Origin of the sequence: Enterobacteriaceae endosymbiont of Plateumaris consimilis (assembly GCF_012563145.1) — a bacterium.
GTDB lineage: Bacteria > Pseudomonadota > Gammaproteobacteria > Enterobacterales > Enterobacteriaceae.
Map to the genome: position 1 here is coordinate 389,582 of NZ_CP046230.1, position 115,343 is coordinate 504,924.

Below are 115,343 nucleotides of genomic sequence, written 5' to 3' on the forward strand. Positions count from 1 at the left end.
CGATACACTCTTATTATAGAGTATGTACTTACAGTAAAGGAGGTGATCCAACCACAGGTTCCCCTACGGTTACCTTGTTACGACTTCACCCCAGTTATGAATCACAAAGTGGTAAGCGCCCTCCATAAAAAAAGGTTAAGCAACTCACTTCTTTTACAACTCACTCCCATGGTGTGACGGGCGGTGTGTACAAGGCCCGGGAACGTATTCACCGTAGCGTTCTGATCTACGATTACTAGCGATTCCGACTTCATGGAGTCGAGTTGCAGACTCCAATCCGAACTACGATATATTTTGTGAGATCCGCTTACTCTCGCGAGGATGCTTCCCTTTGTATATACCATTGTAGCACGTGTGTAGCCCTGGTCGTAAGGGCCATGATGACTTGACGTCGTCCTCACCTTCCTCCGGTTTATCACCGGCAGTTTCCTTTGAGTTCCCGGCCGAACCGATGGCAACAAAGGACAAGGGTTGCGCTCGTTGCGGGACTTAACCCAACATTTCACAACACGAGCTGACGACAGCCATGCAGCACCTGTCTCATGGTTCCCGAAGGCACTAAAGTATCTCTACTAAATTCCATGGATGTCAAGACCAGGTAAGGTTCTTCGCGTTGCATCGAATTAAACCACATGCTCCACCGCTTGTGCGGGCCCCCGTCAATTCATTTGAGTTTTAACCTTGCGGTCGTACTCCCCAGGCGGTCGACTTAACGCGTTAGCTACGAAAGTTATAAGTCAAGCTTACAGCCTCCAAGTCGACATCGTTTACAGCATGGACTACCAGGGTATCTAATCCTGTTTGCTCCCCATGCTTTCGCACCTGAGCGTCAGTATTCGTCCAGGGGGTCGCCTTCGCCACTGGTATTCCTCCAGATATCTACGCATTTCACCGCTACACCTGGAATTCTACCCCCCTCTACGAAACTCAAGTATATCAGTTTCAAATGCAATTCCTAAGTTAAGCTCAGGGATTTCACATCTGACTTAATGTACCGCCTACGTGCTCTTTACGCCCAGTAATTCCGATTAACGCTAGCACCCTCCGTATTACCGCGGCTGCTGGCACGGAGTTAGCCGGTGCTTCTTTTACAAGTAACGTCAGTAATAAAATTTATTAAATTTTATTATTTCTTTCTTGTTGAAAGTACTTTACAACCCTAAGGCCTTCTTCATACACGCGGCATAGCTGCATCAGGCTTTCGCCCATTGTGCAATATTCCCCACTGCTGCCTCCCGTAGGAGTCTGGACCGTATCTCAGTTCCAGTGTGGCTGATCATCCTCTCAGACCAGCTAGAGATCGTAGCCTAGGTAAGCCTTTACCTTACCTACTAGCTAATCTCGTCTGGGTTCATTTAAAGGCATGAGGTTTTATAAAAAATATAAAATCCCCCACTTTAATCTTACGATCTTATGCGGTATTAGCTATCGTTTCCAATAGTTATCCCCCTCCAATAAGTAGATCCCCAGATATTACTCACCCGTCCGCCGCTTGCCGACAATAAATAGTAAACTATTTATCTCGATGCCGCTCGACTTGCATGTGTTAAGCTTGCCGCCAGCGTTCAATCTGAGCCATGATCAAACTCTTCAATTAAAATACAAAAATTAAATAAAAAAAACAGAAATGTTAAATTTAATTTTTTATTTAACATAAATTTTTAAAATAACAAAACTCTTATAAAAGAGTGTCCTTAAAAATTTTTTATATATTGTTAAAGAACTATATTAAGTTAAAGCATTAATTTTTATCTTACATTTAAATTTTAAAGAGTCAAGAATTTTTTATAAAATTTATAACAATTTTAAATAATTTTAATTTATTTTAATTTTTTTGAAAAAACTAAATCCTTGACTAATTAAATATTTTTGTATTTTTTTTATTTTTACTGTGTATTTTGTATATAAAATAAAATTTTTTTGTGTATTAAATAAAAATTTATTTTTTGTTATAATTTTTTTTATTTTAGATATTATATAATTACTAGAATCTAAAAATTTAACATTTTTAGGTAAAATATTTTTTAATTCATTAATAATTAAAGGAAAATGAGTACAACCTAATATTATAGTGTCTGGAAAATTTTTTAAATTATACCAAGGTTGAAAAATATTTTTTATTTCTTTTAAAGATATATTTAATCCTTGTATTTTTTTTTCAACTAAAAAAACTAATTTTTGAGATGATAAAATTTCTATAATATAATTTTGACGAAAATATTTAATTTTATTTTGTATAGAATAATTTTCTAATGTTGTTTTTGTTGCTATAATACCAATTATGCCATTATTTGTTATATTAATAGAATCTTTTATAATTGGACTAACCCCTATTATTGGAAAAGAAAAATAATTTTTTATTATAGGAAGACTAGAAACACTAGCAGTATTACATGCTATTATTGCTAATGAGATATAATAATGATACGAAATTTTTTTTAATATTTTTAAACAACGCTTATAAATATAATTTTTTGATTTTATTCCATAAGGAAAAAATTTATTATCTAATAAATATATGAAATGTATTTCAGGAAATATTTTTTTAATTTTGTTATATATTGATATTCCACCTACTCCTGAATCAAAAATAAAAATTGTCATTTTAGATTGTAATAATTTTTTATTCATAATAAAATTTTCTTTTTTTATAAATTTTAATTTTAGCAAAAATAATAATTAATTATTAAATTGTATTTAAATAATTACATATTTATTTTATTATGAGTAATATATAAAATATAAAAAAAATCAATTAATTATTATTAATTAATACTTAACCTTTATTATAACAAATATAATTATATAAATTAAGATAATGAAAAATCCAATTTATTTAGATTATGCTTCTACTACACCAGTAGATAAAAGAGTTTTAAAAAAAATGATAAAATATTTAACTATAGATGGAATCTTTGGTAATCCTTCTTCTAATTTACATATATTTGGATGGAATGCAGAAAAAGAAGTTGACATTGCTAGAAAAAATATAGCTAAATGTATAGGATGTAATGATAATGAAATTATATTTACATCTACAGCAAGTGAATCTATTAATATAGCAATAAAATCTATAATTAATTGTTTTAAAAAAAATAAAAAACATATCATTACTACAACAATAGAACATAAATCTGTAATAGAAACATGTCTTTACTTAGAAAAACTTGGATTTTATGTGACATATTTAAAACCATCTAAAAATGGTTTAATAAACTTAAATAAACTACAAGAAACAATTAATGCAAAAACAATTTTAGTTTCTATTATGCATGTAAATAATGAAATAGGAGTAATACAAAACATATCAAAAATAGGAAAAATATGTCATAATAAAAATATAATTTATCATGTTGATGCAACACAAAGTATAGGAAAATATCCATTTAATTTAAAAAATATGAATATTGATTTAATGTCATTTTCTGCACATAAATTTTATGGACCCAAAGGAGTAGGAGTTTTATATATTAATAAAAAAAAACCTAATATTTTGTTAGATACCTTTATACATGGTGGTGGACAAGAACAAAACATAAGATCAGGTACTTTAGCAGTTCATCAGATAATTGGTATGTCAGAAGCATTACTTATTTCTATTAATGAAATGGAAAAAGATAGATTAAAAATTCAAAATTTAAAAAATTACTTATGGAATAATATAAAAAATATAAAAGGAATTTTTTATAATGGAGATTATTTACATAGTTCACCTTATATAATCAATATAGGTATAAAAGATATATTTAATAAATTACTTATCATAGAAATGAAAAATATTGCTGTTTCTCTTTCATCTGCATGTACATCTTATTATTCTCAATCTTCATATGTGTTAAAATCAATAGGATTAACAAATAAGTTAATTAAAAATTCCATACGTATTTCTTTAGGCAGATTTACTACTAAAAAAGAAATTGATTATACTATTTATAAACTACATAAAACAATAAATAAAATTTTACATAATAAAAATAATTTTTTTATTAATTAATATTTTATTCTTTAATTAAATAAAAATTATTGATATTTACAGAAATGTAATTATTTAATAATATAGTTATTATATTATATGAACAGAAATAGTATTAGTTGTTCCACTAGGTACTAAAGCTCCAGAAACCATAACAATGACATCTCCTATAACAGCATATTTACTAGATAAAGCAACTTTTTTACCTATATGATAAAAATCATCTGTAGACAATATTTTTTTTACTAATTTAGGTATTATACCTTTACTTAATATTAATTGTTTAGAAGTTTGAATATTAGTAGTTAAAGCTAAAATTATAGCTTTAGGAAAATATTTCCTTACTGATTTTGCAGATTTTCCTAATTCTGTAGCTACAATAATTAAAGGTGATTTTAATTTTTCTGATATTTCTACAGCACTACGACATATTGCATCAGTAATACTCATATCTACAGATTTTTCATAAAAATTTATTCTATTATTCATAGTTATGTCTGTTCTTTCACAAATATTAGACATAATGGCAACAGATTCTAAAGGATATTTTCCTTTAGCACTTTCTCCTGATAACATAACAGCATCAGTACCATCTAAAATAGCATTAGCTACATCTCCAGCTTCTGCTCTTGTTGGACGAGGATTTTTAATCATAGAATCTAACATTTGAGTTGCAGTTATTACCACTTTACCAAAAAAATTACATTTTTTAATCATCATTTTTTGAGCAAAAATTACATCTTCTACAGGTATTTCTACTCCTAAATCTCCTCTAGCAACCATGATACCATCAGAAACATTTAAAATATCATCAAAATTATTTAAACCTTCTTGATTTTCAATTTTAGCTATAATTTGAATATTTTCACATTTATTTTTTTTTAAAAAATTTCTGATTTCTAATATATCTTCTTTTTTTCTGATAAATGAAGCAGCAATATAATCTATTTTATTTTTACATGCAAATATTAAGTCATCTTTATCTTTTTCTGATAAAGATGGTAGTTTAGTAGATATTCCTGGCAAATTAATTCCTTTATTTTCTGATAATTTACCATTATTTAATACTTCACAAATAATATTATTATTATCTATTTCTAATACTTTCATTTCTATAAGACCATCATCAACAAGTATTTTATTTCCTATATTAAGATCAAATATTAAATTAGGATATGTTATAGCAACGCAATGATTATCACCAATAACAGATTGATCCGTAGTTAAAATAAATTTTTGTCCGGATTTTAAATATACATCTATACCTTTTTTAAGTTTTATAGTACGTATTTCAGGACCTTTAGTATCTAATAATATCGCTGCAGTTTGCCCTGTTATATTAATAATTTTTCTTAAATTTATAATACGTTTTTCATGATCTTTATGATTACCATGAGAAAAATTTAATCTCATAACATTCATACCTAAATTTAATAATTTAGATAATATGTTTTTAGATTCAGAACTAGGTCCAATAGTACATATTATTTTTGTTTTTTTCATATATTTTACATATTTCCTATTTTTAAAATAAAAAATTTATTTGAAATTTTAAAAAATTATAAATATTTATAATAATATATTATTAATATAATTAAATAAAAAAATTATTTATTTAATTGTATTATTTTTTTTTTTATAGTATTTATAATAATTTCTATTCCTTGTAATCTAGATAAAGATAGATATTTATCTAAAGATAATTTTTTAAAATATGATTGAATATTAGATTGAATAATTTTATTAGAATTTTTATTTTTATAAAATATAAAAATAATTGCTAATAAACCTTGTACGATAGAAGAATCACTATATCCTTTAAATAATACGTGATTATTCGAATCAATTTTTAAAGTAATCCAAACTTGACTTTGACATCCATGAATTAAATTTTTTAAAGAATGGTATTTTTGAGATAAAATAGGAATTATTTTTCCTAATTCAATTATATATAAATATCGTTCTTCCCAATTATTACAACGTTTAAAATTAGATTCTAATATATGTTTATTAGGTAATATGTTTACTAACATAATCATTTATTTAATAAATTATTTATATAGATTAATTTACTAACAAAAACATCTATTTCTTCAAAATTATTATATATAGAAAAAGATATTCTACACATAGATTTAACATTATAATATTTCATTAAAGGAATAGCACAATGATGTCCAGTACGTATTGCAATACCATATTCATCAAGAAAACATCCTATATCATAAGGATGACAATTTTTTAAATTAAAGGAAATAATACCTACTCGATTGTTTAGAGAACTGTTACCAAAAATTTTAATATTTGGTATATTAGACATTTTTTTTAAAGCATATAACATTAAATTTTGATTATGATTTATAATATCTTTTATATTAAATGATGTAAACCATGATAAAGCTGCACCCAATCCTATAATACCAGCAATATTAGGTGAACCTGCTTCAAATTTCCATGGTATTTTTTCCCAAATAGGAAAATTATTACAATCAATATTACTTATCATACCTCCACCACCTTCCCAAGGTGGTATTAATTCTAGTATGCTTTTTTTACCATAAAGAATACCTATTCCTGTAGGTCCAAAAATTTTATGTCCTGAAAAAACAAAAAAGTCACATCCAATATTTCGAACATTAACTATTTTATTTGTAACTGCTTGTGCTCCATCTATTACTGTTAAAATATTTTTACTTTGAGCTAATTTTACTATTTTTTTTATAGGATTAATTATACCTAATACATTAGATATATAAGTAATAGATATTAATTTAGTTTTGTTATCTATTAAATTATAAATTCTTTTATAATTTAATTCTCCGTATTTAGTTAATGGTATAACATGTATATGAAATCCTATTTTTTTTGATATAATTTGCCATGGAATAATATTAGAATGATGTTCCATTACTGAGATAATAATATTATCTCCTGAAAAAATATTATTTATACCCCAAGTATTTGCAATTAAATTAATTCCTTCTGTAGTGCTTTTAGTGAAAATTATTTCTTCAGTTCTTTGTGCATTAATAAAAACAGCTACTTGATGACGTATCTTTTCCATAATATTAGTTGCTTTTGTACTTAATGTATGTGTACCTCTATGTACTGATGAATAATATTTTGTATAAAATTGATTTAATGAAGAAATAACTGATATTGGTTTATGTACAGTAGCAGCATTATCAAAATAAATAAAGTTATGTTTATTAACTTTATGTGATAAAATAGGAAATTGTTTCCTAATTTTTATTAAATTGAAATTCATTAAAAATATTCTCTGTAAAGAAATAATTTGATATATATTTATATATTTCTTTTTTAAAATTATCATCACAAATATCTTGAATTAAATCAACTAAAAATGCTAAAAGCAGCATATTATGAGATTTTTTTAAATTAATACCACGTGTTCTTAAAAAGAATAATTGATTATTATCTATTTTACCAGAAAAAACACCATGCTTACATTTTACATCATCATTAAAAATATCTAATTCTGGCTTGATATTTATCTCTGAAAATTTATTGAGTAATAATCCACTATAATTCATTTGTCCATCTGTTTTTATAGCTAGCGGATTAATTTTTAATAATCCTTTAAAATTTACAATAGAATTATCAGCAACTATTGCTTTATGAAGTTGATTACTATAACAATATTTTTTATTATGTTCTAAATAACTATTTATATAAGAAATATTATTTCCTTTTGATAAAGATAAACTTTTATAATTTAATGTGGAATTATTTCCATTAAATTGAAAATTATTATTTTGATGTATAATTTTATTAGACATTAAAAAATCATATTTTGTAATATAACTATTATTATTTAAATAATATTCATTATTAGCACAATAATAATTTTTTTTATCACCAGTGATTAGTTTATAATGTATTAAATTTACATTATTACCTAAAATTAAAGTTGTATAAATATTATTAAAATAAGATTGATTAATATTAATATAATGTTCAAATATTGTAATAGATTGTATTTGTTGAATATCTATATAATTTCTATAATTTGACATATAAAAAAAATCTTCACTATTCTTTCCTATATTAATATATATTAAATAAAGAGGTTTTATATCACTAATATTATTTAAATTTATATTAATAAAAATAATTTCTTTAGATAAAGCTTCTGATAAATGGGTAAACATATTATGTTTAATAGAAATATTTTTATAATATAAATTATTTACTTGATTGATAGTTATTTTATAATAAATATTATTTATATCACTTATATTTTTATTTAATTTACCATTTATAAAATATAAAAAAACAGCATCTATTTGAAAAATAACGTTTACTAAATCTTTTTTTAAAAATTCTTTTGTTAAAGGAATTTTTAATAGTTTATCATTTATAATATTTAAATATATATTTTTTTTTACATATGTTGGATCATGTAATAAATTTTTTAATTTTAACCAATGATATTCTGAATTTTTTGAAAAATATTTTTTTTTATGTAATTGATATATATTATTTAATTGTTTTAATATATTATTACTACTCATTAAGCCAACCATAACCTTGATCCTCTAATTGTTTAACTAGCATAAAATCACTAGATTTCACAATTTTATTATTATAAAGTATATGTACATAATCTGGTTTAACATAATCTAAAATACGACGATAATGAGTAATAATAATAAATGATCTATCTTTAGATCTCATAATATTTATTATTTTTGAAACTTTTTTTAATGCATCAATATCTAAACCTGAATCGATTTCATCTAAAATACATAATTTTGGTTTTAAAATCAACATGTGTAATATATCGTTAATTTTTTTTTCACCTCCAGAAAAACCTACATTTACAAAACGTTTAAGAAAACTTTTTTTTATATTTAACATTTTTATTTTTTCATAAATTAAATCTTGAAAATCAAATCTATCTAATAAAGATAATCCATTATATTTTCTTATTTCATTTAATGATGTATATAAAAATAAATTATTGGTAACTCCTGGTATTTCAGTAGGATATTGAAAAGATGCAAAAATACCTTCTCTTGCTCTTATTTCAGGATTCATATCTAATAAATTTTTTTTTTTAAAAAATATTTCTCCTTTAGAAATTATATATTCTTTTTTTCCTACTAAAATATATGATAAAGTACTTTTACCTGACCCATTAGGACCCATTATAGCATGAATTTCTCCAGAATTAATTTTTAAGTTAAATCTATCTAATATTACTTTATTATTTATGTGTACATGTAGATTTTTTATTTTTAGCATAGTTTATGTAAATAATATTTAATTAAAAAATATTAACCAATACTTTTTTCTAAATTAATTGATAATAATTTCTGTGCTTCTATAGCAAATTCTAAAGGAAATTTAATAAAAATATCTTTACAAAATCCATTAATAATCATAGAAATAGCATTATCCATATTAATACCTCTTTGTAAACAAAAAAATATTTGATCCTCTCCAACTTTAGAAGTTGTAGCTTCATGTTCCACTTGTGATGTATTATTAGCAATTTTAATATTAGGATATGTATGAGTACTACATTTTGAACCTATTAAAATAGAATCACATTGAGTAAAATTACGTGAATAATTTGATTTTTGATTAATTTTTACTAAACTTCTATAAGTATTTTTACTATTTTCTGTAGAAATACTTTTAGATATAATTGTTGATTTAGTTTTTTTACCAATATGAATCATTTTTGTTCCAGTATCAGCTTGTTGATAACCATTTGTTAAAGAAATAGAAAAAAATTCACCAATAGAATAATCTCCTTTTAAAATAACACTAGGATATTTCCATGTAATTGCCGATCCTGTCTCTGATTGTGTCCATGACATTTTACTATGATTTCCTTTACATATTGCTCTTTTAGTAACAAAATTTAAAATTCCTCCTGAATATTTATTTCCTGCAAACCAATTTTGTACAGTAGAATATTTTACTTTAGCATTTTTTAATAATATTACTTCTACAACAGCAGCATGTAATTGATAATTTTGTCTTATAGGTGCAGAACATCCTTCTATATAATTTACACTACTATTTTCATCTGCAATTAAAATAGTACGTTCAAACTGTCCAATATTTTTTTCATTAATACGAAAATAAGTTGATAATTCTATAGGACAATCTACATTTTTAGGTATATATATAAATGTTCCATCAGAAGCTACAGCAGCGTTTAATGATGCAAAAAAATTATCGTTAGCAGAAACAACTGAACCTAAATATTCTTTAACTAAATCAGGATAGTTTTGAATAGCATCATTTAAAGAACAAAAAATTATTCCTTTTTTTAATAATTTATCTTTATGAGTTGTAATAACAGACACTGAATCAAAGATTCCATCTACAGCTATATTTTTATTATTAATAGGAATTTTTAATTTATTAAAAGTATCTGATACAGCATTTGTAAAATATTTATTTTTATTATAATTAAAATTAATATTTAATTTATTATCCTTAATAGATAAAGGTGCAGAATAATAAATATAATTTTGATAATTTAATTTATCAAAATTTCCATTCAACCAATGAGGTTCTTTATTATTTATCCAATAATTATATCCTTCTAATCTAAAATCTAACATCCATTTAGGTTCATTACGTATTTTAGATATTTTTTTAATTATATTTTTATTAATTCCTGGTATTAATTGTTTATTTTTTAAATTTGTAGAAAAACCTTCTTTATAAAGAGATTTTTTTTTATTGAAAAATTTAATTTTATCTTTTATATCATTATTTTGCATAATAAATTTCTTTAATGTTTAATATTAAAACTTTCTCCACAACCGCAAGATTTAATAATTTTAGAATTATAATATTTAAAATATTCTTTAAAATTTTCTTGAATAAAATCTATTATTGTTCCATCTATAAAAATAATATCTTTTCTTTTGATATATATATAAATATTATTATTTTGAAAAATTAAATCATCTTTAAAAGATTTTGTTATTAATTCAATTTTATATTTAAAACCAAAACAACCTGTTTTTATTAAAATTAATCTAATACCATTAATTATAGAATCTTTTTTTATTATTTTATTAACTTGTAATAATGAATTATTAGTTAAAAAAATTCCTTTCCAAGATTCTTTACAAGAGAAATGTATTAATTTTTTTTTAAACATAATTACCATCCAAAAAAGTAATGAATTATACCAATTAATATATATTATTAATCATGTAATTTATTTAAAAATATTTAATTATTATCTTTATATAAAATATAAAAAATTAATTATTAAAAAAATTTTAAATTATTATTTGTTTAAAACAATTTGTTATATAATTAATAAATTATTTTATTATAAATTCTTAAAATAATTATAAATATCTTGTAAAAATTTTTGTCATAATAAAAATATAAAATATATTAATAATAATAACTATTATTTAATTACTAATAAATAATTCGTAATAATTAAGTTAAAGTTAAATCATATACTTATATTAATAATAATTATATATTAATTATTTTTTTTTTAAAATATTTTTTAAATATAATTTTTTATAAAATAAATGAATTATTTTTAGATTTGAATAAATATTCTATTTAATTATTATCTAAAAAAAATTATTTAAGATTATTTGTTGTTATATTAAATTATGGTGATTATATTAAATATAATTTTATTAAAAGAAATTTTTTACTATTTATAATAATGATTATATTATTTGTTAATATTTTAAACTTTTAAAAAATTATATTTTTGTTTTATTCAATGAAAATTCTTGTGTACGAAAACCTAATGAAAATAATATCATTATATATAATATAAAAACAAAAAAACAAATAATACATAAAAATATTATACGAAGTTGTAAACTAGATAAAATTAACCATTTCTCAGAAATTACCATAGAAAAAAAAGATAATATCATACTTAAAATAACAGTAACAATTGTTATTCGTATAATAAAATTATACCATCCAGATTCTGGAATATAAATTTTACTTCGTATTAATTTACGTAATAATAAAATAAAATTTAAAAATGCAGCTAAACATATTGATATAGCAAAACCAAGGTGATGTAAAAAATAGATAAATATAGGACTAATTAATTGAGTAATAACTAAAACAAATATTGCTATTGATACAGGTGTTCTAACGTTTTGTCTAGCATAATATCCTAAAGCTAAGACTTTAGATGTTATTATAAATAATAAACCTATAGCATAAATAATAAGATTTTTTTGTGTCATTAAAACATCAAAATAAGTAAATGCTCCATACTGAAATAAAGAAATTAATAATATTTTAGAAAAAAAACCTAAAATTAAAGAACTTGGAACTATTAAAAGAAAACATAAACGTAAACCTAAATCTATTAATTGATTATATTCTTTTTCATTATTTGTAGTAAATGCATCTGTTAATGCTGGTAATAATACTATACTTAATGCAACAGCAAACATACCAATAGGTAATTCCATTAAACGATCAGCGTAATAAATCCACGTAACTGAACCTGTAATTAAAAAAGAGGCAAAAACAGAATTAATTAATAAAGATATTTGAGTTGCAGATACACCAATAATAGCTATTCCCATTTTTTGAAAAACTTTTATTACTCCATGAATATTATTATAAATAACAAATTTACAACGTGGTTGTACTAACATATTTATTTTTTTTAAATAAATTAACTGATACATTAATTGTATACAACCACCAATTATAACAGACCATGCTAATATTAATACTGGAGGATCAAAACATAATGGCAAAAACATTATAAAAAATATCATACATAAATTTAGTATTATAGGAGTAAATGCTGGTACTAAAAAATTTTTCCAGATATTTAAAATAGCACTTGCTATAGAAGATAAAGAAATTAAAAAGATATAAGGAAAAGTTATTTTTAACATTTTAGAGGTTAATCTTAACTTATAACTAGTAGTAACAAAACCAGGAGCTATTATAGAAATAATAAAAGAAGAAAATATTATTCCTAATAAAACAACAATTGATAATAATATTGTTAATATTCCTAATACAGCAGAAATAAACTCTTTAGTTTCAAAAATACTTTTTTTATTTTTATACTCTGCTAAAACTGGAGTAAAAGCTTGAGAAAATGCTCCTTCAGCAAAAATACGGCGTAATAAATTTGGTAATTTAAACGCCATAAAAAAAGAATCACTATAAACACCAGCTCCAAAAATTTTTGCTATAAAACTGTCTCGAATAAATCCTAACAGTCTAGATAATAATGTTATAATACTAACCATTGTTAATGATTTTAACAAATTCATATGTTTCCTTAAACAAAAACAATTTTTTTATATACATAAATTATTTTAATAAAAATTATAATGTAAATAAGAATTTTATATATTTATTCTAATATTCTTATAAAAAATTAATTTAAAACAAATATTAGTTTATATGTTTATAGTATGTAAATTTAATATTTAATTTTTACAAAAGTAATATCTTTATGTTAGGTTATATAATCTGATAAATAATAAATATATTTATATATTAATAAGGAATTATTATATGAATTTAAAAGAAATATCAAGAGCAAAATTACCGACTATATGGGGAGAATTTATCATAATAGGTTTTGAAGAAATATCTACTGGGAAAAATCATATTGCTTTAATTTACGGTATTAATAAGATTGATAAAACGAATATTGTTTTAACAAGAATCCATTCTGAATGTTTAACTGGAGATACTTTATTTAGTTTACGTTGCGATTGTGGTTTTCAATTAAAATCATCTTTAATACAAATTTCTAAAGAAAACTGTGGAATATTAATTTATCATAGACAAGAAGGTAGAAACATAGGTTTATTAAATAAAATTAAAGCTTATAATTATCAGGACAATGGATTAGACACTGTAGAAGCAAATCATAAATTAGGTTTTGCTGCAGATGAAAGAAATTATAACTCATGTGCAAATATATTAAAAATATTAGGTATTTTAAAAATAAAACTATTAACAAATAACCCTAATAAAATTAATATTTTAAAAAAAAATGGTATTAATGTGGTTAGTCGTATTCCATTAATTGTAGGATACAATTCAAAAAATAATCAATATTTAAAAACTAAATCTAGTAAAATGGGTCATATTTTAGAATAATTATATTTTAAATTTATTATTTAATATTAATAATTTGTTTAAAATAATGTAATAAATTATTTAAAATAATAATTTTGCTTTTATAATTTTGATATTTATCTAATAAAATTTTTATTTTGTTAATATAGCGAAAAATATATTTTTTATTAAAAAGATTTTTTTTATATAAATCCCATTTAATTTTTTCTAAATGATTTAAAGTTTCAGGAAAATTTCTAGCTCTATATCTAAATAATAATTGATTAGCTCTAGGATCATCAAAAATAAATTTATTTAATTTATTTATTGGTGTTTGATGAATTTTTTTAAATTTTTGTAAATCTAAATATCCAAAAAAATTTTTATATAATTGTGTATCTACATTTTTAATGTCAAAAAAAATATTTTTATTATAAAATTCAATTAAATAAGAAAAAATAATGTTTTTAATTTTCAAAAAATTTTTTTTAAATATTAAAAAATTTCTTTGATAATAAGTTAAATTAAAATTTAAACGTTCAATATCATTTAATTTTAGTATATTTATTGGTAATAACAAAGGTGAATTATTTATATTTATAAATTTTATATAAACTAAAAAATTAGTACTTGAAATATTATTTTTTAAATCTGAATAAATAAATTCATTAATATTATGAATTAAATCAAAGGCAATTAATATATTTTTATTTTTAAAAGACCAAAATAATGGAGCAATACATCCTATATTATTATTTGAATTTTTATACATATGACTAATATAAATTAAAGGTTTTAATTTAGATAGATTAATTATTTTTAATATTTCTTTTTTTTCTCTATGTTTAAAAAAATAATTATAAAGTAATAATTGTTTTTTTTTAATTAATTTAGCAATTTCTATTGTTCTATAAACATCAGATAAAGCATCATGTGATCTATAATATAATTTAATATTATTAATATTAGCAATTTTTTCAAGATTAAAAACTGGAATATTATTTATTTTAGGCCAATTAATACCTTCTGGTCTTAAAATATAACAAGCTTTTACTAAATTTAATATATCCCATCTACTATTATTATTATTCCAATAACAATTATATGGATCATAAAAATTTCTATAAAATAAATTACGACTAAATTCATCATCAAATATAATATTATTATATCCTACAATACATGTGTAATTTTTAGAAAATATTTTATTAATTTTTGTTGCTAAATCACATTCAAATATTCCTTTAGTATTAACAATTTGTGGATTTATATTATTAATAATAACAGATATAGGATCTGGAATATAATCCATTGGTAATTTACAATATAATACAATAGGATCTTCTATAGGTTCTAAATTTATATTAGTACGTATGCAAGCAAATTGTGCTATTTTATCTATAGATGGATTTAAACCAAAAGTTTCATAATCATAAAATAAAAAATTAAATTGATGTTGTATAATTTTAGTATTTATTAACATAATAAATAATATTATTATAATTCTAATATTAAAACAATAATATATATATAAAATATTTAAATTAATATATTATTTAATATATTGATTGGTGAGATGGCCGAGTGGTTTAAGGCGCACGCCTGGAAAGTGTGTATATGAAAACATATCAGGGGTTCGAATCCCCTTCTCACCTATTATATAAATTATTAAAATATTTATAAATAATTTTATAATTGTTTATTTATAATGATTATTATATAATTTTAAAATGTTTGATATAGATATTACTAAAATTATTAACCAATATGGTTATCTAATAATACTTATAGGATCTCTTATAGAAGGAGAAACATTTATTATTATTGGAGGTATTGCTATACATAAAGGATTATTAATTTATCATTGGGTTATAATAATTTCTACTTTAGGTGCTATTATAGGAGATCAATTTTTATTTTATATTGGAAAAAAATATAGTAATAAATTATTATTTTTTTTAAAAAAAAATGATTTAAAAGTACATAAATATCAAAATTTAATTACAAATTATCCATATATATTCATTATTATGGTTAGGTTTATGTATGGTTTTAGATTAATTGGACCAATAATTATCGGTATAACAAATATAACAACATTTAAATTTTTAATATTTAATATAATTGGTTCCATAATATGGTCTTTAATTTTTGTAAGTTTAGGTTTTGTATTTGGAGATATTATTACTTCTTGGATTGGAGATATTAATAAAATCACAATATATGTATTATATATTTTAGTTTTTATATTTATATTAAAAATAATATATAAAATTATAAAAAAATAATTATTAATTTTTAAAAAAATTAATTAATATATTTATATTACAAACATAGATTTTTTTACAATTTGTATTATAAATTCAGGATATACTCCTAATAATATTGTTATTACTGTTAATAACAATATTAAATATTTACTAATAAATATTTTTTTTGTATGTAAATTATTGAATAAACTTAATGTGTATAATTTATTATATGGACGTAAATACAAATTAATAATAACACGTAAATAATAATATAAACCAGCTATACTACTAAGTATAACTATAAATACAAGATACCATAATTTCATTTTAACAACTAAAGATATTAAATAAAACTTAGAAATAAAACCTAAAGTTATTGGTATTCCAGCTAAAGATAAAAACATAACGGTCATAATAAATGATAAAATAGGATCATACCAAAATAATCCTCTATAAAAATAAAGATGATCAAAATGTTTTTTATATTGCTGTTGTTTGTTTAAATTAGAAATTATACTAATAACAGTAAATATACCTATATTATTTAATATATAACTAATACTATATATCCCCATCGTTTCTAAAGATAATGATACATCATTTGGTAAAATTAAATTATATATTAATATTATTGACATATATCCTAAATGAGCTATAGAAGAATATCCTAATAAACGTTTGATATTTTTTTGCGTAAGAGCTAAAAAATTTCCAAATATAATAGAAGTTATTGATATTAATATTAATATATTAAATAATATTAATTTATTTGAAACTATATTAGTAAAATGACCTAATAATCTTACAAACGATGTAAAAATAGCAATTTTACTAAATGTAGATAAAAACATTGTAACTATAGTAGGAGAACCCTGATAAATATCTGGAGTCCATAAATGAAAAGGTACTAATGATAATTTAAATCCTATACTTACTATAATTAATACTAAACCAATAATACTTATATTATTTATTATTGAATGAAATAAATAATGTTGATTTATATATGTAAAATTTAAACTACCATAATCAATAAAAATTAATGACATACCTAATATAAAAAAAGAAGATGCTATACTAGAAATTATAGTATATTTAATACTAGCTTCTAATGAATTTTTTAATTTTAAATTATATGCAATTAATCCAAATACAGGTATAGATATTAATTCTATTCCTATTAACATAGAAATAAAATTATTTGTAATAGTTAAAACCATACCACCAATAGATGAAATAAGAATTAAAAGATAAAATTCATCTTGATGATAATCAAAATTTATCAACCAAGGATATGCTATTATACAAGTAATAATACTAATTATTAATAATATTATAGTATAAAAATAAGAATAATTATCTACTATAAATAATGTATTATTCATTAAATTGATATTATAATACATATTATGAATTATAGATATTAAAGTACAAAATAAACCACTAATTGCTATTATTAAATGAATAAAATTATTACGTTTAACAGAAATACTTATAAGAATAAGTATTATTGTTAAAATAATAATAATTAAAGGTAATAGTATTATTAAATTGTTCATAAAATATATTTTATTTTTCCTTTTTTAAGATAAAATATTTTAATTTAATATAGTTTTATTATAAATATTATTAATTACATTATACGAAATATTCAATATAGGTTGAGGATAAAATCCTAATATTAATAATATAACTAATAAAGATGTAATAATAAATATTTCTCTATAAACCATTTTTTTGAAAACAAAAGCTTTCTTTATCGGACCATAAAAAATTTTTTGCATCATGTTTAATGAATAAATACTTGCAAATATTAAACCAAAAGTAGCAATACTTGCATATATTGGATAAAATTGGAAATTTCCTATAAGAATTAAAAATTCTCCTATAAAATTTCCAGTACCTGGTATTCCTAAACTTGCTAAAGCAAAAAATAAAAAAAATCCTGGTAACCAATTTATATTACTCCAAAATCCACCCATTAAATTTATATTTCTAGTTTTTAACCGTTCATATATTTGTCCACAAATTATAAATTGTGCTGCAGCTGATATTCCATGTGATATCATTTGTATAATAACTCCTTGGTAAGCAATTTTATTATTGCTATAAATTCCAATAAGAACAAAACCCATATGAGATATTGAAGTGTAAGCTATTATTCTTTTTATATCATTTTGAATAAAAGCTAACCAAGATCCATAAAATATACCTATAATACCTAATATTATTGCAATAGGAGCAAATTTTAAAGAAGCTAAAGGAAATAATGGTAAAGAAAATCTTAATAAACCATATGCTGCTGTTTTTAATAGAATACCTGCTAGATCTACAGAACCTGCTGTTGGAGCTTGACTGTGAGCATCAGGTAACCATCCATGTAAAGGAATAACTGGTATTTTCACAGCAAAAGCAATAAAAAAACATAACATTAACAAAAATTCTAAACTAAATGATTTTGGAGTATATAGTAAGGAACTATATTCAAAAGTCCATACTCCTGTTATTTCTTGATTTAAAAAAACTAATGTTAAGATACCAATTAACATTAATAAACCACCAGCTTGTGTATAAATAAAAAATTTAGTAGCAGCTACTATTCGATTTTTACCTTTTACATTATTATGCCCCCATAATGATATTAAAAAATACATAGGAATTAACATAATTTCCCAGCATAAAAAAAATAAAAACATATCAATAGCAAGAAATACACCTATAACTCCACTTAGGATCCATAATAAATTTAAATGAAAAAAACCATGTAATTTTTTTGTTTCATTCCAAGAACATAAAACTGCCATTATACCTAATAATCCAGTTAAATTAATCATTATTATGGAAAGGCCATCTGTAGCTAAATGAAAATTTATGCCGAATCTTGGAATCCAAGGTAATATAAATTCTGATATCCATATAGGATATGATAAAAATAATTTATTATTTAAAGAATATGAATGAATAAATAATTCAATAATAGAAAGAAAAAAAACCATACTAATAGATAATAAAGAAATCCAACGAGGTAATTTATAATTTAACCGTTCACTTTGCCAACAAATCAATCCACCAATAAAAGGAATTAATATAAACCAAGGTAATAACATAATACTTCCTAAGTATTTAAATAAAATTTAATAAAAAATGTTAATTTAAAAATCTTAATATTATAATAAGTAATATTTATTACTTAATATTATAATTAATAATAATATTATTACACCTAAACACATAGATGATATGTACCAACGTAAATATCCATTTTCACCAATTAATAAACATTGTTCTGTTTTTTGAGCAAATTTAATAAATATATTAATAACCTGAGAAATAGGATCATTTTTTATTAAAAATAATATTTTAAAAAAATTGTTTACAAATAATTTTTTATATATTAAATCTATATAACAGCCATGTAAAAAAAATTTTTTTATAATATAAAAATTAATATTATTTATTTTAGTAAATTTTAATAAATAATTACGATTTTTCCAAAATAATATAAAAAATATAAAACCAGTAATCGATATTACTGCTGATATTATTTCTAATATAAAATATTTATTTGTATGTTTTATTATTACATCATGAAAATATGAATATATACCTACTGGTAATAAATTTATACCTATAAAACTAGATAAAATAATTAATATTATTAATGGAATATTATGATTAAAAGTATTATTTTTAATAGGTATTATATTTGTTTGACCAAAAAAAATGATATAAATCATACGAGTAATATATAATGATGTAATAAAAGTACCAATAAAACCTAATATGACTAAAATAAAATGATGATTAATTAATGCTTCATATAAAATTTGTCCTTTACTAAAACTACTAATACTAATAATAGGAAAAGAACATAAAGATAATCCTCCTAGTAAAAAACAATAATATATAAAAGGAATATATTTTTTCATATTTCCCATCTTAAATATATTTTGTTCATGATTAGTAGAAATAATAATAGAAGCAACAGACAAAAATAATAATGCTTTAAAAAAAGAATGTGCTATTAAATGAAATAAAGAAGCTTCCCACGAACGTATACCTAATGCTAAAAACATATAACCAATTTGACTCATAGTAGAATATGCTAAAATACGTTTTATATCTTTTTGTGCTAAAGCAGATAATCCTGAGATTAATAATGTTATTGTTCCAATAATACTTATAAACAATAAAATATTATTTGTTAATGAAAATAAAATATTATTTCGTATTATCAAATAAACACCTGCTGTTACCATAGTAGCAGCATGAATTAGTGCAGAAACAGGAGTAGGTCCAGCCATTGCATCTATTAACCAAGTATTTAATGGAAATTGTGCAGATTTACTGATTGCTCCTATTGTTAACATTAAAGTAATAATATTTAATAAAAATGATGAATAATAAAAATTAGATGAAGTAATTAAAAAAGATATTTCTTGAAAATTTATTGTTTTAAATAATTTAAATATTAAAAAAATACCTATTGATAAAAAAATATCACCTAAACGAGTAATTAAAAATGCTTTTATAGCAGAAAAACCATTTAAAGTATTTTTATAAAAAAAACCTATTAATAGATAAGAACAAACTCCTACACATTCCCATCCAAAAAACATTAGTATAAAATTATCTGCTAATATTAAAAGAATCATACTAGCCATAAATAAATTAGTATATGCAAAAAATCTTGAATAACCTTCATCATTTCTCATATACCATGAGGCAAATATATGTATAAGCAAACCTACACCAGTAGTAACTGATAACATTATTAATGAAAGCATATCTAAATATAAATTTAGATCAACATGAAAATTATCAATTTTTATAATTTGCCATAAAGATTCTTTATATATTAATAAATTATTTTTTAAAAAAAATAAATTAATTATAAATGTAATTATTGCAATAATACTTATAGAACCAATACCAATAATAGTAGATATTTTTTTATTTAAATTTGAAAATAAAGACAATATCAAAAAACTTATTAAAGGTATTAAAATAGTAAAATAAAGAAATTTCATCCATTCATCTCACTAATTGAATCAATATTAACAGTGTTTTGATAATGATATAATTTTAATAATAATACTAAACCTATACAACTTTCAATAGCTGCAATAGTAATAGATATTATATACATAATTTCTCCTTCTGTTTGTTTCCAAAAGTTTCCTGAAATTATACAAGATAATGCTGCAGCATTTAACATTATTTCTATACATATTAAAATATACAACATATTTTGTCTAATAATTACACCTGTTAATCCAATTATAAATATAATAATAGTTATTAATAATCCATAATATAAAGGAATCATATTTTTTTACTTTTAAATGTTTTAATTAATTTAATATATAAAAAAAATAAATATCTAATTTTTTTTATTGCCTATATGAAAAACTACAATTAGTCCTGCTAATAGCAATATTGATATTAATTCAATAATTATTTTATAATTTTGAAACATATCTTTACCAATATTATTAATGTCAATAATATTATTAAATATGTATTTATTATTACATGGTTCTTTAATAAGAAAAATTAAAAAAAATGATAAAGTTACTATTAATAAAATAGAACAAATTAATATTATTGGTTTTTCTAATAGTAATTTTTTTTCTTGCAAAGCAATTTTTTTATAATTTAATAACATTAATATAAATACAAATAGTACGACTATTGCTCCTGCATAAATGATAATTTCTAAAGCTCCTGCAAAATAATCACCTAGAGTAAAAAATATACCAGATATAGAAATTAATAATATTAAAAAATATAATAATGTATACATAGGATGTATACTTATTACTATACATAATGTGGAAATTATTGCTAATATTCCTAATATATAAAAAATTAATTCCATAGATAAAACCTTTTATTTATTTTATGGTAACAAACTTTTTACATCTACTTCAATATTATTTTTTTTATATTTTGAAGAATTTTTTTTTATTTTTACACCAGAAAAATTATAAAAATCATAATGTGGATATTTTCCTGTATTATTAATTAATAAATTTTCTTTTTCATATACCATGTCTTGTCTTTTAAATTCACATAATTCAAAATCTGGTGTTAATTGTATAGCATTAGTAGGACAAGCTTCTTCACAAAAACCACAAAATATACAGCGAGATAAATTGATACGAAAAAATTTAGGATATGATCTTCCATTTTTTTTTGTTGCTTTTTTTAAAGAAATACATCCTACTGGGCATACTACTGCACATAAATTACATGCTACACAACGCTCATTATTATCATTATCTAATGATAATATTATTCTCCCACGATATCTTGGAGGTAAATATACTTTTTCTTCTGGATACATTATAGTTTCTCTTTTTTTAAACATGTTTGTCCAGACTAAAAATATACTACGTATTTGACTAAATAATTCTATAAATAATTTTTTAAATTTCATTTTTATGTTTTTTATTAAATAAAATAACTTATATTACCATAATTAATGCAGTAAAAATAAGATTTATCAATGTTAATGGTAAACATATTAACCATCCAAAAGACATAATTTGATCATATCTAGGACGTGGTAAAGATGCTCTTATTAAAAAAAATAATAATATAAAAATTATTGTTTTTGAAAAAAACCATATAATAGGTGGTAAAATAGGTCCATACCAACCACCAAAAAATACTGTTGTTATTAAAGAAGAAATAATTATAATATTAATATATTCTCCTACAAAAAATAAACCAAATTTAATTCCTGAATATTCAATATGATATCCATCAGAAAGTTCTTGTTCTGTTTCTGGCTGGTCGAAAGGATGTCTATGACATAATGCTATAGCAGCAATAAAAAATGTGATAAATCCAAAAAATTGAGGTATAATATTCCAACAATAATATTGTTTGTATACAATATCATTTAAATTAAACGATCCTGTTTGACATATAACACCCATTAATGACAAACCTAAAAAAACTTCATAACTTAAAATTTGTGCGACTCCTCTAATTGAACCTAATAAAGCATATTTATTATTACTTGACCATCCTGCAAATAAAATGGAATAAACAGAAATGCTAGACATCATTAGAAAAAATAGAATACCAATAGTTAAATCAGATATTTTTAAAGTTGAAGTAATAGGTATTATTGCAAATATTGATAATAATGAATTAAAAGCAATAATAGGAGCAATATTAAAAAAAAAATTATCTGTAAAAGTTGGTATTATGTCTTCTTTAAAAATAATTTTTATCATGTCTGCTAATAATTGTAAAGATCCAAACCATCCAACTCTATTAGGACCGTAACGATTTTGAAATAATGCTAAAGTACGACGTTCTATAAAACTTAAATAAGCACCACTAATTATTAAAATTATTAATACGAATAAAGATTTTGAAATTATTAATAAATTATTTATATTAAAAAATACTGATAAATTCATTTTAATACCTTTAATTTTTCAATAGTTTTTCCTAAAAATACTAAAGGTATTCCTGGTATACCTAAAGGTAATCCAATTAATCCTTGATGTAAATTTTTTGAAATACGTAATGGTAAATGAATTTTATTATTTAAACAAAATATTTCTATTATACAATTATAAAAATTTTTTTTAATTCCTAAATTTATTGCATCTAATTTATTTATAATTATATATTGATGATAAAAATATTTTTTTATTAATTTTGATTTTTGAATTAAACTATCACTATAATATAAACTATAATAAGGAACAACAGTAAATTTTTCAAAATTTAACGATTTTTTAATGGTATAGGTATATTTAAACATATCTAATGATTTATTATTTTTATTTAAAATTTTTACTCCTGTAGGGCCATATTTAGATGAAATACCTATTTCTTTTTGAAATTTATTTAAAGATTGTAAAGAATTCCATCCTGAATGCCATAAAAATGGCAAATGAGAACATTTAATGTTAGAATCATAATTACCTTCCATAGAAAAGTTAAAAATAGTATCTTTATCTTCTAATTGCTTTTGTTCATGTATATTAATATTAGATAACATTGATGATCTTCCACTATAACGAATAGAAGATCTGGCAAATTTTCTGTCAAAAATTTTAAAATTAGCTTTTGGAGCTGCTTGACTGATTCCTTTAAGTATAGGTATTTTAAATTCACAATTTTTTATTATTTCATCTAAACTAATATTATTTAATATTTTGTTATTAATTTTAGATTTCAACTCAGATATCCATTTCCAACTAGCTTTAATTTGAATTTTTTTATTATAAAATATAGGATTATATGCTTGAAAAAATCTTTGTGCTCTAGATTCATTATTAATAACAGTACCACTACTTTCAAAAAAGCTAGCTGATGGTAATATGATATTTGCTTTTTTCATTGTATCTGTATATTGATGATCTATAACAATAATATTAGGTATATTTGCAAATATATTATCTAATTTATTTTTTTCTTCTTGAAAATACAAATCATTTTCCATAATAATTAATGTATCTATTTTAGATAGATTTGTATCAAATATTTCTTCTAAAGATTTACCATTAATTATGCCAACACCCATACTATTAACTGTATTTAGTACAAAAAACAATCCTGCATCTTTGTTATAAATATTCAAAGATTTAACTATATTATATGCTGCTGAAATTAATTTTAATGAACCAGAATTAGTTCCTGAAATAATTAAGGGTTTTTTTGCTTTTAATAATATTTGTGCTATGTTTTTTATTTGTTGTAATATATTATTATCAGAAATAAAAATATCAGATGATTTATTTGTAATATAATCAGATAAAATAAAACCAAAATTAACTTGATTTTCAATTGAAGAATAATAATTCCAACTAGAGATATCATCTAAAGATGTATTATCTATATTTGTTATAAATAATGGATTTTTAAATGTATTATTTGCATTTAAAATTGCATTACTATTCCAAGATGGAATATCTTTATTAGATATATTAAATAAATTTTTTTTAATAGCCTGTCGTATTGATAATGCTAATCTAGGACTAGTTATACTAATATCTTCACCTAAAATTAAAATTGCATCATAATTTTCTATTTCAGTAAGAGTAGGACAATATATATTTTTACTTTGTAATATTTTTATGATTAAATCAATCTGTAATTTTTCTTGTTTTAAAATTCCAATAGAAAAATTCTCTTCTCCAACTAAATCTTTTAAAACAAAATTACTTTCTATACTTGCTCTAGGTGATCCAATACCAACAATTCTTTTTGATTTTTTTATTAAACTAATAATTTTTTCTATTGTTTTTGAATATTCTAAAATAATATTTTGATTATTAATTTTCTGAGTAACTTGTAATGGTCTATTATTAGAATTTACATAACCAGAACCAAAACGTCCACGATCACAGATAAAATAGTGATTTATTTCTTCATGAAATCTATTTTCTACACTAGATAAATATCCATAACGTTCTCCTACTGTAATATTACAACCTAAAGAACAATTTTGACAAATGCTAGGAGCATATTGCATATCCCATTTTCTAGAAAAATGTTCAGAATAAGTTTTATCTGTAAAGACTCCTGTAGGACATATTTCTACTAAATTACCTGAACATTCATTTTCTAATATTCCATCAGTTATTCTTCCAAAGTACAGATTATTATTAGCACCAAAAACATCAAAATCTTTTCCATCAGCATAATCTTTATAAAATCTTACACAACGATAACACTTAATACAACGATTCATTGTATGTGATATAAAAGGACCTAAATTTTGATTTTTATATTGTTTTTTTACAAAATTATATCTACGATAAACATGACCAGTCATTACTGTCATATCTTGTAAATGACAACTACCACCAGCATCACAAATAGGACAATCATGCGGATGATTAATCATTAATAATTCAATTATATTTTTACGAAAATTTTTTATTTCTATATCATTTATAGAAATATATAAATTTTCAGTAGGTGAAGACATACAAGACATTACAACATGTCCTTTTAATTTTTTACAATTATCATATTTTTTTACTGCACACAAACGACATGATCCTACACTGCCAAGAATAGGATGCCAGCAAAAATATGGTAAATCAAAACCTAAAGATAAACATATTTTTAATAAATTATCTTTTTTATTAACTTTATAAGATTGTCCATCTATATTAATAATTATAGTCATAATAAATATATTCCAGTAAGTTATTAAAATAAATATTTTATTATTTATTTAATATTTTTATATATAAATTTATGATAAAAAATTTATATATAATTTTATATTTACTGCGATATTCCTAATTCAAACTCATTTAAAAAATATTTTAGTGCACTATTTAATGGTTCTATAGCACCAATAGGAAGAGCACAAAAAGATTTTCCTTCTATTAATTGAGTACTAACTTCTTTTAATAATTTTATATCTTTAATATGACCTTTTTTCTTTTCTAATTTATCTAATATTTTTACAATCCATGGTAATCCTTCACGACATGGTGTACAAAATCCACAAGATTCTCTTGCAAAAAATATTTCTAAATTTTTCACTAAAGATATCATATTAATATTATTATCAATAGCCATAGATAATCCAGTACCTAATCTATTACCTATTTTTTGAAAACTAATAAAATCCATAGGTATATCTAAATGATTTTCAGTTAAAAATCCTGTTCCTGCACCACCAATTTGCCAAGCTTTTAATTTTAATCCATTTTTCATACCTCCAGCATATTTTTCTAATACTTCACGAGCACTAGTACCAAATGGTAATTCCCATACTCCAGGATTTTTAACATTTCCAGAAAAACCTAACATTTTTGTACCATTATCATATTTACTTTTAGAAATATTTTTATACCAATCAGAACCATTTATTAATATACTAGATATATTAAATAAAGTTTCAACATTATTAATACATGTAGGCCTACCCCATAATCCAATAGAAGAAGGAAAAGGAGGTTTAAATCTAGGATTAGCTCTTTTACCTTCTAATGAATTAATTAATGCTGTTTCTTCACCACAAATATATCTACCTGCTCCTATATGCATATATAGTTCAAAACTAAATGCTGTATTTAAGATATTTTTTCCTAAAAATCCTAATGTATAAGCTTCTTTGATTGCTACAGCTAAAATTTTAGCACATGTTATATATTCTCCTCTTAAAAAAATATATCCTTGATTAGCTTGTATTGCAAAAGCACTAATGATAATACCTTCTATTAATTGATGAGGAATATGTTCTATTAAAAAACGATCTTTATAAGTTCCAGGTTCCATTTCATCTGCATTACATAATAAATATCGAATTTCAGAATTATCTTTTTTATTAGGCATTAAGCTCCATTTTAATCCAGTAGAAAAACCTGCACCTCCCCTACCTTTTAACTCTGCATTTTTAATTAATTTAATAACTTCTTCTGGAATCATATTCTTTAATGTTTTATTTAAACCAATATAACCATTTTTTTGAATATATTCTTTTGAAAAAACTGGTTTATTATCATGTCTCATACGCCATGTTAACGGATGATTTTCTTCATTAAGATTTAATTTTTTCATTAATATATTTATCCAAAATTTGATTGATATCATTTTTTGATACTGAAGTATAAATTTGATTATTAATCATAATACTAGGACTTTTATCACATAAACCTAAACAACATATAGGTAATAAAGTAAATAAACCATTAACAGTTGTTTCACCAGGAATAATTTTTAATTTATGCTTTATGATTTTTAAAATTTTTTCATATCCTGTTATGTAACATACAACACTATCACAATATTTAATAATATATTTTCCTACTGGATATCTAAAAATTTGACTATAAAATGTTGCAATACTATCAATTTCAGCTGGTGAAATATTTAATAATTTAGCAACAATATAAATTATATCATCAGATATCCAACCATATTGTTTTTGTAAATATATTAATACTTCAATAGAAGCTGCATGACTATGTTCATAATGAGATTTTATTTTATTAATTATTTTTAGATCTTTTCTATTTAATATATATTTTTTTTTATTAATTATTTTATTCATAGTTTATATTAACGATCAACATCAGACATAACAAAATCAATACTGCCTAGATATGTAATTAAATCAGATATTAAACTACCTTTAATAACTGAAGGTATTTGTTGTAAATGAGCAAAACTTGGAGTTCTTATTCTTGTACGATAACTAGTAGCATTACCATCACTAATTAAATAATAGCTATTAATACCTTTGGTTGCTTCTATCATTTGAAATGATTCATTAGGAGGTATCACAGGTCCCCAAGAAACTTGTAAAAAATGAGTAATTAATGTCTCAATGTCTTTTAATGTTTTTTCTTTTCGTGGCGGAGTTGTTAAAGGATGATCTACTTTAAATGGTCCTGAAGGCATATTATTTAAACATTGTTGTAAAATATGTAAACTTTGCCATATTTCTTCCATTTTTAATATAACTCTAGAATAACAATCACTTATATTATTGCCTACTGGAATTTCAAAATCAAAATTTTCATAACCAGAATAAGGTCTCCACTTACGTACATCAAAATTTAAACCAGTAGCTCTTAATCCAGAACCTGTAATCCCCCATTGTATGGCTTCTTTTTGTGAATACGATGCTACATTTTTTGATCGAGATATTAAAATACTATTTTCTAAAGCTGTTTTTTTATAAATTTGTAATCTTTTAGGTAACCATTTTAATATTTTTTTTAATAATATATTCCATCCTTTTGGTAAATCATTTGCTAAACCACCTATTCTAAACCATGCAGGATGCATTCTAGCACCTGTAATAGCTTCAATTATATCATATATTTTTTGCCGATCAGTAAATGCAAGAAATACAGGAGTCATAGCACCAACATCTTGAATAAAAGTAGATAAATATAATAAATGACTATTAATACGAAATAATTCAGATAACATAATTCTGATAACTTTAATTCTATCTGAAACAATAATGTTTGCTAATTTTTCTACCGCAAGAATATAAGGCATTTCATTTATACAACCACCTAAATATTCAATGCGATCTGTATATGGAATATAAGTATGCCAAGTTTGTCTTTCAGCTATTTTTTCTGCACCTCTATGATGATATCCTATATCAGGTATACAATCTATAATTTCTTCTCCATTTAATTGTAAAATTATTCTAAAAGCTCCATGTACAGAAGGATGATTTGGACCTAAATTTAAAAACATATAATCATAATTTTTATTATTAACTTTTATTCCCCATTCTTCTGGATTAAATTTTGTATTTTCAATATCTATTTTATATTTATTTTTAGATAAAGTATAAAATTCATTTTCAGTTGCTCTCGCAGGAAAATCTTTACGTAAAGGATAACCACTATCCCAATTATACGGTAAAAGAATATGAGATAAATGAGGATGATTAATAAAATTAATCCCAAACATTTCCCATATTTCTCTTTCATACCAATTAGCATTAACAAAATATTCTGTTATACTATCAACAAATAAATCATTTTTTATTAATGGAACTTTAATTATTAAATCAATGTTTCTATTAATTGAAATGAAATGATAAAACAAAGAAAAATCCATTTTTAATATTAAATTAAATTTATTATGATGTAGTCTTTCATCTACACCGTGAATATCATATAACATATTATATGGATTATAAATTTTATACAAAAATTTTATAAAACATATTAAGTTTTTTTTTTTAATCCAAATGACTAATGGCATATTTATATTTTTATTATTTTGTATTAAAAAACTTTTTGGTCCGAAATAATTGTCTAATTGTTTAATTATTGAATCATTTAAACTATTAGCTAAAGATTTAGAACAAATTTTATTTATTGACATTTTTTTTTCTAAATTATTATTTGAATTATTCATAAATATTCCATCTATTATTTCAATAATAACAAAATTACTAATTTAACAAATAATAAATAAATTAATTAAATTTTTTCAGGAGAACGTAATTTTACATTTTTTTTAAGTTTTGTTTGTGATGTCATTTTAGGTTTATATATTCCTTGATCACCCATTATCCAAGATAATGGACGTCTTTCTTCATTAATAGATTTTTGTAATAATAATAAAGCTTGAATATATGCTTCCGGTCTAGGAGGACATCCTGGAATATAAACATCAACTGGTAAAAATTTATCTACTCCTTGAACTACAGAATATATATCATACATTCCACCAGAATTAGCACATGCTCCCATAGAAATTACCCATTTAGGCTCTAACATTTGATCATATAATCTTTGTATAATAGGCGCCATTTTAAGAAAACATGTTCCTGCTATAACCATAAAATCAGCTTGTCTAGGAGATGATCTTAAAACCTCTGATCCAAATCGAGATATATCATTAATAGATGTAAATGATGTAGTCATTTCAACATAGCAACAAGAAAGACCAAAATTATATGGCCATAAAGAATTTTTTCTGCCCCAATTAATAATTTTATGAGTAATTTTTTTTAAATTACCTAAAAATATATTTTGATTAATTTGATTTTCAATCGGATCATTATTAATATTTTTTTTTTCTTCTAATGGATATATTTTTTTATTATTAATATTTGTTTTAGTAAGAATATATTTCATAATATAATGTTTATTATACTTTTAATAAAAAATTAAAAATTATTTTTTAGATTTCCAATTCAAAGCATTTACTTTAAATAAATAAAATAAACTAATTAAAATTGTTATTATAAATAATAATCCTTCTATAAATCCTTCTAATTTAGTTTCTTTAATAGAAATAGACCATATATATAAATATAATGCTTCAACATCAAAAATCACAAAAAACATAGCTATTAAATAAAATTTAATAAAAATTTTTATTTGAGAATTACCAAAAGAACAAGTTCCAGATTCAAAAGGTATATTTTTATCTATGCCATAAGAACGACCTCCTAAAAAATGTGATACTAACATAACAGTGCAACTAATTATAATAGCAAATATTTGAAATGTAAAAAAAGATAAGTTATTAATATAATGATCTGTAAAAATCATAATTTATAATTTATAATTAAAGTTAATTTATTGATAATATATTAAGTAAACATAATATGTAAATAAATTAATATTTTTATAATAAATAATTATTAATATAAACAAATTTAAATTATATATTTAAATATAATAAATAATAAATTTATTAAATATAATTTTTTATTAAAAAAGTTTTAAAATAAGTAAAATTATTTGGAAAATTATAAGACAAATTTTCTTTTTTTATATAATTAGTCAACACAATTGGTAATTTTATTCTTATTTTTAAGATTTTATCTATATAATCTTGAAATTTTGCTGGATGTGCAGTACCCAAAAAAATTCCAAAATCTTCTTGACATTTTATTTTTGAAGACAAAGCATGATATGCAATTGCAGAATGTGGTTCTGTAATATATTTATATTTATTATATAATTTTATTATAGATTTCTCAGTAAGATTATCTGATATAGATTGAGATGATAATCTATTTAAATTCCAATTATTTATTTTAAATAATTCTAATATACGTGGCCAATTATTTGGATTATTTACATCCATAGCATTAGATAATGTTGTAATAGTTTTTTTAGGTTTCCAAATACCATTTTTAAGATATCTTAAAACTGTATCATTAGAATTAGTAGCAGCTATAAATTTTTTTATAGGTAAACCCATTGATTTGGCTATTAATCCAGCAGTTAAATTACCAAAATTACCACAAGGTATAGAAACAATAACATTGTTTCTATTATTTTTTTTAATTTTAGCAAAAGCTTCAAAATAATAACATATTTGAGCTATTAATCTGCTGATATTAATTGAATTTGCAGAATTAAGAATAACTTTATTTCTTAAATAAGTATCTTCAAAAGATTGTTTAACTAATTTTTGACAATCATCAAAATTTCCTTCAATAGCAATTGTTTTTATATTTTTACCTAAAGTACAAAACAATTTTTCTTGTAAAACAGAAATTTTATTTTTAGGATATAAAATTATAACTTCAATATTATTTATATTATAAAAAGCATGAGCAACTGCTGCTCCAGTATCACCAGATGTAGCTGTTAAAATAATAATTTTTTTTTGTTCAGTAAAATAATTTAATATTTGTGACATAAAACGAACACCAAAATCTTTAAAAGATAAAGTTGGTCCGTGAAATAATTCTAAACAAAAAATATTATTTTTAATATTAATTAATTTTAATGGAAAATTAAATGCTTTATGTATAATTTTTGTTAAATTTTTTAAAGAAATTTCATCTTTGATAAATAAAGATATTAAATAACTACTGCGATTAATAAAATCCATATCTAGTATTTGATTAATATTTTTTAAATTAATTTTAGGTATAAAACTTGGAAAAAATAACCCTTGATTTTTACCTAATCCTATTTTGAGTGCTTGTTTAAAATTTATTATTTCTTTATAATTATTTATATTATAAAAATTCATTTTGTCTCCATTATTTGTGTACCTTTTTTATTAACTATACAAATATATACAAAGCCTTTTTGATTTTGTAAATAATTTTTTTTTAACCACTTAACCATATTTTTTGCAATATTCAAATTATTAAATATACTAAATATAGTTGGTCCAGATCCAGCAATACCATAACTTAAAGCTCCTAATTTTTTAGAAATTTTACGAATTTTTTCAAAATGAGGTAATAGAGATTTTCTATATGGTTCAGCGATAAAATCTTTCATTAATTTTGCTGCAAGTAATTCTTGTTTAGTATGACTTGCATGTATAAATCCTGCTAAATATTGACTTTGTTTAATACAAATATTTTTTTTATAATAATTAGGAAGAATTTTTCTAGAATCATAAGTTGAAAGTTTTATTCCAGGATATATGATAACCCAAAACCAATTATCAAATACTGGTATATCTTGAATAATTAAATTATCTGTTATTAGTATTAATTTAATTCCACCCAAATAGCAAGGAGCAACATTATCATAATGTACATTACCAGATAATGATTGTTCTAATTCTCCCATTAAGATTAATAATTCATTATCATTTAAGGGATTATTGAGAAATAAGTTCATAGCTTTTAAAAAAGCTACTATAGAACAAGAGCTTGAACCTAAACCTGAAGCTACAGGTACATTTTTTTCTAAAATAATTTTTAATGGCACTATTTTACCTATTTTATTACAAAATTTTGACCAACAATGAAAAATAATATTTTTATAAAAATCTTTTGGTAAATCATTTAAAAAATATCCTTTATTTATTAATATAAATTTTTTAGATGATGTAATTGACACATAATCACCTAAAATTCCTCCATCTAATCTAGATAATGCTATACCTAATGAGTCAAATCCAACATTTATATTTCCAATAGAAGCAGGAGCATAGATTTTTATCATTACTTCAAATTCCTATTTTTATTAAATAATAATACGTAATAAATCAGCAAATACTCCTGAAGCAGTAACTTTATTTCCAGCTCCATAACCTCTTAATACTAAAGGTATTGGTTGATAATATTTACTATAAAAAGCTAAAGCATTTTCACCATTTTTAATTTCAAATAAAGGATTTTTTTTATCTATTTGTAAAATTTGTACTTTACAAGTACCATATTTATTTATACTACCTATAAAACGAAGCACTTTATTTTCTTTTTTAGCATTTTGTATTTTTTTTTCAAAATTTGCATCTAATTCTGGCAATAAAGACATAAACTCTTTGACTGAATTTAAATTATTAAATTTATTAGGAATAATAGATTCTATCTGAATATCATTTAATTCTAAATCATAACCAATTTCTCTAGCTAAAATAAGAAGTTTTCTAGCAACATCTATACCTGATAAATCAATTCGTGGATCAGGTTCTGTAAAACCCATTTCTTTTGCCATATATGTAGCTTTAGATAAAGATATACCTTCTTCTAATTTTCCAAAAATAAATGAAAGAGATCCAGATAATATTCCTGTAAAATTAATTAATTTATCACCTGTATTTATTAAATTTTGTAAATTAAAAATTACAGGTAAACCAGCACCTACATTAGTTTCATAAAAAAATTTACAGTTATTTTTTTTAGCTATTATACGTAAATCTTTATAATATTTTAAAGAAGATGTATTAGCTTTTTTATTAGTAGCTATTACATGAAAACCATTATTAAAAAAATTAATATATTGATGAGCTATTTTTTGTGAAGAAGTACAATCTATAATAACAGGATTAATAAATTTATATTCTTTAATATTAGAAATAAAATTTTCTATTGTATAATTATTATAATTATTTTTAATTTGTAAAAACCAATTTTTTAAATTAATACCATTAATATTTATTAAAGAAGATTTAGAATTGAAAATACCACAAATTTTAATATTAATAAATTTACTTTTTAATAATTTTTGTTGATTATTTATTTGTTCTAGTAATGTACTACCTATTCCTCCAATACCTATAACAAATACTTCTATCACTTTCTCTTTATAAAATAATAATTGATGTGCTAATTTCATAATAGCATCTACATAATTATTTTTTATTACTATAGAGATAGAATTTTGTAAAAAATTTTGTGAAATAGTTAAAATATTAGTTTTAGTAATTTTAAAAACATATAAAAATTTCATTATTATATTAATATAATTATTTATTTTATCACCTACTAAAGAAATAATAGATAGTTTTTCTATAAAATATAAAGGATTAATTAATTTGTTTTTAAATTCTAAAACAAAATTATTTTCTATTAATATTTTAAAATAATTTGCTTGTTTTTTAAAAATATAAAAATATATGCCATGTTTAGAAGATGAATGTATCATTAATAAAATTAATATTTTTGATTTAAAGATAATATCTAATATTTTTGGCATTATATGTTGTATTGTTTTAGTTTTTTTACTAGAAACATAAAACATCACTACATTTTTTTGTTCAGTAATACTTTTTATTAATGGAAAATGATTATTTTCACTTATAAGTGTTCCTGAAGATTGTGGATTCATTGTATTTTTTATTATACATTGTATCTTGTATTTAGATATAGGAGAAATCGTATTATAATGAATTACTTTAGCTCCTAAGTAAGATAATGTTGTTGCTTCTTTATAAGATATAAATGGTAATAATTTAGCACTTGTTATAAAATTAGGATCAGCCGTATAGATTCCATCTACATCAGTCCAAATTTCACAATATTTCACATTTAAACAAGATGCTAAAGCAGATGCTGAATAATCTGAACCATTACGACCTAATAAAACCAATTCATTATTTTTATTGGAAGCAGTAAAACCAGCCATTAAGATAATATCAATATCTAATAAATTAATATTTTTTATTCTTTGAGAAGAAATATTTATATTAATTTTAGATTCTAAATAATCGCCTTTAGCTAATAAATATTTTTTTGGATCTATGATATAAACATTATAATTTTTAGAAATTAATAATTCTTTCATAAAAATAACAGAAAATTTTTCTCCTTGTGCTAATATTTTAGCATAAATTATATCAGGACAAAAATTTAATAAACTAACACCATTCAATAAATTTTCTAATAATAAAAAAATAATATTTATTTTTTTTTTAATATTATTAATATTCAAATATTTTTCTTCATAAGAAAGTTCTTGAATTAAATTTGAAAAAAATTTTTTTATTTTTATAAAATCTATTTGAAAAGCTTCATTTTTTATAGCTTTTTTTATTATTAATATTAAATAATTTGTAATTTTTGAAGATGCAGATAATACTATAGCTAATTTTTCTTTTTTTGAATAATTAGAAATAATGTTTACTACCATTAAAAATTTTTTTGCATTTGATAATGATGTTCCACCAAATTTCAATACTCGCATTTTATTCTAACCTACCTTTAATAATTACTATTATTTATAATAATGCTAAATATTTTAAATATTGAAAAATATTTTTAAAATAATATTTATTATTAATAATTATTTATCCTTAAATAATAATAAATGCAATAAATATGAATAAATAATTTTAATTATTATATTATTTAATAATTATTTGGATTTTATATTGAATATTTAATTAAAATTATATTAGTTAAATTTAAAATTAATAATATAAAGTTTTATATAAAAGAATTTTTCAAGATGAAAAAATTTTTTTATTAAAGAACATAAAAAATATTTTTTATAAATAAAAACATATTTTATTATGAATTTTAATTAGTTATTGTTAATATTTAACAATATTTTTTTAATTAATATAATATTTTATATTTAAAATTAAAATAAATAAAAAATCATTTAACTAATATTATTATTTTTAATAAAATTTAATTTTCTTTTTTTTTATCTAAAAAGATATTTTTTATTTTTTCTTTTGTATCTAAAAAAAAACCTTTATGATTTTTATTCATATAAAATTTTTTTAATTCTTTAAATTTTAATTTAAGTTGTTGATTATTTAATTCAACAAAAATAACTGATTTACTATTAATAACGAATATCCATTCTAACTTATCTTTATTTTGAACAAAATTTTTATTATCAATTAATATTAATTTATTACCTTTACCTTTAGATAATTTTGGTAGAATATTAATTGGAAATAATAAAAATCTTCCTATAGAAGATACAACTAATATCATATCTTTTTTATCATTAATAATTAAAGGAGGTAAAACTTCTGCTTTTTCAGAAAGTATCATTAAAGATTTACCATTTCTATTACATGCAATTAAGTCACTAAAATTACATAAAAAACCATAACCAGAACTAGAAGATAATAAAATTTCTTTATTATTTTCTTCCATTAATATACTTTTTATTATAGAACCATGAGGTATTTTTAATTTACTTGATAATGGTTCACCTTGACTACGTAATGGTGGTAAAGAAATGGTATCTATACTATAACTACGTCCTTTTGAATCAATTAATACAATTGTCTGATTTTTTTTACCTTTAACAGAAATAAAAAATGAATCTCCAGATTTGTAATTTAAATTCATGGGATCAATAGCATGTCCTTTAGCAGATCTAATCCAACCCATTTTAGATAAAATTACAGTAATAGGTTCATTAGATATTGATAATTCATTTTCAGTTAATAATTTAGCTTCACTATACTTTTTTAATAATGAACGACGATTATTTGAATATTTACTTATAGTTAATAATATTTCTTTTTTTAACAAAGCATTCATTTTATTTTTTGATGACAATATATCACTAATATGTTTATGTTCTTTTTCTAATTGATATTGTTCATCAATTATTTTTTTTTTTTCTATTAATGTAATAGCACGTAATTTTAAATTTAATAAAGTTTCTATTTGTAATTTAGACATGTTAAATTTCTTTTGAATTATAGAATTAGGATTTAAATTTAAACGAATAATTTGTATTAATTCTTCTAAATTATTATGAGCTATTAATAAACCCTTTAAAATATGTATTTTTTTTATTAATTTATTTAAATAAAAATTTAAACGTTTTTTGACTATGTTTCTTCTAAATAAAATCCATTCTGATAAAATTTCTAATAAATTTTTTATAGAAGGTTTATTATTTAAACCTATCATATTTAAATTAATACGATAACTTTTTTCTAAATCAGTTATAAAAAATAAATGATGTACAATTTTTTCTAATTTTAAATAATTATAATTATTTTTAATAAATATAACAATTCTTATTGGATTTTCATAATCAGATTCATCTCTTATATCTTCAATCATTGGTAATTTTTTATTTCTTATTTGTGTAGTTATTTGCTCTATTATCCGTATAACTGAAACTTGATATGGTAATGATGTTATTATTATAGAATTGTTTTTTATACACCATAAAGATCTTAATCTAATAGATCCTTTGCCATTTTCATATATTTTACGCAGTTCTTTTTTAGAAGTAATAATTTCACTTTCAGTTGGAAAATCTGGACCCTGAATAATTTTTAGTATATCATCTAATGTACTTTCAGGATAATCAATTAATTTAATAATAGCTGTTGCTACTTCTTTAATATTGTGTGGTGGAATATCTGTAACCATTCCTACAGCAATTCCTATTGCACCATTTAAAATAATATTAGGTAAACAAGCAGGAAGTATTTTAGGTTCTAATAATGAACCATCAAAATTAGAAACATAATCAACAGTTCCTTTTTCAATTTCATTTAATAATAAATCAGAGTATTTTGATAAACGAGACTCTGTATATCTCATAGCAGCAAAAGATTTAGGATCATCAGGAGAACCCCAATTTCCTTGTCCTTCTATTAAAGGATATCTATAAGAAAAAGATTGCGCCATTAATACCATAGCTTCATAACATGCTACATCTCCATGTGGATGGTATTTCCCAATTACATCACCAATAGTTCTAGCAGATTTTTTAAATTTAGAAGAAGATTTTAATCCTAATTCAGACATAGCATATATAACTCTTCTTTGAACAGGTTTTAAACCATCACCAATATGTGGTAATGCTCTATCTGAAATAACATAAATTGAATAATTTAAATAAGCGTTTTCAGCGAATTTATATAATTCTATAGATCTTTCTTTTTTTTTTTGAATTTTTTTTACCATAAATTTTATTTATTCCTTTATATAAATATATTTATTTAAATAATGTTATTATTAAAACATATTTAAATTATTTTAATAGTTAAAATATTTTTTAAATAAGTATTTATGTATTTTAATATATATATGTTACGTTTGTAATAAATAACATTACTATAATATTTGAGGTTTATTTAATTATGCAAAATAATATTAGTAATAATTTTACTAAAGAAGAAAATTTAATTACTCCTAAAGAATTAAAAAAAAAATTACCTATTACAGAAAACATAAAAAAACAAATATTATTTTCACGTCAAGTTATATGTAATATAATTAATAAAAAAGATTCTAGAATATTAATTATTTGTGGTCCTTGTTCTATTCATAATATTAAAGAAACTTTAGAATATGCTAAATTATTAAAAAAAATTTCTTTAGAATTAAATAAAACTATATATATAGTTATGCGTGTTTATTTTGAAAAACCACGTACAATTATTGGATGGAAGGGACTAATTAATGATCCTTATATGAATAATTCTTATAATATTAATAAAGGATTATATATTGCACGTAAATTATTACTAAAATTAAACGAAATGGGAATTCCTTTAGCTACAGAAATATTAGATCCTAATACTCCACAATATTTAAGTGAACTATTTAGTTGGTCTGCTATTGGAGCACGTACTACTGAATCTCAAATTCATAGAGAATTAGCATCTTCATTAGAAATGCCATTAGGATTTAAAAACAATACAAACGGAAATATTACAACTGCTATTAATGCTATTAAAGCAGCATCTATATCACATAATTTTATTAGTTCTAATCAAGAAGGATTAGTTTGTATAATCAAAACATCAGGAAATCAAAATTGTCATATAATTTTACGTGGAGGTAAAAAAACTAATTATCATGAAAAAGATATAAAAGAATGTAATAATAACCTTATAAAAGCAGGATTACAATCTAATATCATGATAGATTGTAGTCATAATAATTCAAATAAAAATTTTAAACGTCAAACTATTGTTGTTGATTCTATCATCTCTCAAATTCAAAAAGGTGATAATTCTATTATAGGAATAATGTTAGAAAGTTATATTAATGAAGGTAATCAATTAATGAATATAAATAATTATAATAAATTAAAATATGGGATATCAATTACAGATGGTTGTATTAGTTGGGAAACAACAGAAAATATTTTACATAAAATTTATAATAAACTAAATAAAATACTTCCATTACGTTTTTTATAATAAGATGTAACAATTAATATGACTAAAAAAAATACGGTAACTAAATTAATTACATTACGTAATAAAATTGATAAATTAGATACAAATTTAATAAATCTTTTATCAGAACGTTTAAAGTTAGTCAAAAAAATAGGAATATTAAAAAGTTTTTATGGTTTTCCTATTTATATTCCAGAACGTGAAAAATTAATAATAGATTTACGAAGTAAAGAAGCACAAAAACTAGGAGTATCTCCAAATTTAATTAAAGATATATTATATCGTATAATGTACGAATCTTATATAAATGAAAATGAAAATGGTTTTAGAACATTAAATCCAGATTTAAAAAAAATATTAATTATTGGTGGTAGAGGTGGTATGGGACAATTATTTAAAAAAATGTTAATATTATCTGGATATAAAGTTAATATTTTAGAAAAAGAAGATTGGAATAAAAATATAGATAGTTTTTTTTTAAATGTAAAAATGGTAATAATTAGTGTTCCTATATCATCGTTAGATGATGTAATTAAAAAATTACCTGTATTATCTAAAGAATGTATATTAGTAGATGTTACTTCAATAAAAAATGAACCAATACAAAAAATGTTAAAAAAACATAATGGTCCTGTACTTGGATTGCATCCAATGTTTAGTCCTGAAAATAATATTTTAGCAAAAAAAATAATAATATATTGTAATGGTCGTTATCCTGAATCTTATAATTGGTTTTTAAAACAAATAAAAATTTGGGGAGTAAAATTAAAATGTATGGATAAAATAGAACATGATAAATATATGTCTTTTATTCAATCGTTAAGATATTTTTCTATATTGGTTCATAGTTTTAATTTATCTACAGAAAGTATTAAAGTAAAAGAACTATTAAAATTTTCTTCTCCAGCATATAATGTAGATTTAATTATGACAGGAAGATTTTTTTCACAAAATCCTGATTTATATGCTGACATATTAATGTCATCTCATAATAATATAAAATTAATAAAAAATTATTTAAAAAAATCAAATTATATTTTATCATTAATTGAACAAAAAAATAAAACAGAACTAATAAAATTATTTTATAAAATAAAACATTGGTTTAAATTTTATATAAAATCTTTATATTTAAAAAGTAATAATATTTTACGACATATTAATAATTAAAACTAATATATATTAATTTTAATTTTTAGAAACTTAATATTAGTTATAATATTAAGTTTCTAAATATTTAAAACATATTTTGATTAAATTACATTAAGAATTTTATATGTTTTTTCCATTATTATTAATGCTAAAATACTTTCTGAAGTATAAGGATAATTTTTAATTAACATTTCACATCTTTTTACCACTGATATATACATTTCTTTATTAAAATAAAATTGAATTACATTTAATTCATATAATGCTAAACGTTTTTTTAAAAATTTTAATCTTTTTTTAATAAAAGGTATATAAATACTGTTAGGATAATTTTTAACTAACAACTGTAAGTCATATATAGCTTGATTAGCATAAAAAGGATTACAATCATTTCTATTTATTCTAAATAAATATTGCATTTTATTATTATCTAGTGATATTTCTGATAAACTTTTTATATAAAGTAAATAATCTGTATATTTTGATATAGGATATATTCTAATAAACTCATCAAATAAATCTATAGCAGAAATAAATCTTTTATTTAAATAATATAAATAAATTAAATTAACTTTAATTTGTTCAGTATATTTACTATAAGGATATAATTTATCAAGTTGTTCAAATTGTAACATTGCCTCTGTATAGTTTTTTTTAAACAAATTGTTATTTGCTTCTAAATATTTAGTTTTAATAAAAAAATTTGTTGTTACAATTTTTTTTTTATTATTAATATGTTTATATTGAGAACAATTAGTTATTATTACTAATAATGAAACTATTAATATTTTACAAAAAATATTTTTTATTATAATTTTTTTCATATTTTAGTCTTTAAAAATAAAATTTTTTATTTAACAATAATATTTTTTACTATATTATGTTATTTATTACTAATAAAATTAAATTTTATGAATACAATAAAATTAAGTAAAACTGTTTATAAATCTGATAATAGAATGAGATTAGATATATTTCTTACTAAAAAACTCTTTCAATTTTCAAGATCTCAAATAAAAAATTGGATTATTAATAATAATATAAAGATTAATGATATTATTATAAATCAACCTAAAAAAAAATTCTTACAGGAGATAAAATACAAGTCGATATTAAAATATCACAAGAACGAATTCTGTGGAAAGCACAAAATATTCCATTAAATATCATCTATAATGATAATTATTTATTAATAATAAATAAATCTTCAAATTTAGTAGTACATCCAGGAAATGGTAATTTAGATAAAACATTATTTAATGCTTTATTATATTATTATCCTTTTCTTAGAGATTTACCAAGAGCTGGTATTATTCATAGACTAGATAAAAATACAACCGGATTAATAATTATAGCAAAAACAATGTTGTCATATATGAATTTAAAAATAGCTTTAAAACAACATAAAATTATAAGAGAATATGAAGCTATAGTAAATGGTATTATTCAATACAATGATATTATTAACCATCCAATAAAAAAATTTTATAAAAAAAAAAATATACGTATGAATGTAACTGATAAAGGTAAAAAAGCAATAACACAATATTTTTTAAAACATGTATTTAAAATGCATAGTCACCTAAGAATTAGATTACATACTGGACGTACACATCAAATTAGAGTACATTTAGAATATATTAATCATAGTATTGTAGGTGATCCTATATATAATAATAAATCTCAAATGAATATTATAACAATTAATAATAAAAAATATTTAATTAATAAAATATTAAAAAGACAAGCATTACATGCGTGTTATTTAGAATTTATGCATCCTATAAATAATTATTTATTAAAGTTTAATTCATCTTTACCTAAAGATATAAAACATTTAATTTCTATTTTAAAAAAATTCAAATAAATATTTTTTATATAAAATTATTATGTTTAATAAAAAATTATATTTGAATTAAATTAAATATAAAACATCAAATTAATAAAAAAATAATTTTATTAATTTAATATTTTAGTTTATTATATTTATAATTAAAAATTTTATTTGAAAAAAATATGAATATTAAAAAATACATACTGTTTTGCGGTAGTTTATTTTTATTAATTTTTTCTAACGTTTGTTTATCAGCTACAAAATATATACAAGATGTACATTATGAATTAATAAAAAAATCTCCAAAAATAATTCATTATCCTAAAACTCCAATTACAGAATTTTTTTCTTTTTTATGTCCTCATTGTTATGATTTTTATAATATGACTCAAACAAAAAATTTACTAGTTAAAAATTTTTTAAAAAATTTACAAATTAAAAAATATCATATAGATAGTATGGGAGATACAAAATTAGCTAAATTAGCTACTTATAATTGGAGTATAGCTATAGCGTTAAATGTTGAAAATAAAGTTATTATAGCAATATTTGAAGGTATACAAAAATCTCATAAAATTTATAATTATTCAACTATGAAAAAAATATTTATTAAAGCAGCTAATATAGACAAAAATATTTATGATGCAGCATGGAATAGTTTTATAGTTAAAGCATTAAATGCAAAACAAATAGAATTAGCTAACGCTTGGAATGTTACATCAATACCATTTATTGTAGTTAATAACAAATACCATATAATATTAGATTCATTAAATTTTACATCTACAAATATTTTTCTTAATGATTATATAAATCTTATAAAAGTTCTTTTAAAAAAAGAAAATTAAATAATGTAAATTTTGATAAAATATTTTTTATAAAAATATATAATATATGAAAAAAAAACTAATATTAATAGACGGATCGTTTTATTTATATAGAGCTTATTATGCTTTACCTAATTTAATGAATAGTGGAGGCTTTCCTACAGGAGCAATATATGGTTTTCTAAATATGTTTAATAAAATTATTAATAATAATTTACATAATTATATTATTATTATTTTTGATTCTGTTGGTAAATCATTTAGAAAAAAAATATTTAATAATTATAAATTAAAACGTATTAGAATGCCAAAAAATTTAATTGTTCAAATAAAACCTTTATATAATATTATAAAATCTATGGGATATCATATAATATCTATGAAAAATATTGAAGCAGATGATATCATTGGTACTGTTGCTATAAAAGCAGTTCAAAATAATTATTTTGTTTCTATTTTTAGTATAGATAAAGATATGGCTCAATTAGTATCTAATGATATTAATTTAATTAATCCTGTTAATAATTTTATTTCAGGTCCTAATGAAATATATAATAAATATGGTGTAATGCCAAATATGATAAGTGATTTATTGGCATTACAAGGAGATCCTATAGACAATATACCTGGTGTAAAAGGTATTGGAAAAAAAATAAGTGCTTATCTTATAAATAATATAGGAAATTTAAAATGTATTTATAAAAATATAAATTTTATAAATAATTTAAATATTAAAAAAGTACAATATATAAAAAAATGTTTATTAAATAATAAAAAATTAGCTTTTCTTTCACATAAATTAACAAAAATTAAAACAAATATTAATATTAATATAGACTTAAATAATTTATATATATATTATAAACCAAATGAAAAACATTTATTACATTTATATAAAAAATATGAATTTCAAAAATTAATTAATAATATTAAAAATAAAAATATTAATTTTATTTAATATTTAAAAATATTTAATTATTAATTAAAAAATTAATTGATTTTTTTATATTCCGTAAATTTTCTTTTTTTAATGCTGAACAAGTTACAATTTTTATTTTCATATCAAATTTATTTAGTAAATCTAGATTTACTAAAATTTTTTTTATTTCATATATTTTTTTTTTAATTAAAATATTAGATAATTTATCAGACTTATTTAAAATAATTAAAATTGATTTTTTTTTATTAATAAATATTTGTAATAGAATTAAATCTATTTTTCTAAATAAAAAACGTATATCAATTATAAGAATTATACCTTTTAAAGAATTTCTAATTAAAATATATTTTTGAAAAAAATCATAAGTATTAAAAATTGATTGTTTTAAAAATTTACTATATCCATAACCTGGAAAATCTAAAAAACGAATTTCTTGATCATTTTTAAAAATATTAATTCTACATGTACATCCGGGAGTTTTACTAGTTCTAGCAATTTTTTGATTAAATAATAAATTAATTATTGTTGATTTTCCAACATTAGTATATCCAATAAAAGCAATTTCATTACCATAATCATATGTTAATTCATTTATACTTAAAATACTATTAATAAAATTAATAGATTGAAAATTAATTATCATAATTAATGTTTTAAATAAAATTTTTAATTAATATACACTATATATTTAATATTATGTTAATTAATTATTAATAAATAAGGATGATTTATGAAAAAAATACGAAATATAGCAATTGTAGCGCATGTTGATCATGGTAAAACAACTTTAATAGATAAATTATTAGAACAATCAGATAATTATCAAAATAAAAAAAATTCTTTTTATAAAGAAATAAAAGAACGTTTTATGGATACTAATGATCTAGAAAAAGAAAAAGGTATTACTATTTTTTCAAAAAATACATCTATATTTTGGAATAAATACCAAATTAATATAATTGATACACCTGGTCATGCTGATTTTAGTGCTGAAGTCGAACGTATATTATCTATGGTTGATTCTGTTTTATTAGTAGTAGATGCTACTGAAGGACCTATGCCACAAACCAGATTTGTTACTCAAAAAGCATTTAATCATAATTTAAATCCTATTATTGTAATCAATAAAATAGATAGAAAAAATATACGTCCTGATTGGGTTATTAATCAAATATTTGATTTATTTGTTAATTTAAATGCATCTGATAAACAACTAGATTTCCCTATTGTATATACTTCTGGAATTAAAGGAACATCAGGTTATGAAATTAACCAAATAAATAATAATATGAATGCATTATATGAATCAATTATTCGATATGTTCCTAAACCAAAAATTGATATTAATAAACCTTTTCAAATGCAAATTTCCCAAATAGAACATAATAATTATATAGGTAATATAGCAATTGGATTAATTAAAAGAGGTAAAATTAAAATTAATCAATTAGTTTTAGTAACTAATCAAAAAGGAAAAATGATAAAATCTAAAATATTACATTTAATTTATAATATAGGATTACATCAGATAAATTCCAATAATGCTGAAGCTGGAGATATAGTTGGTGTTGCTGGTAATGGATTTGAAAATATTAAAATTTTTGATACAATATGTGATATTAATAATAATAATCCATTACCACCATTAATAATAGATAAACCTACAATAAATATATTTATTCATGTTAATAATTCTCCATTTTCCGGTACAGAAGGAAAATATATAACATCTAGTAAAATTTTACATAGATTAGAACAAGAATGTTTATATGATATTGCACTTTGTGTAAAAGAAACTAATAATTATAATGTTTTTTGTATTTCAGGAAGAGGTGAACTACATTTAGTAATTTTAATAGAAAATATGAGAAGAGAAGGATTTGAATTAGCTGTTTCTAAACCGAAAGTTATTAACCATATTATGAATGGTATGTTAAAAGAACCATTTGAAAAATTAATTTTAAATTTCGAGAATAATAAAAAAGGAAATATAATTCAATTAATTAGCGATAGAAAAGCTATTATAAAAAATATAACATATGATATAAATAATAGAGTTACAATAGAATCTATTATATCAAGTAGAGGATTAATAGGTTTTAGAAATGAATTTTTAAATGTAACATCAGGAACCGGAATTATACATTCTTTTTTTAGTCATTATGATAAAGTTTTATCTGAATCAGTAGGACAAAGAAGAAATGGTGTTCTTATTTCTAATAGTCAAGGTAATGCTGTAGGATTTTCTCTATTTCATTTACAATCTAGAGGTAAATTATTTATTAAACATGGTGAAAAAGTTTATGAAGGACAGATTATAGGTATTCATAATAAAAATAATGATTTAACTGTAAATTGTTTGACAGGTAAAAAATTAACAAATATGAGAGCTTCTGGTAATGATGAAGCTATTAATTTAATCCCTGTTAAAAAAATGCTTTTAGAAGAAGCAATAACATTTATAAATGACGATGAATTAGTTGAGATTACTCCTATGTCTATTAGAATTAGAAAAAAATATTTAAAACAAAATCAAAGAAAAACCTCCAAAAAAAATTAACAAATAATTTAAATTAATAATATTATTAATTATGGAGCTGGGGGGATTTGAACCCCCGTCCAAAACTATTATGCTGTAGATATTTACATGTTTAGTATCATCTCTTTTTATTCAACGAAATAAACTGATGAACAAAGTTCTATATCGTATAGTCTGTTTTTTAATATATAATTTTAGACAAATTATATACGATCTCTTTTATATATAACCCATAAACTTTTATCAAAGAGAAAAATAATAAGCAACAGGGCCTTTACAGTATTTTAAGCTGCTAAAGCGTAATTTTTGTTTTTTGCAACTAAATTTATACGTTTTTTTACAAGGCCAACCGTACAACCTTGACATGATCTCTAAAGTTTCATAATTCTGTCGAATCCAAAATCAGCCCCTTATTTTTAAATTTTAATATTTTTTTTAATTATACGCATTCTATCTATATTCCATTCTTTACTTTTTAATAAATGTCGTTTATCATACTGTTTTTTACCCTTTGCAACAGCTATTTTTAACTTACACCAAGATTTTTTCCAATATAAACTTACAACTACAATAGTAAAACCTTTACTATTTAAAAAATTTTTTAATAGAAAAATTTCTTTTTTATTTAAAAGTAATTCTCTTTTTCTTACAGGATTATATTTTATATGATTACAAATAGTATTTAAAGGATTAATATGAGAATTTAATAAAAATACTTTATTACTATTATGTAGTATACTGACATAACTATTATTAATAGTGATATTATTAAATCTTAGTGATTTAACTTCCCATCCTTGTAATATAATTCCTGCTTCTATTTCTTTTTTAATAAAAAAATCATGATATATTTTTTTATTTAAAATAATATATTTTTTTTTTTCATTAGATATATATCATATTTTATATAATTTATATATGTATTAACTATAATTTATCATAAAATATAATAAATTATATCATATATAATTAATTTTTAATTAAATTTATTTTTATATCAATTAATTTATTTTTATTATTAAATATTAAAATAATAGTATTTTGTTGTAATTTATTATTTAATTTTTTAATAAAAATATAATACCAAATAGTATTGTTTTTTTTATAAAAAATAATATATGGATAATCTAATATATCAATAATTTGTTTTTTAGACATATTTTTTTTAATTTTATTAATTAGATTAATGTCTAAAAAATTTCCTTGATAAGTATTTTCTTGATATATTACTCTTTTAAAGATTGTACAACTAGATAACATTAAAATAAAAGGTAATATAAAAATTATTTTATATTTCATAAAATTATCTCTGTAAGTATTTATTATTAAAATTTCAATAATATTTTATTGTATATGTTTTATATGTATAATAATTAATTTTTGATTAATTTTTTGAAAAATTATAAATTATATTCAATATATTTTTAAAAAATTAATTATTATTAATATAACATTAATCAAATTATATATTTATAAATAATATAAATGGAGTAAAAAATGATTAAAAAAAAACCATTAGATAATTCTAAAATAAATAATATAAAAAAAGAAGATAATAAAATTGAAAATGAACAAAATGAAAAAATTAAAAATACAAAAAAAAACATTGTAGAAAATGAAAGTACTATAGAAAATATTCAAGAAAAAAATAGTTTATATCAACTACGTATTTTTGAATTAGAAAATAAACTAAAAAATTATGAATATAATTTAAGAGATATTAGACTTCGTTCACAGGCTGAAGTAGATAATATTAGACGTAGATCTCAATTAGATATAGAAAAAATTTACAAATTTTCATTAGAAAAGTTTATTAATGAATTATTACCTGTAATTGATAGTTTAGAAAAAGCTTCTGAAATTAGTTCAAAAAATAATACTATTGAAAAATCTATAATTGAAGGTATCCAATTAACTTTAAAATCATTATTAAATACAATAAAAAAATTCGGAATAGATATTATAAATGAAATAAATATTCCTTTTAATCCATCTAAACATCAAGCTATGTCTATTATAGAATCTAATGAAATAAAAGATAATTATATAATAAAAGTTATACAAAAAGGTTATACTTTAAATAAAAGATTACTAAGACCAGCTATGGTAATTATTGCTAAAGAAAAAAAATAATATAATATAATTTTATAATATTTTTTATATGCCCATAATTAAATATTAATTTTTAAATTATTTTGGGCATATTAAAATACAATTAATTATTTCAAAATATTATTTCTGTATTTAAATTTTTTTAAAAGGATTATATATGTCTAAAATATGTCAAATAACAGGTAAAAAAGTTATGAAAGGAAATAATCGTTCACATGCAATGAATGCAACTAAAAGAAAATTTTTACCAAATATACATTATCATAAATTTTGGATAAGCAGCAAAAAAAAATTTATTACTTTACGTGTATCTATAAAAGGTATGCGTATTATAGATAAACAAGGAATTGAAAAAATAATATTAAAAAATTCATATTAAAATATAATTAGGATTATATTTATGGCTAAAAAATCAAGAAATATAATTAAATTAATTTCATCAGCTGGTACAGGACATTTTTATACAACTACAAAAAATAAAAAATCAAATTCTAAAAAATTAGAACTTAAAAAGTTTGATCCTTTTATAAGAAAACATGTAATATATAAAGAAAATAAAATAAAATAAATTTTTATTATTAATCAATAATGTTTATTATTAAATTCTAACATTATTGATTAATTAATATTTATATACAATATATATTAACCTAATATTTTAGAATGTTTAAATTTTTTCTTGAATTTTTCTACTCTTCCTTTAGTGTCTATTATTCTTTGTTTACCAGTATAAAAAGGATGACATTTATTACATACATCCAAATTTATTTTTTTTTTGTTTATTAATGTTGATTTAGTGTGTATTATATTACCACAAGAACATTTTGCTGTAATATTATTATATTCTGGATGAATATTTTTTTTCATTTATAATTACCACTTAATATTAAAAATATAATTTTATTATTTACGATTAAATTTTATTGTATATAAATATTATTTTTGATACAACAATAACATTTTTATTTTTTATAAAAATTTTTTATATATTATGAAAATAATTCAAATAGTACTTAATAATGAAGTATTTGATAAAATATTTGATTATTTATTACCAAATTCTATAAATGTGAATGTAGAATTAGGAAGTAGAGTAATAATTCATATTAAAAATAAAGAATATATTGGTATAGTAATTAATATTAAAAATAATACAAATATACCTAAATGTAAATTAAAATATTTAAAAGAAATTTTAGATAATCAATCACTTTTTAATCCTGAAATATGGAATTTTGCTAATAAAATAGCTACATATTATCAATATTCTATTGGTGCAATACTTTTTCAAATACTTCCTATTTATTTAAGAGAAAAAATATATTCTAAATATATTTTTTATAATTTATATTGGGTTTTAAATAAAAAATTATTAAAAACAAATTTTAAAAAAATAAAATCATTAAAACAAAAAATAGCATTAAATATATTAAAAATAATCAAAATAAATTATGAAAAAATTTCTTTTTATGGTTTAACTAATAGTACAATGATATCTTTACAAAAAAAAAATTTATGTTTTATAGAAAAAAAATATAACTCATTATCTTTTTTAACAAAACAAAATTATTTAAATAATTCACCAATTTTTATAAAAACTAATAATATTTTAAATAAATTTTTTAACAAAATAAATATTTTTATAACTTGGATCATATCAGGAAGTTTAGTTTTTCTTGAAAATATTAATTTATATTTAAATATAATTAATATTATATTATATAAAAAAAAACAAATATTAATTTTAGTACCTAAAATATATTATTCTACATATATTTATAAATTTTTAACAAAAAATTTAAATGTTTCTATATATTTATTGAATTCTCAAACTTCTAATAAAGAAAATTTCTTTATTTGGAAAAATACTAAAAATGGTGTAATACCAATTATTATTGGTACAAATTACTCTATATTAACATCATTTTTAAATTTAGGTTTAATTATTGTAAGTGAAGAACATGACATTACATATAAACAATCAAATCAGTGTAGATATAATACAAGAGATATTGCAATATTAAGAGCTAAAATAGAAAATATTCCAATAATATTAGATTCTGCTACTCCAAGTTTAGAAACATTAAATAATATTAATATTGGAAAATATAGATTTTTGTCTGATAAGTATCTAAATATATTATATAACAAATATTATAATTTTAATTTAGTTAAAATAAATAACAAAAAGATTACAAATAGTATTTCTGATATATTGTTAAATATTATTAAAAAACATTTAGATAATAAAAATAATATAATATTATGTATTAATAATATAGGACACACAAATACTATTTTATGTAATGTATGTTATTACACTCCTAAATGTTCGATTTGTAATAATAATTATATTTTTTATAAAAAAAAAAAAAGATTATGTTGTTCTTTTTGTCAAAACATAATTTTAATAATTAAATATTGTTTAAAGTGTAAATCTACAAATATTTCTATTCTAAAAATAGAAATAGCTCAAATAATACAATTTTTAAACAAAAAATTTCCTACTATCAGTATAGTATATATTAATGAAAAAAATTTTTTAACAAATAAAAACAAATTAATTGATAAACCAGCTATAATTATAAATTCATCTTTTTTTATACAAAAAAGATATAATTTATTAAAAATTACTCTTATAGTATTTATAAATGTAGATTATATTTTTTTTACAAATAATTTTCGTTATACAGAATATTTTTCTCAATATTTTTTTAGAATATTAAAAAATAATTTAGAAATACAAAAAAAAAAAGAAATAATAATAGAAACAAATTTTACTCAACATAATTTTTTTGATAAATTAATTAATTATGCAAAATATTATTATTTAGCAAACTTTCTTTTGAAAGAAAGAAAATTAATGTTATTACCTCCTTTTAGTAATCATGTAATATTAATAGCTGAAGCATATAATATTAATAATATTTTAACATTTCTTAATAGAATAAAAGAGATATTTATACAAAATCATATTAATGATAAAGATTTTTTTATTATAGGACCTACTGATTTATTAGAAAATAAACCAACAATATTTTTTCGTAAACAAATAATTTTACAGCATCTATCAAGAAGTAAATTACATTCTATTATAAAAAATATGACTCACATAGCAAAAAAAGTTATTTATTTTAATAAAATTAAATTTATAATTGATATTGATCCTATCAGATATTAATTTTCAAAATTTTATAAAATTTATTTTTATAAAAAAATTAAATAATTTTAAGGTATTTATTTATGATAATGTATTCAAATAATTTTGATGTAATAATTGTAGGTGGAGGCCACTCTGGAACAGAAGCTGCAATAGCTAGTTCTAAAATGGGTAAACATACTCTTTTAATAACAAATAATATTGATACAATAGGTCAAATGTCTTGTAATCCTTCTATTGGAGGATTAGGAAAAAGTCATTTGGTTAAAGAAATTGATGCTTTAAATGGAGTAATGGGAACTACTATTGATAGTTCTGGTATACATTTTAAAGTTTTAAATAAAAGCAAAGGATCTGCTGTAAGAGCAACTAGAGTTCAAGCAGATAGAATCTTATATCAAAGAAATATTAAAAAAAAATTAGAAAACCAAAAAAATTTACTAATATTTCAACAAGAAGTAAAAAAAATAATAATTAAAAATTATAAAATTATAGGATTAATAACTAAGAATAATAATACTTTTTATTCAAAATGTATTATTTTAACAACCGGAACTTTTTTAAATGGTAAAATTTTTATAGGAATTAATGATCAATTTATAGGTGGTAGATTAAATGATTTTTCTTCTGTAGAATTATCTAATTTTTTAAAAGAATTACCTTTAAAAGAAGGAAGATTAAAAACTGGTACACCTCCACGTATTGATAAAAGAAGCATTAATTTTAAAAATTTAGAAATTCAAAATAGTGATTATCCTATACCTTTTTTTTCTTTTGTTAAAAATAAAAAATTAAATTTAAAACAATTACCTTGTTATATTACTCATACTAATAAAAATACTCATAAAATTATATTAGATAACATTATGTATAGTCCAATTTATAAAGGAATAATTAAAAGTAATGGTCCAAGATATTGTCCATCTATTGAAGATAAAGTAATAAAATTTCCTAAAAAAGATTCACATCAAATTTTTTTAGAACCTGAAGGTTTATATAGTAATGAAATTTATCCTAATGGTATTTCTACAAGTTTACCGTTCAATGTTCAATTATCCATTATTAGATCTATTAAAGGATTAGAAAAAGCACATATTACACGTCCTGGATATGCTGTTGAATATAGTTTTTATGACCCTAGAGGTTTAAAACCTACAATGGAAAGTAAATTTATTAAAGGATTATTTTTAGCTGGACAAATTAATGGAACTACAGGTTATGAAGAAGCTGCTGCACAAGGATTATTAGCTGGAATAAATGCATCTCTTTTAATCGATGAAAAAGAAGGTTGGTATCCATTAAGAAATGAGGCATATTTAGGTGTTTTAGTAGATGATTTATGTACTTTAGGTACAAAAGAACCATATCGTATGTTTACTTCTAGAGCAGAATATAGGTTAATTTTAAGAGAAAATAATGCTGATATAAGATTAACTGAAATAGGATACAAATTAGGATTAGTAGATAACAATCGTTGGAAAATTTTTAATCAAAAATTAGAAAATATAGAAAAAGAATATAATAGATTAAAAAATATTTATATTAAACCAAATAGTTTAATGAGTTTAAAATTGAGTGAACTAACAAATAATGTTTTAACAAAAGAGATAAATGGAATTAATTTACTTAAAAGACCAGAAATCAATTATACTAGTTTAATTCAATTAGATATATTTAATCCTGGTATTAAAGATATGGAGATAATAAATTATATTGAATCTGAATTAAAATATGAAGGATATATATTACAACAACAAAAAAACATTAATAAACAAAAAAGAAATGAAAATATTATAATACCTTCATATATTGAATTTAAAAATATTAAAGGTTTGTCTAATGAAGCAATCGACAAGTTTCAATATTATAAACCTTATAGTTTAGGACAAGCATCTAGAATACCAGGTATTACTCATGCTAATATTTCTATTCTTTTAATATATTTATTAAAACATAAATATATTAAACATTAATAAATTTTATTTAAAAATGAAATATTTTTATAATATAAAAAATATTAATTTTATTACATATTTAATTGTACAGTATAGTTAAAAAAATTATAATTAATTTTTCTTTATTAATAATAATTAATAAAATATTATATATTATAATTAGGTAATTAAATTCATGATAAAAAAAACATTAGAATCAAAAAATTATATTTTACATCATTTACAACATTTACAATTTGATCTAAAAAAATTTGAGATTATAAGTCCAGAAATAATTAATAACTCTTTTTGGGTTATAAACTTAGATTCTATTTTTTTTTCATTAATATTAGGATTATTATTTTTAATTTTTTTTTATATTTGTAAAATAAAAATGGTTAAAATTAATAATAGTATTATACCTGGAAAATTTCAATTATTTTGTGAATTAATTATTGATTTTGTATATAAAAATGTTAAGGATATATATCCTACAAAAAGTATTTTAATAGCTCCTCTTTCATTAACAATTTTTATATGGATTTTTTTAATGAATTGTATGGATTTAATTCCCATAGATTTCATTCCATACATTAGTAATAAAATATTTAATATTTCAACAATTAGAAGTGTTCCTTCTGCTGATTTAAATATAACTATTTCTATGTCTATAATTATTTTTATTTTGATTATTTTTTATTATATAAAAAATAAAAGTTTTGTAAATTTTATTAAAGAATTTACTTTACATCCTTTTAATCATTTTATATTTATACCTTTTAATTTAATTATTGAAGTTACAACATTAATATCAAAACCTATTTCTTTAAGTTTACGTCTTTTTGGTAATATTTATTCTGGAGGAATAATATTTATTTTAATTAATACATTAATACCATATTATTATCAATGGATATTAAATGTACCATGGGCAATTTTACATATTCTTATATCTTTATTACAAGCTTTTATTTTTATGATGTTAAGTATTGTTTATATATCAATGACATCAGAAAATAATAATTTAAAAAATTAATATTATTAATTAAAAGGAAATTATTAATTATGCATAATACAAATATAGAATTAATATATTTATCTGCTGCAATAATGATTGGTTTAGCAGCCATTGGAGCATCTATAGGAATTAGTTGGTTAGGAGGAAAATTTTTAGAAAGTACAGCAAGACAACCAGATATTGTATCAATATTAAGAACTCAATTCTTTATTGTTGTAGGTTTAATAGATGCAATACCGATGATTACGGTAGGAATAGGATTATATATAATATTTGTCGTATTAAGTTAAAATTTTACTAAAATAAATTATATAAATAAAATTATGAATATAAATGCAACTATTATCGGTCAAACTATTACTTTTATTTTGATTATTATGTTTTGTATGTATTATATCTGGCCTCCAATTATTTTATCTATTGAAAATAGAAAAAAAATAATTCAAGATCAATTATTATTTATAAATAAAAAAAAAAAAGATATAATTATAGCTGAAAATAAAATTTATTTAAAAATTAAAAAAGCACATAAAGAATATCAAATTATTATTAAACAAGCACAAAAATTAAGTGATCATATTATTAATGAAGCACAAGTAGAAAGTAAAAAAATATATAAAGAAACAATTAACAAAGCTCAAAAAAAAATAGAATATGAATATATAATAGCTAATGAATCTTTAAAAAAAGAAACTGTAAAAATAGCAATGTCTATTGCAGAAAAAATAATTAAAGATTCTTTTAAAAAAAATAAAAATTATGAAGATGATTTATTAAATAATTTTATTAATAAATTATAATATAGGTATATTATGTGTTATATAAAAAATTATATTGCATTACAATACGCTAAAGCAGCATTTTTTTTTGCTTTAAAAAATAATAATATAAAATATTGGAAAAAAATGTTCATATTTTATTGCAATGTAATAAATAATCATTATATAAAAAAGTTTTTATTTTTTAATAATCATAAATATATATCTGATGTTCTTATTAAATTATCTAATAATAAATTGAATTTTCATTTTATGAATATGATTAAAATCATGTCAGCAAATAAACGTTTATTTATTTTAGATAAAGTTTTAATAGAATTTAATAACTTAAATAATATTTATTATAATAAAGTAAATGTAAATTTATTATCTAATAAAAAATTAAATAGTAACCAATTATTAAAAATAAAAAATTTAATAAATAAAAAATTATCTAAAAAAATTTCTATTAATTATATTCATAATAAAAAATTATTAATTGGAGGTATTATTATTTATATAGAAGATCAAATACTAGATAATAGTATAAGAAGTAAAATCGATTTAATGAGTCAAATTTTACAAAAATAAGGTATAAATAATATAATGAAATTAAAAGCAACGGAAATTAGTGAATTAATAAAAAAGAAAATTAATGATTATAATGTATTAAATCAATACTATAATGAAGGAATTATTATTTCTATTGCTGATGGTATCATAAAAATATATGGACTTTCAAATATTAAAGAAGGAGAAATTATTTCTCTTCCTGAGAATACTTATGCTATAGCTTTAAATTTGGAAATAGATTTTGTTAGTGCTGTTGTATTAGGTTCTTATATACATTTAATAGAAGGAATGAAAGTTAAAAATACTGGTAATCAACTCAATATTCCAGTAGGAAGAAAATTAATGGGAAGAATTATAGATACATTAGGGAATCCTATTGATGGTAAAGGTAATATTGATTATGAATATTTATCTCCTATTGAAGTATCTGCACCTACTGTAATTGATCGTTGTCCAGTAAATCAACCATTACAAACAGGATATAAATTTATTGATGCTATAATACCTATTGGTAAAGGTCAAAGACAATTAATTATTGGAGATAGACAAACAGGAAAAACTACATTAGCTATTGATACCATAATAAACCAAAAAAATACTAATGTAAAATGTATATATGTAGGTATTGGACAAAAACAAACAACTATTTCTTATATAAAAAATATATTAGAAAAAAATAATGTATTAAAAAATACAATTATTATTGTTGCATCTGCATCAGATACAGCTATATTACAATATTTAGTTCCATATGCTGGATGTACTATAGGTGAGTATTTTAGAGATAGAGGAGAAGATGCTTTAATTGTATATGATGATTTATCAAAACAATCTATTGCATATAGACAAATATCTTTATTATTAAGACGTCCTCCTGGAAGAGAAGCATTTCCAGGAGATATATTTTATATTCATTCTCGATTGTTAGAAAGATCTGCCAGAGTCAATAGTTTTTATGTTGAAAAATTTACTAAAAATGATATAAAAGGTAAAACCGGCTCTTTAACAGCTTTCCCTATAGTAGAAACTCAAGCTGGAGATATTTCTTCTTTTATTCCAACAAATATAATTTCTATAACTGATGGACAAATTTTTTTAGATAAAAATTTATTTAATAAAGGAATAAGACCAGCTATAGATCCTGGTATTTCAGTTTCTAGAGTAGGTAGTACAGCTCAAAATAATATTATAAAAAAATTATCTTCTAATATACGTTTAATTTTAGCTCAATATAGGGAATTAGCTGTATTTTCTCAATTTTCATCAGAATTAGATAAAAAAACTACAGAATATCTATTAAATGGAAAAAAAATAATAGAAATTTTAAAACAAAAACCATATAAACCATTATCTGTAATAAATCAAATTCTTATTTTATTTGCAATATATAAAAAATATATAGATTTAATAGATTTGAAAAAAATTCAAAAATTTCAATATAATTTAATTAATTATACTAATTTAAATTTTAAAGAAATTTTATATAAAATTAATAAGAATTGTATATATAATAAAGATGTTGAAAATCAACTAAATTTTATTTTTAACGATTTTTTTTCTCATTTTAAATAAAATAAATTTTTTCTAGGTAAGATAAATGAATTTTATAAAAGAAATACGAAATAAAATAGAAGGAATAAAAAATACAAAGAAAATTACTAAAGCTATGGAAATGGTTACAGTATTTAAAATACGTAAATCACAAAAAAAAATGTTTTCTAGTAAATTATATTTATCTTTATTAAATAAATTAATAAAAAATATTTATCTATTTCAAAACAATATAAAAAAAAAACATCAATATATATATAATAATAAAATTATAAAAAATATAGGATATATTCTTATAACAACAGATAAAGGATTATGTGGAAATTTTAACAATAATTTATTTAAATTATTATCCAATGATATAAAAAAATGGAAAGAAAAATCTATTAATATTAAATCAGCTGTTATAGGTTGTAAAGGATTATTTTTTTTAAAAAAAAATAATATTCAAATAGTATCACAGATAACAAACATTAAAACTAATGATATTAATATATCAAAAATAATTAGCATTATAAAATATATGCTAAATTTATATAAAAAATCTTATATTGATAAATTATTTATAGTTTATAATAAATATGTAAATAATGTAATACAAACACCAAAAATATTTCAGATATTACCATTATCTTTAAATGAAATAAATAAAAAAAATATAGAAAAAAATAATTATCTTTATGAACCAAATTTTTATACAATTACAAATTATATTTTAAATAAATATATTCAATTACAAATATACAATTTTTTTTTAGAAAATTTAGTTGGAGAATATGCATCTAGAATTATAACTATGAAAACAGCTACTGATAATGCTGATCATTTTATTAAAGATTTACAATTATTATATAATAAAGTTAGACAATCAAATATCACACAAGAGTTAAATGAAATTATTACTGGTGCATCAGCTATGAAATAATAATTATTTAATATTTACTAAATAAAGGAATAAAAATGATATTTGGAAAAATTATTCAAATTATTGGACCTGTAATTGATGTTAGTTTTCCTAATAATAAAATACCTAAAATATATAATGCTTTAAAAATTCAAGATACTGCTATTATATTAGAAGTACAGCAACAATTAGGAGATGGTATAGTTCGTACATTAGCAATGAGTTCATCTGAAGGATTAAAAAGAGGATTAAAAGTTATTGATTTAAATCATGGTATTAAAGTTCCTGTTGGAAAATGTGTTTTAGGAAGGATGTTAAATGTTTTAGGTGAACCGATAGATATGAAAGGTGAAATACCTTTATCTGTAGAAAGAAGAGAAATACATCAAAATCCACCTTTATATACTAATCTATCTCATTCATTAGAATTTTTAGAAACTGGTATAAAAATTATTGATTTAATTTGTCCTTTTTCTAAAGGAAGTAAAATAGGTTTATTTGGTGGTGCTGGTGTAGGTAAAACAGTAAATATAATGGAATTAATTCGTAATATTGCAGTTGAACATTCAGGATATTCTGTCTTTGTAGGAGTTGGGGAAAGAACCAGAGAAGGAAATGATTTTTATTTAGAAATGTTAGAATCTAAAATCATAGATAGAGTTTCTTTAATATATGGTCAAATGAACGAACCACCGGGAAATAGATTAAGAGTTGCTTTAACAGGATTAACTATATCAGAAAAATTAAGAGATGATGGAAATAATGTATTACTATTTATTGATAATATTTATAGATATACTTTAGCTGGTAGTGAAGTATCTGCTTTATTAGGTAGAATTCCATCAGCAGTAGGTTATCAACCTACTCTTTCAGAAGAAATAGGTACTTTACAAGAGAGAATTGCATCTACCAATAATGGTTCTATAACTTCTATACAAGCTATTTATGTTCCAGCAGATGATTTAACTGATCCATCTCCAGCTACAATATTTTCTCATTTAGATGCTACTATAGTTCTTAGTAGACAAATTGCTTCTTTAGGAATTTATCCAGCAATAGATCCATTAAATTCTACTAGTCGTCAATTAGATCCATTAATTGTTGGAAAAAATCATTATAATATAGCACAAAATGTAAAATCTATATTACAACGTTATCAAGAATTAAAAGATGTAATTGCTATTTTAGGAATAGATGAATTATCTGATGAAGATAAACTTATTATTTCTCGTGCAAGAAAGATTCAAAAATTTTTATCTCAACCATTTTTTGTAGCTGAAATATTTACAGGAATTAAAGGACAATATGTTAGTATAAAAGATACTATAAAAGGATTTAAAGGTATAATTAATGGTGATTTCGATCATTTACCAGAACAAAATTTTTATATGGTAGGTTCAATAAAAGAAGTAATAAATAAATCAAAAAATAATTAATATATAATATTATATATAATTGGAATAATATTTATGCATAAAGAATATATTTTAAATATAATTAGTATAGAAAAAAAAATATTTTCTGATTTAGTAAAAAAGGTAAAAATACCAGGCATAGAAGGTTATTTAAGTATATATCCTAATCATATACCTTTATTAACTTTAATAAAACCAGGAGTTATATATATAGCTCAAAAAAAAAATAATAAATATTTTTATATATCTGGAGGAATATTAGAAATTAAAAAAAAACAAGTTAATGTTTTAGCAGATATAGTTATAAAAGGTACTGATTTAAAAGAAAAAATAATTTTAATAAATAAATCTAAAATAGAAAAAAAAATTAAAAATAATGTTTTTAATAAAGATTATTTACTAGCTATAAAAGAATTGTATAAAATTATAGCACAATTAAAAACAGTTCAATTAACAAAAAAAAATAATGAATAATTCAAATTATTGTATAATTAATTTTATTAAAAATATTATTTTTAATGAGTTAATAAAATTAGTATAATTATACTTTAGTTTATATACAAATATATAATAAAATTAAATTTCAACATTAATATAATAATATTATTATAAATAATTATTAACTTTTAAGAAAATAATATTTTCAATAGGTAATAATATATGAATCATACTTTATTTGTAATAAAAAGAAATGGGGATACTCAGTCTATAAATTTCAATAAAATTTATAAGATGCTTAATAGAGCTGCTAAAGGATTAAAAAATATATCTATATCAAAAGTAGAATCCATATCTTATTCACAATTTTATAATAATATTACTACTTCTAATATTCATGATATAATTATAAAAACTACAGCAGATCTCATTTCAGAAAAAAATCCTAATTATCAATTTATGGCTGCAAGATTAGTAATTTTTCATTTAAGAAAAAAAGCATATGGTCAATTTAAACCACCTAAATTATATTATCATGTTCAATTTATGATTAACCAAAAAAAATATGATAAATTTCTTTTAAAAGTTTATACAAAAAAAGAATTTAACATTATGGAAAATTTTATTGATCATAATCGAGACATGAAATTTTCTTATGCAGCTGTTAAACAATTAGAAGGAAAATATTTAATTAAAAATAGAGTTACAGGAAAAATTTATGAAAGTGCTCAATTTTTATATATTTTAATATCTGCATGTTTATTTGCTAAATATCATAATTCAAAAAGAATGGCTTATATAAAAAAATTTTATAATGCTATTTCTACATTTAAAATTTCTTTACCTACTCCTATCATGGCTGGTGTTCGTACACCTAATAAACAATTTAGTTCATGTATTTTAATTGAATGTGATGATAATATTAATTCTATTAATGCTACAACTAGTGCTATTATTAAATATATTTCTCATAGAGCTGGAATTGGTATTAATGCAGGACGTATTCGTGCTGAAGGAAGTCCTATTAGAAATGGTGAAGCATTTCATACAGGATGTATTCCATTTTATAAACATTTTCAAACTGCAATAAAATCTTGTTCTCAAGGAGGAGTTAGAGGTGGAGCAGGAACTTTGTTTTTTCCATTATGGCATCTAGAAATTACTAACTTATTAGTATTAAAAAATAATAGAGGTACAGAAGATAATAGGGTTCGTCATGTAGATTATGCAGTACAATTAAATAAGTTATTATATAAACGTTTAATTAAAGGTAAAATTATTACATTATTTAGTCCTTCAGATGTACCAGATTTATATGAATCTTTTTTTTCAGATCAAAAAAAATTTAAATGTCTTTATAAGAAATATGAACAAAATATTAATATACGTAAAAAAAAACTTTCTGCAATCGAATTGTTTTCATTAATGATGCAAGAACGTACTTCTACTGGAAGAATATATATTCAAAATGTTGATCATTGTAACACACATTCTGCTTTTATACCTAGTATAGCACCAATTAGACAATCTAATTTATGTTTAGAAATTACTCTTCCTACAAAACCATTAAATGATATTAATGATGCTAATGGAGAAATTGGATTATGTACTTTATCAGCTTTTAATTTAGGAATAATTAATAATTTAAATGAATTAAAAACATTATCTGATTTAATAGTTAGAGCACTAAATTGTCTATTAGATTATCAAGAATATTTGATTCCAGCAGCAAAAAATGCTGCTTTAGGAAGAAGATCTTTAGGTATAGGAGTAATTAATTTTGCTTATTATTTAGCAAAAAATAATGTTCGTTATTCTGATAATAGTGCAAATAATTTAACTCATAAAACTTTTGAAGCTATTCAATATTATCTTTTACAAGCTTCTAATAACTTAGCTAAAGAGGAAGGTGCTTGTCCTTTATTTAAAGATACTACTTATTCACAAGGAATTTTACCTATTGATACATATAAAAAATCAATTGATAATATTACAAATGAACCTTTGCATTTTAATTGGGAAAATTTAAGAAATAAAATAAAAAAATATGGTTTACGTAATTCAACACTATCTGCTTTAATGCCATCAGAAACTTCATCACAAATATCTAATGCAACTAATGGTATTGAACCTCCTAGAGGATATATAAGTATAAAAACATCTAAAAATGGAGTTTTAAAACAAGTAATACCAGAATATGAAAAATTAAAAGAAAAATATGAATTATTATGGAATATTCCTAATAATAATGGATATTTAAATTTAATTAGTTTGATGCAAAAATTTATTGATCAATCAATTTCATCAAATATTAATTATGATCCTAAAAAATTTATTAATGGTAAAATACCAATGCAACAATTATTACAAGATCTATTAAAAGCTTATCAATTAGGAATAAAAACTTTATACTACCAAAACACTAGAGATGGAGCTGAAGATAGACAAAGTGATTTAAATTTTATAGAATCTGATATCTGTCATTATGGATCTTGTATGATTTAATAGAATTTATTAATTAGTATTTTGGATAATCATAAAATGAGTTATACTACTTTTTCTTATAAAAAAAATAATCAATTAAAAGAACCTATGTTTTTTGGACAATCTGTAAATATAGCTCGTTATGATCAACAAAAACATAATATTTTTGAAAAATTGATTGAAAAACAATTAAGTTTTTTTTGGAGACCTGAAGAAATAGATATATCATGTGACCGTATTCATTATCAAAATTTACCTAAACATGAAAAACATATATTTATTAGTAATTTAAAATATCAAACTTTATTGGATTCTATTCAAGGTAGAAGTCCAAACATAGCATTATTACCATTAATTTCTATCCCTGAATTAGAAACTTGGGTTGAAACATGGTCTTTTTTTGAAACAATACATTCTCGTTCTTATACTTATATTATTAGAAATATTATTAATGATCCTTCGTTAGTTTTTGATGATATTGTTACAAATAAAAATATTATTTTAAGATCTAAAGATATTGTTAATCATTATGATGAACTGATTAAAATGACAAATTATTGGCATTTATTTGGAGAAGGAGTTCATTTAATTAATGGATCAAAAATTATTGTTAATTTATATGAATTAAAAAAAAAATTATATTTATGTTTAATGAATATTAATATATTAGAATCAATAAGATTTTATGTTAGTTTTGCATGTTCTTTTGCTTTTGCTGAAAGAGAATTAATGGAAGGTAATGCAAAAATTATCCGATTTATAGCACGTGATGAATATTTACATTTAATAGGAACACAATATATATTAAATGTAATGCGTAATGGTGATGAAGATATGGATATGGCAAAAATTGCTATTGAATGTCGTCCTGAATGTTATCAATTATTCTTAAATGCTGCTACTCAAGAACAAAAATGGGCAGAATATTTATTTTCTAATGGTACTATAATAGGACTAAATAAAAAAATATTGTGTCAATATATTAAATATATTACTAATGTAAGAATGAAAAATATTGGATTACTTTTACCTTTTAAAATAAAAAAAAATCCAATACCATGGATTAATTCCTGGTTAATTTCAGATAATGTACAAATGGCACCTCAAGAAGTAGAAGTAAGTTCTTATTTAGTTGGACAAGTAGATTCTACAGTAAATATTAAAGATTTTAATAATTTTAAATTATAATTTAATTATGACTGTTATATATTATAACAGTCATATAATTATGTTATTTTTAATCATATTAATTATATTTAATAAATGACAAACTTTTATTTTATTAAATAAAATAAAGAAAAAATTGATCCTAATAATAAACAAGAAAAAATAAATTTTTCTTTATTATTAAATAATAAAAATTTTGGATTATATTTTTTAAAAATTATTAAAAATATTAATCCTGGAGCATATAAAATTAATGATAATAATAAATGTAAAGGTCCTGAAGCATATAATAACCATATACCATATATACAAGATCCCATACCTATAAATATGTGTAATATATTTTTATTATATAAAGATATTTTTAATAAATAAGCTCCAACTAAAAAATAAGGAATTAATATCATTTCAGATGATAAAACTAATAAATTATTATAATTTGATTTTGTTAAAAAGATTAAAATTAAACATAATTGCATACTACTGCTTGTAAACCAAAGTGAAAATGAAGGTGCTTTATTAATATTTTGTTTAGAAAAACATTTAGGAAATATTCCATGTTTTGAAGCTATACATGGAACTTCAGCGGCCATAATTGCCCAACTTAAATAAGCACCACAAACTGATATAATTAATCCTAAAACTATAACAATATTACCCCAATTACCAATTAATACTGTCATTAGACCTGCCATAGAAGGATTTCTCATATTAGCTAAATCTATTCTATTAATAATTCCTAATGATAATAATGTAACTAATAAATAGATACATAAAGCAATAAAAACTGCTAATAATGTAGCTTTACTTATATCTTTTTTATTTTTAGCTTTAGAAGATAAAATTACAGCTCCTTCTACTCCAATAAATACCCATAAAGTAATTAACATTGTATGTTTTACTTGTTCCCATATTGGTACACCAAATTTTATTCCAGTAAAATCAATATTAAATTTTTTTAAATTAAAAGCTAATATAGATAAAAATATAAATATACTTAATGGAAGTAATTTTCCTAAAGTAGCAATTATATTAATAATTGCAGCAGTTTGTGTACCATTTAATAATAAAAAATGTATAGCCCAAAGTAAAATAGATGCCGCTAATAAAGATATCCATGTATTACCACTTCCAAATATGATAAAATCAGAATGATCAGTAAAAAAACTAATTGCAGAAAAAACAATTACTAAATATGAAACATTTGCTATAACTGCACATAGCCAATAACCCCAAGCAGAACAAAATCCAATGAGTTCCCCAAATCCATCTTTAGCATATGCAAAAATACCACCATCAAGATTAGGTTTTAATTTGTGAAGTAATAACATTGAAACAGCTAAAAAGGTGATGCCTATACCAGTAATAATCCATCCTATAATTAACGCAGCAGGACTCGCAATAGCCGCCATATTTTGTGGTAAACTAAAAACACCTGCACCTAACATAGAACTAATAACTAAAGCTGTTAATGATTTAAGATCTAATTTTTTATCCAAAATAATTCCTTTAAATACATAAATTTTTATTCAAATCATGTAAATTTAAATAAAAAATATTTTTAATATTAAAATGTTTAATTATTAAAAATAATATTTTATAAAAAATTTTTTATTATATAATTACACAGGATTATTTATGTCAATAAAATTAATTTTTAAATCATAATTATTTTTTAACCACTGACTTAACATAATTATACCACCTTTTTCAGTAGCATGATGTCCTGCTGATATGAAATTTACACCATATTCTGTAGCAATATGTATAGTTTGTTCTGATACTTCACCTGTAAGAAAAACTTCAATATTAAAATCTACTATTTCTTCAAAAAATTTTTGACCTGCTCCACTACACCAAGCAATATTGTTTATAATTTTAGGAGCATTTTTTCCAAAATGTAAAGGAGTACGATTTAATTTACATTTAATAATATTTATTAAATCTTTTATATGTAAAGGAGGATTAAAACTACCATAAAAAACAAAAGGATTTATTTTACCTATAAAGTTAATATTTAATAAATTTGCTAAAAAAATATTATTACTTAAATTATTATTAATATCTAATGGAATATGCCAACTATATAAATTGATATCATTAGATAATAATGTTTTTAGACGATAACGTTTTAATCCTTTAATAATTAAAGATTCATTTTTCCAAAAATATCCATGGTGTACTATGATTGCATCAGCTTTTTTTAAAACAGCTATATTTAATAAACTTTGGCATGCACTTACACCTGTAATAATATTTGTAATATTATTTTTACCTTCTATTTGTAATCCATTAGGAACATAATCATTAATATTAATAGAATTTAATTTATTGTTAATAATTTTTTCTAATTCAATATTATTTATCATTTTATTTTAAAATAAATATATATATAATACTAATAGAATTGATATTATTTTATAAGTTGAATACTAGTTTATATTTTCATTATATTTATTTATCTTTTTTTTGTTATATAAGTATATAATAATTATATAATATTCAAAATTTAAAATAAACAATATTTTATTAATAAAAGGAACACAATATAAATGTTTGAAAATTTACGTAATAAATTATCAAAAACATTATCTAAAATTAGTAATTATGGTAGATTAACAGAAAAAAATATAAAAGATACACTAGATAAAATATCTAATACTTTATTAGAAGCAGATGTATCATTTAAAGTAGTTAATAATATTATTCATAATCTTAAAAAAAATGCTATTGGAAAAAAAATTAATAATAGTTTTACTCCGGGACAAGAATTAATTAAATTAATTAAAAATAATTTAATAAAAATTATGGGTGAATCTGATATTAATATCAATTTGGCTGTTCAACCACCAGCAGTGATTTTATTAGCAGGTTTACAAGGTGTGGGTAAAACAACTAGTGTTGTTAAATTAGCGTATTTTTTAAAAAAAAAATATAAGAAAAAAATAATAGTTGCTTCCACTGATATTTATAGACCTGCAGCTATGGAACAATTAAAAATTTTATCTCAACAAATTAAAATAGATTGTTTTAATTCTAATAAAAATATTTCTTCAGAAAAAATTTCTCAAAATGCACTAAATTATGCAAAAATTAATTTTTATGATATATTAATTATAGATACATCTGGAAGACTACATATAGATAATAATATGATGGATGAGTTAAAAAATATTCATAATCATGTTAATCCTATAGAAACTATATTTGTTGTAGATTCGATGACAGGACAAGATGCAGTTAATAGTGCTTATGTTTTTAATAAAATATTACCATTAACAGGAATTTTTTTAACAAAAACAGATGGTGATTCAAGAGGTGGTGCTGCTTTATCAATTAGATATATAACTAACAAACCAATAAAATTTATTGGTACTGGAGAAAAAATAGATAAAATAGAGATTTTTTCTCCTAAAAAAATTGCTATTAGAATTTTAGGCATGAAAGAAGAACTATCTTCTATTAAAGATATTGAAAATAAAATTAATAATATAAAAAATCACAAATTGATAAAAAAATTTAAAGATGGAAAACAATTTAGTATTGTTGATTTTTTAAATCAAATAAAACAAATAAGCAAAATAGGTAATAATAATATTACAAAATTAATAAATACAATGAGTTTACGAAATATAAACCATACAATTAATCCAATATCTAGTTTTATTAATACAAATAATAATATTATTATAGAAACACAAAATATTATTAATTCTATGACTGTTATGGAAAAATTAGATATTAATATTATTAACTATTCAAGAAAAAAAAGAATATCTATGGGTTCTGGTGTTTCTATACAAAAAATTAATGTTATATTTAAACAATATAGTCAATTTAAATTAATATCTAAAAAAATGAAAAATAATTATGGAATAAAAAAAATGTTTCGTAATATAAAAAATGTTTTTCCAAAAAAGTTTTTTTAAAATATTTAATGTAAGGTAAAGGTATTATAATATGGTAAAAATTCGCTTATCTCGTCACGGAATAAAAAAAAAACCTTTTTATCAAATAGTTGTTATTAATAATAAAAGTCCTAGAGATGGACGTTTTATTGAAAGAATTGGTTATTTTAACCCATTTTATTCAAAAAAAACTAATCATATTAAAATTAATAAAGATAAAATTAATTTTTGGTTATCTAAAGGAGCAGTTATTTCTAAAAGGGTTAATTTTTTAATAAAACACAGTAATTAAAAATTATTAAATATATGAATATAGTTCTAGGTCAATTTGGTTCAGTATATGGTATAAAAGGGTATATAAAATTATTTTCTTATACTTTTATTAAAAGTAATATTTTTGTTTATAAAAATTTATTTATCATTAATAATGAAACTAAAATATTTCCAATAATATTTAAGAAATGGATATTTAATAATAATTATTATATTGTTAAAATTATTAATTTTAACGAACGTAATGATTTAATTAAATTAGTAAATTACAAAATATATATTTTATATAATTATTTAATAAAATATAAAAATATAGATGAATATTATTGGAATGATATCATTGGATGTAAAATTATTAATGTAAATAATTATAAAAATTTAGGAATAGTAAAAGACATTATATCAACAGGATCTAATGATGTACTTATTATAGAATCTGTTGCTATTTCAAAAAATAAAAAAAATATTAAAAAACAATTAATTCCTTTTATTGAAAATCAAGTAATAAAAAATATTAATTTAATAAAAAATGTTATTGAAGTTGATTGGAATTTTAATATTTATTAATATAAGAGACATTATGTGGTTTGGTATTATTAGTTTATTTCCTGAAATGTTTAAGTCAATTATTGATTATGGAATTACTAGTAAAGGAATTAAAAAAAAACTTTTAACATTAAATTTTTGGAATCCTCGAGATTATACAAAAAATAAATATCATAATGTAGATTGTAATATTTATGGTGGTGGAAGTGGAGTTATATTAAAAGCTGAACCGTTAATAAAAGCTATTCATGCCGCAACACAAAAAGTAAAAAAATCTGTTAAAACCATTTATTTATCTCCTCAAGGCAAACAAATTAATAAATTATATGTAAATAATTTATTAACTTATAAAAACATTATATTAATTTGTGGTAGATATAAAGGTATAGATGAACGTATTATACATTCTTATATAGATGAAGAAGTTTCTATAGGAGATTATATTCTTAGTGGTGGAGAATTACCGGCTATGATTTTAATCGATATTTTATCTAGATTAATTCCCGGTGTTTTAAATAAAAAATCTTCAAATGATACAGATTCTTTTTTTAATAACGGTTTATTAGATTGTCCAAATTATACTAGACCAAGAATTTTAAAAAATAAAGAAAAAGTTCCAGAAATTTTACTATCAGGACATCATAAAAAAATAAAAAAATGGAGATTACAACAATCCCTGGGTTATACATGGTTAAAGAGACCAGATTTGTTTAAAAAAAAAAAATTAACAAAAGAAGAAAAAATATTATTTAATGAATTTAAAAATGATTTTTTTAAAAAAAATTTATAAAATAATATATTATTAGGAAATATTAATGAATATTATTGATTCTCTAGAAAAAGAACAAATAAAAAAAAATATAATATCTCTTTTATTTAGACCTGGAGATACATTAGAAATAAAAGTTTGGGTTGTTGAAGGTTCTAAAAAAAGATTACAATTATTTGAAGGAATTGTAATTGCTATACGAAAAAGAGGTTTAAATACTTCTTTTACGGTAAGAAAAATATCCAATAATATTGGTATTGAACGTGTATTTCAATTATATTCAAAAGTAATTAATTCTATAACTATAAAAAAACATGGATATGTTAAAAAAGCAAAATTATATTATTTACGTAAATTAACAGGAAAAGCAGCACGTATAAAAGAACGTTTAATTTAATATAAAATTATTTAATAAATCAGTTTTAAAATTTTTTATATAGATAATTTTTTAAATAGATAATCAAATATATTATTAACAAATAATAAAATTATTTATAAAGTTTTGTTAAAATACGATTTTCTAAATTAGAAAATCGTATTATTTTAGATTTTATTGATTTAAATAATATTGAATTTGTACTATAAATTGATATTGTTATTTTTGATCTTGTAATAGCAGTATAGATTAATTCTCTAGTTAATAACGATGAATATTTATTAGGTAATACTAAAGATATATTATCAAATTCTGAACCTTGTGATTTATGAACAGTAATTGCATAAGCAATATCATATTTAGGTAAATTATCAATAATAATATTATGATATTTACCATTAGATAAACTAAATTTAACTTTTAATTCATTATCTGACGTATCTAAAAAAGTAATACCTATATCACCATTATATAAATTTAAAAAACTATTATTTTGAGTAATAATAATAGGTCTACCTATATACCAATTATTTTTTCTATAAGTATTATCTAAGATATTGTTTTTAAAAAATTCATTTTCTAGTTTATTATTAATTTCTCTTGTACCAAATATTCCATATTTTACTGCACATAAAATTTGGTATGTATTAAAAATATTAAATATATAATGGATATCATTTTTTGTATTTATATAATCAAAATATTTTTTATATTCTATAATGAATTGATTTATCATTAATTTATATTTTGTTTCATTATTAATGTTGATAAATTTAATATCACTAAATGTTTGATTTAAAAATAAATTTTTAATTTTTTTAACATTTCCTTTTCTAATTAAAGTAGCTAATTGGTTTATTCCTGAATTATATTCATAACGATAATTATGTTTTAATAAACTAATAAAATTACGTAAAAACAAATATTTATTTTTGTTTTTATTTTCTTTTTTTACATTATAATCAATCACATTATATAACCATTCTGAATATTCTTTTGTAAAAGTAAATTTTTTAAAATTACAAATATCTTTAAAAATATAACCAATTTCTATTGGAGGTAATTGATTATCATCACCTAATAAAATTAGTTTACTATCAACAGATAAAGCATTTAATATTATTGACATTAAATTTAAATCAACCATAGAAGCTTCATCTATAATTAATAAATCAGTAATTAATTTATTATTATTATTATATATAGTTTCTTTATTATACATATTAATTTTTAATAAACGATGAATAGTTGTTGCTTTATAGGGAATATTTTTTTTTTCTTCTTTAGTGATTAAATAATTATTTTTTATAAAATAATTATTAATTGATTCTGTTAATCTATTAGCTGCTTTACCTGTGCTAGCAACTATTTTAATAGTTAATGGAATAGAATATATTTTTATAAAAAATAAAATTAATTTTGCTATAATATTTGTTTTGCCTGTACCAGGAGAACCTGTAATTATACTTATTTTATGAGTAAATGCCATAGCTACAGATATTTTTTGATGGATATCACTTGATTTAAATAAAATATTTAATATTTTTTTTATATTATTTTTTTTTGGTAAGATAAAATAATTATTAATTACATTTTGAATAATAATATTTTCTTCTTGCCATACTCTATATAAATAGAGACAATTATCTTCTATTACTAATGGTGTAACTTTCTTACCATTACCAATAATACTATAACCTAATAAATTTTTTTCTTGTTTCGTAAAATTGTTTATTAATTGTATTTCTTTTTTGGATAAAAATATTTTATTTTTTTTCAATATGCTTTTTATATTAAATTTTAATAATGGTAAACAAACATTCCCTTTACTAATAAAATAACTAAGATAAGCAACAACAAACATTAAATATGGTTCATTTTTAGATGCCATTATATATGCAAATTGTAAATCAATTAGACGAATAAAATTATTTTTACACAATTTTTTTAAAAAATAATACATATTATTATTAATTTAATTATATGAATAAAGAATTTAAGTAATTAATTGATCTAATTTTTTAATTAATTCATAAGATGGTCTTACTTCCCAAATACCATTTGAATTATTTTCTATATTGTTAATACCTCTAATATATAAATATATAACACTTCCAAAATGTTTTTCATAATTATAATTTTTAATACGAGAGCAAAGATATTTATGTAAAGCTAATGTATATATTTGATATTGTAAATCATATCTATTTAAACATATATTTTTTTCCATATATTTTTTAGTATATTTATTATAATTTTTTCCTAACCAATTAGATTTATAATCTATTAAATAATATTTTTTATTCCATAAAAATACTAGATCAATAAATCCTTTTAATATTCCTTGAAAATCATTATTTAATTTCGGTAACTTTCTGGATATTTTATCATATTTACATATTATATTATATAATTTCATAATACATAATTTATTATTTATATGTAAATAAAATTCTAATTCTGTTATTTTATTTTTATTTTGTATTTTATTTAAAATAATTTTATCTATTCCTAATGGATGATGTAATATATTTGTTAACCATTTTATTAATATTGTATACCAAGAACAATCAATTTCTTTATTAAATAATTTTTTTTTAATAAAAGAATATAAAATTTTTTTAGTAAAATCCAATTTTTCGAAAATTTCATGTAAAATAATTCCAATTTTTTTACCCGTAGGAAATGTATGCGATGTTTTCTTGATTTTTTTTTTAGAGTTAAATAATTTATATTTATAAATATTGTTATTTAAATTTAAATCATTTTTAATAATTGAATAACTTGTAATTAATATTGTTTGATATTTAAAAATTTTTAATTTTTTATTACAGTGATAATTATTTTTTTTTTCTATAAGATAAATAGGATTATATTGTATTTGTTTTTTTTTAGTTATAATTTTAATTTCAATATCTTTATTTTGTAAATTAAATAATAAATTTTGAAAATTTTTATGATCTATATAACCTTTATTATTTATTAAAAATTCTACAGCATTTCTATGTGGAAAATATTTTTGATATTTTATTTTAGTATTTTTAATATTGCCTATACCAATACTACAATGAAAAATTGATCTAGTTAAAGATACATATAATAATCGTAAATTTTCTGATAATAATTCTTCTAATGCATATTTTATGCTATCGTTATTTTTATTAAAATCTATAATAGTTTTTAACGTTTTTCTATCATGATAAATTATTCCTTCATTATTTATTAAATCTAAAAAATTAGAAGAAATAAAAGGTATCCATACTAATGGAAATTGTAATCCTTTAGCTTTATGAATAGTAATTATTTTTATTTGATTAGAATCATTTTGTATTCTTATTTGTTGTTCAAATGATCTATTATTTGGAAAAGAAATTTGTTTTATTAACCATAAAATAATTTGTTTTTTGTTTTTAATTTTTAAAAACTCTATTTCTATTAATTCTGCTATATGTAATATATTCTGTATTTTTTTTTTATGAAAATTATTAATTATATTTTTTTTAAATAAAAAATTTTTTTTTAAAAAAATATTTTCTAACATTAATAAAATTCCATTTTTATTCCATAAATTCCTGTATTTAATAAATTGATTAATACTTTTTTCTAAAAAATATTGTTCTTTTTTATAATCTAAATTAGATAAATCTATATTAAATAAATTACTTGCTAAAATATTTTTTAATTGTTTTATTTTATGTGGTTCTAAAATAGATTTTAATAATAATACTAATTCTTTTGCTTCTATTGTTTCAAAAACACTATTAGTGTTAGACAAATATATAGAAGGAATATTAAATTTAATGAATTCTTTTTGTATAATATTAGCTTCATATTTATTACGTACCAATACTGTTATATCTGAAATAGTAATAATATTACTACTATTTTTATTTTTTTGTAAAAAAATTTTTTGTTCTTGACCTAAAATAAGCCATTTACAAATTTCATAAGCACACTTATATGATATTATTTGTCTATATGAATTTAAGTTCGTTTCTTTAGGTAAAAACCAGATAGTAATACCTGGTTGAATAATATCATTTACAATAAAATTATAATTTAATTTTTGTTTAACATATGATGTTGGATAAAAAATTATGTTTTTAAAAAAAAAAGGATATTTACAGTTAGAAAATATTTTATTAACACCATTAATCATAGTTTTAGATGATCGCCAATTATTTTTTAATGTGTAACGATTTTTAATTTCAAGAGAAGCTTTAATATAAGTAAAAACATCAGCACCTCTAAAAGAATAAATAGCTTGTTTGGGGTCTCCTATTAATATTAATGTACAATTAGATTTATTTATATATATTTTTTTAAAAATATTATATTGTTGAATATCTGTATCTTGGAATTCATCTATTAATGCAACAGGATACAATTTTCTTATATCTTTTGCTAAATTTTTATTTCCATCAAATTTATTTAATGATTTATTTAATATTAATAATAAATCATTGAAACTAATTTGTTCATTTTTTTCTTTATTTTTTTTTATTAAATATTTAATATATTTTATAGCTTTAATTATTATTAAAGTTTTTAAACTAATTATTTTATTTAAATATATATCTATATTTTTAAATAATATATGTTTAGGAAACTTTTTTTCATTTATAGTTTTTGTAATTAAAACATTTTGAGAAAATCTTTTTAATTGTTCTGGAACAAAATTATCTTCAGTATTTTTCACTGACCATTGATTTATATTTTCTATCCAAAATTTTATAGATTTATTATTATAAATATGTTTATTAATATGAGATTCTGTTATTATATTTATAATAATATCTTTATATTTCATCCATTGTTTTTTTAAAAATTTAATGTTTTCAATATTTTTATTAAATTGTTCTACTAAATTAATATTTTTTAAATAAAATTTAGGTAATTCAACTTTGGATAAAAATGGTAATAATTGATTTATTAAATCATTAGGAGTTGCCCAATATTTTAATATAATTTTTGCAATATTTTTTGGTAGAGGATACAAATATTTTCTCCAAAAACTTATAGATGCATTATATTGTAAATAAATTTCATTATTAATTAATTTTTTATTATATATAAAACCATTGATTTCATAATTTTTGATATTTAATATTTTATGACAAAATGAATGAATAGTTAAAATTGTTGCATTATGAAAATTTAATTCTGCTTTTAATAAAATTAAACTTGCTTTATATAAATTTTTTATTTCTTTTAGAAAATTATTAATAATAGGATATGGACTATTACCTTTTATACATGCTATACGTAATATTTTTATACTATTTTTTATTCTTTTACATAAATCTTGTGTAGAAACATCAGTAAATGTAACTACTAATATTTCTTCAACTGATAATGGAATATTAAATCCATTATTTTTATATAAACCTAATAAAAAACGTAAATAAATAATAATTATTGTAAAAGTTTTTCCAGTACCAGCTGAAGCTTCTATTAAACATTTTTGGTTTAAATTATCCATAAAAGGATTAAATTCTTTAATTTTTGTTATATTTTGCATCATATAAATATAAATAAAATATTTTATTTCATATAAAAAATGATAGGTAAAAGCCATTTTTCTATTAATTTTATAGTTTTTAACCAATTTTTTTCATTAAAAAAATAATTTAATCTGTTAAAATAAACATTATTATATTTTCCAATAAAATTAGAATTTATATTCCAAAAATAAAAAAAAATATTTTTTGCTTTTTTTTGTGTAAAATTATCATAATTAATACATTTATTTTTTTTGTCGTAACAATAACATAACCATTTCCAAGAACTTTGCATAGGTAACATAATCGGAATATTTAACCCATGTATATATCCATCAATATATTTTTTTAATAAAATGATTGCTATATCAGGTTTAATATAATTAAAAATATATTGTGTATTTTTAAATCCTATAATTTTTGAAATAAATTTTTCTTCTTTTTTAATATTTATTATACATAAAATTAAATGTTCAATCCAAAATGATATAATAGATTTTATATCTATAATTTTAGGTTCATATTTTATGAAACCTTCAATATAACTTATAAGATTTATTGTTCCATATAATGTTATTCCAGAAATATTTAAATTAATATATTTAATTATATTATCATATTTATATGATTTTAAATTATTTAATAATTTATATATATTTTTTTTATTATTATCCCATAATATTTTTCCATAGTTACCATAAGGTAAAATTCCTTTGTTGAGATAATTATAATAAATCAAATTAATGTTTGTATTAAGAATTAAAGAATGTAATATTTTTATATTAATTTGATATTTTGTTAAATAATCAAGTGAAAAAGGTTCTATTTCTGAAAATTGAATTTGATTTAAATCTTGTAAATATACTCCTAATCTTTGATTAAAAAATCCTTTTAAAGGATCTTTCCAAAAATATAAAATATTTTTTAATATAACTTTTTTTATTTTTAAAATTGATAATTTTTTATAAAAAATGTTTTTTTTATTTAAAAAACCATAGTTATTTATATTAAAATTTATAAAAATATTTTTTTTTTGATTAATATGACATATATGATCAATAATATAATTATAAATTTTATTTTTTTTAATCTCATAGTTATCAGAAATATATTCTAATAATTCAGTAATTAGAATAGAAGGATATTTTTTATCATAATTTATATTTTTATTATCAATGTAACTTAAATATAATTTTTTTTTAGAAGATATTAATAACTCAAGAAAAAAATATTTTGCTTGATCTAAATTATTTTTATCATTTTGTTTAGGATACTTTTTTATTAAATTAAAAATTACTGGATATGAATATTTAGGATAATATTTACTATTCATACCTATTACAAAACTAGCTTTAAAGGATATACAATTTAATTGTCCAAAATTACAAAAATTAATTTTATTGTAAGAATAATTAAATTGTTTTTTTTTCTTTTTTAATAATATTTGAAATTCTTTTATAATAATATCAATGGATATTTTTTTTTTATAATTTATATTTATTCCATTATCAATAAATAAAATAATATTTTTAAATATATGTTTCATATACTTATTTGTATAAATATTTGAACAAAAAAATTCTGAATATAATTGTATTAGTTTTTTTTTCCAATTTTTGATTAATTGTTTTTTTTTTAATCGTTTTTTCCATTTATATAATGTAAATAAAAAATAAGTAAATTTTCCTAATAGTTCTCCTAATACTCCAAATGTACCGTTATAAGGAATTATACTCTTCCAACTTCCTGAATTATTATCTATAGCATATCCATATAACATACGATATAATCCAAATTTCCAAGTATATTGATCTTTAGGCAAAGAAAGATTTTTAAAATTACTAAAATCTAACCCATATTTTATACCAATATCATTTATCCAATAACGAAGATATATTAAATCATCTTCATTATTCATGAAAAACTTTTTTGAAATTTCATTATTATCTAATAAATAAAATATTTCTTCAGGATAAAATTTTTTTGTTGATAAATTTAATAAAAAAAAAATGTATCTGGGATATCAAACATATTTTTTTTATTAATATCTAGATAAATATTAAAAGGTAAATTTTTTTTATTAAAAATAGAATAAATAAAAGGTAGATAAATTTCTAAATTAGGCGAAATGACAATAATATCATGTAAATAATAATTATTATTATTAATTAATTTAATAATATTAATTGATAAAAATTCTATTTCTTGTTTAGCATCTGTAAAAATGTTTACTTGTATAGAATCATCTGTAATATTAATTTTTTTTTTATTCTTTAATAAAGAATTATTTTGTAATAATAAAATATCTTTTTGTATATTATTTAATAAATTTGTAGATTTTATTTTTACAAATGATTCTATCATTCTTGACTGTAAATTTATTAGTTTATTTATATTATTTAATCCATAATTTCCCCAAGAAAATAACAATGAATTATTAAATTTATCATTTTTATTTATTTGAATATTATCCCAATAATGTATACAAGGATTTTTAATCAAAATATGAATTTCTATATAATCTGTTAATTTTTCTAATAATTGTAAATATATTAAAGGTATATTTTGTGTTTCTAAAATAAATATTCTTTCTGGTAAAACAGAATATTTTATTTTTTTTATATTTTTAATATTGATAATATAATTATATAATTTACTTAAATACCATAACTGTTTACCTAATATTATTTCATTATATCTAATTAATTTTTTCCATAATTTAGCTTGCCAAATATGATCTTTATCATTTGTAAGAAATATTTCTGTATTTTTTTCCCATAAAAACAACCATTTTGGACGATATTTTTGGTATTCATCATATAAATTAGCAATATGAATTGATATTTGAAATAAATAATTAGTATTTTTTATATTACTTAAATATTTTTTAAAATTTTTAAATTCAGGTAAAACAATTATTTCTGGAATGATATTCATCAGTTGCCAAATAATCATTTTTTTATTAAAGATATTTTCTTTTGTAATTTTTGGAATAATTTTTATAAATAAATCCCAAATAAATTTTTCTGGATTAATGTAATTAATATTAGCATGTATTCCTATTATTTTAGATAAATTAATCTTTAAATATGGAATTAACGTTAAATCAGATAAAATTATAATTTCTGTTTGTAATGGATTATTTAATGGATTTTTTAAAATATTATATTTTATTAAATTTAATAAAATATCCAAATCATTAGAATGATATGTTGTAAACATGTTATTAATGTTATTAATTTTTATTAATTATATTAGTAATTTGATTATATAAAAAATATTTTTAGTTTATTTTATGATGAATTAATCAAATTTTTTTGTGTAGTATGATATAATATCATTAGAAATCCTATAAAAACCATTGGTAAAGATAATATTTGACCCATAGTTATATAATTAAAAAATAAACCTAGTTGTACATCAGGTTCCCTAAAAAATTCTACGAAAATACGAAATATACCATAAAACAATAAAAACATACTGGTATTATATCCTAATATTTTTCTTTTAACAAATTTTATATTTAAAATAATAAATAATATTAATCCTTCTAAAAAAAACTCATAAATTTGTGATGGATGTCTAGGTAGATTACCATATTTTATAAATAAATATATATAATTTTGATTATTTTGGATATAGATCAAATCTGATTGAGTTGAATTAGGAAATATTATTGCCCATGGAATATTAATAGCGACTCTTCCCCATAATTCACCATTAATAAAATTTCCTATTCTTCCCATTCCTAGACCCAATGGTACTAATGGAACAATAAAGTCAGTTAATTGTAAAAAATTTTTTTTATAATAAATAGAATATATAAAAATTACTAAAATTGCTCCAATTAATCCTCCATGAAAAGACATACCACCTTCTCTTACTTGAAATAAAGATATAGGATGAATTAAAAAATATTGTAAATTGTAAAATAATGTATATCCTAACCTACCGCCTAATAATAATCCTATAAAAGATAAATATAATAAAATTTCATTTTCTTTATAATTCCAATATAAATTATTATGTGATTTTAATTTTAATATATTTACTATAAATAAAAAACTAATTAAATACATTAAACTATACCAATAAATATTAATACCATATATTGTAATAGCAATTGGATTAATTTGTGGAAAAGATAAATATTGTATATTCATTTTATTATTATTTAAAATAATTATTTTAAAATATTTTTTTAATAGGTACAACTTATATGTATATAAAAAAAATTTTTTCTAATAATATTATTAATGAAAAAATATTGTTTTTTAGAGCTACACTAATGACAGGTCATTGTTTAAATGATATTGCAGAATGGTTAAATTTTAAAATTCCAACAAATTTAAATAAAGATAAAGGATGGATAGGTAAATTAATTGAATTATATTTATTAGGAAAACAACAAAAAAACAGATTTAATCAAGACATACCCCAAATAGGTATAGAAATTAAAACTATTCCTATTGATGTAAAAGGAAATACTATTAATAATACATTCATATGTTATTTACCTTTAACAAATAAAAATTTTCTTATTTGGAAAGAAAGTACATTATATAGTAAATTATTAAAAATTTTATGGATTCCTATTATAACTAAAAATAAAAATATTCCTTTTGAAATGAGAGTAATAGGAAAGCCTATTATATGGAAACCTTCAAAAAAAAATTATAAAAACTTATATAATGATTGGATTGAATTAATGAAATTACTTATTTCTGGTAAAATAGAATGTATCAATCATTATAATGGTACTATTTTATTAGTAAAAACAAAATCTAATAAAAATAAATTAATAAAAACTATAAATCAAAATAATGAAATTATATTAACATCACCTAGAGCTTTTTATTTAAAAAAAAAATTTACAAAAACATTATTTATAAATTCATAAATAATGTTTTAAAAAAATTTATATATTCATTATTTTTTTAAAATATGATTTATTAAAAAAAAATTTATATATAAAATAACAATTTTTGTTAAAAAATATTTTTATAAATTTATTTAATTATATTAATATATAAATATATTTAATAATAAAAAATAATTTATTTTTATAATTTAATAAAGTTCTAAATTAATTAATTCTTGTATTTTTTGATGACGACGAATCTCTCTTGGAATACCATTTTCAATTAATATTTCTGGTATTAAAGGTCTACTATTATAATAAGATGACATAGATGCTCCATAAGCTCCTGTATCATGGAAAATTAAATAGTCTCCAACATTAACATTTGGTAATGAACAAAATGTTATTTCTCCATTATCTAACTGTGTAAATACATCTCCTGCTTCACATAAAGGACCAGCAACTATAGATTTTATTTTTGGTAAATATGACATATCTATTCCTTTTGAAGAAATAGCAGATATATAATGATAACTACCATACATTGCAGGTCTCATAAAATCATTGAAACCTACATCTACTAAAATAAATTTTTTTTCTTTTATTTCTTTTATAGCCCATATTTGGCATACTAATATTCCTGATTCTGCTACTAAAAATCTTCCTGGTTCAATTTCTAATTTTATTTTTTTTTGTAAATGATTATTAATAATGTTACGTGTTTGATTCCATAATTGATAATAATGATTTGTATCAATAATTTGATCACATAGTTTATATGGAACAGATAAACCACCACCTGCAGATATTACATTGATTTTAGGAATATAAGGTTGTAATACATAACTAACCATAGCATTACATACTTTTTTTAAGTGAGAATAATTAACACCTGAACCTATATGAATATGCATTCCTATTAATTTTAAATTATATTTATTTATAATTGTAATGGCTTTTTTTAAATCTGTATACCAAATACCATGTTTACTATTTTCACCACCAGTGTTAGTTTTTTTGCTATGTCCATGTCCAAAACCTGGATTAATACGTAACCAAATATTATGATTTTGAGATAATGTACCTAATTGATGTAACATATCTATAGAACCAACATTCACAGTAATATTTAAATCTATGATACGCTGTAATGTACTAAAATCGAAAATATCTGCTGTAAAAATAATATCATCTTTATTTTTATGATTATATCCAGCTGCTATTGCTCTTTCTATTTCTCCTAAAGATACTGCATCTACTTTTACACCTTCTTTTCTCATTAATTTTAAAATATTAATGTTAGAACATGCTTTTTGAGCAAATCTAACAGTATCAAATTTTTTCAATTGTAAAATACGTTTTTTTATAGTTTCTGCACAATATAACCAAATTGGAGAATTATATTTTTTTATAATAGAAAATATAGTTTTTGTTAAAAAACCATTTTTATTATGATAAAAATCAAATATTTGTGTCATAATTACTATAACCTATAATATTTTAGTAATTTTTAATAAAATTAATAGTTTATTAAATTAATAATTTTTTGATATATATAAAATATATCTTGTATATATTTATATAATATTTAATTTATTGTATAAATATTTTTATATATATATTAAATATAATTTTTGATTATAACAAAATAAATTATATAAAATTTAATTTTTAATTATTATTCATAATACAATTTATATGTATAAAAAAATACTTCAACGTATAAAAATACGTAATAAATATAAAAAATTAAGAAAAGATTTTTCTTTTATAAAAAAAAATATATTAGATAATATTATTACTAATAAAGTTATAAACTTTATTTCATTTAAAAAAAATCAAAATATAGGTTTATATATTTCTTTTTTAGGAGAAATAAATACAAATTTATTAATTAAAAATTTATGGTTACAAAATAAAACTGTTTATATTCCTATTATAGATCCAAATATTAAAGGTAAATTATTTTTTTCTAAATATACTCCAAATACAATATTGACATTTAATAAATTTAATATATTAGAACCTAATATTCAAAAAGAATCCTTATTTTTGATAGATATATTAGATATAATAATAGTACCAATTGTATCATTTAATGAAAATCGTTATAGATTAGGAATGGGTGGTGGATATTATGATAGATTATTAAAAAAAATTAATAATACTTTACCTATAGGTATAGCTTATGATTATCAATTAAATCATAATTTTCCTATTTGTAAGTGGGATATTCCATTACCAGTAATCATTACACCATCTAAAATATGGTTATAATATATAATAAAATTTTTTATTAAATATTGTTTAAAATTAAATTTATTATAATTTATAAAAAAATTATATTAGTTACTAATTACTTATAGTAATTAGTAGCCAAGATCATTGATCTGTGCTATTTATTAAATTTTATAATAATTATATTTCTAAATAATAATTTTATAATTATTATATACATTTAAATATATAAATTATTTAAAATAATAAATTAATTAAAAATTAGGAAAAAATAATGTTTCAAAAAGAAATTATTATTAATAATACTCATGGTTTGCATATTCGTCCAGCAGCCCTCTTTGTAAAAGAAGCTAAAACTTTTATATCTGATATAACAATTACATCTAATGGAAAAACAGTTAATGCTAAAAGTTTATTTAAAATACAAACTTTAGGTATGACTAAAGGAACTTCAATTATTTTGACAGCTTGTGGACAAGATGAAAAAAAAGCAATAGAACATTTAGTAAAAATTATTGAAAAATTATAATATATGTATAAATGTAAATAATTTAAGATAAAATTATCCTAGAGTATTAATAGAATAATTATAATAAAATAATTTTACTAATATTTATTAGATAATAAAATTTATATTTTAATAATATATTATTGAAATTAATAATATTTGATATAAAATCATTAGATAATAATAGAGGTAAATATGATTTCAGGAATTTTAGCTTCTCCTGGTATTGCTTTTGGTAGAGCATTTTTATTAAAAGTAGATGATATTATTATTAATCATAATAAGATTATGAATAATCAAATAGCATTTGAAATTAAAAAGTTTTTTGATGGACAAAAAAAATCAATTAAACAACTTGAATTAATTAAAAATAAATCAATTAAAAATTTTAATGATGATAAAAAATTTATATTTGAAGGACATATTATACTTTTACAAGATGAAGAAATGATTAAAGAAGTTATTTCACTAATTAAAAATAATTTTTTATCAGCTGATGCAGCTGTAAATTATGTAATAAAATGTCAAATAAAATCATTAGAAAATATTAAGGATGAATATTTAAAATCTAGAATAATTGATATTAAAGATATTGGGAATCGTTTAATAAGAAATATTTTAGGTAAAAATATTTTTAATTTAAGTGAAATAAAAAATAAAGTAATTTTAATTGCTAAAGATCTTACACCATCAGAAACAACTCAATTAAATTTAAAAAAAATTTTAGGATTTATTACAGATTTTGGTAGTCAAACTTCTCATACAGCAATAATAGCTCGTTCTTTAGAAATACCTGCTATTGTAGGTACAGGAAATATTACTAGTAAAGTAAAAACAAATGATTATTTAATACTAGATGGTATTAATAATAATATATATATTAATCCTAAAAATACAATAGTTGATAAAATCAAATTAATACATAATAAATTTATTTCTGAAAAAAACAAATTAATAAAATTAAGTAAATTACCAGCTATAACTAAAGATCACTTTAAAATTGAAATATGTGCTAATATTAGTTCATTAAAAGATCTAAATAATGCTAAAAAAAATGGTGCTGAAGGAATTGGATTATATCGTACAGAATTTTTATTTATGAATCGTAATTCTTTGCCTTCAGAAGAAGAACAATTTCATGCTTATAAAACAGTAGCAAAAAACATGTGTGGGAAAATTGTAATTATTCGTACTATGGATATAGGAGGAGATAAGAATATACCTTATATGAATTTACCTAAAGAAAATAATCCTTTTTTAGGATGGAGAGCTATTAGAATAACTATGGATCGTAAAGAAATATTACATACACAATTAAGAGCTATTTTAAGAGCATCAATATTCGGAAAATTATGTATTATGTTTCCAATGATTATTTCTATTGAAGAAGTTTATTTTTTAAAAGAAGAATTAAATTTTTTAAAAAAACAACTTCAAAATGAAAAACATAGTTTTAATAAAAATATTCCAGTAGGAATTATGGTAGAAACTCCTGCCTCTGCTATTATAGCTAATCATTTAGCAAAAGAAATTGATTTTTTTAGTATAGGTACAAATGACTTAACTCAATATACATTGGCTGTAGATCGTGGTAATGATTTAATTTCTCATTTATATAAACCTATATCTCCATCTATTTTCTATTTAATAAAAAAAGTTATTGATGCATCACATGCAGAAGGTAAATGGACGGGTATGTGTGGTGAATTAGCTAGTGATGAACATGTTGTTCCAATTTTATTAGGAATGGGATTAAATGAATTTAGTATGAGTTCAGCATCTATTCCTAAAATAAAAAGTATTATTAGAAATTTAGAAATGAATAAAGCAAAAATTTTAGCAGATAATATTTTATTACAATCTACTAATAAAGAAATTAATAATCTTATATCTGAATTTAATAAACAATATTAATATAATTTATACAAATTATACTTTAGGAGATATAAAATGAATTTTTTTACTAATATTTTTCAAAAAATTAAAAAAAAAATAACAAAAAAAACTACTACTATCAAAGTTTTAGCGCCTATTTCTGGAGAAATAGTTGATATAAAAACTGTTCCAGATTCTGTTTTTTCAGATAAAATTATAGGAGATGGAATAGCAATTAATCCTACAGGAAACTTTCTTGTAGCTCCAATAGATGGTACTATTGGAAAAATTTTTGATACTAATCATGCTTTTTCTATTATATCAAATAATAAAATAGAATTATTTGTACATTTTGGTATTGATACAATTAATTTAAAAGGAAAAGGATTTAAACGTATATTTAATTTTAAAGAAAAAAATATAGTTACAAAAGGAGAAGTAATAATTGAATTAGATTTAGATTATTTAATAAAAACAGCAAAATCTATATTAACTCCTATAGTAATTTCTAATGTTGAAGATATGAAATCAATAAAAAAATATTCTGGTAAAGTTATTGCAGGTATTGACCCAATATTAAAAATTACTAAGTAAAATAATATATTTTAATTTAATACATATTAATTTTAATATTATGTAAATATTTTAATTTAGGATTAGAAATATAAATAATAAATTTCAATTTTATAAAAAATTAAAAAATATTTCTTAAATAAGAAATTTTTATTAAAGAAATTTAATTAAAATCTAATAAAATAAAATTAGATAATGTTTTTATTATTAATTAATATAAAAGATATATATAATTTTATTACATATTTTATTTGTCTTGAATAAATATAAATAACATTTAATAGGTTATAAATCTCATTTATTATATTAATAATATAAATAATTATTTATTAAATATATTAATATTTAAATATTAGCATCATGATAAATTTCTTGTATATCATTATTTAATTTTAATAAATTTAAGAAAGACAAAAATTTATTTTTTGTTAAAGAATCTAGATTCTTTTTAATTAAAGGAATCATAGTTAATTTAAATTTTACTGGTTTAATTAAAAATTTTTTTATTTCTAATAAAAGAATTTTATATTTTTTTTTATGAAAAATTATATCAATAATTTTATCATTAAAAATAATGTCTTCAGCTTGTAACTTTTCAGCCATATCTATAATATTATCTAAATTATTTTTATAAATAAATGATATTTTAATTTTTTTTTTAAACATATAATAAACTGAACCACTATTTCCCAAATGACATCCTATTTTATTAAAATAGTTTCTTATTACAGATACTGTTCTATTTTTATTATTAGTTATACAATTGATAATTAATGCAATATTTCCTGGACCAAAACCTTCATAGAAAATATTTTTTATATTATCTGATAATATTTGTTTTTTTTTATTTAATTTTTTAAATAATATTTTTTCTATTGTAGATTTATTCATATTATTTGATAAACCTTTTTCTATAGCTAAACGTAACTTGGTATTATATTGTGGATTAATTACTCCTCCTAATTTACTAGCAGTATTTAACTCTCTAATAATTTTAGTAAAAATTCTATCTTTTTTTATATCTTGTGATGCTTTACGATAACGCATATTAGACCATTTACTATGTCCGGCCATAAAATTTCCTTTATGTTAATAATTTTTTATATATAAAATAATCCTAATTCTTTTAAAATATCTTGACTAATTAAGTTTGGGGATTGAGTCATTAAACATGTACCTGAATTAGTTTTAGGAAAAGCTATTACATCACGAATATTATTTGTTTTTGTAAGTAGCATAACTAATCTATCTAAACCTAAAGCTATTCCTCTATGAGGAGGTGTACCAAATTTTAAAGCTTCTAAAAAAAATCCAAAATCTTTTTTTTGTATTTGTTCGTCTATTTTTAATAAATCAAATATTATCTTTTGTATTTTATTATTATGTATTCTTCCTGATCCACTACCAATTTCATATCCATTAATCACTATATCATATGAATCAGCAAGAATATTTTCTGGATTATTTTGTAAATTATTTATATTGTATTCTACTGGTGCTGTAAATGGATGATGCATAGGAATAAGATTTCCTATTTTATCTTTTTTAAATAAAGGAAAATTAATTACCCACAAAGGAAACCATATATCTTTTTTTATTATATTGAAATCTGTAGACAATTTTTCTCTTAAAACACCCATAGAACTTAATGTTCCATTTATCTTTTCTGTACCTAGAAAAATTAAATCATCATTTTTAGCTTTATTACGCAAAATAATATTTTTTAATATTTGATCATTCATCAAAAAATTTAATGTATTATTTTTGTTAAATAGATTAATTAAATTATTATTTTGTATTTTAAAAATATTAAGGTCATTAGTACCATATTTATTCATATATAATGGATAAATATCCAACACTTTATTATTTATATTTTTAATATATTTATTTTCAATACAAATGGATATTATTCTTTGAATAATATTATTATTATTTTTTTTTTCTTTATTATTAGTAACTAATATATCTGTTAAATCTACTAATTTTAACGGATTTCTCAAATTAGGTTTATCTGTACCATAATTATTCATTGCATCATTAAATGTCATTATAGTAAATTTTTTTAAAGTAATATTTAAAAAATTTTTCCATAAACAAAATATCATTTTTTCTATTAAACTTCTAAAATTACTAAAATTAATAAAAGATGCTTCTATATCGATTTGAGTAAATTCTGGTTGACGATCTGATCTTAAATCTTCATCACGAAAACATTTAGCAATTTGATAATAACGGTCTAGTCCTGCAATCATTAGTAGTTGTTTAAAAATTTGAGGAGATTGTGGTAATGCGTAAAAATTTTTTTTTTGTATTCTGCTAGGAACTAAATAATCTCTAGACCCTTCTGGAGTAGATTTAGTTAGAATTGGTGTTTCAATATTTAAAAATTTATTTTTTTCTAAAAAAAATCTAATATAACTTGTAATATATGAACGTTTTTTTATTATTTTTGACATTTTTAATTGTCTAAGATCTATATATCTATATTTTAATCTAATTTCTTCTTTATTTGGAATGTTATTATTTATGGGTAATGATTTCGATTTATTTATTATAAATAAATTTGATGCTACTATTTCTATTTCTCCTGTTGGTAAATTTAAATTTTTTTTTTTTCTTTTTACTACTTTACCAATAACTTTAATACAAAAATCATTACGTAATGTTGTAGCTAATTTAAAAATTATTTTATTTAAAGAAGTAAAAACAATTTGTATAATTCCTTCACGATCTCTTAAATTAACAAAAATTAATTTACCTAAATTTATATAATTATCTATCCAACCATAAAGAACTATTTCTTGATTAAGATATTGTATATTAATTTCTCCACAATAAATTTTATTATTCATAACATATACCTATTATTTAAAATTTTAAAAAATTTGTTTTGACACTACTTAATTTTCTTTAAATAAAAAAATAAAAATTATTTTATCTTTCTAAGATTAGTAAAATACTAATATTATATTATAAATATTATTATAAAATAGGATAATTTTAAAAAATATAAATGTATTTATTTAAAATAAAATTTTTTTGTTAATTAAAAACTAACTGTACTGTTTATTTTTATTATATTAAGATTAAATCAATTTTTTTATGTATCCATATTAAATATATTTGTTATAATTAATATATTAATATAATTAATTAATTCATTTATATGATAATAAAAAATTTTGATTTTAATAAGTTTATTGATAGAAATAATAGTGATAGTTTAAAATGGAATAAATATAATAAAGATATTATACCTTTATGGATAGCTGATAGTGATTTTTCTTGCCCTCCATGTGTATTAGATGCATTAAAAAAAAGAATTAATCATGGTGTTTTAGGATATGGAATAATTCCAAAAAACTTATCAAAGATTATTATTGAAAGATTATGGAAAAATTTTAAATGGGAAATTAATCCGGAATGGATTATATATATTAATGGAGTGGTTTGTGGATTAAATTTAACCGTAAGAACTTTTACTACTAAGAAAAATTCTATAATTATACCAATACCTATATATCCTCCATTTATATATGCAACTAACTTAGTTAACAGACATAAAAAATATATAAAGTTAATTAAAAAAAATAATAGATTAATAATAGATTTTAATTTTTTAAATAAAAATATTGATGGTAATGAAAAATTAATAATGTTATGTAATCCACATAATCCTGTAGGAACAGTATATAAATATTATGAATTAGAAAAAATATTAGAATTTGTTAAAAAATATAATTTAATTGTTTGTTCTGATGAAATACATTGCGATTTAATTTTTGAAAAAAATACACATCATATACCTTTTGCATCTATTAATGATGATGCTGCAAAATGCACTATAACTTTTATGTCTCCTTCTAAATCATTTAATATCTCAGGATTAAATTTTGCAATTGCTATTATTCCAAATAAAAAGTTACGTGATAAATTTAATTTATTTAAAAAAGGTCTAAATCCTAACATAGATATATTATCATATATTGCAGCAGAGTCTGCATGGACTTATGGAAATAATTGGTTAAATCAACAAATTAAATATTTAAAAATAAATCGTGATTTTTTATTTTCTAAAATTAATAAATTACCTTATTTAAGTATGTTAAAACCAGAAGCTACATATCTTGGTTGGATTGATTGTTCTAAAATGAAAATTTCTAATCCAGTATTATATTTTGAAAAATATGGTATAGGATTATCTTCAGGTAAAGAATTTGGTAATGATAATTTTATTAGGTTTAATTTTGCCTGCACTCATGATATATTAAAAAAAGCATTAAAAAGAATAGAATATGCAATTCATCAATTATAAAAAATTAATTTTATTAAAAATTTATTAAATCAGGTAAAATTAATGAATATTAAAAAAATTCTTTCAAAAAATATTCAAATTGCAATGATTAAATCAGGTATCCCATTAGAATATAATGTGATGTTACGTAAATGTAAAAAAATAAAATTTGGTCATTATCAAGTTAATGGAATTATATCTGCTGCTATAAAATTAAATAAAAATCCTCAAAAATTAGCTATTAAAGTAATACAAAATATAAATTTAAAAAATATAATAAAAAATATAGAAACATCACCATTAGGATTTATTAATATTTTTATTAAAAAAAGATGGATATCTGAACAAATAAATTTATTATTAAATACTTCAAAATTAGGTATTCTAAAACAAGTCAAAGTTGAAAATATTGTTATAGATTATTCTGGTCCTAATATTGCAAAAGAAATGCATATTGGACATTTAAGATCTACAATAATAGGAGATTCAATAGTACGTATATTAACTTTTTTAGGACATAATGTAATTAAAGTAAATCATATAGGAGATTGGGGTACACAATTTGGTATGTTAATCGCATTTTTAAAATTTAAACAAAAAAATAAAAAAAAAATAATTTTATCTGATTTGGATCAATTTTATAAAAAAGCACAAATTAAATATAATAATGATATAATATTCGCTGAAAAATCTAGAAAATATGTTGTAAAATTACAAAACAATGATCCATTCTGTTTGAAAATTTGGAAAAAAATAGTTCAAATCACTATGAATCATAATTATTTTTTATATAAAAAACTTAATGTTTTATTAACTTCTAAAGATACTTTTGGTGAAAGTTCATATAATAGTATGTTACCAAAAATTATTTTAGATCTAAAAAAAAAAGGATTAGCTACTAATAGTAATGGTGCTATTGTTATACCTATTACAAAAATACAAAATAAAAATAATGATACAATGGCAATTGTTATACAAAAAAAAGATGGTGCATATCTTTATGCAACTACAGATATTGCTTGTATAAAATATCGTTGTAAAATATTAAAAGCTAATCGTATTATTTATTACGTAGATGCAAGACAAAGTCAATATTTAAAACAAATATTTTTAATAGCAAAAAAAGCTAATTATGTTCCTTTATATGTGAAATTAGAACATCATATGTTTGGTATGATATTAGATAATAATAACAAACCATTTAAAACTCGTACAGGAAAAAATATTAAATTAAGTCTTTTAGTAGAAGAATCAGTAATTAGATCAAAAAAAATAATTTTAAAAAAAAATCCTATGATTAAAAAAAATGAATTGGAAAATTTATCTTCTATAATAGGTATCTCAGCAATTAAATATTCTGAATTATCTAAAAATAGAATAACTAATTATGTTTTTAATTGGGATGATATGCTTTCTTTAAATGGTAATACAGCACCTTATATACAATACGCTTACGTAAGAGCAAAATCAATATTAATTAAATCAAAAATTGATTTTAATGAGTTTTCTAAATTTGAAATAAATTTTTCTAATGATTATGAAATTAATTTAGCTATTACTTTTTTAGAGTTTGAAGAAATAATTTTTAAAATTGTAAAAAATGGTACTCCACATATATTGTGTAATTGGTTATATAAAATTACCACATTATTTTCTCACTTTTATGAAAATTGTAATATACTAAATATACAAAATGATTTAATTAAAATTAGTAGGTTAAAGATAGTATTTACTACTACTAAATTTTTAAAAATAGGATTGAATCTTTTAGGTATTCAAACAATTAATAAAATGTAAAAAATAAATTAAATAATTTATATATTTCATTTAAATAAAAATATTGAAAAATAAAATAATGTTTAAAAAAAAAGTAATAATTGCTATTTCTGGTGGTGTTGATTCTTCCGTTTCTGCTTGGTTATTAAAAAAACAAAATTATCAAGTAGAAGGATTATTTATGAAAAACTGGGAAGAAGATGATAACAAAAATTGTAATATTAAAAAAGATTTATATGACGCAGAAACTATTTGTAATCAATTAGATATTTACCTGCATAAAATTAATTTTTCTTTTGAATATTGGGAATATGTTTTTAAAAATTTTCTTTATGAATATAAAATAGGTAATACTCCAAATCCTGATATTTTATGTAATAAAATAATAAAATTTAAATATTTTATGAATTTTGCTTTAAAAAATTTACAAGCAGATTTTATTAGTACAGGACATTATGTCAGATGTAAAAAAATTAAACATAAATTTCATTTGTTAAAAGGAATAGATAAAAATAAAGATCAAAGTTATTTTTTATATACAATAAAAGAAAAACAATTAAAAAAAATTTTATTTCCTATTGGAGGATTAAATAAAATTGAAGTACGTAAAATTGCTCAAAAGTTAAATTTTATTAATGCAAAAAAAAAAGATTCTACAGGAATATGTTTTATAGGTAAAAAAAATTTTTTTAATTTTTTAAATAAATATTTATCTACAAAATCAGGAGATATAATTGATTTAAATGGTAAAATTATTGGAAAACATAAAGGATTAATACATTATACTTTAGGACAACGTAAAAGAATAGGAATAGGTGGGATATTAAATAACAATAATCATAAACCATGGTATGTTATTAAAAAAGATATGAAAAACAATGTTTTAATTGTAGCACAGGGTAAAAATAATCCTAATTTATTTTCTATTGGATTAATAGCAAAAAATATTAATTGGATTAATTATCCATTTAATATACCAAATATTTGTTCTATTAAAACTAGATATAGACAAAAAGAAATATATTGTAAAATTAAATTATTAAATAATAATAAAATACGAGTTAATTTTAATAGTCCAATATCCAGTATTACGCCTGGACAATCAGCAGTTTTTTACTCTGGATCTATTTGTTTAGGTGGTGGTATAATTGAAAAAAAAATTAATATATAATTAGTTAAAAATTAAAGATTTATATAAATTAAATTATTTACTCTTACTATTTTATTTACTGTAAATGGTAAATATTAAATAATTTAATTTTTTTAAAAGATATTTTTAATTAATATAGTTTAATTAAATTAAAATTTTTAATTTATATTTTTATATAAATATATAAATTTTTTATAAAAGGAAAATTTGTAGACTCATTTATTAAAAATAACTTTTAAAGTCTACTTATTTTTTTATATATAAAATGTATTAATAATTTAATATATTCAATATTATTGAATATATTAAAAAAATTTTTATTTATATAGATTAAATAATGTTTATAATAAAAAATTATAATAAGTATTATATATACAACAATAATTTGATTTTTTTATCTATTGTTAGTAAAGAAAAAATTAATTTTTAAGATTAATTTTTTAAATAAAATAAACAATGTAATAAGTGATTATTATATATATAAAATATATATATTTTAATATTAATTAAATATAAATTTAATATAAATTGTATTGGATTACTAAAAATTAATAATTTTTTTTTAAATAAAAATTTAAAAAATTGGTAAATAATTTATGAAAAAAATATAAATCTTATTAAAAATATAATATAAAATATATATATAAAAAAATAGAAAATACATATTTAAAAAATATTTTATCAAAAAACATAGAATTTTATTGATGAATTAAATTGATTTAATGAAAATATTTTTTTTAAAAAAGTATTACTTCTTATAATTATATAAATTAACCTACAAAATTAGTAAAAATTTTAAAATTTATTACTTAATATTTTATTTATATTTCATTTTTTAATTTTATTAATATACTTAATAAAATAATTTATCTATTGTATTATATTAGTCAGAGCTTATTCATGAAAAAAAATATTCAAAAAATATTAGTTAATCTTAATAATATTAGTAAATCTTTTTGTGGAAAAAAAATTATTTCTAATTTTTATTTAACTATAAATAATGGTGAATTTATTACGTTATTAGGACCATCAGGTTGTGGAAAAACAACAATTTTAAGATTAATAGCAGGATTAGAAAAAGTTGATAGTGGTTCTATTACATTAGATCAAAAAAAAATTACTCATCTTTCAGCAGAACATAGACAAACTAATACTGTTTTTCAAAGTTATGCTTTATTCCCTCATATGTCTGTATTTGATAATATTGCTTTTGGTTTAAAAATGCAAAAAAAATCATATAAAGAAATAATATTTAGAGTAGAAAAAGTGTTAAATATGGTTCAATTACAAAAATTTGCTAATAGAAAACCTCATGAATTATCTGGTGGACAACAACAAAGAGTAGCTATTGCTAGAGCTGTAGTTAATAAACCTAGAATTTTATTATTAGATGAATCATTATCAGCTTTGGATTATAGATTAAGAAAACAAATGCAAAATGAACTAAAAATGTTACAAAGAAAATTAGGGATCACTTTTGTATTTGTTACTCATAATCAAGAAGAAGCATTAACGATGTCAGATCGTATTGTTGTATTACGTAATGGAAAAATAGAACAAGATGGTACTCCTAGAGAAATATATGAAGAACCAAAAAATTTATTTGTTGCTAAATTTATCGGAAATATAAATGTATTTAATGCTACTGTTATAAAAAAATTAAATAATACACAAGTAATAGTTAATTTAGAAGGTCATTTATGTAATATAAAAGTTCCTTTTCCTGTTTTTTTAGGAAAAAAAATACATGTTTTATTAAGACCAGAAGATTTAAGAATTAAAGAAATAGATAATACTAATAATAGTAATATAAATGGTTTAATTGGATATGTTATAGATCAAAGTTATAAAGGTATGACATTAGAATCTACTTTAAAACTAGAAAATGGCAAAATAATTACTGTAAGTGAATTTTTTAATGAAAATGATCCTGATTTTGATCATTCTATCAATCAAAAAATGGTAATTAATTGGGTTGAAACATGGGAGACAGTATTACCTTATGAAAACAATAACTAAATATTCTAGAAAAATAATAATTTTTATAGTAATAAGTTGGTTATTATTGTTTATTCTCTTTCCAAATTTAATAATAGTAATTATTAGTTTAGTAACAAAAGATGATATTAATTTTATTAAGTTTAATATAACTTTGCATAATTATAAATTAATTTTAGATAAATTATATATAAATATATTTATATACTCTTTATATATATCATTAATAACAACATTAATTTGTTTTATAATTGGATATTTATTTTCATGGTGTTTAATTAAAGTATCTTATTATTATAGATCTATAATGTTATTTTTTTTATTTTTACCTTTTTGGGTTAACTCATTAATTAGAATTTTTTCTTTAAAAAACTTTTTTAGTGTTCATGGTTATTTTAATAATATTCTTATTTATTTAAAATTAATTAATCATCCAATACATATTATATATACATCTTTTGCTGTTATTTTAGGATTAGTATATATTTTATTACCTTTTATGATTATACCAATATATTCTAGCTTAGAAAAACTAGATATGTTTTGTATAGAAGCAGCTAAAGATTTAGGTGCAAAATCATGGAAAATTTTTATTTATATAATATTACCATTAACATTACCAGGAATTATTTCAGGATGTTTATTAGTATTTTTACCTGCTATAGGAATGTTTTATATTTCAGATTTAATGGGTGGAGCTAAAAATCTATTAATAGGAAATATTATAAAAAATCAATTTCTTAATATAAGAGATTGGCCATTAGGTGCTACTTTAAGTAATATAGTAATATTAATTACAGGAATATTTTTAATATTATATTATAAATTAATAAAAATTTTTCATAAAAAGGAATTTTAACATAATGTTTAAATATTTTTTACGTAATATTTTTATAATTTTAATATATAGTTGGTTTTATATTCCTATAATTATTATTATAATAAATTCATTTAATTTATCTAATTTTGGAACTCAATGGCAAGGATTTAGCTTTAAATGGTATTATTATATAATAAATAATAATTTTTTATTAGAAGCAACATATCATTCATTAATAATTGCTATAATGTCCGCAACATTTGCCACAATAATGGGATTTTTCACTGCTATTACTATATATTATAGTAACATATATATTAAATCATTCATCAGTATTTTACTATTTATAGTAATTGTATCACCTGATATTATTATGGCTATATCCTTATTATTATTATTTATATTATTAAATTTTACACTAGGTTTTTGGACATTATTATTTTCTCATATTACTTTTTGTATTCCATATGTTGTGATTACAATACATTCTAGATTAAAAAATTTTGATAATCGTATTTTAGAAGCTGCTAAAGATTTAGGAGCTAGTGATTATATCATCATAACAAAAATTATATTACCATTAATGTTACCTGCGATAATATCTAGTTGGCTATTGAGTTTTGCTTTATCTATGGATGATATAACAATTTCAACATTTGTAACTGGTCCAACTTATGAAATATTACCTTTAAAAATTTTTTCTATGGTGAAAATAGGTGTTTCTCCAGAAATAAACGCTTTAGCTACAATATTAATAATAATTTCTTTATTATTATTTTTAATAAGTAGGATTATTCTAAAAAAATTTTATAAAAATTATTATCCAATTAATTATTTTAAAAGTTTTAAATAAAACAAAAAAATTATTATTTATTGATTTATAAAGCTAAAAAAGATTTAATTAACTGAATATTTTATATAAGATTATATTTGACATACAGAACAAAAAAAAGTACTTCTATTTCTATGAATCATTTTTAAAATTTTTGTTTTACATATTTTACATAATTTATTATTTCTTTTATATACAAATAAAAATTTACTATAATTTCCTTTTCTACCATAAGGATCAATATAATTATATATTGAAGTTCCACCATTTTTTATAGATTTGTACAAAATATATTTAATATTTTTAACTAAAATACTAATTTCTATAAAAGTTAAAGTATTAGCCTTCCTATAAGGTAATATTTTTGATATGAATAGTGATTCACTAGAATATATATTTCCAATACCTACAACTATTTCATTCATCATTAATAAAACTTTTATAGGTATTTTTTTTTTCTGAGTAATTCTATATAAATACAAACTATTAAATGTATTTGTAAGAGGTTCAGGACCTAATTTTTTTATAAAAATACTATTTTTATAATGTTTACTATTATACCATATCCAAAAACCAAATTTTCTAATATCTGAATAACGTAATATGATATGATTATTAATAACTAAATCTATATGATCATATGTCTTTATTTTTTTATTATTTTGAATAATTAATAAATTACCTGTCATACCTAAATGAATAATAATTGAATTATTTTTTAAAATAAATATTATGTATCTACCTCGACGTTTTATATTTATAATTTTTTCATTACTAATAGAGATAATTTCTTGTGGTATTAAATATTTTAATTTTCTATTTCTTATAATAGAATAATTAATATTATTACCTTTTAAATAAGGATAAATAATATTTTTAATAACTTCTATTTCTGGTAGTTCAGGCATTTTAAATAAATAAATTTATTTACCAATACAAAATTTAGAAAAAATACTTTCTAATAATTTTTTAGATGTAAATTTTCCTGTTATATTATCAAGTTCTATTTGAGCTAATTTTAAATTTTCTGATAATAGTTCAATTGGAGAATCAATCGATGAAAATATTAATTGTCCTGTTTTAATATATTTGAATACTGTTTTTAATATATCAATATGTCTCGTTCTTGAAGTAAACATATCTTCAGTATTATGAATATTCGTAATATTATTTTTAATATAATTTATTAATAGAGATATACCTTTTTTAGTTTTAACTGATAATTTGATAGTAACAAATTCATTATTTGTCACAATTTCAGAATGATTATGTGTTAAATCTATTTTATTTTTAATAATAATTATTGGTATTTTTTTTTTAAAGTTACTTAAATAATTATTTATAATTTTTGATAAATTATTGTTGGATATATTATCATTTACTATTAAAAATATATAATTTGTTCTATTAATTTCATTAATAGTTTTTTTTATTCCAATATTTTCAATCTTATTCTTAGTATTTCTAATTCCAGCTGTATCAATAATTTGTATTGGAATAGAATTAATATAAATTTTTTCATATAAAATATCTCTAGTAGTACCTGGAATATCAGTAATAATAGATACATCTCTTTCAGAAAGTAAATTCATTAAACTAGATTTACCAGAGTTAGGAGGTCCTATAAAAATAATTTTTATTCCTTCTCGAATATTTATTCCATTATCAACATGCTTTATTATTTTTGACAAATCATTTAATATTTTTTTTAATTTAATTAAAATATCTACTTTATATAATTTTATATCATTTTCTTCAAATTCAATAAAAAATTCAATATCAGTCCTAAGATTAATAATAGTTTTTGTAAATTTATTTAATAAAAATGAAAATTTTCCATTTAATAAATTCATAGCAGAAAAAACAGCTGTTTTAGAATCAGCTAAAATTAAATCACTAATTGCTTCTGCTTGAGTTAAATCTATTTTTTTATTTAAAAAAGCTCTTTCTGTAAATTCTCCAGGTTTTGCTATTCTGATACCAGGAAAGGTCATAATATATCTAATTAGTAAATCTAATATTACAGTACCACCATGACATTGTAATTCAAATACATCTTCTCCTGTAAAAGAATTAGGTTTTGGAAACCATAATGCTATTCCTTTATCTATTACTTTATTTTTATAATAAAAAGGTAAGTAATATGCATATCTAGGTTTCATATAAGATATATGTAATATTTCTTTTATTACATTAATAGAACAATTTCCTGATATTCTTATAACTCCTATACTACCTTTACCTAAAGGAGTTGCTCTAGCAACTATTGTATCTGTATTTTTTTGCATTATTTAATAAAATTAAATATAATTATTTATATTTAGAATAAATAATTTTTTGTTGTATTATTGTTAATATATTACTTATAATATAATATAAAACTAAACCAGAAGGAAACCATAAAAAAAATAAACTAAAAAAAATTGGCATTATATTCATAATATTTTTTTGCATAGGATCATCATATGTATTTTTTGATGTTTTTTGAATAAAATACATAGTAATACTCATTATTATAGGTAATACATAATAAGGATCTTGAGATGATAAATCTTTAATCCAAAAAATAAATGGAGCATGACGTAATTCTACAGAATTTATTAACATATAATATAATGCTAAAAATATTGGCATTTGTATTATAAATGGTAAACATCCACCTAAAGGATTTAGTTTTTCTTTTTTATATAATTTTATTATTTCTTGACTTAATTGATGTTTATTATTTGAATATTTTTCTTTAATTATCTTAATTTTTGGTTGTAAAATACGCATTTTAGCAATAGTAATATATTGTGTTCTAGATAAAGGATACATTATAATTCTTACTATTAAAGTAATAGCAATTATAGCTATACCCCAGTTACCTAATAATTTATTTAATAAATTAAGTAATTTAAATAATGGTTTAGATAAAAACCATAACATTCCATAATCAACAGTAAAATCTAAAAATGGTGCAATTTCTGCCATTTGTTCTTGAATTTCAGGACCAATCCAAAGAGTAGATAATAAAATTTTTTTATGTTTAGGAAAAATTATATTTGTAGATGATTTAAATTTTATACCTACAGTATTATTATCAATTTTTTTTGTATATATTATATTATTTTTATTTTTAGGTAAAATCCAAGCAGTAACAAAATATTGTTGTAACATAGCAATCCATCCTTGATTAGAGCTAATTCTAATATTTTTATTTTCTAAAACATCATTAAAAGTATGTTTTTTATATTTATATTTTTCAGTTGAATAAGCTATTCCTCTAAATGCTTTAGACATATTATTTTTTTTATTTAAATATTTTTGTGGTATATTTACAGTTTGTTTAATTTCACCAAATATTCCTATTTCTATAGGTTTATTACTTTTATTAAAAAATTGTTGTTCTATATTTATAGAATAATTTTTTCTTTTAAAAATAAAAGTTTTGACATATAAAATATTATTTTTTAAAAAAAATAAAGGAACTTTTAGTATATTTTTATATTTTTTTAATTGAAAAAATTTTTTATCCGTAAAAAAAATAGGATGAATAAAATTATTTTCAAAATTATTTTTATTATTTTGAAAAATACCACTATTTACTTGATAAGTAAAATCTAAATTTTTACTTAATAAAGTAAATAATTTTTTAGAATGTAAATTTTCTGAATAATTTATTAATTGTACTTTATCAATATTTCCACCATTAGGATCAATAAATAATAAAAATCTATTAGTTTTAACTATAATTTTTTTATTTTTATATAAATTAATCTGTTTAAAATTATCTTTTGTAGTATTTTGATATTTTATATGTTTACTATTATTTACATAATTATTTATTTTTTGCCAATTAAACCAAATAAAAATACTAATCAAAACAAAAGTAATAATAATAATATTTCTTTGTGAATCCATTATTTAATTTTCTCTATTATTTTTAAATATATTAATTATGAAATTTCTACATAAATTTATATTAATAATAATTTATTTTTTATTAAAAATTTTACATATTTATAATATAAATTCATTATTTAATGATAAATTATTATTAATCAATATTATATATTCCATATTTTTTTTAAATATTTTTTAAAATTAATATAATTAATATTCATTAATTTTTTATTTGTTAATATAACAATAAAATCTCTAATAGGTAATTTATATTGATTTAAACGAAAATATTCACGAATAATTCTTTTTATCTTATTTCTAATATGTGATTTATTAATAATTTTTTTAGGTATTATTATACCTAATCTTGAATATTGTAATATGTTTTTTTTACTTAAAATAGTGTAATACTTATTACTTTTTTTATATGGTTTGTCAAAAATAAAATTAAAATGACATGATAATAAACGTTTTTTTTTAGAAAAATTTAAATTATCCATTTAAATTTTATAACTTACCTTTTATCAGATACACTTAAATAAATTCTACCTTTAGCACGACGCCTATTTAAAATTTGTCGTCCATTTTTTGTAGACATTCTAACTCTAAATCCATGAACTCTTTTTTTTTTTATTATAGATGGTTGAAAAGTACGTTTCATTATACATACCCAATTAAAATTATATTATTTATCATTATTACATAAATAAAAATATATTTATATAATTTTAATAAAATTAATTATTTTAATTTATAATTAATATTATTGATTAATATAATTAAATTAATGTATAATGATTCTATGTTATTTAACAATAAAGAATAGATCATTTTAATATTTTTAAACTATATAATAATATTTAAAATTTTAAATAGAAGTTATTTGTGTAAATATGAAATATATTATTATTAATAGAGAACAATTAATAATTCCATTAAAAAAAATCGTGAGTATTATTAATAATAGACCAATAATACCTATTATTAGTAATATTTTAGTAAAAGTAAAAAATAATAATATTTGTTTCAAAAGTACTAATCTAGAAATAGAAATAACTACTTTTTTACAAAATTTACAAAATAAATATAATTTTTCTATTACTATCTCAGGTAAAAAATTTTATGATATATGTAAAAGTTTTCCTAAAAATTCTAATATAAATATATTAATTAATGATCATAATCAAGTAATAATTTCATCTAATAAATGTAAATTTATTATGTCTACTTTACCTTCTACAAATTTTCCAATAATTGAATACTGGGAAAGTCAATTAGAATTTTTTTTAACAAATAAAATATTAAAAATGTTAATAGATGCAACATATTTTTCAATAGCAAATCAAGATGTAAGACAATATTTAAATGGAGCATTATTCCAAATTAAAAATAATACATTATATATGGTTTCTACTGATGGACATAGATTATCAATTTGTAATATTTTAATAAATGAAACAATAATAAATTATTCAGTTATAATTCCTAAAAGAAGTATAGTAGAATTACTACGTTTGCTAGATAATAATAACGATATAGTAAAAATTAAAATAAATAATAATAACATTAGTTTTAATTTAAAGAATTTAAAATTTACATCTAAACTTATTGAAAATTCTTTTCCAGAATATACAAAAATTGTACCTCAAAATTTTTATAAAATTATTAAAATAAATAGAATACTTTTAAAAAATTCTTTAATTCGTATTTCTATTTTAGTTAATAAAAAAATAAAAGGTGTAACATTATTATTTAATAAAAAATATTTAAAAATATTGGGAAGTAATATTGATAATGAACAAGCAGAAGATATTTTAAATATAGAAGAAAAATTTAATGATATTAAACATGATATTGAAATATCTTTAAATATTGAATATTTAATAGATGTATTAAATACACTAAAAAATAAATATATAAAAATTTCATTAATAGATTCTATCTCTAGTATAAAAATAGAAGATTTTATTGAAAATAATAAAATTTATTTAATCATGCCGATGAGAATTTAAAAATTTACTTAATAGTTTGTATTATTAATTAATATAATTAATATTATAAAATTATTTAAAACATAAATGAGAGTTAGATTTGATAAATAATAATTATTATGATTCATCTAGTATAAAAATATTAAAAGGACTTGATGCAGTAAAAAAAAGACCTGGAATGTATATTGGAGATATAGATGATGGTACTGGATTACATCATATGGTATTTGAAGTAGTGGATAATGCTATTGACGAATCTTTATCTGGTTATTGTAAACATATTAATGTTACAATACATAATGATAATTCTATTTCTATTAAAGATGATGGTAGAGGTATTCCTACTGGTATTCATAAAGAAACAAATACATCAGCAGCAGAAGTAATTATGACAGTATTACATTCTGGAGGAAAATTTGATAATATATCATATAAAATATCCGGTGGATTACATGGAGTTGGAATTTCTGTAGTAAATGCATTATCTGAAAAATTAGAATTAATCATTAAAAGAAATGGTAAATTATATAAACAATTATATTATAATGGAATACCTCAATCCAACATAAATATTGTAGGAAAAAGTACAGAAACTGGAACTCATATTCGTTTTTGGCCTAGTAATAAAATTTTTACTAAAATTAAACATTTTGATTATAGAATCTTATCTAATAGATTAAGAGAATTATCATTTTTAAATTCAGGAATTTCTATTACTATTAAAGATGAAAATAATAATAAACAAGATAATTTTTGTTATAAAGGTGGAATTAAAGCTTTTATAAAATATTTAAATAATAAAAAAGCTATTCATAAAAAAATTTTTTATTTTAATGTCAAAAAAAATAATATTAATATTGAAGTTGCTATGTTATGGAATAATTCTTTTAAAGAACGTATATATTGTTTTACAAATAATATTCCTCAATTTGATGGAGGATCTCATTTAGTAGGATTAAAAACATCTGTAACAAGAACTTTGAAATCATATATAGATAAAGAAAGATATATTAAAAAAAATAAAATTAATACAATAGGTGAAGATACAAGAGAGGGATTAATAGCTATTATATCTATTAAAATTTCAGAACCTAAATTTTCTTCTCAAACAAAAGACAAATTAGTTTCTTCTGAAGTAAAATCTGCTGTAGAATTTTGTATAAATGAACAATTAATGTTTTTTTTATTAGAAAATCCAACAGATGCAAAAAATATAGTAGAAAAAATTCTTTATGCAGCAAAAGTTAGAGATGCTGCTAGAAAAACAAGAGAAATAACTCGTAAACAAAATTTTATAGAAATATCTAGACTTCCAGGAAAATTATCAGATTGTCAAGAAAATAATCCAAAACTATCTGAAATTTATTTAGTAGAAGGAGATTCTGCAGGAGGTTCAGCAAAACAAGGAAGAAATAGAAAAAATCAAGCTATTTTACCTTTAAAAGGAAAAATTTTAAATGTAGAAAAAGCTAAATTTAGTAAAATTATATCTTCTCAAGAAATTATTACTTTAATTACAGCTTTAGGATGTAATATTAATTCTGAAAATTATAATTTAGAAAAATTACGTTATCATAATATAATTATTATGACAGATGCTGATGTTGATGGTGCACATATTAGAACTTTACTTTTAACTTTTTTTTATCGTCAAATGCCAGAAATTATTAAAAAAGGTTATATTTATATAGCACAACCACCTTTGTATAAAATTAAAATAGGTAATAAAGAATCTTATATTAAAAATAATGAAGATATGGAAAATTTTCAATTAAATATAGCTTTAAAAAAAGCAGCATTTTATTTTAAAATGATACAAGAAAAATTGTCTGGAAGCAAATTATTTAGTTTAGTAAAAGAATATAATAATTTTAAAAAATTAACAAAATACTTAAAACATCGTTTCACATTTAAAATATTACATTCACTACTATATAATCCTCCTTTAAATAAGTTAGATTCTTATGAAAATGTTGATTTATGGTTAAATAATTTTATTTTTTATTTGAATAGTAAATTTACTAATATTGAATATTCAGGTTATATAGTAAAAAATTCAGAATTAAATATTTTTGAACCAATAATTTATGAAAATAAATATGGAAATAAAAGTGATTATTTTTTAAGTAAAAATTTTATTAATAGCAAAGAATATCAAAAAATTTGTTTTTTAGGTAAAAAATTATATTTATTAAAAATAAATAAAATTTACTTAATAAAGAATAATGAAAAACATAAATATATATCTTCTTTTGAAGATGGATTGAAATGGTTATTTCAAGAATCTAAAAAAAGTTTTACTATTCAAAGATATAAAGGTCTAGGAGAAATGAATCCAAATCAATTATGGGAAACAACAATGAATCCTTTAACTAGAAATATGCTAAAAGTTACTATACAGGATGCAATGAATGCAGATAAATTGTTTTCTACATTAATGGGTGATGAAGTAGAACCAAGAAGACTATTTATTAAAAATAATGCTTTAAAAGCAATAAATATTGATATATAAAATATATGAATAAATATAAAATATTATAATCATATAATTTAAGGTGATTTATATATTGTAATTAAATTATTATTATATGAAAATCATATAATTATAATTAAAATTATTATTTAGATAATATTTTTTATGTTAATAAAAATATATTTGTATTAATAATAATTAATAGATTTAATTTTAACAGAATATAATTTTTGATCTTCAATATGTTCATAATCATTTAAGATTTTTTTATTTATTAATCCTTGTTCAATTTCTCTTAATGCTAGAACTGTTGTTTTATCATTTTTTTTAGATAATAAAGGACTTTTACCTCTTATTTGTATTTGTCTTGCTCTTTTTGCAGCTATAAGAACTAAATCAAAACGATTACCAATTTTTTTTATTGCATCTTCTACAGTTAATCTAGCCATTTTAAACCTATATATAAAATATATAATAGAAAAAAATAAATTTAAATTATTCATTTAATAATTTATTAATGAAAATATTATATATATTGAATTGTTTTTTTATTTTTAAATGTTCTGCATAAATAATATTTTTCAAATCAAATATTGCATCATTAATATTATTATTAATAATTAAATAATCATATTCATAAAAATGATATATTTCTTTTTTTGATTGTAACATACGTTTATTAATTATATCTATATGATCTTTACCTCTGAGATTTAATCTTCTATATAATTCTTTGATTGATGGAGGTAGTATAAATATACTACAAACTTGAGAAATTTTTTTTCTAACTTGTTTAGCACCTTGCCAATCAATATTTAAAAAAATATCTGTATTATCTTTTAATATATTCTTAATATTTTTTTTAGGAGTACCATAATAATTTCCAAAAACTTTCGCATATTCTAAAAATTCGTTATTTATTATCATTTTTTGAAATTTTTTTTTTGATATAAAAAAATAATCTTTATTATTTATTTCACCTATACGTTTAATTCTAGTTGTATATGAAATTGATAATTTTATATTAAATTTTAATTTATTATTTTTTAATAATAATTTTAAAAGAAAAGATTTTCCAGTTCCACTAGGTGCAGAAATGATAAATAAATTACCTGTAGTCATAATTTTATTCAATAAATATTTATATATAATAATTATAATTATCCATAAAATATTATATTATAAATAATATTAATTATATAATATTTAAATTATAGAAATCAGACCAGTATTAAATAGCATTTTTCTTTTCAATATCATTACTAATATCTAAAATAGATAACCACATTTTTTTAAAATTTGAAAATATTATTATTTCATTAACTAGCAATTTAATTTTTCATTTACAACTCAAAATCCACATACACCACGAGAATAATTTACTGTAATATTATTAACTCATAAGATATTAATTCTGTTACAATTAAACCATTATTTATTTATTTGATTAAAATATTATAATTTATATTGTTTTTATTATTAATATACCAATTATATATTCCTTCAGAATATCCATTATTCTTCATATTTAATTGTTTTGATGTATAATTATTTAATAATCAAATTTTTAAAATTTCTTTTTTTACTATTATTAGTTTTTTACCCCTTTATTATCAAATGGTTTAAATCCTAAACCTTATAAAATATGAGGATTTTCTATAATATTTAACCATACTAGAAAAACTATTTTGTTTAATGAATTCAATAAAAATACTAATTTTTGATAAACATAATACTCATTAATTAATTTAACTAAATATTTAAATAAAGAAAATGAGATTTTATTTGAAAAAATTATTAGAATTTATTGAGTTTTTATTTTATGTGATCCTAATTTATTTAATGATTTGTATGTACTATATTTACCTAATATTTTAGCATAATATAAATTAGAAGAATATCTTGATATAGAAGAAAATAATGATATTTCATGTTATTATTTTCTTAAGCTATAACAGATAGATATAATGAATAATATGTAGAAATATACTTTCATAATACTCTTAAACTATTTCAAAATATACAAATTATTGCAAAAATATTGAAGTTTTCTCCACTACTATTAAGATATTTATCTATATTTAATGAAATTTTTTATTTTCTTTCAGAAAAAAAATATATTTCATATTATCTATATTACAAATATGAAAAAGACCTAAATTTATATTTTTAAAAGCTAATAATTGCTATTTAGGTAATCCTAAATATTTATCATAAGCTGTATAATTACTTAAATTAATTGCATTATATATAGTATTTTTTTATATTATTCATAAATAAATTGTTTGTTTTAGCAAATCTTTTTTGACAATTTTTATAAACATTAATAGAAAATAATTCATTATTATAAAATTCTAATATCTCTATTATTTTATAACGAACATTAATATTAAATCTAATTGTTTTTTTAATTATTATTTCAAAATTTTTATTTTCTTTTTTAGTTAACATTACAGAATTTAACATTTTAGATTCTAATTTAGAACGTTGTTTTATAAGTTGTGAAAATATTTTCATTTTTTTATTTTTTGTTTTATTTTACATTAATTATATATTACTCTTTGACATAATGAATATATATTTGTTATTATTTTATGTATTTATTATTTCAGATTAAAATAATATATTATGAATTTAAATAAAGTATCATCTGGAAATCAAGTACCAAATGATATTAATGTAATCATTGAAATATCTTCTAATTCAGAACCAATAAAATATGAAGTAAATAAACAGTTAGGAGTATTATTTGTTGATCGTTTTATTTCTACAACAATGTTTTATCCTTGTAATTATGGTTATATAAATAATACATTATCTTTAGATGGAGATCCTCTTGATGTATTAGTATATACTCAATATTCTATTTTACCAGGATCTGTTATTAGATGTCGTCCTATTGGATTATTAAACATGACAGATGAATCTGGAAAAGACATTAAAATAATAGCTGTACCACATAAGAAGATTTCTCAAGATTATAATAATATTAATAGTATTGATGATTTATCTATTTTATTAAAAAATAAAATAGTTCATTTTTTTAAACATTATAAAGATTTAGAAGATGGTAAATGGGTTAAAATTAATAAATGGGAAAATGTAGATGTTGCTAAAAAAGAAATTTTATTATCTATTAGTAGAATGAATAAAAAATAATAATTTTATTAAGGATATTTTTTATATATAATTAAAATTATTATTAATTTTTTTAAATAATTAAAATTACATTATTTATATATTTAAAATGTAAATTTAAAATTTACATTTTTTTTAAAAAAATAGATTTTATAAAAAATATTAATTATTTTTGATACTTATATATTTAAACGTAATAAATGTTTTTTATTTATATTTTGTAAAAAAATTAATTATAAACTATATTTTTATTATTAAATATATAATTTCTTCTTTAAATAAAGGAATAATTACTGTTTGATTTACATACATTCTTAAAAATAAAGATTTACAAATAACTTTTTATATTTTAAATATATATTTGAATAAAAATTCAGAAATAAGTTTTACTTAACGTAAAGAAATATTTTTTATAAATAATGATGATGAAGAAAAAATTTACATCTTAGAAATTATGAAAGATTTATAAACATAAAAATATTTCATTATAATAATTTTACTACTGATTTTATATATTCTTAAATATGAAAAAAAACAAAAAATATTTTAGATTACACATTAAAGTTATTTTTTATCATATTACTAATAATATAAAAAAATATATAATTAATTTAGAAAACAAAAGAAATAATTTAATATTAGTAGAAATAGGTGTTACGGTTAAAGAGATGGAATTTTTTTCCATTGTTTAATGTTATTCGTCAAATTTTAATATAAGCAAAAAAAAATAAAATAATTTATATTTATTTAACTTTATATATCATATATAAAAATTATTAAACAAACAAAAATAAAACTTACATAATATTTTATAAAAAAATTATTATAAATAAATATTTAATCAAAATATTTTAACTTATTTATTTAATTATATATGTCTAAGTTTGAACAAATTTAAATTGTTTATTTTAAAATTTATTAAAAAATTATGATTTCTATAAAAGATATTAATTCTATATATAAATAGATTTTCATAAAAAATTAATATTGGATAATTACATATGTAATAAATTTGAATTTAATATATTAAATACTAAACTGACTAAATATAAAAAATTTTAATAAAGAACTTAATTTTAAATATTATTTTTTTATTATTATATCAAAAAGTATATTAAATTATCAGATGTACATAAATTAGTGATAGGAAATTTTTTAAAATATGAAAAATAAAAAATTAAATTTACATTTGTACTAATTTTAAATTATTAAATAATTAAAGAACAGATTGTAATAAATAAATTTGATAAAATTTTAATTCATGATAGTTTTATTATAAAAGTATTAAAAAAAATTTAAAAAAATAAAATATGTAGGAAAAAATAATATTCATTATGTTGAAATATATTTAGAAATTCATGCAGCTTTAATTTAATTTTCACTAAATGTAGTTAGAATAATTGACAAAAATTTAGTTAGACTTAATTCAAATTATAAAAATCATATTATAAATATTAATTGATAAAAAAAATAATCAAAATGATATAAATATCAATTTTATTATGAAAAACTTACTAAGTAAAATGAGATTAAGTAATTAATAATGTAAATTTAATTTATTCAGTTTCTCATATCAATTTTATAATAACAAATTGTGTTATTGTAAGATATCATCATATATATGAAATAAATAATTTATTAATTAATAAACTTATTAAGTATAATTTATTAATAATAGAAAAATCAAAAAAATAATTATTTATTGAAATTATAAAATTTTTAATTTTACATGATTTATTAGTTATAAATTACATCCATAATTTATTTCTAATTCTCATATATCTATTATTTATATAGTTTTTTACTAAAGCTTTTATGAAAAAAAATTAACTTTGAATTGAATTTTAAATAGGATAAAATATGTCTAAAATAAAAAATATTATTGGTAGAGAGATAATAGACTCTAGAGGTAATCCAACTGTTGAAGCAGAAGTACAATTAAATAATGGATCTATTGGTATAGCTTCAGTACCATCTGGTGCTTCAATTGGTTCTAAAGAAGCTATAGAATTACGTGATAATGATCAAAATCGTTTTTTAGGTAAAGGAGTACTAAAAGCTATTAATTCAATTCATAAACATATAAAACAAATTTTAATAAATCAAGATTCATTGGATCAATCTAATATTGATAATCTTATGATCAATTTAGATGGTACCGAAAAAAAATATGTTCTTGGAGCAAATGCTATTTTAGCTGTATCATTAGCAAATGCTAGAGCTGCTGCTATATTTAAAAAAATTCCATTATATCAACATATTTCTGATATAAATGGTACATCTAATGAATTTACAATGCCATTACCAATGATAAATATTATTAATGGAGGAAAACATGCAGACAATAATCTCGATATTCAAGAATTTATGATACAACCTATTTGTGCAAAAAACATAAAAGAAGCAATTAAAATAGGATCAGAAATTTTTCATCATTTATATCAAGTATTAAAATCTTATAAATTAATTACTTCTGTAGGAGATGAAGGTGGTTTTGCACCTAATCTAAATAAAAATAGTGATGCATTTGATATTATTGCAGAAGCTATAAAAAACTCTGGATTTATTTTAGGTAAAGATATTACTTTTGCTATTGATTGTGCAGCTTCTGAACTATTTGATAAAAATAAATATCATTTAAAAGGTGAAGAATTAAGTTTAAATTATAAAGAATTAACTGATTTTTTTTGTAATTTAATAAAAAAATATCCTATAGTTTCTATAGAAGATGGATTAGATGAATCTGATTGGAAGGGATTTGCTTACCAAACAAAAATTTTAGGTAATCAAATTCAATTGGTTGGTGATGATTTATTTGTTACTAATAAAAAACTTTTAAAAAAAGGTATAAATCTTGAAATAGCTAATGCTATTTTAATTAAACTTAATCAAATTGGTACTTTAACTGAAACATTATCTACTATTAAAACAGCAAAAAAAAATGGATATAAAGTAATAATATCCCATCGTTCTGGAGAAACTGAAGATACATTTATTGCAGATTTGTCTGTAGGTGTAAGTGCTGGACAAATTAAAACAGGTTCAATGAGCCGTTCAGAAAGAACATCTAAATATAATCAATTAATAAGAATAGAAGAACAATTAAATGGTTTTGCTCCTTTAAATATACACAATGTTATTAAATAAAAAATTTAAAATTTTAATTTTACAAATTATAAGTATCTTACTGATATATAGTATATAAAATATAATAATAAATAATTGTTATTATGAAAAAATATCAAGAAAAAAAAATAACAAAATGGTTAAATAAACAGAGTTCTTTTGCTAGTAAATTATTAAAATTATCTTTTTTATTAAATATTTTAAATATAAGTATAATAATTTTTCAAAATTGGATTTTAGCAATTCAGGTACAATATTTATTTTTTGAAATTAAAATAAATGAATTATTTTATTATTATATAATGTTAGTTTTGTGTTTTATATTTAAATCATTATTAAATATTATTATAAATAAAGTTAATTATAATTATAGTCAATTGATAAAAAACACTATTAGAAATAAAATTCTAGATAAATTTGAGCAAATTTATTTAGTTAATATAAAAAACAAAACTTTAGGTAGTATATTATCATTAATAATAGATCAAATAGAAAATATACAAGATTTTTATAATAAATACATACCTCAATTATTAGTATCTATTATATCACCTATAATAATATTAATTACAATATCATTTATTAGTTGGTTTGCAAGTGTATTATTAATAATAATTAGCATGTTTACTATATTTTTTATAATTTTAATTGGTAGTCAAACTGCTCAAAAAAATAAAAAAAATTTTAAAATATTATCTATATTAAATGGTTTATTTTTAGATAGATTATTAGGTATGGAAACAATACGTTTATTTAATATGAGTACAATAGAAATTAATAAAATAGCAATTTTTATTGAAAAATTTAGAAAAAAAAGTATGGAAATATTAAAAATAGCTTTTTTAACGTCTGCAGTTTTAGAATTTTTTTCCTCTATTGCATTAGCTTCCATTGCTATTTATTTTAGTTTTTCATATCTAAATGTAATTAAATTAGGTTTTTATGGAAAAAACATAACTATATTTAATGGTTTTTTTATATTGATTTTAACTTCTGAATATTTTCAATATTTTATTAATTTAGGTTTGCTTTATCATATTAAATCTAAATCTATAGGTGCAGCAGATTTAATTTTACAATTTTTAGAAAATAATCCTACAAAATTTTTTATAAAAACAAACAATATACCTTTTAATGAAAAAAATATTTTTATTCAAGCTAAAAAATTAATAGTAAAAAATATAAAAGGAAATATACTAATAGGTCCTATTTCATTTAAAATTTTTCCAGGAGAACATATAGGAATAATCGGTCCTAGTGGTTGTGGAAAAACTACATTATTTAATGTTTTTTTAGGATTTTTACCATACAACGGATCATTAAAAATTAATAATATTGAATTAAAAAATATAAATTTATATGATTGGTATAAAAAAATATCTTGGGTAGGACAAAATGCTAGTCTACCTGGTAAGACAATAAGAAAAAATTTATTTTTTGATAAAAATATTGATACAAATAAAATACAAAATATAATTAAAATTATAAAAATAAAAAGTTTTTTAAAAAATTTTCCTGATGGACTAGATACAATTATTGGGGAACAAAATATAAGATTATCAGTAGGACAAATACAAAGGATAATTGTAGCAAGAGCTTTAATAAAAAATCATAATTTATTACTATTAGATGAACCTACTGCAAACATTGATATGAATAGTGAAAGAGATATTATAAATTCTTTATATAATTATCTACATAAGAAAACAATGTTAATAATAACACATAAATTATATCAAGTGAAATTTTGTAATCAAATTTGGGAAATGTATGATGGAAAAATTATAAAAAAAATAGTAAATGATAGAATCATTAAATAAATTAATAAACACAGTAAAAAGTTTTAATATAAAAATTAGGAGTCAAAACAAATGTTTTATTTATTATATTTTTTTAAAAATCATAAAAAATATGTAAAAATTCTTTGTTTTGGTATATTATTAACAATTATTACTAATTTAATGAGTATTTCTTTATCAGTTATATCTGGTTGGTTATTAACTTCTACTTTTTTATTTAAATTTATAGTTAATAGTATTAATTATAATTATATTGTTCCTTCTGCTATAATTAGAATTATTTCAATAATAAAAACTGTAGCAAAATATTTTGAAAAAATTATTAAACATGATAGTACTTTAAAAGTATTGAAAAATTTAAGAAAAATGATATTTTGTAAAATTTTTCCTTTATATCCTTCTAATTTACAACATTTAAATAATAGTGATATATTAAATACATTAATTTCAGATATTGAAACTTTAGATCATTTATATATACAAATTTTATCACCTATTATTAGTTTATTTATAACTATTATAATTATATTAATTAATTTAAGTTTTTTTAGTTTTAAACTATCTATTATAATTTGTTTAATTTTATTTTTTTCATTATTAATACATTCAATATATTTTTATAATTTAGGTAAATCTATTGGTAAAAATAATATTTATTACAGAAATAAATATTATTTCTATATCAGTAATTATCTATATTATCAAACAGAATATAGAATATTTGAAGGTATTAATATGATTAGAAAAAAAATTCATTTTTTAGAAATACAATGGCAAAAAATACAATGTAAAAAAAATAATTATAACGCACAATCACAATCAATAATGATTATTATTAATGGAATTAATATAATAACTTTATTAATATATAGTAATTTTTATTTATCTAATAATTTAAATTCTAAATTTTATATTATATCTTTTTTACTTTGTTTAATTACATTATCTAATATGTTATTATCTATAAGTAATATTTTTCATAATATTAGTGAAGTATTATTATCAGCTAAAAAAATTTTTATGATTATAAATCAAAAACCCATTATAAAATTTACTAAACAAAAAAATTTTTTTACAAAAAAAAATAGTAATATTATTATTAATATTGATAATATTTCTTTTAGTTATCCTCAACAACCTTTATTAATTTTAAAAAATTTATCTTTATTAATAAAATATAATGAAAAAATAGCTATCACTGGCCATAATGGTTGTGGTAAATCAACATTATTAATGTTATTGACTAGAGCTTGGGATCCTATTAAAGGAATTATATATTTAAATAATATTAATTTAAAATTATTAGATTCATCTATTTTAAGACAAAATATAAGTGTAATAAATCAACGTATATATCTTTTTAGTGATACATTAAAAAATAATTTATTATTAAATAACCAAAATAATTGTAATATTAATTATGAATTTTTAATAAAGATTATACGTCTTGTAGGATTAAATAAACTAATTGATAATAATAATAAAGGTTTAGAATTATGGATGGGTGAAGGTGGTAGAAGTTTATCTGGTGGAGAATTAAAAAGATTAGCTATTGCAAGAGCAATATTACATAATGGAAACTTAATATTATTAGATGAACCTACGGAAGGTTTAGATAATATTACATCTTATAATATTTTAAAATTAATATTTTCTATATTTAAAAAAAAAACAATAGTAATTATTACACATAACATTAATATTATAAAAAAAA

General features: G+C 19.6%; 99 protein-coding genes, 1 tRNA gene, 1 rRNA gene and 1 other RNA gene (1 of these 102 cut by a window edge). 49 read left to right on the top strand and 53 right to left on the bottom strand.

The features are described from left to right. Positions 1 to 35: 35 nt before the first annotated feature. Together GJT81_RS01890 and murI are read right to left on the bottom strand one after the other, a co-directional pair. Positions 36 to 1,597 (bottom strand): 16S ribosomal RNA (locus GJT81_RS01890). 218 nt (positions 1,598 to 1,815) lie between these two features. Then, on the bottom strand, positions 1,816 to 2,631 hold the full coding sequence (gene murI / locus GJT81_RS01895; protein WP_169785636.1) for a glutamate racemase: 816 nt from the start codon (positions 2,629 to 2,631) through the stop codon (positions 1,816 to 1,818). Positions 2,632 to 2,818: 187 nt separating this feature from the next. Between murI and GJT81_RS01900 the strand changes: the two genes are divergently transcribed. Beyond that, positions 2,819 to 3,994, top strand: a complete 1,176-nt coding sequence (locus tag GJT81_RS01900) for an aminotransferase class V-fold PLP-dependent enzyme (RefSeq protein WP_169785637.1) — start codon at positions 2,819 to 2,821, stop codon at positions 3,992 to 3,994. A 69-nt stretch (positions 3,995 to 4,063) separates the two neighbouring features. On the opposite strand, the gene pykF is transcribed toward GJT81_RS01900, so the two are convergent. The 8 genes from pykF to murJ all read right to left on the bottom strand — a co-directional run bounded on the left by pykF (position 4,064) and on the right by murJ (position 13,260). Further along, a complete protein-coding gene (gene pykF / locus GJT81_RS01905) occupies positions 4,064 to 5,476 on the bottom strand; it encodes a pyruvate kinase PykF (protein WP_169785638.1) in 1,413 nt (470 codons plus the stop codon). 104 nt (positions 5,477 to 5,580) lie between these two features. After that, on the bottom strand, positions 5,581 to 6,006 hold the full coding sequence (gene sufE, locus GJT81_RS01910; protein WP_169785639.1) for a cysteine desulfuration protein SufE: 426 nt from the start codon (positions 6,004 to 6,006) through the stop codon (positions 5,581 to 5,583). A gap of 2 nt (positions 6,007 to 6,008) precedes the next feature. Then, on the bottom strand, positions 6,009 to 7,241 hold the full coding sequence (locus tag GJT81_RS01915) for a SufS family cysteine desulfurase (protein ID WP_169785640.1): 1,233 nt from the start codon (positions 7,239 to 7,241) through the stop codon (positions 6,009 to 6,011). Further along, positions 7,216 to 8,520: a SufD family Fe-S cluster assembly protein gene (locus GJT81_RS01920; RefSeq protein WP_169785641.1), complete on the bottom strand. Its 1,305-nt coding sequence runs from the start codon at positions 8,518 to 8,520 to the stop codon at positions 7,216 to 7,218. Before GJT81_RS01920 ends, GJT81_RS01915 begins: the two co-directional genes overlap by 26 nt. Further along, positions 8,501 to 9,241: a Fe-S cluster assembly ATPase SufC gene (sufC, locus tag GJT81_RS01925; protein WP_169785642.1), complete on the bottom strand. Its 741-nt coding sequence runs from the start codon at positions 9,239 to 9,241 to the stop codon at positions 8,501 to 8,503. The genes GJT81_RS01920 and sufC overlap by 20 nt, the downstream gene beginning before the upstream one ends. 32 nt (positions 9,242 to 9,273) lie before the next feature. Next, positions 9,274 to 10,740, bottom strand: coding sequence for a Fe-S cluster assembly protein SufB (sufB, locus tag GJT81_RS01930; RefSeq protein ID WP_169785643.1), 1,467 nt, complete (start codon positions 10,738 to 10,740; stop codon positions 9,274 to 9,276). Positions 10,741 to 10,751: 11 nt separating this feature from the next. Beyond that, positions 10,752 to 11,126, bottom strand: a complete 375-nt coding sequence (locus tag GJT81_RS01935) for an iron-sulfur cluster assembly accessory protein (protein ID WP_169785644.1) — start codon at positions 11,124 to 11,126, stop codon at positions 10,752 to 10,754. A gap of 574 nt (positions 11,127 to 11,700) precedes the next feature. Then, positions 11,701 to 13,260, bottom strand: a complete 1,560-nt coding sequence (gene murJ, locus GJT81_RS01940) for a murein biosynthesis integral membrane protein MurJ (RefSeq protein ID WP_169785645.1) — start codon at positions 13,258 to 13,260, stop codon at positions 11,701 to 11,703. Between the two features lie 247 nt (positions 13,261 to 13,507). Here murJ and ribA point away from each other — a divergent pair, with 247 nt between their 5' ends. Further along, positions 13,508 to 14,101 (top strand): GTP cyclohydrolase II, encoded by a 594-nt coding sequence (gene ribA / locus GJT81_RS01945; RefSeq protein ID WP_169785646.1) that lies wholly within the window; start codon positions 13,508 to 13,510, stop codon positions 14,099 to 14,101. A gap of 16 nt (positions 14,102 to 14,117) precedes the next feature. Here the strand turns inward: ribA and sbcB are convergent, their stop codons facing one another. Continuing rightward, complete coding sequence (gene sbcB, locus GJT81_RS01950; RefSeq protein ID WP_169785647.1) at positions 14,118 to 15,542, bottom strand: exodeoxyribonuclease I; 1,425 nt, start codon at positions 15,540 to 15,542, stop codon at positions 14,118 to 14,120. Positions 15,543 to 15,629: 87 nt separating this feature from the next. On the opposite strand from sbcB, the gene GJT81_RS01955 reads away from it, so the two are divergent. Together GJT81_RS01955 and GJT81_RS01960 are read left to right on the top strand one after the other, a co-directional pair. Then, positions 15,630 to 15,714, top strand: a tRNA-Ser gene (locus GJT81_RS01955). A gap of 75 nt (positions 15,715 to 15,789) precedes the next feature. Further along, the gene (locus tag GJT81_RS01960) at positions 15,790 to 16,347 is read left to right on the top strand and encodes a DedA family protein (protein ID WP_169785648.1); all 558 of its coding nucleotides are present in this window, start codon (positions 15,790 to 15,792) and stop codon (positions 16,345 to 16,347) included. A gap of 32 nt (positions 16,348 to 16,379) precedes the next feature. On the opposite strand, the gene GJT81_RS01965 is transcribed toward GJT81_RS01960, so the two are convergent. From GJT81_RS01965 to parC, 17 genes are all read right to left on the bottom strand, one after another. Further along, positions 16,380 to 17,870, bottom strand: a complete 1,491-nt coding sequence (locus GJT81_RS01965; RefSeq protein WP_169785649.1) for an NADH-quinone oxidoreductase subunit N — start codon at positions 17,868 to 17,870, stop codon at positions 16,380 to 16,382. Between the two features lie 39 nt (positions 17,871 to 17,909). After that, complete coding sequence (nuoM, locus tag GJT81_RS01970) at positions 17,910 to 19,418, bottom strand: NADH-quinone oxidoreductase subunit M (protein WP_169785650.1); 1,509 nt, start codon at positions 19,416 to 19,418, stop codon at positions 17,910 to 17,912. Positions 19,419 to 19,478: 60 nt separating this feature from the next. Further along, complete coding sequence (gene nuoL, locus GJT81_RS01975; protein WP_169785651.1) at positions 19,479 to 21,341, bottom strand: NADH-quinone oxidoreductase subunit L; 1,863 nt, start codon at positions 21,339 to 21,341, stop codon at positions 19,479 to 19,481. Beyond that, a complete protein-coding gene (gene nuoK / locus GJT81_RS01980) occupies positions 21,338 to 21,640 on the bottom strand; it encodes an NADH-quinone oxidoreductase subunit NuoK (protein ID WP_169785652.1) in 303 nt (100 codons plus the stop codon). The genes nuoL and nuoK overlap by 4 nt, the downstream gene beginning before the upstream one ends. A gap of 54 nt (positions 21,641 to 21,694) precedes the next feature. Further along, entirely contained in the window at positions 21,695 to 22,192 is a 498-nt protein-coding gene (locus tag GJT81_RS01985; RefSeq protein ID WP_169785653.1) for an NADH-quinone oxidoreductase subunit J, read from the bottom strand. A gap of 21 nt (positions 22,193 to 22,213) precedes the next feature. After that, positions 22,214 to 22,753 (bottom strand): NADH-quinone oxidoreductase subunit NuoI, encoded by a 540-nt coding sequence (nuoI, locus tag GJT81_RS01990; RefSeq protein ID WP_169785654.1) that lies wholly within the window; start codon positions 22,751 to 22,753, stop codon positions 22,214 to 22,216. A gap of 28 nt (positions 22,754 to 22,781) precedes the next feature. After that, complete coding sequence (gene nuoH / locus GJT81_RS01995; protein WP_169785655.1) at positions 22,782 to 23,750, bottom strand: NADH-quinone oxidoreductase subunit NuoH; 969 nt, start codon at positions 23,748 to 23,750, stop codon at positions 22,782 to 22,784. Continuing rightward, on the bottom strand, positions 23,747 to 26,479 hold the full coding sequence (nuoG, locus tag GJT81_RS02000) for an NADH-quinone oxidoreductase subunit NuoG (protein ID WP_169785656.1): 2,733 nt from the start codon (positions 26,477 to 26,479) through the stop codon (positions 23,747 to 23,749). The genes nuoH and nuoG overlap by 4 nt, the downstream gene beginning before the upstream one ends. 101 nt (positions 26,480 to 26,580) lie before the next feature. Beyond that, complete coding sequence (nuoF, locus tag GJT81_RS02005; RefSeq protein ID WP_169785657.1) at positions 26,581 to 27,864, bottom strand: NADH-quinone oxidoreductase subunit NuoF; 1,284 nt, start codon at positions 27,862 to 27,864, stop codon at positions 26,581 to 26,583. Continuing rightward, complete coding sequence (gene nuoE, locus GJT81_RS02010) at positions 27,845 to 28,357, bottom strand: NADH-quinone oxidoreductase subunit NuoE (RefSeq protein ID WP_169785658.1); 513 nt, start codon at positions 28,355 to 28,357, stop codon at positions 27,845 to 27,847. The genes nuoF and nuoE overlap by 20 nt, the downstream gene beginning before the upstream one ends. A gap of 8 nt (positions 28,358 to 28,365) precedes the next feature. After that, positions 28,366 to 30,162: an NADH-quinone oxidoreductase subunit C/D gene (nuoC, locus tag GJT81_RS02015; RefSeq protein ID WP_169785755.1), complete on the bottom strand. Its 1,797-nt coding sequence runs from the start codon at positions 30,160 to 30,162 to the stop codon at positions 28,366 to 28,368. 98 nt (positions 30,163 to 30,260) lie between these two features. Then, on the bottom strand, positions 30,261 to 30,920 hold the full coding sequence (locus GJT81_RS02020) for a NuoB/complex I 20 kDa subunit family protein (protein WP_169785659.1): 660 nt from the start codon (positions 30,918 to 30,920) through the stop codon (positions 30,261 to 30,263). 39 nt (positions 30,921 to 30,959) lie between these two features. Next, positions 30,960 to 31,343: an NADH-quinone oxidoreductase subunit A gene (gene ndhC / locus GJT81_RS02025; protein WP_425591450.1), complete on the bottom strand. Its 384-nt coding sequence runs from the start codon at positions 31,341 to 31,343 to the stop codon at positions 30,960 to 30,962. 142 nt (positions 31,344 to 31,485) lie between these two features. Next, positions 31,486 to 32,781, bottom strand: a complete 1,296-nt coding sequence (thrC, locus tag GJT81_RS02030; RefSeq protein ID WP_169785661.1) for a threonine synthase — start codon at positions 32,779 to 32,781, stop codon at positions 31,486 to 31,488. Continuing rightward, on the bottom strand, positions 32,778 to 33,713 hold the full coding sequence (gene thrB, locus GJT81_RS02035) for a homoserine kinase (RefSeq protein WP_169785662.1): 936 nt from the start codon (positions 33,711 to 33,713) through the stop codon (positions 32,778 to 32,780). The genes thrC and thrB overlap by 4 nt, the downstream gene beginning before the upstream one ends. Before the next feature lie 21 nt (positions 33,714 to 33,734). Beyond that, positions 33,735 to 36,176, bottom strand: a complete 2,442-nt coding sequence (thrA, locus tag GJT81_RS02040) for a bifunctional aspartate kinase/homoserine dehydrogenase I (RefSeq protein ID WP_169785663.1) — start codon at positions 36,174 to 36,176, stop codon at positions 33,735 to 33,737. A 449-nt stretch (positions 36,177 to 36,625) separates the two neighbouring features. Next, positions 36,626 to 38,887, bottom strand: coding sequence for a DNA topoisomerase IV subunit A (parC, locus tag GJT81_RS02045; RefSeq protein WP_169785664.1), 2,262 nt, complete (start codon positions 38,885 to 38,887; stop codon positions 36,626 to 36,628). 176 nt (positions 38,888 to 39,063) lie between these two features. Here parC and GJT81_RS02050 point away from each other — a divergent pair, with 176 nt between their 5' ends. Next, positions 39,064 to 40,131 (top strand): 3-deoxy-7-phosphoheptulonate synthase, encoded by a 1,068-nt coding sequence (locus GJT81_RS02050; RefSeq protein ID WP_169785665.1) that lies wholly within the window; start codon positions 39,064 to 39,066, stop codon positions 40,129 to 40,131. 18 nt (positions 40,132 to 40,149) lie between these two features. After that, positions 40,150 to 41,280: a bifunctional chorismate mutase/prephenate dehydrogenase gene (gene tyrA / locus GJT81_RS02055; protein ID WP_169785666.1), complete on the top strand. Its 1,131-nt coding sequence runs from the start codon at positions 40,150 to 40,152 to the stop codon at positions 41,278 to 41,280. Positions 41,281 to 41,363: 83 nt separating this feature from the next. On the opposite strand, the gene bamD is transcribed toward tyrA, so the two are convergent. Further along, positions 41,364 to 42,086 carry an outer membrane protein assembly factor BamD gene (bamD, locus tag GJT81_RS02060; RefSeq protein ID WP_169785667.1) on the bottom strand — a complete coding sequence of 241 codons (723 nt, stop codon included), beginning with the start codon at positions 42,084 to 42,086 and terminating at the stop codon, positions 41,364 to 41,366. A 135-nt stretch (positions 42,087 to 42,221) separates the two neighbouring features. Between bamD and GJT81_RS02480 the strand changes: the two genes are divergently transcribed. The 4 genes from GJT81_RS02480 to GJT81_RS02075 all read left to right on the top strand — a co-directional run bounded on the left by GJT81_RS02480 (position 42,222) and on the right by GJT81_RS02075 (position 44,881). After that, the gene (locus tag GJT81_RS02480) at positions 42,222 to 42,425 is read left to right on the top strand and encodes a S4 domain-containing protein (RefSeq protein WP_247645449.1); all 204 of its coding nucleotides are present in this window, start codon (positions 42,222 to 42,224) and stop codon (positions 42,423 to 42,425) included. After that, complete coding sequence (locus GJT81_RS02065) at positions 42,344 to 43,129, top strand: RluA family pseudouridine synthase (RefSeq protein ID WP_425591451.1); 786 nt, start codon at positions 42,344 to 42,346, stop codon at positions 43,127 to 43,129. Before GJT81_RS02480 ends, GJT81_RS02065 begins: the two co-directional genes overlap by 82 nt. A gap of 149 nt (positions 43,130 to 43,278) precedes the next feature. Beyond that, positions 43,279 to 43,944: a DsbA family protein gene (locus GJT81_RS02070; protein WP_169785668.1), complete on the top strand. Its 666-nt coding sequence runs from the start codon at positions 43,279 to 43,281 to the stop codon at positions 43,942 to 43,944. A gap of 46 nt (positions 43,945 to 43,990) precedes the next feature. Further along, complete coding sequence (locus GJT81_RS02075; protein WP_169785669.1) at positions 43,991 to 44,881, top strand: 5'-3' exonuclease; 891 nt, start codon at positions 43,991 to 43,993, stop codon at positions 44,879 to 44,881. 13 nt (positions 44,882 to 44,894) lie between these two features. On the opposite strand, the gene yihA is transcribed toward GJT81_RS02075, so the two are convergent. Next, entirely contained in the window at positions 44,895 to 45,506 is a 612-nt protein-coding gene (yihA, locus tag GJT81_RS02080; RefSeq protein WP_169785670.1) for a ribosome biogenesis GTP-binding protein YihA/YsxC, read from the bottom strand. A gap of 87 nt (positions 45,507 to 45,593) precedes the next feature. On the opposite strand from yihA, the gene typA reads away from it, so the two are divergent. Continuing rightward, entirely contained in the window at positions 45,594 to 47,423 is a 1,830-nt protein-coding gene (typA, locus tag GJT81_RS02085; protein ID WP_169785671.1) for a translational GTPase TypA, read from the top strand. 29 nt (positions 47,424 to 47,452) lie between these two features. On the opposite strand, the gene ssrA is transcribed toward typA, so the two are convergent. The 3 genes from ssrA to GJT81_RS02100 all read right to left on the bottom strand — a co-directional run bounded on the left by ssrA (position 47,453) and on the right by GJT81_RS02100 (position 48,701). Further along, positions 47,453 to 47,812: a transfer-messenger RNA gene (ssrA, locus tag GJT81_RS02090) on the bottom strand. 6 nt (positions 47,813 to 47,818) lie between these two features. Further along, a complete protein-coding gene (gene smpB, locus GJT81_RS02525; protein WP_169785756.1) occupies positions 47,819 to 48,295 on the bottom strand; it encodes an SsrA-binding protein SmpB in 477 nt (158 codons plus the stop codon). Positions 48,296 to 48,371: 76 nt separating this feature from the next. Continuing rightward, positions 48,372 to 48,701: an outer membrane protein assembly factor BamE gene (locus GJT81_RS02100; RefSeq protein WP_169785672.1), complete on the bottom strand. Its 330-nt coding sequence runs from the start codon at positions 48,699 to 48,701 to the stop codon at positions 48,372 to 48,374. A gap of 198 nt (positions 48,702 to 48,899) precedes the next feature. Between GJT81_RS02100 and grpE the strand changes: the two genes are divergently transcribed. From grpE to rpmG, 3 genes are all read left to right on the top strand, one after another. Continuing rightward, positions 48,900 to 49,535: a nucleotide exchange factor GrpE gene (grpE, locus tag GJT81_RS02105; protein ID WP_169785673.1), complete on the top strand. Its 636-nt coding sequence runs from the start codon at positions 48,900 to 48,902 to the stop codon at positions 49,533 to 49,535. 136 nt (positions 49,536 to 49,671) lie between these two features. Further along, positions 49,672 to 49,893 carry a 50S ribosomal protein L28 gene (gene rpmB, locus GJT81_RS02110; protein ID WP_169785674.1) on the top strand — a complete coding sequence of 74 codons (222 nt, stop codon included), beginning with the start codon at positions 49,672 to 49,674 and terminating at the stop codon, positions 49,891 to 49,893. Between the two features lie 21 nt (positions 49,894 to 49,914). Next, positions 49,915 to 50,082 (top strand): 50S ribosomal protein L33, encoded by a 168-nt coding sequence (rpmG, locus tag GJT81_RS02115; protein ID WP_169785675.1) that lies wholly within the window; start codon positions 49,915 to 49,917, stop codon positions 50,080 to 50,082. Positions 50,083 to 50,159: 77 nt separating this feature from the next. Here the strand turns inward: rpmG and rpmE are convergent, their stop codons facing one another. Then, complete coding sequence (gene rpmE / locus GJT81_RS02120) at positions 50,160 to 50,381, bottom strand: 50S ribosomal protein L31 (RefSeq protein WP_169785676.1); 222 nt, start codon at positions 50,379 to 50,381, stop codon at positions 50,160 to 50,162. 124 nt (positions 50,382 to 50,505) lie between these two features. Between rpmE and priA the strand changes: the two genes are divergently transcribed. The 12 genes from priA to nrdB all read left to right on the top strand — a co-directional run bounded on the left by priA (position 50,506) and on the right by nrdB (position 64,937). After that, positions 50,506 to 52,695, top strand: coding sequence for a replication restart helicase PriA (priA, locus tag GJT81_RS02125; RefSeq protein ID WP_169785677.1), 2,190 nt, complete (start codon positions 50,506 to 50,508; stop codon positions 52,693 to 52,695). Between the two features lie 65 nt (positions 52,696 to 52,760). After that, positions 52,761 to 54,647 (top strand): tRNA uridine-5-carboxymethylaminomethyl(34) synthesis enzyme MnmG, encoded by a 1,887-nt coding sequence (gene mnmG, locus GJT81_RS02130; protein WP_169785757.1) that lies wholly within the window; start codon positions 52,761 to 52,763, stop codon positions 54,645 to 54,647. Positions 54,648 to 54,804: 157 nt separating this feature from the next. Further along, entirely contained in the window at positions 54,805 to 55,644 is an 840-nt protein-coding gene (gene atpB / locus GJT81_RS02135; protein ID WP_169785678.1) for a F0F1 ATP synthase subunit A, read from the top strand. A 29-nt stretch (positions 55,645 to 55,673) separates the two neighbouring features. Then, the gene (gene atpE, locus GJT81_RS02140) at positions 55,674 to 55,916 is read left to right on the top strand and encodes a F0F1 ATP synthase subunit C (RefSeq protein ID WP_168867735.1); all 243 of its coding nucleotides are present in this window, start codon (positions 55,674 to 55,676) and stop codon (positions 55,914 to 55,916) included. 33 nt (positions 55,917 to 55,949) lie between these two features. Beyond that, positions 55,950 to 56,426 (top strand): F0F1 ATP synthase subunit B, encoded by a 477-nt coding sequence (atpF, locus tag GJT81_RS02145; protein WP_169785679.1) that lies wholly within the window; start codon positions 55,950 to 55,952, stop codon positions 56,424 to 56,426. Between the two features lie 12 nt (positions 56,427 to 56,438). Next, positions 56,439 to 56,975, top strand: coding sequence for an ATP synthase F1 subunit delta (gene atpH, locus GJT81_RS02150; RefSeq protein ID WP_169785680.1), 537 nt, complete (start codon positions 56,439 to 56,441; stop codon positions 56,973 to 56,975). Positions 56,976 to 56,990: 15 nt separating this feature from the next. Continuing rightward, positions 56,991 to 58,529, top strand: coding sequence for a F0F1 ATP synthase subunit alpha (atpA, locus tag GJT81_RS02155; RefSeq protein WP_169785681.1), 1,539 nt, complete (start codon positions 56,991 to 56,993; stop codon positions 58,527 to 58,529). 25 nt (positions 58,530 to 58,554) lie between these two features. Beyond that, entirely contained in the window at positions 58,555 to 59,433 is an 879-nt protein-coding gene (gene atpG / locus GJT81_RS02160; RefSeq protein WP_169785682.1) for an ATP synthase F1 subunit gamma, read from the top strand. A 35-nt stretch (positions 59,434 to 59,468) separates the two neighbouring features. Further along, a complete protein-coding gene (atpD, locus tag GJT81_RS02165; protein ID WP_169785683.1) occupies positions 59,469 to 60,848 on the top strand; it encodes a F0F1 ATP synthase subunit beta in 1,380 nt (459 codons plus the stop codon). A gap of 33 nt (positions 60,849 to 60,881) precedes the next feature. Beyond that, complete coding sequence (atpC, locus tag GJT81_RS02170) at positions 60,882 to 61,301, top strand: ATP synthase F1 subunit epsilon (RefSeq protein ID WP_169785684.1); 420 nt, start codon at positions 60,882 to 60,884, stop codon at positions 61,299 to 61,301. A 186-nt stretch (positions 61,302 to 61,487) separates the two neighbouring features. Further along, a complete protein-coding gene (nrdA, locus tag GJT81_RS02175; protein WP_169785685.1) occupies positions 61,488 to 63,770 on the top strand; it encodes a class 1a ribonucleoside-diphosphate reductase subunit alpha in 2,283 nt (760 codons plus the stop codon). A 36-nt stretch (positions 63,771 to 63,806) separates the two neighbouring features. Continuing rightward, positions 63,807 to 64,937 carry a class Ia ribonucleoside-diphosphate reductase subunit beta gene (nrdB, locus tag GJT81_RS02180; protein WP_169785686.1) on the top strand — a complete coding sequence of 377 codons (1,131 nt, stop codon included), beginning with the start codon at positions 63,807 to 63,809 and terminating at the stop codon, positions 64,935 to 64,937. 86 nt (positions 64,938 to 65,023) lie between these two features. On the opposite strand, the gene GJT81_RS02185 is transcribed toward nrdB, so the two are convergent. Together GJT81_RS02185 and GJT81_RS02190 are read right to left on the bottom strand one after the other, a co-directional pair. After that, entirely contained in the window at positions 65,024 to 66,415 is a 1,392-nt protein-coding gene (locus GJT81_RS02185) for a basic amino acid/polyamine antiporter (RefSeq protein WP_169785687.1), read from the bottom strand. A 123-nt stretch (positions 66,416 to 66,538) separates the two neighbouring features. Then, entirely contained in the window at positions 66,539 to 67,282 is a 744-nt protein-coding gene (locus tag GJT81_RS02190) for a Nif3-like dinuclear metal center hexameric protein (RefSeq protein WP_169785758.1), read from the bottom strand. A gap of 186 nt (positions 67,283 to 67,468) precedes the next feature. Here GJT81_RS02190 and GJT81_RS02195 point away from each other — a divergent pair, with 186 nt between their 5' ends. Genes GJT81_RS02195 through rplS form a run of 5 tightly spaced genes read left to right on the top strand, consistent with a single transcriptional unit; the run spans position 67,469 to position 70,809 of the window. Then, positions 67,469 to 68,845 (top strand): signal recognition particle protein, encoded by a 1,377-nt coding sequence (locus tag GJT81_RS02195; RefSeq protein ID WP_169785688.1) that lies wholly within the window; start codon positions 67,469 to 67,471, stop codon positions 68,843 to 68,845. Between the two features lie 31 nt (positions 68,846 to 68,876). Continuing rightward, positions 68,877 to 69,116: a 30S ribosomal protein S16 gene (gene rpsP / locus GJT81_RS02200; protein ID WP_169785689.1), complete on the top strand. Its 240-nt coding sequence runs from the start codon at positions 68,877 to 68,879 to the stop codon at positions 69,114 to 69,116. A gap of 14 nt (positions 69,117 to 69,130) precedes the next feature. After that, complete coding sequence (gene rimM / locus GJT81_RS02205; RefSeq protein WP_169785690.1) at positions 69,131 to 69,664, top strand: ribosome maturation factor RimM; 534 nt, start codon at positions 69,131 to 69,133, stop codon at positions 69,662 to 69,664. A 13-nt stretch (positions 69,665 to 69,677) separates the two neighbouring features. Further along, on the top strand, positions 69,678 to 70,433 hold the full coding sequence (gene trmD, locus GJT81_RS02210; protein WP_169785691.1) for a tRNA (guanosine(37)-N1)-methyltransferase TrmD: 756 nt from the start codon (positions 69,678 to 69,680) through the stop codon (positions 70,431 to 70,433). A gap of 25 nt (positions 70,434 to 70,458) precedes the next feature. Next, positions 70,459 to 70,809, top strand: coding sequence for a 50S ribosomal protein L19 (rplS, locus tag GJT81_RS02215; protein WP_169785692.1), 351 nt, complete (start codon positions 70,459 to 70,461; stop codon positions 70,807 to 70,809). Positions 70,810 to 70,900: 91 nt separating this feature from the next. Here the strand turns inward: rplS and recD are convergent, their stop codons facing one another. The 5 genes from recD to lgt all read right to left on the bottom strand — a co-directional run bounded on the left by recD (position 70,901) and on the right by lgt (position 80,452). Next, positions 70,901 to 72,751: an exodeoxyribonuclease V subunit alpha gene (gene recD / locus GJT81_RS02220; protein ID WP_169785693.1), complete on the bottom strand. Its 1,851-nt coding sequence runs from the start codon at positions 72,749 to 72,751 to the stop codon at positions 70,901 to 70,903. A 33-nt stretch (positions 72,752 to 72,784) separates the two neighbouring features. After that, positions 72,785 to 76,312 (bottom strand): exodeoxyribonuclease V subunit beta, encoded by a 3,528-nt coding sequence (gene recB, locus GJT81_RS02225; protein ID WP_169785694.1) that lies wholly within the window; start codon positions 76,310 to 76,312, stop codon positions 72,785 to 72,787. 20 nt (positions 76,313 to 76,332) lie between these two features. Then, a complete protein-coding gene (locus GJT81_RS02505; RefSeq protein WP_169785695.1) occupies positions 76,333 to 78,207 on the bottom strand; it encodes an exodeoxyribonuclease V subunit gamma in 1,875 nt (624 codons plus the stop codon). A gap of 77 nt (positions 78,208 to 78,284) precedes the next feature. Further along, on the bottom strand, positions 78,285 to 79,511 hold the full coding sequence (locus GJT81_RS02510; protein ID WP_169785696.1) for an exodeoxyribonuclease V subunit gamma: 1,227 nt from the start codon (positions 79,509 to 79,511) through the stop codon (positions 78,285 to 78,287). A gap of 71 nt (positions 79,512 to 79,582) precedes the next feature. Continuing rightward, the gene (gene lgt / locus GJT81_RS02240) at positions 79,583 to 80,452 is read right to left on the bottom strand and encodes a prolipoprotein diacylglyceryl transferase (protein ID WP_169785697.1); all 870 of its coding nucleotides are present in this window, start codon (positions 80,450 to 80,452) and stop codon (positions 79,583 to 79,585) included. Positions 80,453 to 80,508: 56 nt separating this feature from the next. Between lgt and GJT81_RS02245 the strand changes: the two genes are divergently transcribed. Further along, positions 80,509 to 81,189: a MutH/Sau3AI family endonuclease gene (locus tag GJT81_RS02245; RefSeq protein ID WP_169785698.1), complete on the top strand. Its 681-nt coding sequence runs from the start codon at positions 80,509 to 80,511 to the stop codon at positions 81,187 to 81,189. A 170-nt stretch (positions 81,190 to 81,359) separates the two neighbouring features. Here the strand turns inward: GJT81_RS02245 and lysA are convergent, their stop codons facing one another. Continuing rightward, positions 81,360 to 82,628, bottom strand: a complete 1,269-nt coding sequence (gene lysA, locus GJT81_RS02250) for a diaminopimelate decarboxylase (protein ID WP_169785699.1) — start codon at positions 82,626 to 82,628, stop codon at positions 81,360 to 81,362. Between the two features lie 220 nt (positions 82,629 to 82,848). Here lysA and GJT81_RS02255 point away from each other — a divergent pair, with 220 nt between their 5' ends. The 4 genes from GJT81_RS02255 to crr all read left to right on the top strand — a co-directional run bounded on the left by GJT81_RS02255 (position 82,849) and on the right by crr (position 86,365). Continuing rightward, positions 82,849 to 83,427, top strand: coding sequence for a 5-formyltetrahydrofolate cyclo-ligase (locus GJT81_RS02255; protein WP_169785700.1), 579 nt, complete (start codon positions 82,849 to 82,851; stop codon positions 83,425 to 83,427). 235 nt (positions 83,428 to 83,662) lie between these two features. Next, positions 83,663 to 83,917: an HPr family phosphocarrier protein gene (locus GJT81_RS02260; RefSeq protein WP_169785701.1), complete on the top strand. Its 255-nt coding sequence runs from the start codon at positions 83,663 to 83,665 to the stop codon at positions 83,915 to 83,917. A gap of 174 nt (positions 83,918 to 84,091) precedes the next feature. After that, positions 84,092 to 85,810 (top strand): phosphoenolpyruvate-protein phosphotransferase PtsI, encoded by a 1,719-nt coding sequence (ptsI, locus tag GJT81_RS02265; protein WP_169785702.1) that lies wholly within the window; start codon positions 84,092 to 84,094, stop codon positions 85,808 to 85,810. A 36-nt stretch (positions 85,811 to 85,846) separates the two neighbouring features. Next, positions 85,847 to 86,365 (top strand): PTS glucose transporter subunit IIA, encoded by a 519-nt coding sequence (crr, locus tag GJT81_RS02270; protein WP_169785703.1) that lies wholly within the window; start codon positions 85,847 to 85,849, stop codon positions 86,363 to 86,365. Between the two features lie 324 nt (positions 86,366 to 86,689). Here crr and GJT81_RS02275 read toward each other — a convergent pair whose 3' ends face one another. Together GJT81_RS02275 and aspS are read right to left on the bottom strand one after the other, a co-directional pair. Then, a complete protein-coding gene (locus tag GJT81_RS02275) occupies positions 86,690 to 87,418 on the bottom strand; it encodes a YebC/PmpR family DNA-binding transcriptional regulator (RefSeq protein WP_169785704.1) in 729 nt (242 codons plus the stop codon). Positions 87,419 to 87,444: 26 nt separating this feature from the next. Then, entirely contained in the window at positions 87,445 to 89,199 is a 1,755-nt protein-coding gene (gene aspS, locus GJT81_RS02280) for an aspartate--tRNA ligase (RefSeq protein WP_169785705.1), read from the bottom strand. A 314-nt stretch (positions 89,200 to 89,513) separates the two neighbouring features. Between aspS and GJT81_RS02285 the strand changes: the two genes are divergently transcribed. The 6 genes from GJT81_RS02285 (at position 89,514) to potC (ending at position 97,238) form a co-directional block, all read left to right on the top strand. Further along, positions 89,514 to 90,662, top strand: coding sequence for a MalY/PatB family protein (locus tag GJT81_RS02285; protein WP_169785706.1), 1,149 nt, complete (start codon positions 89,514 to 89,516; stop codon positions 90,660 to 90,662). A 42-nt stretch (positions 90,663 to 90,704) separates the two neighbouring features. Next, positions 90,705 to 92,438 (top strand): arginine--tRNA ligase, encoded by a 1,734-nt coding sequence (gene argS / locus GJT81_RS02290; RefSeq protein ID WP_169785707.1) that lies wholly within the window; start codon positions 90,705 to 90,707, stop codon positions 92,436 to 92,438. A 58-nt stretch (positions 92,439 to 92,496) separates the two neighbouring features. Continuing rightward, the gene (mnmA, locus tag GJT81_RS02295) at positions 92,497 to 93,588 is read left to right on the top strand and encodes a tRNA 2-thiouridine(34) synthase MnmA (RefSeq protein ID WP_169785708.1); all 1,092 of its coding nucleotides are present in this window, start codon (positions 92,497 to 92,499) and stop codon (positions 93,586 to 93,588) included. A gap of 879 nt (positions 93,589 to 94,467) precedes the next feature. Next, on the top strand, positions 94,468 to 95,586 hold the full coding sequence (potA, locus tag GJT81_RS02300; protein WP_169785709.1) for a spermidine/putrescine ABC transporter ATP-binding protein PotA: 1,119 nt from the start codon (positions 94,468 to 94,470) through the stop codon (positions 95,584 to 95,586). Continuing rightward, positions 95,570 to 96,424 (top strand): spermidine/putrescine ABC transporter permease PotB, encoded by an 855-nt coding sequence (potB, locus tag GJT81_RS02305; RefSeq protein ID WP_169785710.1) that lies wholly within the window; start codon positions 95,570 to 95,572, stop codon positions 96,422 to 96,424. Before potA ends, potB begins: the two co-directional genes overlap by 17 nt. A gap of 4 nt (positions 96,425 to 96,428) precedes the next feature. Then, positions 96,429 to 97,238 carry a spermidine/putrescine ABC transporter permease PotC gene (potC, locus tag GJT81_RS02310; protein WP_169785711.1) on the top strand — a complete coding sequence of 270 codons (810 nt, stop codon included), beginning with the start codon at positions 96,429 to 96,431 and terminating at the stop codon, positions 97,236 to 97,238. Between the two features lie 71 nt (positions 97,239 to 97,309). Here the strand turns inward: potC and mutM are convergent, their stop codons facing one another. The 5 genes from mutM to rpmH form a co-directional block, all read right to left on the bottom strand. Then, positions 97,310 to 98,125 carry a bifunctional DNA-formamidopyrimidine glycosylase/DNA-(apurinic or apyrimidinic site) lyase gene (gene mutM, locus GJT81_RS02315; protein WP_169785712.1) on the bottom strand — a complete coding sequence of 272 codons (816 nt, stop codon included), beginning with the start codon at positions 98,123 to 98,125 and terminating at the stop codon, positions 97,310 to 97,312. Positions 98,126 to 98,140: 15 nt separating this feature from the next. Next, positions 98,141 to 99,505, bottom strand: a complete 1,365-nt coding sequence (gene mnmE, locus GJT81_RS02320; RefSeq protein WP_169785713.1) for a tRNA uridine-5-carboxymethylaminomethyl(34) synthesis GTPase MnmE — start codon at positions 99,503 to 99,505, stop codon at positions 98,141 to 98,143. Between the two features lie 22 nt (positions 99,506 to 99,527). Next, on the bottom strand, positions 99,528 to 101,120 hold the full coding sequence (yidC, locus tag GJT81_RS02325; protein ID WP_169785714.1) for a membrane protein insertase YidC: 1,593 nt from the start codon (positions 101,118 to 101,120) through the stop codon (positions 99,528 to 99,530). Between the two features lie 146 nt (positions 101,121 to 101,266). Continuing rightward, positions 101,267 to 101,602: a ribonuclease P protein component gene (gene rnpA, locus GJT81_RS02330; RefSeq protein WP_169785715.1), complete on the bottom strand. Its 336-nt coding sequence runs from the start codon at positions 101,600 to 101,602 to the stop codon at positions 101,267 to 101,269. Between the two features lie 14 nt (positions 101,603 to 101,616). Beyond that, positions 101,617 to 101,763: a 50S ribosomal protein L34 gene (rpmH, locus tag GJT81_RS02335; protein ID WP_169785716.1), complete on the bottom strand. Its 147-nt coding sequence runs from the start codon at positions 101,761 to 101,763 to the stop codon at positions 101,617 to 101,619. Positions 101,764 to 101,995: 232 nt separating this feature from the next. Here rpmH and dnaN point away from each other — a divergent pair, with 232 nt between their 5' ends. Together dnaN and gyrB are read left to right on the top strand one after the other, a co-directional pair. After that, a complete protein-coding gene (gene dnaN / locus GJT81_RS02340) occupies positions 101,996 to 103,114 on the top strand; it encodes a DNA polymerase III subunit beta (protein ID WP_169785717.1) in 1,119 nt (372 codons plus the stop codon). 82 nt (positions 103,115 to 103,196) lie between these two features. Further along, a complete protein-coding gene (gene gyrB, locus GJT81_RS02345; RefSeq protein ID WP_169785759.1) occupies positions 103,197 to 105,605 on the top strand; it encodes a DNA topoisomerase (ATP-hydrolyzing) subunit B in 2,409 nt (802 codons plus the stop codon). 149 nt (positions 105,606 to 105,754) lie between these two features. Here the strand turns inward: gyrB and rpoZ are convergent, their stop codons facing one another. From rpoZ to GJT81_RS02360, 4 genes are all read right to left on the bottom strand, one after another. Next, complete coding sequence (gene rpoZ, locus GJT81_RS02350; protein WP_169785718.1) at positions 105,755 to 106,015, bottom strand: DNA-directed RNA polymerase subunit omega; 261 nt, start codon at positions 106,013 to 106,015, stop codon at positions 105,755 to 105,757. Positions 106,016 to 106,061: 46 nt separating this feature from the next. Continuing rightward, on the bottom strand, positions 106,062 to 106,688 hold the full coding sequence (gene gmk, locus GJT81_RS02355) for a guanylate kinase (RefSeq protein WP_169785719.1): 627 nt from the start codon (positions 106,686 to 106,688) through the stop codon (positions 106,062 to 106,064). 514 nt (positions 106,689 to 107,202) lie between these two features. Beyond that, positions 107,203 to 107,370 carry a metallopeptidase TldD-related protein gene (locus tag GJT81_RS02530; RefSeq protein WP_425591452.1) on the bottom strand — a complete coding sequence of 56 codons (168 nt, stop codon included), beginning with the start codon at positions 107,368 to 107,370 and terminating at the stop codon, positions 107,203 to 107,205. A 440-nt stretch (positions 107,371 to 107,810) separates the two neighbouring features. Next, positions 107,811 to 108,083, bottom strand: a complete 273-nt coding sequence (locus GJT81_RS02360) for a hypothetical protein (protein WP_169785720.1) — start codon at positions 108,081 to 108,083, stop codon at positions 107,811 to 107,813. A gap of 111 nt (positions 108,084 to 108,194) precedes the next feature. Here GJT81_RS02360 and ppa point away from each other — a divergent pair, with 111 nt between their 5' ends. The 5 genes from ppa to GJT81_RS02385 form a co-directional block, all read left to right on the top strand. After that, the gene (gene ppa / locus GJT81_RS02365; RefSeq protein ID WP_169785721.1) at positions 108,195 to 108,725 is read left to right on the top strand and encodes an inorganic diphosphatase; all 531 of its coding nucleotides are present in this window, start codon (positions 108,195 to 108,197) and stop codon (positions 108,723 to 108,725) included. Between the two features lie 503 nt (positions 108,726 to 109,228). Then, on the top strand, positions 109,229 to 109,396 hold the full coding sequence (locus GJT81_RS02370) for a hypothetical protein (RefSeq protein ID WP_169785722.1): 168 nt from the start codon (positions 109,229 to 109,231) through the stop codon (positions 109,394 to 109,396). A gap of 1,168 nt (positions 109,397 to 110,564) precedes the next feature. Continuing rightward, on the top strand, positions 110,565 to 111,851 hold the full coding sequence (gene eno, locus GJT81_RS02375) for a phosphopyruvate hydratase (protein WP_169785723.1): 1,287 nt from the start codon (positions 110,565 to 110,567) through the stop codon (positions 111,849 to 111,851). 83 nt (positions 111,852 to 111,934) lie between these two features. After that, entirely contained in the window at positions 111,935 to 113,650 is a 1,716-nt protein-coding gene (locus GJT81_RS02380; protein ID WP_169785724.1) for an ATP-binding cassette domain-containing protein, read from the top strand. 51 nt (positions 113,651 to 113,701) lie between these two features. After that, on the top strand, positions 113,702 to 115,343 hold the 5' portion of the coding sequence (locus tag GJT81_RS02385; protein WP_169785725.1) for an ATP-binding cassette domain-containing protein. It continues 137 nt past the right edge of the window; the window shows 1,642 of its 1,779 coding nt (coding positions 1–1,642); the start codon lies at positions 113,702 to 113,704; the stop codon falls past the right edge of the window.

Coding starts and splice junctions, on each gene's coding strand:
- atpH (WP_169785680.1), top strand. CDS start 56,439: ATGTGTTATATAAAAAATTATATTGCATTACAATACGCTAAAGCAGCA.
- ptsI (WP_169785702.1), top strand. CDS start 84,092: ATGATTTCAGGAATTTTAGCTTCTCCTGGTATTGCTTTTGGTAGAGCA.
- rpmB (WP_169785674.1), top strand. CDS start 49,672: ATGTCTAAAATATGTCAAATAACAGGTAAAAAAGTTATGAAAGGAAAT.
- nuoC (WP_169785755.1), bottom strand. CDS start 30,162: ATGTCAATAAATAAAATTTGTTCTAAATCTTTAGCTAATAGTTTAAAT.
- nuoH (WP_169785655.1), bottom strand. CDS start 23,750: ATGAATTTATCAGTATTTTTTAATATAAATAATTTATTAATAATTTCA.
- GJT81_RS01960 (WP_169785648.1), top strand. CDS start 15,790: ATGTTTGATATAGATATTACTAAAATTATTAACCAATATGGTTATCTA.
- tyrA (WP_169785666.1), top strand. CDS start 40,150: ATGACTAAAAAAAATACGGTAACTAAATTAATTACATTACGTAATAAA.
- atpA (WP_169785681.1), top strand. CDS start 56,991: ATGAAATTAAAAGCAACGGAAATTAGTGAATTAATAAAAAAGAAAATT.
- murI (WP_169785636.1), bottom strand. CDS start 2,631: ATGAATAAAAAATTATTACAATCTAAAATGACAATTTTTATTTTTGAT.
- gmk (WP_169785719.1), bottom strand. CDS start 106,688: ATGACTACAGGTAATTTATTTATCATTTCTGCACCTAGTGGAACTGGA.
- sufE (WP_169785639.1), bottom strand. CDS start 6,006: ATGTTAGTAAACATATTACCTAATAAACATATATTAGAATCTAATTTT.
- GJT81_RS01985 (WP_169785653.1), bottom strand. CDS start 22,192: ATGGAATTAATTTTTTATATATTAGGAATATTAGCAATAATTTCCACA.
- recB (WP_169785694.1), bottom strand. CDS start 76,312: ATGATGCAAAATATAACAAAAATTAAAGAATTTAATCCTTTTATGGAT.
- potB (WP_169785710.1), top strand. CDS start 95,570: ATGAAAACAATAACTAAATATTCTAGAAAAATAATAATTTTTATAGTA.
- ppa (WP_169785721.1), top strand. CDS start 108,195: ATGAATTTAAATAAAGTATCATCTGGAAATCAAGTACCAAATGATATT.
- murJ (WP_169785645.1), bottom strand. CDS start 13,260: ATGAATTTGTTAAAATCATTAACAATGGTTAGTATTATAACATTATTA.
- GJT81_RS02195 (WP_169785688.1), top strand. CDS start 67,469: ATGTTTGAAAATTTACGTAATAAATTATCAAAAACATTATCTAAAATT.
- atpB (WP_169785678.1), top strand. CDS start 54,805: ATGATAAAAAAAACATTAGAATCAAAAAATTATATTTTACATCATTTA.
- atpG (WP_169785682.1), top strand. CDS start 58,555: ATGAATTTTATAAAAGAAATACGAAATAAAATAGAAGGAATAAAAAAT.
- GJT81_RS01965 (WP_169785649.1), bottom strand. CDS start 17,870: ATGAACAATTTAATAATACTATTACCTTTAATTATTATTATTTTAACA.
- potA (WP_169785709.1), top strand. CDS start 94,468: ATGAAAAAAAATATTCAAAAAATATTAGTTAATCTTAATAATATTAGT.
- GJT81_RS02020 (WP_169785659.1), bottom strand. CDS start 30,920: ATGAAATATATTCTTACTAAAACAAATATTAATAATAAAAAAATATAT.
- GJT81_RS02360 (WP_169785720.1), bottom strand. CDS start 108,083: ATGAAAATATTTTCACAACTTATAAAACAACGTTCTAAATTAGAATCT.
- bamD (WP_169785667.1), bottom strand. CDS start 42,086: ATGAAAAAAATTATAATAAAAAATATTTTTTGTAAAATATTAATAGTT.
- sufB (WP_169785643.1), bottom strand. CDS start 10,740: ATGCAAAATAATGATATAAAAGATAAAATTAAATTTTTCAATAAAAAA.
- GJT81_RS01935 (WP_169785644.1), bottom strand. CDS start 11,126: ATGTTTAAAAAAAAATTAATACATTTCTCTTGTAAAGAATCTTGGAAA.
- priA (WP_169785677.1), top strand. CDS start 50,506: ATGAAAATAATTCAAATAGTACTTAATAATGAAGTATTTGATAAAATA.
- nrdA (WP_169785685.1), top strand. CDS start 61,488: ATGAATCATACTTTATTTGTAATAAAAAGAAATGGGGATACTCAGTCT.
- mnmE (WP_169785713.1), bottom strand. CDS start 99,505: ATGCAAAAAAATACAGATACAATAGTTGCTAGAGCAACTCCTTTAGGT.
- GJT81_RS02510 (WP_169785696.1), bottom strand. CDS start 79,511: ATGTTTACAACATATCATTCTAATGATTTGGATATTTTATTAAATTTA.
- parC (WP_169785664.1), bottom strand. CDS start 38,887: ATGGTAAAAAAAATTCAAAAAAAAAAAGAAAGATCTATAGAATTATAT.
- sufC (WP_169785642.1), bottom strand. CDS start 9,241: ATGCTAAAAATAAAAAATCTACATGTACACATAAATAATAAAGTAATA.
- lgt (WP_169785697.1), bottom strand. CDS start 80,452: ATGAATATACAATATTTATCTTTTCCACAAATTAATCCAATTGCTATT.
- rpoZ (WP_169785718.1), bottom strand. CDS start 106,015: ATGGCTAGATTAACTGTAGAAGATGCAATAAAAAAAATTGGTAATCGT.
- GJT81_RS02070 (WP_169785668.1), top strand. CDS start 43,279: ATGAATATTAAAAAATACATACTGTTTTGCGGTAGTTTATTTTTATTA.
- thrC (WP_169785661.1), bottom strand. CDS start 32,781: ATGAATTTTTATAATATAAATAATTATAAAGAAATAATAAATTTTAAA.
- dnaN (WP_169785717.1), top strand. CDS start 101,996: ATGAAATATATTATTATTAATAGAGAACAATTAATAATTCCATTAAAA.
- GJT81_RS01920 (WP_169785641.1), bottom strand. CDS start 8,520: ATGGTTGGCTTAATGAGTAGTAATAATATATTAAAACAATTAAATAAT.
- GJT81_RS01915 (WP_169785640.1), bottom strand. CDS start 7,241: ATGAATTTCAATTTAATAAAAATTAGGAAACAATTTCCTATTTTATCA.
- nuoE (WP_169785658.1), bottom strand. CDS start 28,357: ATGAATAAAATAATTAATAAAAAAAAATATATATTAAATAGAAAAGAT.
- rimM (WP_169785690.1), top strand. CDS start 69,131: ATGAATATAGTTCTAGGTCAATTTGGTTCAGTATATGGTATAAAAGGG.
- lysA (WP_169785699.1), bottom strand. CDS start 82,628: ATGACACAAATATTTGATTTTTATCATAATAAAAATGGTTTTTTAACA.
- nuoK (WP_169785652.1), bottom strand. CDS start 21,640: ATGATTCCTTTATATTATGGATTATTAATAACTATTATTATATTTATA.
- atpF (WP_169785679.1), top strand. CDS start 55,950: ATGAATATAAATGCAACTATTATCGGTCAAACTATTACTTTTATTTTG.
- eno (WP_169785723.1), top strand. CDS start 110,565: ATGTCTAAAATAAAAAATATTATTGGTAGAGAGATAATAGACTCTAGA.
- rnpA (WP_169785715.1), bottom strand. CDS start 101,602: ATGGATAATTTAAATTTTTCTAAAAAAAAACGTTTATTATCATGTCAT.
- GJT81_RS02505 (WP_169785695.1), bottom strand. CDS start 78,207: ATGAATAATGAAGATGATTTAATATATCTTCGTTATTGGATAAATGAT.
- aspS (WP_169785705.1), bottom strand. CDS start 89,199: ATGAATAATAAAATTTATTGTGGAGAAATTAATATACAATATCTTAAT.
- GJT81_RS02480 (WP_247645449.1), top strand. CDS start 42,222: ATGAGATTAGATATATTTCTTACTAAAAAACTCTTTCAATTTTCAAGA.
- nuoI (WP_169785654.1), bottom strand. CDS start 22,753: ATGAAATTTAAAAAATTATTTATAGAATTATTTAGTCAAATACGTAGT.
- atpC (WP_169785684.1), top strand. CDS start 60,882: ATGCATAAAGAATATATTTTAAATATAATTAGTATAGAAAAAAAAATA.
- GJT81_RS02075 (WP_169785669.1), top strand. CDS start 43,991: ATGAAAAAAAAACTAATATTAATAGACGGATCGTTTTATTTATATAGA.
- atpD (WP_169785683.1), top strand. CDS start 59,469: ATGATATTTGGAAAAATTATTCAAATTATTGGACCTGTAATTGATGTT.
- typA (WP_169785671.1), top strand. CDS start 45,594: ATGAAAAAAATACGAAATATAGCAATTGTAGCGCATGTTGATCATGGT.
- rplS (WP_169785692.1), top strand. CDS start 70,459: ATGAATATTATTGATTCTCTAGAAAAAGAACAAATAAAAAAAAATATA.
- yihA (WP_169785670.1), bottom strand. CDS start 45,506: ATGATAATTAATTTTCAATCTATTAATTTTATTAATAGTATTTTAAGT.
- GJT81_RS02255 (WP_169785700.1), top strand. CDS start 82,849: ATGTATAAAAAAATACTTCAACGTATAAAAATACGTAATAAATATAAA.
- GJT81_RS02245 (WP_169785698.1), top strand. CDS start 80,509: ATGTATATAAAAAAAATTTTTTCTAATAATATTATTAATGAAAAAATA.
- nuoF (WP_169785657.1), bottom strand. CDS start 27,864: ATGAAAAAATTAAATCTTAATGAAGAAAATCATCCGTTAACATGGCGT.
- yidC (WP_169785714.1), bottom strand. CDS start 101,120: ATGGATTCACAAAGAAATATTATTATTATTACTTTTGTTTTGATTAGT.
- mutM (WP_169785712.1), bottom strand. CDS start 98,125: ATGCCTGAACTACCAGAAATAGAAGTTATTAAAAATATTATTTATCCT.
- nrdB (WP_169785686.1), top strand. CDS start 63,807: ATGAGTTATACTACTTTTTCTTATAAAAAAAATAATCAATTAAAAGAA.
- nuoG (WP_169785656.1), bottom strand. CDS start 26,479: ATGACTATAATTATTAATATAGATGGACAATCTTATAAAGTTAATAAA.
- sbcB (WP_169785647.1), bottom strand. CDS start 15,542: ATGTTAATAAATACTAAAATTATACAACATCAATTTAATTTTTTATTT.
- GJT81_RS01900 (WP_169785637.1), top strand. CDS start 2,819: ATGAAAAATCCAATTTATTTAGATTATGCTTCTACTACACCAGTAGAT.
- pykF (WP_169785638.1), bottom strand. CDS start 5,476: ATGAAAAAAACAAAAATAATATGTACTATTGGACCTAGTTCTGAATCT.
- GJT81_RS02050 (WP_169785665.1), top strand. CDS start 39,064: ATGCAAAATAATATTAGTAATAATTTTACTAAAGAAGAAAATTTAATT.
- nuoM (WP_169785650.1), bottom strand. CDS start 19,418: ATGTTATTACCTTGGTTTATATTAATTCCTTTTATTGGTGGATTGATT.
- GJT81_RS02275 (WP_169785704.1), bottom strand. CDS start 87,418: ATGGCCGGACATAGTAAATGGTCTAATATGCGTTATCGTAAAGCATCA.
- nuoL (WP_169785651.1), bottom strand. CDS start 21,341: ATGAAATTTCTTTATTTTACTATTTTAATACCTTTAATAAGTTTTTTG.
- rpmG (WP_169785675.1), top strand. CDS start 49,915: ATGGCTAAAAAATCAAGAAATATAATTAAATTAATTTCATCAGCTGGT.
- trmD (WP_169785691.1), top strand. CDS start 69,678: ATGTGGTTTGGTATTATTAGTTTATTTCCTGAAATGTTTAAGTCAATT.
- crr (WP_169785703.1), top strand. CDS start 85,847: ATGAATTTTTTTACTAATATTTTTCAAAAAATTAAAAAAAAAATAACA.
- ribA (WP_169785646.1), top strand. CDS start 13,508: ATGAATTTAAAAGAAATATCAAGAGCAAAATTACCGACTATATGGGGA.
- mnmA (WP_169785708.1), top strand. CDS start 92,497: ATGTTTAAAAAAAAAGTAATAATTGCTATTTCTGGTGGTGTTGATTCT.
- argS (WP_169785707.1), top strand. CDS start 90,705: ATGAATATTAAAAAAATTCTTTCAAAAAATATTCAAATTGCAATGATT.
- GJT81_RS02260 (WP_169785701.1), top strand. CDS start 83,663: ATGTTTCAAAAAGAAATTATTATTAATAATACTCATGGTTTGCATATT.
- thrB (WP_169785662.1), bottom strand. CDS start 33,713: ATGATAAAAATCTATGCTCCTGCTTCTATTGGAAATATAAATGTTGGA.
- rpmE (WP_169785676.1), bottom strand. CDS start 50,381: ATGAAAAAAAATATTCATCCAGAATATAATAATATTACAGCAAAATGT.
- rpsP (WP_169785689.1), top strand. CDS start 68,877: ATGGTAAAAATTCGCTTATCTCGTCACGGAATAAAAAAAAAACCTTTT.
- GJT81_RS02285 (WP_169785706.1), top strand. CDS start 89,514: ATGATAATAAAAAATTTTGATTTTAATAAGTTTATTGATAGAAATAAT.
- GJT81_RS02370 (WP_169785722.1), top strand. CDS start 109,229: ATGAAAAAAAACAAAAAATATTTTAGATTACACATTAAAGTTATTTTT.
- rpmH (WP_169785716.1), bottom strand. CDS start 101,763: ATGAAACGTACTTTTCAACCATCTATAATAAAAAAAAAAAGAGTTCAT.
- atpE (WP_168867735.1), top strand. CDS start 55,674: ATGCATAATACAAATATAGAATTAATATATTTATCTGCTGCAATAATG.
- GJT81_RS02380 (WP_169785724.1), top strand. CDS start 111,935: ATGAAAAAATATCAAGAAAAAAAAATAACAAAATGGTTAAATAAACAG.
- GJT81_RS02100 (WP_169785672.1), bottom strand. CDS start 48,701: ATGAAATATAAAATAATTTTTATATTACCTTTTATTTTAATGTTATCT.
- grpE (WP_169785673.1), top strand. CDS start 48,900: ATGATTAAAAAAAAACCATTAGATAATTCTAAAATAAATAATATAAAA.
- potC (WP_169785711.1), top strand. CDS start 96,429: ATGTTTAAATATTTTTTACGTAATATTTTTATAATTTTAATATATAGT.
- recD (WP_169785693.1), bottom strand. CDS start 72,751: ATGTATTATTTTTTAAAAAAATTGTGTAAAAATAATTTTATTCGTCTA.
- thrA (WP_169785663.1), bottom strand. CDS start 36,176: ATGCGAGTATTGAAATTTGGTGGAACATCATTATCAAATGCAAAAAAA.